Origin of the sequence: Enterobacter sp. DSM 30060, from assembly GCF_013375955.1 — a bacterium.
Lineage (GTDB): Bacteria > Pseudomonadota > Gammaproteobacteria > Enterobacterales > Enterobacteriaceae > Enterobacter > Enterobacter intestinihominis.
Window position 1 is genome coordinate 1,086,747 of the sequence record NZ_CP056118.1, and the last position, 115,343, is coordinate 1,202,089.

General features: G+C 55.0%; 109 protein-coding genes and 2 tRNA genes (2 of these 111 cut by a window edge). 44 read left to right on the top strand and 67 right to left on the bottom strand.

The annotated features are described in order from the left end of the window. Together HWQ15_RS05130 and HWQ15_RS05135 are read right to left on the bottom strand one after the other, a co-directional pair. Positions 1 to 688, bottom strand: partial view of a permease gene (locus HWQ15_RS05130; protein WP_063149067.1) — the 5' portion only. The gene continues 350 nt to the left of window position 1, outside the view; the window shows 688 of its 1,038 coding nt (coding positions 1-688); it begins with the start codon at positions 686 to 688; its stop codon lies beyond the left edge, outside the window. Positions 689 to 728: 40 nt separating this feature from the next. Next, positions 729 to 1,373 carry an NAD(P)H-binding protein gene (locus HWQ15_RS05135; protein WP_022649507.1) on the bottom strand — a complete coding sequence of 215 codons (645 nt, stop codon included), beginning with the start codon at positions 1,371 to 1,373 and terminating at the stop codon, positions 729 to 731. A 128-nt stretch (positions 1,374 to 1,501) separates the two neighbouring features. On the opposite strand from HWQ15_RS05135, the gene HWQ15_RS05140 reads away from it, so the two are divergent. After that, on the top strand, positions 1,502 to 2,020 hold the full coding sequence (locus tag HWQ15_RS05140; RefSeq protein ID WP_015571965.1) for a type 1 glutamine amidotransferase domain-containing protein: 519 nt from the start codon (positions 1,502 to 1,504) through the stop codon (positions 2,018 to 2,020). Here the strand turns inward: HWQ15_RS05140 and HWQ15_RS05145 are convergent. Then, the gene (locus HWQ15_RS05145; protein ID WP_022649508.1) at positions 2,000 to 2,434 is read right to left on the bottom strand and encodes a YhbP family protein; all 435 of its coding nucleotides are present in this window, start codon (positions 2,432 to 2,434) and stop codon (positions 2,000 to 2,002) included. The genes HWQ15_RS05140 and HWQ15_RS05145 overlap by 21 nt on opposite strands. Positions 2,435 to 2,448: 14 nt before the next feature. On the opposite strand from HWQ15_RS05145, the gene HWQ15_RS05150 reads away from it, so the two are divergent. Then, on the top strand, positions 2,449 to 2,778 hold the full coding sequence (locus HWQ15_RS05150) for a GIY-YIG nuclease family protein (protein ID WP_003861768.1): 330 nt from the start codon (positions 2,449 to 2,451) through the stop codon (positions 2,776 to 2,778). Here HWQ15_RS05150 and HWQ15_RS05155 read toward each other — a convergent pair. Both HWQ15_RS05155 and HWQ15_RS05160 read right to left on the bottom strand, forming a co-directional pair. After that, entirely contained in the window at positions 2,765 to 3,268 is a 504-nt protein-coding gene (locus HWQ15_RS05155) for a GNAT family N-acetyltransferase (protein WP_022649509.1), read from the bottom strand. The genes HWQ15_RS05150 and HWQ15_RS05155 overlap by 14 nt on opposite strands. Next, complete coding sequence (locus HWQ15_RS05160; protein WP_003861771.1) at positions 3,262 to 3,786, bottom strand: SCP2 domain-containing protein; 525 nt, start codon at positions 3,784 to 3,786, stop codon at positions 3,262 to 3,264. The genes HWQ15_RS05155 and HWQ15_RS05160 overlap by 7 nt, the downstream gene beginning before the upstream one ends. A gap of 221 nt (positions 3,787 to 4,007) precedes the next feature. Here HWQ15_RS05160 and HWQ15_RS05165 point away from each other — a divergent pair, with 221 nt between their 5' ends. The 3 genes from HWQ15_RS05165 to HWQ15_RS05175 all read left to right on the top strand — a co-directional run bounded on the left by HWQ15_RS05165 (position 4,008) and on the right by HWQ15_RS05175 (position 6,974). Beyond that, positions 4,008 to 5,003 (top strand): peptidase U32 family protein, encoded by a 996-nt coding sequence (locus HWQ15_RS05165; RefSeq protein ID WP_022649510.1) that lies wholly within the window; start codon positions 4,008 to 4,010, stop codon positions 5,001 to 5,003. A gap of 7 nt (positions 5,004 to 5,010) precedes the next feature. After that, positions 5,011 to 5,889, top strand: coding sequence for a U32 family peptidase (locus HWQ15_RS05170; protein WP_063149066.1), 879 nt, complete (start codon positions 5,011 to 5,013; stop codon positions 5,887 to 5,889). A 77-nt stretch (positions 5,890 to 5,966) separates the two neighbouring features. Beyond that, entirely contained in the window at positions 5,967 to 6,974 is a 1,008-nt protein-coding gene (locus HWQ15_RS05175) for an LLM class flavin-dependent oxidoreductase (RefSeq protein WP_063215977.1), read from the top strand. A gap of 84 nt (positions 6,975 to 7,058) precedes the next feature. On the opposite strand, the gene mtr is transcribed toward HWQ15_RS05175, so the two are convergent. The 12 genes from mtr to HWQ15_RS05235 form a co-directional block, all read right to left on the bottom strand. Continuing rightward, positions 7,059 to 8,303 (bottom strand): tryptophan permease, encoded by a 1,245-nt coding sequence (gene mtr, locus HWQ15_RS05180; RefSeq protein ID WP_038416787.1) that lies wholly within the window; start codon positions 8,301 to 8,303, stop codon positions 7,059 to 7,061. 142 nt (positions 8,304 to 8,445) lie between these two features. Further along, complete coding sequence (locus HWQ15_RS05185) at positions 8,446 to 10,341, bottom strand: DEAD/DEAH family ATP-dependent RNA helicase (RefSeq protein WP_022649514.1); 1,896 nt, start codon at positions 10,339 to 10,341, stop codon at positions 8,446 to 8,448. Beyond that, positions 10,334 to 10,414 carry a protein YrbN gene (gene yrbN / locus HWQ15_RS05190; protein WP_097397692.1) on the bottom strand — a complete coding sequence of 27 codons (81 nt, stop codon included), beginning with the start codon at positions 10,412 to 10,414 and terminating at the stop codon, positions 10,334 to 10,336. The genes HWQ15_RS05185 and yrbN overlap by 8 nt, the downstream gene beginning before the upstream one ends. A 107-nt stretch (positions 10,415 to 10,521) precedes the next feature. Further along, the gene (gene nlpI, locus HWQ15_RS05195) at positions 10,522 to 11,406 is read right to left on the bottom strand and encodes a lipoprotein NlpI (protein WP_003861782.1); all 885 of its coding nucleotides are present in this window, start codon (positions 11,404 to 11,406) and stop codon (positions 10,522 to 10,524) included. Between the two features lie 110 nt (positions 11,407 to 11,516). After that, complete coding sequence (pnp, locus tag HWQ15_RS05200; RefSeq protein ID WP_022649515.1) at positions 11,517 to 13,655, bottom strand: polyribonucleotide nucleotidyltransferase; 2,139 nt, start codon at positions 13,653 to 13,655, stop codon at positions 11,517 to 11,519. Positions 13,656 to 13,897: 242 nt separating this feature from the next. After that, positions 13,898 to 14,167, bottom strand: coding sequence for a 30S ribosomal protein S15 (gene rpsO / locus HWQ15_RS05205; protein ID WP_003861789.1), 270 nt, complete (start codon positions 14,165 to 14,167; stop codon positions 13,898 to 13,900). Between the two features lie 154 nt (positions 14,168 to 14,321). Further along, positions 14,322 to 15,272 (bottom strand): tRNA pseudouridine(55) synthase TruB, encoded by a 951-nt coding sequence (gene truB / locus HWQ15_RS05210; RefSeq protein WP_063149065.1) that lies wholly within the window; start codon positions 15,270 to 15,272, stop codon positions 14,322 to 14,324. Then, positions 15,272 to 15,676 (bottom strand): 30S ribosome-binding factor RbfA, encoded by a 405-nt coding sequence (rbfA, locus tag HWQ15_RS05215; protein ID WP_003861793.1) that lies wholly within the window; start codon positions 15,674 to 15,676, stop codon positions 15,272 to 15,274. Before rbfA ends, truB begins: the two co-directional genes overlap by 1 nt. A gap of 106 nt (positions 15,677 to 15,782) precedes the next feature. Continuing rightward, the gene (gene infB, locus HWQ15_RS05220; protein ID WP_022649517.1) at positions 15,783 to 18,470 is read right to left on the bottom strand and encodes a translation initiation factor IF-2; all 2,688 of its coding nucleotides are present in this window, start codon (positions 18,468 to 18,470) and stop codon (positions 15,783 to 15,785) included. 24 nt (positions 18,471 to 18,494) lie between these two features. After that, the gene (gene nusA / locus HWQ15_RS05225; RefSeq protein ID WP_003861798.1) at positions 18,495 to 19,997 is read right to left on the bottom strand and encodes a transcription termination factor NusA; all 1,503 of its coding nucleotides are present in this window, start codon (positions 19,995 to 19,997) and stop codon (positions 18,495 to 18,497) included. A gap of 28 nt (positions 19,998 to 20,025) precedes the next feature. Next, positions 20,026 to 20,478: a ribosome maturation factor RimP gene (gene rimP / locus HWQ15_RS05230; RefSeq protein WP_014833432.1), complete on the bottom strand. Its 453-nt coding sequence runs from the start codon at positions 20,476 to 20,478 to the stop codon at positions 20,026 to 20,028. A gap of 207 nt (positions 20,479 to 20,685) precedes the next feature. After that, a tRNA-Met gene (locus HWQ15_RS05235) sits at positions 20,686 to 20,762 on the bottom strand. Between the two features lie 287 nt (positions 20,763 to 21,049). Here HWQ15_RS05235 and argG point away from each other — a divergent pair. Beyond that, entirely contained in the window at positions 21,050 to 22,396 is a 1,347-nt protein-coding gene (argG, locus tag HWQ15_RS05240; RefSeq protein WP_022649518.1) for an argininosuccinate synthase, read from the top strand. Positions 22,397 to 22,583: 187 nt separating this feature from the next. Here the strand turns inward: argG and HWQ15_RS05245 are convergent. The 6 genes from HWQ15_RS05245 to rlmE form a co-directional block, all read right to left on the bottom strand. Further along, positions 22,584 to 22,670 (bottom strand) — tRNA-Leu (locus HWQ15_RS05245). A gap of 9 nt (positions 22,671 to 22,679) precedes the next feature. Beyond that, complete coding sequence (gene secG / locus HWQ15_RS05250) at positions 22,680 to 23,012, bottom strand: preprotein translocase subunit SecG (protein WP_003861803.1); 333 nt, start codon at positions 23,010 to 23,012, stop codon at positions 22,680 to 22,682. A gap of 222 nt (positions 23,013 to 23,234) precedes the next feature. Beyond that, complete coding sequence (gene glmM, locus HWQ15_RS05255; protein WP_003861804.1) at positions 23,235 to 24,572, bottom strand: phosphoglucosamine mutase; 1,338 nt, start codon at positions 24,570 to 24,572, stop codon at positions 23,235 to 23,237. Next, a complete protein-coding gene (gene folP / locus HWQ15_RS05260; protein WP_022649520.1) occupies positions 24,565 to 25,413 on the bottom strand; it encodes a dihydropteroate synthase in 849 nt (282 codons plus the stop codon). The genes glmM and folP overlap by 8 nt, the downstream gene beginning before the upstream one ends. Positions 25,414 to 25,511: 98 nt before the next feature. Next, complete coding sequence (gene ftsH, locus HWQ15_RS05265) at positions 25,512 to 27,446, bottom strand: ATP-dependent zinc metalloprotease FtsH (RefSeq protein WP_003861810.1); 1,935 nt, start codon at positions 27,444 to 27,446, stop codon at positions 25,512 to 25,514. Positions 27,447 to 27,548: 102 nt separating this feature from the next. After that, positions 27,549 to 28,175 carry a 23S rRNA (uridine(2552)-2'-O)-methyltransferase RlmE gene (gene rlmE, locus HWQ15_RS05270; protein WP_003861812.1) on the bottom strand — a complete coding sequence of 209 codons (627 nt, stop codon included), beginning with the start codon at positions 28,173 to 28,175 and terminating at the stop codon, positions 27,549 to 27,551. Positions 28,176 to 28,302: 127 nt separating this feature from the next. Here rlmE and yhbY point away from each other — a divergent pair, with 127 nt between their 5' ends. Continuing rightward, entirely contained in the window at positions 28,303 to 28,596 is a 294-nt protein-coding gene (yhbY, locus tag HWQ15_RS05275; protein WP_003861814.1) for a ribosome assembly RNA-binding protein YhbY, read from the top strand. A gap of 151 nt (positions 28,597 to 28,747) precedes the next feature. Here the strand turns inward: yhbY and greA are convergent, their stop codons facing one another. Next, entirely contained in the window at positions 28,748 to 29,224 is a 477-nt protein-coding gene (greA, locus tag HWQ15_RS05280; protein ID WP_023298719.1) for a transcription elongation factor GreA, read from the bottom strand. A gap of 228 nt (positions 29,225 to 29,452) precedes the next feature. Here greA and dacB point away from each other — a divergent pair, with 228 nt between their 5' ends. Genes dacB through pmrB form a run of 3 tightly spaced genes read left to right on the top strand, consistent with a single transcriptional unit; the run spans position 29,453 to position 32,591 of the window. Next, a complete protein-coding gene (gene dacB / locus HWQ15_RS05285; RefSeq protein WP_003861817.1) occupies positions 29,453 to 30,886 on the top strand; it encodes a serine-type D-Ala-D-Ala carboxypeptidase in 1,434 nt (477 codons plus the stop codon). 2 nt (positions 30,887 to 30,888) lie between these two features. Beyond that, positions 30,889 to 31,551: a two-component system response regulator PmrA gene (gene pmrA / locus HWQ15_RS05290; protein ID WP_022649522.1), complete on the top strand. Its 663-nt coding sequence runs from the start codon at positions 30,889 to 30,891 to the stop codon at positions 31,549 to 31,551. Then, complete coding sequence (gene pmrB, locus HWQ15_RS05295) at positions 31,548 to 32,591, top strand: two-component system sensor histidine kinase PmrB (protein ID WP_063149064.1); 1,044 nt, start codon at positions 31,548 to 31,550, stop codon at positions 32,589 to 32,591. Before pmrA ends, pmrB begins: the two co-directional genes overlap by 4 nt. Positions 32,592 to 32,624: 33 nt before the next feature. Here pmrB and cgtA read toward each other — a convergent pair whose 3' ends face one another. The 4 genes from cgtA to rplU all read right to left on the bottom strand — a co-directional run bounded on the left by cgtA (position 32,625) and on the right by rplU (position 35,465). Beyond that, positions 32,625 to 33,800, bottom strand: a complete 1,176-nt coding sequence (gene cgtA / locus HWQ15_RS05300) for an Obg family GTPase CgtA (RefSeq protein ID WP_046620879.1) — start codon at positions 33,798 to 33,800, stop codon at positions 32,625 to 32,627. A gap of 15 nt (positions 33,801 to 33,815) precedes the next feature. After that, positions 33,816 to 34,781, bottom strand: coding sequence for a DMT family transporter (locus HWQ15_RS05305; RefSeq protein ID WP_063149063.1), 966 nt, complete (start codon positions 34,779 to 34,781; stop codon positions 33,816 to 33,818). A gap of 95 nt (positions 34,782 to 34,876) precedes the next feature. Beyond that, a complete protein-coding gene (gene rpmA, locus HWQ15_RS05310; protein ID WP_003861831.1) occupies positions 34,877 to 35,134 on the bottom strand; it encodes a 50S ribosomal protein L27 in 258 nt (85 codons plus the stop codon). Between the two features lie 19 nt (positions 35,135 to 35,153). Continuing rightward, a complete protein-coding gene (gene rplU, locus HWQ15_RS05315) occupies positions 35,154 to 35,465 on the bottom strand; it encodes a 50S ribosomal protein L21 (RefSeq protein WP_003025032.1) in 312 nt (103 codons plus the stop codon). Positions 35,466 to 35,722: 257 nt separating this feature from the next. Here rplU and ispB point away from each other — a divergent pair, with 257 nt between their 5' ends. After that, a complete protein-coding gene (gene ispB / locus HWQ15_RS05320) occupies positions 35,723 to 36,694 on the top strand; it encodes an octaprenyl diphosphate synthase (RefSeq protein ID WP_006812126.1) in 972 nt (323 codons plus the stop codon). Between the two features lie 229 nt (positions 36,695 to 36,923). Next, positions 36,924 to 37,211: a DNA-binding transcriptional regulator SfsB gene (sfsB, locus tag HWQ15_RS05325; RefSeq protein ID WP_022649524.1), complete on the top strand. Its 288-nt coding sequence runs from the start codon at positions 36,924 to 36,926 to the stop codon at positions 37,209 to 37,211. 63 nt (positions 37,212 to 37,274) lie between these two features. Here sfsB and murA read toward each other — a convergent pair whose 3' ends face one another. The 7 genes from murA to mlaF all read right to left on the bottom strand — a co-directional run bounded on the left by murA (position 37,275) and on the right by mlaF (position 42,068). After that, positions 37,275 to 38,534: a UDP-N-acetylglucosamine 1-carboxyvinyltransferase gene (gene murA, locus HWQ15_RS05330; protein WP_006812128.1), complete on the bottom strand. Its 1,260-nt coding sequence runs from the start codon at positions 38,532 to 38,534 to the stop codon at positions 37,275 to 37,277. A 50-nt stretch (positions 38,535 to 38,584) separates the two neighbouring features. Then, positions 38,585 to 38,839 carry a BolA family iron metabolism protein IbaG gene (ibaG, locus tag HWQ15_RS05335; protein ID WP_003861840.1) on the bottom strand — a complete coding sequence of 85 codons (255 nt, stop codon included), beginning with the start codon at positions 38,837 to 38,839 and terminating at the stop codon, positions 38,585 to 38,587. A gap of 126 nt (positions 38,840 to 38,965) precedes the next feature. Next, entirely contained in the window at positions 38,966 to 39,259 is a 294-nt protein-coding gene (gene mlaB, locus HWQ15_RS05340; protein WP_022649525.1) for a lipid asymmetry maintenance protein MlaB, read from the bottom strand. Continuing rightward, entirely contained in the window at positions 39,259 to 39,894 is a 636-nt protein-coding gene (mlaC, locus tag HWQ15_RS05345) for a phospholipid-binding protein MlaC (protein ID WP_023307064.1), read from the bottom strand. The genes mlaB and mlaC overlap by 1 nt, the downstream gene beginning before the upstream one ends. Positions 39,895 to 39,912: 18 nt before the next feature. Next, a complete protein-coding gene (gene mlaD, locus HWQ15_RS05350; protein ID WP_022649526.1) occupies positions 39,913 to 40,461 on the bottom strand; it encodes an outer membrane lipid asymmetry maintenance protein MlaD in 549 nt (182 codons plus the stop codon). A gap of 4 nt (positions 40,462 to 40,465) precedes the next feature. Beyond that, positions 40,466 to 41,248, bottom strand: a complete 783-nt coding sequence (gene mlaE, locus HWQ15_RS05355) for a lipid asymmetry maintenance ABC transporter permease subunit MlaE (protein WP_003861848.1) — start codon at positions 41,246 to 41,248, stop codon at positions 40,466 to 40,468. Between the two features lie 7 nt (positions 41,249 to 41,255). Beyond that, positions 41,256 to 42,068 (bottom strand): phospholipid ABC transporter ATP-binding protein MlaF, encoded by an 813-nt coding sequence (gene mlaF / locus HWQ15_RS05360; RefSeq protein ID WP_022649527.1) that lies wholly within the window; start codon positions 42,066 to 42,068, stop codon positions 41,256 to 41,258. 227 nt (positions 42,069 to 42,295) lie between these two features. On the opposite strand from mlaF, the gene HWQ15_RS05365 reads away from it, so the two are divergent. The 11 genes from HWQ15_RS05365 to npr all read left to right on the top strand — a co-directional run bounded on the left by HWQ15_RS05365 (position 42,296) and on the right by npr (position 50,215). Then, the gene (locus HWQ15_RS05365) at positions 42,296 to 43,273 is read left to right on the top strand and encodes a calcium/sodium antiporter (protein WP_003861852.1); all 978 of its coding nucleotides are present in this window, start codon (positions 42,296 to 42,298) and stop codon (positions 43,271 to 43,273) included. Between the two features lie 13 nt (positions 43,274 to 43,286). Continuing rightward, positions 43,287 to 44,273 (top strand): arabinose-5-phosphate isomerase KdsD, encoded by a 987-nt coding sequence (kdsD, locus tag HWQ15_RS05370; protein ID WP_003861853.1) that lies wholly within the window; start codon positions 43,287 to 43,289, stop codon positions 44,271 to 44,273. A gap of 14 nt (positions 44,274 to 44,287) precedes the next feature. Beyond that, the gene (gene kdsC, locus HWQ15_RS05375; protein WP_017382729.1) at positions 44,288 to 44,854 is read left to right on the top strand and encodes a 3-deoxy-manno-octulosonate-8-phosphatase KdsC; all 567 of its coding nucleotides are present in this window, start codon (positions 44,288 to 44,290) and stop codon (positions 44,852 to 44,854) included. Next, the gene (lptC, locus tag HWQ15_RS05380; RefSeq protein ID WP_022649529.1) at positions 44,851 to 45,426 is read left to right on the top strand and encodes an LPS export ABC transporter periplasmic protein LptC; all 576 of its coding nucleotides are present in this window, start codon (positions 44,851 to 44,853) and stop codon (positions 45,424 to 45,426) included. The genes kdsC and lptC overlap by 4 nt, the downstream gene beginning before the upstream one ends. Beyond that, positions 45,395 to 45,949 carry a lipopolysaccharide ABC transporter substrate-binding protein LptA gene (gene lptA, locus HWQ15_RS05385; RefSeq protein WP_006812136.1) on the top strand — a complete coding sequence of 185 codons (555 nt, stop codon included), beginning with the start codon at positions 45,395 to 45,397 and terminating at the stop codon, positions 45,947 to 45,949. Before lptC ends, lptA begins: the two co-directional genes overlap by 32 nt. A gap of 6 nt (positions 45,950 to 45,955) precedes the next feature. Next, positions 45,956 to 46,681 (top strand): LPS export ABC transporter ATP-binding protein, encoded by a 726-nt coding sequence (gene lptB, locus HWQ15_RS05390; protein ID WP_003861862.1) that lies wholly within the window; start codon positions 45,956 to 45,958, stop codon positions 46,679 to 46,681. A 47-nt stretch (positions 46,682 to 46,728) separates the two neighbouring features. Then, positions 46,729 to 48,162, top strand: a complete 1,434-nt coding sequence (rpoN, locus tag HWQ15_RS05395; RefSeq protein ID WP_022649530.1) for an RNA polymerase factor sigma-54 — start codon at positions 46,729 to 46,731, stop codon at positions 48,160 to 48,162. A gap of 22 nt (positions 48,163 to 48,184) precedes the next feature. Beyond that, positions 48,185 to 48,472 (top strand): ribosome hibernation promoting factor, encoded by a 288-nt coding sequence (gene hpf, locus HWQ15_RS05400; RefSeq protein WP_014171818.1) that lies wholly within the window; start codon positions 48,185 to 48,187, stop codon positions 48,470 to 48,472. An 82-nt stretch (positions 48,473 to 48,554) separates the two neighbouring features. Then, positions 48,555 to 49,046, top strand: a complete 492-nt coding sequence (gene ptsN / locus HWQ15_RS05405) for a PTS IIA-like nitrogen regulatory protein PtsN (protein WP_063149061.1) — start codon at positions 48,555 to 48,557, stop codon at positions 49,044 to 49,046. Positions 49,047 to 49,091: 45 nt separating this feature from the next. After that, complete coding sequence (gene rapZ, locus HWQ15_RS05410) at positions 49,092 to 49,946, top strand: RNase adapter RapZ (protein WP_003861870.1); 855 nt, start codon at positions 49,092 to 49,094, stop codon at positions 49,944 to 49,946. Then, positions 49,943 to 50,215, top strand: a complete 273-nt coding sequence (gene npr, locus HWQ15_RS05415) for a PTS phosphocarrier protein NPr (RefSeq protein ID WP_003861872.1) — start codon at positions 49,943 to 49,945, stop codon at positions 50,213 to 50,215. The genes rapZ and npr overlap by 4 nt, the downstream gene beginning before the upstream one ends. A gap of 39 nt (positions 50,216 to 50,254) precedes the next feature. Here npr and mtgA read toward each other — a convergent pair whose 3' ends face one another. The 5 genes from mtgA to lptF all read right to left on the bottom strand — a co-directional run bounded on the left by mtgA (position 50,255) and on the right by lptF (position 56,516). Beyond that, on the bottom strand, positions 50,255 to 50,980 hold the full coding sequence (gene mtgA / locus HWQ15_RS05420; protein WP_045331541.1) for a monofunctional biosynthetic peptidoglycan transglycosylase: 726 nt from the start codon (positions 50,978 to 50,980) through the stop codon (positions 50,255 to 50,257). Next, positions 50,977 to 51,630: an isoprenoid biosynthesis glyoxalase ElbB gene (elbB, locus tag HWQ15_RS05425; RefSeq protein ID WP_063149060.1), complete on the bottom strand. Its 654-nt coding sequence runs from the start codon at positions 51,628 to 51,630 to the stop codon at positions 50,977 to 50,979. Before elbB ends, mtgA begins: the two co-directional genes overlap by 4 nt. A 232-nt stretch (positions 51,631 to 51,862) precedes the next feature. Further along, positions 51,863 to 54,196, bottom strand: a complete 2,334-nt coding sequence (gene arcB / locus HWQ15_RS05430; protein WP_063149059.1) for an aerobic respiration two-component sensor histidine kinase ArcB — start codon at positions 54,194 to 54,196, stop codon at positions 51,863 to 51,865. A gap of 137 nt (positions 54,197 to 54,333) precedes the next feature. Continuing rightward, the gene (lptG, locus tag HWQ15_RS05435) at positions 54,334 to 55,416 is read right to left on the bottom strand and encodes an LPS export ABC transporter permease LptG (protein ID WP_022649534.1); all 1,083 of its coding nucleotides are present in this window, start codon (positions 55,414 to 55,416) and stop codon (positions 54,334 to 54,336) included. Next, a complete protein-coding gene (gene lptF / locus HWQ15_RS05440; protein WP_023307066.1) occupies positions 55,416 to 56,516 on the bottom strand; it encodes an LPS export ABC transporter permease LptF in 1,101 nt (366 codons plus the stop codon). Before lptF ends, lptG begins: the two co-directional genes overlap by 1 nt. A gap of 265 nt (positions 56,517 to 56,781) precedes the next feature. Here lptF and pepA point away from each other — a divergent pair, with 265 nt between their 5' ends. The 5 genes from pepA to HWQ15_RS05465 all read left to right on the top strand — a co-directional run bounded on the left by pepA (position 56,782) and on the right by HWQ15_RS05465 (position 63,440). Then, entirely contained in the window at positions 56,782 to 58,293 is a 1,512-nt protein-coding gene (gene pepA, locus HWQ15_RS05445; protein ID WP_003861882.1) for a leucyl aminopeptidase, read from the top strand. Positions 58,294 to 58,411: 118 nt separating this feature from the next. After that, positions 58,412 to 58,855 (top strand): DNA polymerase III subunit chi, encoded by a 444-nt coding sequence (holC, locus tag HWQ15_RS05450; RefSeq protein WP_003861884.1) that lies wholly within the window; start codon positions 58,412 to 58,414, stop codon positions 58,853 to 58,855. Further along, positions 58,855 to 61,710 carry a valine--tRNA ligase gene (locus HWQ15_RS05455; RefSeq protein ID WP_063149058.1) on the top strand — a complete coding sequence of 952 codons (2,856 nt, stop codon included), beginning with the start codon at positions 58,855 to 58,857 and terminating at the stop codon, positions 61,708 to 61,710. Before holC ends, HWQ15_RS05455 begins: the two co-directional genes overlap by 1 nt. Positions 61,711 to 61,833: 123 nt before the next feature. Continuing rightward, positions 61,834 to 62,337 (top strand): GNAT family N-acetyltransferase, encoded by a 504-nt coding sequence (locus HWQ15_RS05460; protein WP_032626432.1) that lies wholly within the window; start codon positions 61,834 to 61,836, stop codon positions 62,335 to 62,337. 83 nt (positions 62,338 to 62,420) lie between these two features. Beyond that, complete coding sequence (locus tag HWQ15_RS05465) at positions 62,421 to 63,440, top strand: NAD(P)-dependent alcohol dehydrogenase (RefSeq protein ID WP_022649538.1); 1,020 nt, start codon at positions 62,421 to 62,423, stop codon at positions 63,438 to 63,440. Between the two features lie 43 nt (positions 63,441 to 63,483). Here HWQ15_RS05465 and HWQ15_RS05470 read toward each other — a convergent pair whose 3' ends face one another. After that, positions 63,484 to 65,124, bottom strand: coding sequence for a dihydroxyacetone kinase subunit DhaK (locus HWQ15_RS05470; protein WP_058646873.1), 1,641 nt, complete (start codon positions 65,122 to 65,124; stop codon positions 63,484 to 63,486). A 137-nt stretch (positions 65,125 to 65,261) separates the two neighbouring features. Here HWQ15_RS05470 and HWQ15_RS05475 point away from each other — a divergent pair, with 137 nt between their 5' ends. Then, positions 65,262 to 66,764 carry a helicase HerA-like C-terminal domain-containing protein gene (locus HWQ15_RS05475; protein WP_063149056.1) on the top strand — a complete coding sequence of 501 codons (1,503 nt, stop codon included), beginning with the start codon at positions 65,262 to 65,264 and terminating at the stop codon, positions 66,762 to 66,764. Here the strand turns inward: HWQ15_RS05475 and HWQ15_RS05480 are convergent. After that, positions 66,744 to 67,685, bottom strand: a complete 942-nt coding sequence (locus tag HWQ15_RS05480; protein ID WP_139153376.1) for a TIGR01212 family radical SAM protein — start codon at positions 67,683 to 67,685, stop codon at positions 66,744 to 66,746. The genes HWQ15_RS05475 and HWQ15_RS05480 overlap by 21 nt on opposite strands. Positions 67,686 to 68,372: 687 nt before the next feature. Here HWQ15_RS05480 and gltB point away from each other — a divergent pair. From gltB to codA, 4 genes are all read left to right on the top strand, one after another. After that, entirely contained in the window at positions 68,373 to 72,833 is a 4,461-nt protein-coding gene (gltB, locus tag HWQ15_RS05485) for a glutamate synthase large subunit (protein WP_022649542.1), read from the top strand. 9 nt (positions 72,834 to 72,842) lie between these two features. Continuing rightward, entirely contained in the window at positions 72,843 to 74,261 is a 1,419-nt protein-coding gene (gene gltD, locus HWQ15_RS05490; protein ID WP_032626441.1) for a glutamate synthase subunit GltD, read from the top strand. A 187-nt stretch (positions 74,262 to 74,448) separates the two neighbouring features. After that, complete coding sequence (codB, locus tag HWQ15_RS05495; protein ID WP_045308043.1) at positions 74,449 to 75,699, top strand: cytosine permease; 1,251 nt, start codon at positions 74,449 to 74,451, stop codon at positions 75,697 to 75,699. Further along, complete coding sequence (gene codA / locus HWQ15_RS05500) at positions 75,689 to 76,969, top strand: cytosine/isoguanine deaminase (RefSeq protein ID WP_063146516.1); 1,281 nt, start codon at positions 75,689 to 75,691, stop codon at positions 76,967 to 76,969. Before codB ends, codA begins: the two co-directional genes overlap by 11 nt. A 149-nt stretch (positions 76,970 to 77,118) precedes the next feature. Here codA and HWQ15_RS05505 read toward each other — a convergent pair whose 3' ends face one another. The 11 genes from HWQ15_RS05505 to zapE form a co-directional block, all read right to left on the bottom strand. After that, positions 77,119 to 77,823, bottom strand: coding sequence for a DUF1120 domain-containing protein (locus HWQ15_RS05505; RefSeq protein ID WP_022649546.1), 705 nt, complete (start codon positions 77,821 to 77,823; stop codon positions 77,119 to 77,121). Further along, entirely contained in the window at positions 77,820 to 78,350 is a 531-nt protein-coding gene (locus HWQ15_RS05510) for a hypothetical protein (protein WP_045622117.1), read from the bottom strand. The genes HWQ15_RS05505 and HWQ15_RS05510 overlap by 4 nt, the downstream gene beginning before the upstream one ends. Beyond that, positions 78,347 to 80,734, bottom strand: a complete 2,388-nt coding sequence (locus tag HWQ15_RS05515; RefSeq protein WP_063149054.1) for a fimbrial biogenesis usher protein — start codon at positions 80,732 to 80,734, stop codon at positions 78,347 to 78,349. Before HWQ15_RS05515 ends, HWQ15_RS05510 begins: the two co-directional genes overlap by 4 nt. A 24-nt stretch (positions 80,735 to 80,758) precedes the next feature. Beyond that, a complete protein-coding gene (locus HWQ15_RS05520) occupies positions 80,759 to 81,430 on the bottom strand; it encodes a fimbria/pilus chaperone family protein (RefSeq protein WP_022649549.1) in 672 nt (223 codons plus the stop codon). A 147-nt stretch (positions 81,431 to 81,577) separates the two neighbouring features. Next, on the bottom strand, positions 81,578 to 82,324 hold the full coding sequence (locus HWQ15_RS05525; RefSeq protein WP_022649550.1) for a DUF1120 domain-containing protein: 747 nt from the start codon (positions 82,322 to 82,324) through the stop codon (positions 81,578 to 81,580). A gap of 49 nt (positions 82,325 to 82,373) precedes the next feature. After that, positions 82,374 to 83,114 (bottom strand): DUF1120 domain-containing protein, encoded by a 741-nt coding sequence (locus HWQ15_RS05530; protein WP_022649551.1) that lies wholly within the window; start codon positions 83,112 to 83,114, stop codon positions 82,374 to 82,376. 268 nt (positions 83,115 to 83,382) lie between these two features. Continuing rightward, positions 83,383 to 83,880, bottom strand: a complete 498-nt coding sequence (gene sspB, locus HWQ15_RS05535) for a ClpXP protease specificity-enhancing factor (RefSeq protein WP_032622090.1) — start codon at positions 83,878 to 83,880, stop codon at positions 83,383 to 83,385. A gap of 5 nt (positions 83,881 to 83,885) precedes the next feature. Then, complete coding sequence (sspA, locus tag HWQ15_RS05540; RefSeq protein ID WP_003860438.1) at positions 83,886 to 84,524, bottom strand: stringent starvation protein SspA; 639 nt, start codon at positions 84,522 to 84,524, stop codon at positions 83,886 to 83,888. 307 nt (positions 84,525 to 84,831) lie between these two features. Then, the gene (gene rpsI, locus HWQ15_RS05545; protein ID WP_003860436.1) at positions 84,832 to 85,224 is read right to left on the bottom strand and encodes a 30S ribosomal protein S9; all 393 of its coding nucleotides are present in this window, start codon (positions 85,222 to 85,224) and stop codon (positions 84,832 to 84,834) included. A 15-nt stretch (positions 85,225 to 85,239) separates the two neighbouring features. Then, a complete protein-coding gene (gene rplM / locus HWQ15_RS05550; RefSeq protein ID WP_003860434.1) occupies positions 85,240 to 85,668 on the bottom strand; it encodes a 50S ribosomal protein L13 in 429 nt (142 codons plus the stop codon). A gap of 403 nt (positions 85,669 to 86,071) precedes the next feature. Next, the gene (gene zapE, locus HWQ15_RS05555; RefSeq protein ID WP_023298735.1) at positions 86,072 to 87,196 is read right to left on the bottom strand and encodes a cell division protein ZapE; all 1,125 of its coding nucleotides are present in this window, start codon (positions 87,194 to 87,196) and stop codon (positions 86,072 to 86,074) included. 189 nt (positions 87,197 to 87,385) lie between these two features. Here zapE and zapG point away from each other — a divergent pair, with 189 nt between their 5' ends. From zapG to degS, 3 genes are all read left to right on the top strand, one after another. Further along, positions 87,386 to 87,784 (top strand): Z-ring associated protein ZapG, encoded by a 399-nt coding sequence (gene zapG / locus HWQ15_RS05560; protein ID WP_022649554.1) that lies wholly within the window; start codon positions 87,386 to 87,388, stop codon positions 87,782 to 87,784. A 170-nt stretch (positions 87,785 to 87,954) separates the two neighbouring features. Next, complete coding sequence (gene degQ, locus HWQ15_RS05565; RefSeq protein WP_022649555.1) at positions 87,955 to 89,322, top strand: serine endoprotease DegQ; 1,368 nt, start codon at positions 87,955 to 87,957, stop codon at positions 89,320 to 89,322. A 92-nt stretch (positions 89,323 to 89,414) separates the two neighbouring features. Then, on the top strand, positions 89,415 to 90,482 hold the full coding sequence (degS, locus tag HWQ15_RS05570) for an outer membrane-stress sensor serine endopeptidase DegS (protein WP_003860430.1): 1,068 nt from the start codon (positions 89,415 to 89,417) through the stop codon (positions 90,480 to 90,482). A 51-nt stretch (positions 90,483 to 90,533) separates the two neighbouring features. Here the strand turns inward: degS and mdh are convergent, their stop codons facing one another. After that, positions 90,534 to 91,472 carry a malate dehydrogenase gene (mdh, locus tag HWQ15_RS05575; protein ID WP_023298737.1) on the bottom strand — a complete coding sequence of 313 codons (939 nt, stop codon included), beginning with the start codon at positions 91,470 to 91,472 and terminating at the stop codon, positions 90,534 to 90,536. Between the two features lie 397 nt (positions 91,473 to 91,869). Here mdh and argR point away from each other — a divergent pair, with 397 nt between their 5' ends. After that, on the top strand, positions 91,870 to 92,340 hold the full coding sequence (argR, locus tag HWQ15_RS05580; RefSeq protein WP_003860428.1) for a transcriptional regulator ArgR: 471 nt from the start codon (positions 91,870 to 91,872) through the stop codon (positions 92,338 to 92,340). Between the two features lie 378 nt (positions 92,341 to 92,718). Further along, the gene (yhcN, locus tag HWQ15_RS05585; RefSeq protein ID WP_006812160.1) at positions 92,719 to 92,982 is read left to right on the top strand and encodes a peroxide/acid stress response protein YhcN; all 264 of its coding nucleotides are present in this window, start codon (positions 92,719 to 92,721) and stop codon (positions 92,980 to 92,982) included. 59 nt (positions 92,983 to 93,041) lie between these two features. Here yhcN and HWQ15_RS05590 read toward each other — a convergent pair whose 3' ends face one another. The 5 genes from HWQ15_RS05590 to aaeX all read right to left on the bottom strand — a co-directional run bounded on the left by HWQ15_RS05590 (position 93,042) and on the right by aaeX (position 98,017). Then, the gene (locus HWQ15_RS05590; RefSeq protein ID WP_022649557.1) at positions 93,042 to 93,314 is read right to left on the bottom strand and encodes a barstar family protein; all 273 of its coding nucleotides are present in this window, start codon (positions 93,312 to 93,314) and stop codon (positions 93,042 to 93,044) included. Between the two features lie 45 nt (positions 93,315 to 93,359). Continuing rightward, complete coding sequence (locus tag HWQ15_RS05595) at positions 93,360 to 94,814, bottom strand: NAD-dependent succinate-semialdehyde dehydrogenase (protein WP_017382714.1); 1,455 nt, start codon at positions 94,812 to 94,814, stop codon at positions 93,360 to 93,362. Between the two features lie 86 nt (positions 94,815 to 94,900). Beyond that, positions 94,901 to 96,868, bottom strand: a complete 1,968-nt coding sequence (aaeB, locus tag HWQ15_RS05600; RefSeq protein WP_063149053.1) for a p-hydroxybenzoic acid efflux pump subunit AaeB — start codon at positions 96,866 to 96,868, stop codon at positions 94,901 to 94,903. Between the two features lie 5 nt (positions 96,869 to 96,873). Next, entirely contained in the window at positions 96,874 to 97,806 is a 933-nt protein-coding gene (aaeA, locus tag HWQ15_RS05605) for a p-hydroxybenzoic acid efflux pump subunit AaeA (RefSeq protein WP_023298740.1), read from the bottom strand. Positions 97,807 to 97,813: 7 nt separating this feature from the next. Then, positions 97,814 to 98,017: a p-hydroxybenzoic acid efflux pump operon protein AaeX gene (gene aaeX, locus HWQ15_RS05610; protein ID WP_003860416.1), complete on the bottom strand. Its 204-nt coding sequence runs from the start codon at positions 98,015 to 98,017 to the stop codon at positions 97,814 to 97,816. A 178-nt stretch (positions 98,018 to 98,195) separates the two neighbouring features. Here aaeX and aaeR point away from each other — a divergent pair, with 178 nt between their 5' ends. Next, complete coding sequence (gene aaeR / locus HWQ15_RS05615; protein ID WP_022649561.1) at positions 98,196 to 99,122, top strand: HTH-type transcriptional activator AaeR; 927 nt, start codon at positions 98,196 to 98,198, stop codon at positions 99,120 to 99,122. Between the two features lie 113 nt (positions 99,123 to 99,235). Here aaeR and tldD read toward each other — a convergent pair whose 3' ends face one another. The 8 genes from tldD to csrD form a co-directional block, all read right to left on the bottom strand. Next, complete coding sequence (gene tldD, locus HWQ15_RS05620; protein ID WP_022649562.1) at positions 99,236 to 100,681, bottom strand: metalloprotease TldD; 1,446 nt, start codon at positions 100,679 to 100,681, stop codon at positions 99,236 to 99,238. 83 nt (positions 100,682 to 100,764) lie between these two features. Continuing rightward, positions 100,765 to 104,571, bottom strand: coding sequence for an AsmA2 domain-containing protein YhdP (gene yhdP, locus HWQ15_RS05625; RefSeq protein ID WP_048966787.1), 3,807 nt, complete (start codon positions 104,569 to 104,571; stop codon positions 100,765 to 100,767). A 42-nt stretch (positions 104,572 to 104,613) separates the two neighbouring features. Next, positions 104,614 to 106,083, bottom strand: a complete 1,470-nt coding sequence (gene rng / locus HWQ15_RS05630) for a ribonuclease G (protein ID WP_003860405.1) — start codon at positions 106,081 to 106,083, stop codon at positions 104,614 to 104,616. Then, on the bottom strand, positions 106,073 to 106,666 hold the full coding sequence (locus HWQ15_RS05635) for a nucleoside triphosphate pyrophosphatase (RefSeq protein ID WP_063149052.1): 594 nt from the start codon (positions 106,664 to 106,666) through the stop codon (positions 106,073 to 106,075). The genes rng and HWQ15_RS05635 overlap by 11 nt, the downstream gene beginning before the upstream one ends. A gap of 9 nt (positions 106,667 to 106,675) precedes the next feature. Next, a complete protein-coding gene (gene mreD / locus HWQ15_RS05640; protein WP_003860402.1) occupies positions 106,676 to 107,164 on the bottom strand; it encodes a rod shape-determining protein MreD in 489 nt (162 codons plus the stop codon). After that, positions 107,164 to 108,180 (bottom strand): rod shape-determining protein MreC, encoded by a 1,017-nt coding sequence (gene mreC / locus HWQ15_RS05645; RefSeq protein ID WP_003860400.1) that lies wholly within the window; start codon positions 108,178 to 108,180, stop codon positions 107,164 to 107,166. The genes mreD and mreC overlap by 1 nt, the downstream gene beginning before the upstream one ends. Before the next feature lie 62 nt (positions 108,181 to 108,242). Then, the gene (gene mreB / locus HWQ15_RS05650) at positions 108,243 to 109,286 is read right to left on the bottom strand and encodes a rod shape-determining protein MreB (RefSeq protein ID WP_000913396.1); all 1,044 of its coding nucleotides are present in this window, start codon (positions 109,284 to 109,286) and stop codon (positions 108,243 to 108,245) included. Positions 109,287 to 109,568: 282 nt separating this feature from the next. Next, entirely contained in the window at positions 109,569 to 111,509 is a 1,941-nt protein-coding gene (gene csrD / locus HWQ15_RS05655; protein ID WP_022649564.1) for an RNase E specificity factor CsrD, read from the bottom strand. Between the two features lie 183 nt (positions 111,510 to 111,692). Here csrD and HWQ15_RS05660 point away from each other — a divergent pair, with 183 nt between their 5' ends. From HWQ15_RS05660 to accB, 5 genes are all read left to right on the top strand, one after another. Further along, positions 111,693 to 112,667, top strand: a complete 975-nt coding sequence (locus tag HWQ15_RS05660; protein ID WP_023298743.1) for an MDR family oxidoreductase — start codon at positions 111,693 to 111,695, stop codon at positions 112,665 to 112,667. A 77-nt stretch (positions 112,668 to 112,744) separates the two neighbouring features. Next, complete coding sequence (gene msrP, locus HWQ15_RS05665) at positions 112,745 to 113,746, top strand: protein-methionine-sulfoxide reductase catalytic subunit MsrP (RefSeq protein ID WP_032626457.1); 1,002 nt, start codon at positions 112,745 to 112,747, stop codon at positions 113,744 to 113,746. After that, the gene (gene msrQ, locus HWQ15_RS05670; protein WP_022649567.1) at positions 113,747 to 114,346 is read left to right on the top strand and encodes a protein-methionine-sulfoxide reductase heme-binding subunit MsrQ; all 600 of its coding nucleotides are present in this window, start codon (positions 113,747 to 113,749) and stop codon (positions 114,344 to 114,346) included. A 234-nt stretch (positions 114,347 to 114,580) separates the two neighbouring features. Continuing rightward, positions 114,581 to 115,033 (top strand): type II 3-dehydroquinate dehydratase, encoded by a 453-nt coding sequence (gene aroQ / locus HWQ15_RS05675; RefSeq protein WP_022649568.1) that lies wholly within the window; start codon positions 114,581 to 114,583, stop codon positions 115,031 to 115,033. Positions 115,034 to 115,054: 21 nt separating this feature from the next. Beyond that, on the top strand, positions 115,055 to 115,343 hold the 5' portion of the coding sequence (gene accB, locus HWQ15_RS05680; RefSeq protein WP_010436174.1) for an acetyl-CoA carboxylase biotin carboxyl carrier protein. It continues 173 nt past the right edge of the window; the window shows 289 of its 462 coding nt (coding positions 1-289); it begins with the start codon at positions 115,055 to 115,057; its stop codon lies beyond the right edge, outside the window.

Consider the following 115,343-nt stretch of genomic DNA (forward strand, 5'->3'; position numbering starts at 1 on the left):
TCCAGAAAAGCTGCCACAGCGCTTTGCCCCAGCGAGCTAAGAAACTGCCCTGCGGATCGCTGAGGTCCAGCTCAACGGAGGCAGGCCCGGCCTCGTTGTCTTTCACCAGGTGCTGCACCAGCGTAGCGACAAGCACCACCGTCAGCAGGCCAGCCGCCAGACGGATAAACGCGAAATGCCAGCCGAGAACGAAGCCCATAAACACCAGCGTTGCCGGGTTCAGCAGGGGGTTACCCATCCAGAAGGCAAGCGCGCCGCCCATCGACACGCGCTGTCGGCGCATACCCGCCGCCACCGGTGCAGCGCAGCAGGAGCACATCATGCCCGGCAGGGAGAAAATCGCTCCCAGCAGCGTGCCCTGCAGGCGCGGTTGTCCCAGGGTTTTTATCAGCCAGTTACGCGGGATAAGTACCTGAATCAGCGAGCCCAGCAATACGCCCAATACCGCCGCTTTCCAGACGGCAAGAAAATAGACCATTGCGTAATCCCACGCCGCGCGAAGCGGGCTGGAATCGGCCTGCGCGAGAATCGATTTACCGATGCTGTGGGTGTCGGCGGCGGTGAAGGCTTTACCGTAGTACGGCTGCCATTTCACATACCAGAGGCCAATGATGACCACGAGAAAGAAGAGTGCGGGCTTCCACCACTGAACAGGTGTTGCCGCCTGAGATGAAGACTGACCAGTCATACCATTCCCCGGAAGGTGTAATTTAATAAGCCGGGGAAGTTTACGCCTCGCCCTGCGCGATTTCACGCAGTTTTGCCGAAGGGATAATATTAACCCCCTCTTGCGACGGAGCCAGTGCCTCTTTCAGCATCGCCTGCGCGACATCCCGCGCCTCGATGGACTTCCAGTTACCGGGCAGGATGCGAAACAGCGGAGCGAAAAAAGACTCGTTAAAACGCCGTTCGTCGCGGTGGCCCATCAGCATGGAAGGCCGTACGATGGTCAGGCGCTCCCATTGCTGCGCGATTAACGCCTCTTCCATTTTGCCCTTCACCTGGTTGTAAAAAAACGGCGAGCCTGCGTTCGCGCCGTGCGCGCTGACCACCAGGAAATGCTTAGCACCCAGCTTCTTGGCCGTCAGGGCGGTATCTACCACCAGCGTGTAATCTGCATGGACAAAGGCTTCTTTACTGCCCGCTTCCCGTCGGGTAGTGCCAAGGCAGCAAAAGGCGATATCAATGGGATCCTGCACCTGCGCCAGCGCGTCGGTAAGCTGGGGATCGTGCGGGTTATAGACGCCGGTGATATCCAACAGCGGGCGACGCGTCGGGGCGGCGATATAGTTGATATGCCGATCCTGGATCAACAGCCGCAGCAAATGTCCACCCACCAGCCCGGTTGCGCCGGTAATCAGTACCTGACTCATCTTGTCCCCTTTACAGAATTGTCCGTTTGCGATCTGGGCCTGCTCTACCACACTTAAAAGTCTGTTACCGGTAAGTATTTACCACAAACGGGAAAAAAACAGTCTGAAGCGAAAACAACGGAGGAAGCATGGGTAAAAAAATCGCAGTCTTGATTACCGACGAGTTTGAAGATTCAGAATTTACGTCGCCAGCAGAGGCATTCCGCAAGGCGGGCCACGAGGTGGTCACCATCGAAAAAGAAGCGGGTAAAACCGTGAAGGGCCACAAGGGTGAAGCCAGCGTGACCATTGACGAATCCATTGATAACGTCAGCCCGTCGGATTTCGACGCCCTGCTGTTACCGGGCGGCCATTCACCGGATTCCCTGCGCGGGGACGAGCGTTTCGTCACCTTTACCCGTGACTTCGTCGGCACCGGTAAACCGGTGTTTGCCATTTGCCACGGCCCGCAGCTGCTGATCAGCGCCGAGGTGGTACGCGGGCGTAAGCTCACCGCGGTGAAACCGATCGTTATCGATCTGAAAAACGCCGGTGCCGAGTTCTACGATCAGGAAGTGGTGAACGATAACGATCAGCTGATCACCAGCCGTACGCCGGACGATCTTCCAGCGTTTAACCGCGAAGCGCTACGCCTGCTCGGTGCGTAACCAGTGCAGCTTCTTGCCAAAGCCCAGGGTGTTGTCGGTAAATTTCAGCTCATCGAGGCGGATTTCCCACACCGGGGCTTTTAGCGCTGCGGCCACAGGGAAGCGGCGCGTATAGCGTTTACGCTGGGCGTCGCTTTCCTCACCTTCCAGGCGACGAATTTCGCCTTTGAACTGGACCCCGCGGATCAGCGCAACGGTTTTAGGCTGACCATTTACCGTGCCCGCCACTTTTGCCTGTTGGCCCGTCATCTGCGCATGCCGCGTTTTGTCTTCGCTCATCACGTAAAAGGCCACGCGCTCGGGATCGTAGTAATAAAAGGCATTTGCGCACCACATCTCCTCGTCTTTACAGACGCACCAGGTCACAACATGCTGCTTTGCCAGCCAGCGGTTAATGGCGGCCAGTGTTTCCATTTTCGCTCTCTCTCATGCTATGGTGCGTTCACCTTAACATACTGAATCTGTTTACCGTGTGCTGGTTTCTCTATCTTGTCCGAACCGCTGATAACGCACTCTACACCGGGATCACTACCGATGTGGCACGGCGTTTTTTACAACATCAAACGGGAAAAGGGGCGAAAGCACTGCGGGGGAAAGGTGAACTTCAGCTGGCGTTTTCAGCCGCCGTGGGCGACAGATCCCTGGCGCTCAGGCTGGAATACCGCATCAAGCAGCTGACGAAGCGCCAGAAAGAGCGTCTCGTCAACGGGGACGGCTCTTTCGAGGCGCTACGCGAAAGCCTGCTTAAAAACGATTGAAATGATCGTGGTACTCCACCAGACCGGTAACGCCGTCGAGCGAATCGTCCGCCAGAGGATGTACCAGGAAAGATGTTTCCGTGCCTGGCCAGTGGCAGCGCAGATCGTATCTGGACGCTGGCTCAAAGCCTAAACGCTCGTAGAACGCCGGATCGCCCAGAACGACGACAGCGGCATAGCCGAATTCATTCAGGGAATCCAGCCCTTCATAGACCAGCTGGCGTGCCAGGCCCTGTCCACGGTAGTTTTCATCCACCGCCAGCGGCGCCATGCCGACCCACTGTAACTCTTCGCCCTGCACAATCACCGGACTGAACGCCACGTAGCCGACTACCTGCCCTTCATCGTCGGTGGCAACCAGGCCCAGCGTAATCAGGCCATCTTCGCGAAGATCGTGAACCAGTTGAGCTTCGGCGTCGCCTGCAAAAGAGCGGCGTAACAACGCATCGATACCCGGCGCATCAATCCCAATTTCGACTCGAATCAGCATGGTTCACCTACTGAAGTGTGTTTACTGTCCGGCGGGGTTTTTAGCCCGGCCTCAACGAAATCTGCCATTTGCATCAACATCATACGCAGTGCTTTCGGCATCTGCTCCAGCTCAATGGCATCCATTAAATTTTTGACGTACAGACCGAGCTCCGTGTCGCCTTCAATCACCAGACGACGCTGGAAGAAGAGGGTGTCCGGATCCTGTTTGCGCGCGGCGATCATCAGCAGATCGCTGGCATCCGCGCTAAAGCTGACATCCGCCTCGGCGGTTTCACGGACGATAAGCCGATCGTTCTCTACGGAAGTAAACCAGCGCAACCCGATATCGCGTACTTCAATCTTTAACCAGCGGCCTTCCAGAAACTCAAGCTCACCGTCCTGTAGCGCCTGGCGGAACTGCCAGCTCAGTACCTGTTCCAGCACCTGGCGTTTAAGCGCGAACGGCGCCAGTTTTACCGGCACGCTCAGCATTGATGGACCGAATTGTACGAGACGTGAACGCAGTTTATCCAGCACGAGCTTTACTCCCTGATAGCTATAATCCTGCTATTTTGCCATATCCCGACAAGAAGATAGCGGCGTAAATCAACAAACCGTTGTCCGGTATACCTCATTATTGGTGCCATCAATACGCCATTAGCTGCCTTAAATCAAAAATTGTCGCGTATGGGTTAATTAAAATCCCAGCTCGTTAACATTTTTTACGATCCCTGCGATCGACAACATCGGGATAAATTATGGAGCTGCTCTGCCCTGCCGGAAACCTTCCGGCGCTTAAGGCGGCCATCGAAAATGGGGCCGATGCGGTCTATATCGGGCTGAAAGATGATACCAACGCCCGCCATTTTGCGGGTCTTAACTTTACGGAGAAAAAGCTTCAGGAAGCCGTTAACTTCGTTCACCAGCACCGGCGCAAACTGCACATCGCCATCAATACCTTTGCCCATCCTGATGGCTACGCCCGCTGGCAGCGCGCCGTGGATATGGCGGCCCAGCTGGGTGCCGATGCGTTGATCCTGGCCGACCTCGCTATGCTTGAGTATGCGGCAGAACGTTATCCGCATATTGAGCGCCACGTCTCTGTTCAGGCATCGGCCACCAATGAAGAGGCCGTGCGTTTTTATCATCGACACTTTGACGTAGCCCGCGTGGTACTTCCGCGCGTGCTCTCTATTCATCAGGTTAAGCAACTGGCGCGCGTCACGCCAGTGCCGCTGGAGGTTTTTGCCTTCGGCAGCCTGTGCATCATGGCCGAAGGCCGCTGCTATCTTTCTTCCTATCTTACCGGGGAATCGCCAAACACCGTCGGTGCCTGCTCGCCTGCCCGCTTCGTTCGCTGGCAGCAAACGCCGCAGGGACTGGAGTCGCGCCTGAATAACGTGTTAATCGACCGCTATCAGGACGGTGAAAACGCGGGCTACCCGACGCTGTGCAAAGGCCGCTATCTGGTGGACGGCGAGCGCTACCACGCGCTGGAGGAGCCCACCAGCCTCAACACGCTGGAGCTGCTGCCGGAACTGCTGGCCGCCAACATTGCCTCGGTGAAAATCGAAGGCCGCCAGCGTAGCCCGGCCTACGTGAGCCAGGTGGCGAAGGTGTGGCGTCAGGCCATCGACCGCTGCATGGCGGACCCGCAAAACTACGCCCCGCAGGCGGCCTGGATGGAGACGCTCGGCGCGATGTCCGAAGGCACGCAAACCACGCTCGGCGCGTATCACCGTAAATGGCAGTGAGATAATCATGAAATATTCATTAGGGCCGGTGCTTTACTACTGGCCAAAAGAGACGCTGGAAGTTTTTTACCAGCAGGCGGCTAACAGCAGCGCCGATGTGATTTACCTCGGCGAAGCGGTGTGCAGCAAGCGCCGCGCCACCAAAGTGGGCGACTGGCTGGATATGGCGAAAAGCCTGGCCGGCAGCGGCAAGCAGGTGGTGCTCTCGACGCTGGCGCTGGTGCAGGCGTCCTCTGAACTGGGCGAGCTGAAGCGCTACGTCGAAAACGGTGAGTTCCTGCTGGAGGCGAGCGACCTGGGCGTGGTGAACATGTGCGCCGAGCGTAAGCTGCCGTTTGTCGCCGGACATGCGCTGAACTGCTATAACGCGGTGACCTTGCGCCTGCTGCTCAAACAGGGGATGACACGCTGGTGCATGCCGGTTGAGCTCTCCCGCGACTGGCTGGTCAACCTGCTAAATCAGTGTGACGAGCTGGGCATTCGCAATCAGTTTGAAGTCGAAGTGCTGAGCTACGGCCATCTGCCGCTGGCCTACTCTGCCCGCTGCTTCACCGCGCGTTCCGAAGATCGCCCGAAAGACGAGTGTGAAACCTGCTGCATTAAGTACCCGAACGGACGCAGCATGCTGTCGCAGGAGAATCAGCAGGTGTTTGTCCTCAACGGCATTCAGACTATGAGCGGTTACGTCTATAACCTCGGCAACGAGCTGGCGTCAATGCATGGGCTGGTGGATATGGTGCGTCTTTCGCCTCTCGATACCGGCGTGTTCGCCATGCTGGACGCCTTCCGCGCCAACGAAAACGGCGCCTCGCCGCTGCCGCTGACGGCAAACAGCGACTGCAACGGTTACTGGAAACGTCTCGCCGGGCTGGAATTGCAGGGGTAAAAAAGCTCACTTTGTTAACAACGGTTATCATTTTTTAATGCAGTATTAAAGATTGACCGTCGACAAAGTGAGCTGTTATGAATGACAAAACCATTCCGTTTTCGGTGCTGGATCTGGCACCGATTCCACAAGGCTCCTCGGCAAGAGAAGCCTTTTCGCACTCTCTGGATCTGGCTCAGCTTGCCGAAAAACGTGGCTATCACCGCTACTGGCTGGCGGAGCACCATAATATGGTGGGCATCGCCAGCGCCGCCACCTCAGTACTGATTGGCTATCTGGCGGCGAATACCACTACTTTGCACCTTGGCTCCGGTGGCGTGATGCTGCCGAACCATGCCCCGCTGGTGATTGCCGAGCAGTTTGGCACCCTGAATACACTCTACCCCGGTCGCATTGATTTGGGTCTTGGCCGCGCGCCGGGCAGCGACCAGCCGACCATGCGCGCCCTGCGTCGCCATATGAGCGGCGATATCGACAACTTCCCGCGTGATGTAGCGGAGCTGGTAGACTGGTTCGATGCGAGCGATCCTAACCCGCACGTGCGCCCGGTGCCGGGCTACGGCGAGAAAATCCCGGTGTGGCTGTTAGGCTCAAGTCTGTACAGCGCACAGCTTGCCGCACAGCTGGGGCTGCCGTTCGCGTTCGCTTCCCACTTCGCACCGGATATGCTGCATCAGGCTCTGCATCTCTACCGCACAAACTTCAAGCCTTCCGAGCGTCTTGAGAAGCCGTATGCGATGGTGTGCATCAATATCATTGCCGCCGACAGCAACCGCGACGCGGAATTCCTGTTTACCTCCATGCAGCAGGCGTTTGTGAAGCTGCGTCGCGGCGAGACGGGCCAGTTGCCACCACCGGTAGAAAATATGCATCAGCTGTGGTCGGCCTCCGAGCAGTATGGCGTGCAGCAGGCCCTGAGCATGTCGCTGGTGGGTGATAAGGCGAAGGTGCGTCACGGTCTGGAGGCAGTGCTACGAGAAACGCAGGCGGATGAAATTATGGTCAACGGCCAGATTTTCGATCATCAGGCGCGTTTGCATTCATTTGATCTGGCGATGCAGGTGAAAGAGGAGTTGGTGGGGTAGTTTTTTGCCGGATGGCGGCTTCGCCTTATCCGGCCTACGCGATCCCTGTAGGCCCGGTAAGCGTAGCGCCACCGGGCTTTCTGTTTACTGATACACAGGCAACAGATTAAAACTCGACAACATGTGCACCACCGCGTTGCCGAGACCAAATACGAGGATCAGCGCAATCATCGGTTTTCCGCCCCAGACGCGGAATTTCGGGCTGCCGAAGCGCTTACGTGATTTACGCGCCAGCAGCGCCGGTACAATCGCCGCCCAGATGGTAGCCGCCAGTCCTGCATAGCCGATGGCGTACAGGAAACCGTTCGGCCACAGCAGGCCGCCCACAATCGGCGGCAGGAAGGTTAACAGCGCCGTTTTGAAGCGCCCCATCGCAGAGTCATCAAAACCAAACAGATCTGCCAGGTAGTCAAACAGGCCCAGCGTCACACCGAGAAATGAGCTCGCCACCGCAAAGTTAGAGAAGACCACCAGAAGCAGATCCAGACTGCGGCTGTTCAGCACGCCACTCAGCGCCTGTACCAGCACATCAATGTTGCCGCCCTTCTGCGCAATGCCGATAAATTCCGGACGCGGGATGTTACCCATCGTCCCCAGCAGCCAGATCACATACAGCCCCAGCGCCAGCAGCGTGCCGTAAATCAGGCATTTCACGATGGTGCGCGGATCCTTGCCGTAGTACTTCATCAGGCTCGGTACGTTGCCGTGGTAGCCGAACGACGCCAGACAGAATGGCAACGTCATAAGCAGGTATGGCGTGTAGGAGGTGTTCACTTCCGCAACGTTAAACAGCGTGGCCGGCGTGACGTGCCCCAGCAGGCTGCCGAAGGTCAGGAAGAAGGTGATGACCTTGGCGCCCAGCACGATCGCCGTCATGCGGCTGACCGCTTTGGTACTCATCCAGACGATAAACGCCACGCCCAGCGCGAAGCAGAGACCCGCCAGACGCGCCGGAACGTTCAGCGACATCTCGGAGAAGGTGTGATGCAGAATCGACCCGCTCGCTGAAATGTACGCGTAGGTCAGGATATAGAGTACAAACGCGATGGACAACCCGTTCACCAGGTTCCAGCCTTTGCCCAGCAGATCTCGGGTGATGGTGTCGAAGCTGGAGCCAATGCGGTAGTTCAGGTTTGCTTCAAGGATCATCAGCCCGGAATGGAGCATGCAGAACCAGGTGAAAACCAGCGCCGCCAGCGACCAGAAGAACCACGCACCGGACATAACCACTGGCAGGGAGAACATCCCGGCACCAATAATGGTTCCGCCGATGATCACCACGCCGCCAAGCAGCGAAGGTGACGTTTGGGTGGTGGTTAGTGTTGCCATGCGGCCTTATCTCCAGTCAAAAATGTGGTGTGCATTTTAATGTGATGCACTGTACCAGTACAAGAGTACAAAAGGAATAAAAAAAGCCCCGATAACAACTATCGGGGCTGTATATTTTACTTTACGTCAAAAGCGAAAAGGCTTACGCGTCACCGAAACGACGACGGCTGGTGCCTTCTTCGCGGCGTGGGCCACGATTTTCACGGCGCTCGCCGGAGAAACGACGAGGTTCGCCAGTGCGACCTTCGCTACGACCGCCTTCACGACGCTCGCCACCGAAGCTGCGACCACCGCCACGGCGTTCGCCACCGCGGTCAGAGCGAGGCTGTGCATCACCCATCAGTTGCATGTTCATTGGCTTGTTCAGAATGCGGGTGCGAGTAAAGTGCTGCAGTACTTCGCCCGGCATGCCTTTTGGCAGCTCGATCGTTGAGTGTGAACCGAACAGCTTGATGTTACCGATGTAACGGCTGCTGATGTCGCCTTCATTAGCGATCGCGCCAACGATGTGACGAACTTCAACACCATCATCACGGCCCACTTCAATGCGATACAGTTCCATTTCGCCAGCGTCACGACGCTCGCGACGTGGACGGTCTTCACCACCACGCTCTGGACGGTCACCGCGTGGACCACGGTCGTTACGGTCGCCACGACGTTCGAAACGATCGTCACGGTCACGGAACTCACGCTTAGGACGCATCGGTGCATCAGGTGGCACGATCAGGCTACGTTCGCCCTGCGCCATTTTCAGCAGTGCTGCGGCCAGGGTTTCCATATCCAGCTCTTCGCCTTCAGCGACAGGCTGGATCTGGGACAGCAGCGCACGGTACTGATCCAGATCGCTGCTTTCCAGCTGCTGCTGTACTTTCGCGGCGAATTTTTCCAGACGGCGTTTGCCCAGCAGTTCTGCGTTTGGCAGCTCAGCTTCTGGAATGGTCAGCTTCATGGTGCGTTCAATGTTACGCAGCAGACGACGCTCGCGGTTCTCAACGAACAGCAGCGCACGGCCCGCACGACCCGCACGACCGGTACGGCCGATACGGTGAACGTAAGACTCGGAGTCCATTGGGATATCGTAGTTTACAACCAGGCTGATACGCTCAACGTCCAGACCACGTGCTGCCACGTCGGTTGCAATCAGGATATCCAGACGACCGTCTTTCAGACGCTCCAGAGTCTGCTCACGCAGCGCCTGGTTCATGTCGCCGTTCAGCGCTGCGCTGTTGTAGCCGCTACGCTCCAGCGCTTCAGCCACTTCCAGGGTCGCGTTTTTGGTACGTACGAAGATAATCGCCGCATCAAAATCTTCCGCTTCCAGGAAACGGACCAGCGCTTCGTTTTTGCGCATGCCGTATACAGACCAGTAGCTCTGGCTGATGTCCGGGCGAGTGGTCACGCTAGACTGAATACGCACTTCCTGCGGCTCTTTCATGAAGCGGCGGGTAATACGACGGATCGCTTCTGGCATGGTTGCAGAGAACAGAGCGGTCTGATGACCTTCCGGGATCTGCGCCATGATGGTTTCAACGTCTTCGATGAAGCCCATACGCAGCATTTCATCTGCTTCATCCAGTACCAGGCCGCTCAGCTTAGAGAGGTCCAGGGTACCGCGCTTCAGGTGATCCAGCAGACGGCCCGGCGTACCGACAACAATCTGTGGGCCCTGGCGCAGGGCGCGTAACTGCACGTCATAACGCTGGCCGCCGTACAGGGCTACCACGTTTACGCCGCGCATATGTTTAGAGAATTCCGTCATTGCTTCAGCAACCTGAACAGCCAGTTCACGGGTTGGAGCCAGGACGAGGATCTGCGGCGCACGCAGGTCCGGATCAATGTTGTTCAGCAGCGGCAGCGAGAATGCTGCGGTTTTACCGCTACCGGTCTGGGCCATGCCCAGCACGTCACGACCAGAAAGCAGGTGTGGGATACACTCAGCCTGGATCGGAGATGGTTTTTCGTAACCCAGATCGTTAAGGGCTTCAAGGATAGGAGCCTTCAGGCCCAGATCTGCAAAAGTGGTTTCGAATTCAGCCATGTAGTACAAGTGCCTCGATATTAATGGCGGCCAGTCTACTTAGCTCATCGTGAAAATGATTAGCAATTTTCATTGAAAAGTGTGAACCGGCTCAAATTAGGTGTATTGACGAACAACAACGCCCTCACCAGTGAAGGTGATGGCAATCAAAAGATTACGGGCTGATGTTTATGTCGTCAGCTATTGCTGGTCCGATTCTGCCAGGTCGTCTTGCTCCTGGCCCAAGAGCGATAATTCCAACAATGCATAACGGTGCTCAACGAAGTTATGTACGTTGTTAGCAACCGCTAATTTGAACAGTGCCGTAGCGCTGTCCATATCCCCCAGACTTAGGTAGTACTTACCTAAATAGAAGTTGGTTTCACTGAGATGCTCAGCGAGCGAGGTGTTATCCGTTGCGTCCGCCTTGAGGCGTTCCATCAGCGTTGCTTCGCTAATGTTGCCCAGGTAGAACTCGACAATGTTCCATCCCCACTGTTCCTTGTCCGATTTCTCGAAGCGCTGTTTCAGTGCTTCTTTGGCCTGCTTCTCATCGAGCTTCTGCTCAACGATGTAAAGCCACAGGCTGCGGAAAGGATCATTAGGATCGTCTTGATAAAACGCCAGCAGATCATCTTGCGCTAACTTATCACGACCGCCGTAATACAATGCGATACCGCGATTCAAGTGCGCGTAGTTGTAAGTTGGATCAAGCTCAAGTACAGAATCAAACGCTTCATAGGCAGCATCAAAATTGCCTGCCTGCGTTAAATAAATGCCTAAGTAATTGAATACTTCAGGCATATCAGGTCGAATTGCCAGCGCTTGTGAAAAATCATTTCGCGCTAATGCCCTCAGACCGAGACTATCATACAACACTCCGCGCTCATATAAAAGCTGTGCGCGTTCGTCATCGGTTAAAGCCCGACTGGCAAGTATTTGTTCCATGCGTGCCAGAATCACTTCCTGCTGCAAAGTCGGTTGCAATGGCACTGCGAGGACTTCGCTCTTACGCCAGGCAGAGTTGCTGCATCCTGCCAGCGTTAAAGCTGTCGCAACGAAACACCAGCGCAAAAAAGGCTTCATTTCCCACTCCCGAAGACAACTATTGGATGAACGTCCTGTCCCCCGGCGGCTTAACAAGGCGTCCTGCCTGATAATAAGCCCTCCGCCTGCGCGGAGGGCAAATGGCAACCTTACTCGCCCTGCTGTTCAGCAGCCGGAGCTTCCGGCGCCGCAGCAGGCTGAGACTGCTCGGTTGCTTCTTTAATGCTCAGACGGATACGGCCCTGGCGGTCAACTTCCAGAACTTTCACCGGTACTTCCTGACCCATTTGCAGATAATCGGTCACTTTCTCAACGCGCTTGTCAGCGATCTGAGAGATATGTACCAGACCTTCTTTACCGCCACCGATGGCAACGAATGCGCCAAAGTCAACGATACGGGTCACTTTACCATTGTAGATACGGCCCACTTCGATTTCTGCTGTAATCTCTTCGATACGGCGGATAGCATATTTCGCTTTCTCACCGTCGGTTGCTGCGATTTTCACAGTACCGTCATCTTCGATTTCGATGGTGGTGCCCGTTTCTTCGGTCAGTGCACGGATAACAGAACCGCCCTTACCGATAACATCTTTGATCTTGTCTGGATTGATCTTGATGGTGTGAATACGCGGAGCGAATTCAGAGATATCACCGCGTGGTGCGTTGATAGCCTGTTCCATCACGCCCAGAATGTGCAGACGCGCACCTTTAGCCTGGTTCAGAGCAACCTGCATGATCTCTTTGGTGATACCTTCAATTTTGATATCCATCTGCAGGGCAGAGATACCGTCGCGGGAACCCGCCACTTTGAAGTCCATATCACCCAGGTGATCTTCGTCACCCAGAATGTCAGACAGAACAACGAAGTTGTCGCCTTCTTTCACCAGACCCATTGCGATACCCGCAACGGCGGCTTTGATCGGCACGCCTGCATCCATCAGCGCCAGAGAGGCACCACACACGGAAGCCATGGAAGAAGAACCGTTGGATTCAGTGATTTCAGACACGACACGTACGGTGTACGGGAATTTGTCTGCTTCTGGCATTACTGCCAGCACGCCGCGCTTCGCCAGACGACCGTGACCAATTTCACGACGCTTCGGTGAGCCAACCATACCGGTCTCGCCCACAGAGTACGGAGGGAAGTTGTAGTGGAACAGGAAGCTGTCAGTGCGCTCGCCCATCAGTTCATCGATGTTCTGTGCGTCACGTGCAGTACCCAGGGTAGCGGTAACCAGCGCCTGGGTTTCACCACGGGTGAACAGCGCGGAACCGTGAGTACGTGGCAGCACGCCAGTACGCACATCCAGACCACGGATCATGTCCTTTTCACGGCCATCAATACGCGGCTCGCCTGCCAGTACGCGACTACGAACAACGTTTTTCTCAATAGCGTGCAGGATTTCGCTCAGCTCGTTAGCGTCCAGCGTTTCGTCTTCCGCGATCAGGGTTGCGATGGTTTCATCTTTGATCACGTCAACCTGAGCATAACGCTCCTGTTTGTCTGTAATGCGATATGCATCGCTCAGACGAGATTCTGCCAGTGCAGCTACGCGTGCGTTCAGCGCGTCGTTTACCGCTTCTGGCTGCCAGTCCCAACGTGGTTTACCGGCTTCTTTCACCAGGTCGTTGATGTTCTGGATAACAATCTGCTGCTGGTCGTGGCCGAAGACCACTGCGCCCAGCATCTGGTCTTCACTCAGCAGTTCTGCTTCAGATTCAACCATCAGAACTGCTGCTTCAGTACCGGCAACAACCAGGTCCAGCTTACTCTCTTTCAGCTCTTCCTGAGTTGGGTTCAGCACGTACTGGTCGTTGATGTAACCGACGCGCGCGGCACCGATTGGGCCATTGAATGGGATACCAGACAGTGACAGGGCAGCAGACGCACCGATCATCGCTACGATGTCCGGGTTAACCTGTGGGTTAACGGAAACAACGGTTGCGATAACCTGCACTTCATTGACGAAACCTTCCGGGAACAGCGGACGAACCGGGCGGTCAATCAGACGCGCGATCAGGGTTTCGCCTTCGCTTGGACGGCCTTCACGACGGAAGAAGCCACCCGGGATTTTACCGGCAGCGTAGGTACGCTCCTGGTAGTTCACGGTCAGTGGGAAGAAGTCCTGACCTGGTTTAGCTTTTTTCTGGCCAACTACGGTAACGAATACAGCAGTGTCATCCATGCTTACCATTACGGCAGCAGTAGCCTGACGAGCCATCATGCCGGTTTCCAGCGTGACGGTATGCTGACCATACTGGAATTTACGAACGATCGGATTCAGCAAAATTCTGTCCTTTCTTAAATGTTTGAAAGCACACCTCAGGTGTGCTGACGATTTAACCCGACCTTCTTCGCATCCTCGCGACTAATGACAACCGACACCCCCATGGGTGAAGCCTCTCATTAGCCGCGCGAACCTCTGCAATGAAGATCATTTATAGCAACAATACAATAGTTTCCCCTGAATTGCTGCCGTCTGGTTGAAAAAAGGGGCCATCAGGCCCCCTTTTCTGAAACTCGCAAGAATTAGCGACGCAGACCCAGACGCTCGATCAGCGCGGTGTAGCGTGCAACATCTTTACGCTTCAGGTAGTCGAGCAGTTTACGACGCTGAGAAACCATACGCAGCAGACCACGACGGCTGTGGTGATCTTTTTTGTGCTCTGCAAAGTGACCCTGCAGGTGGTTAATCTGTGCAGTCAGCAGTGCAACCTGAACTTCGGTAGAACCGCTGTCGTTAGTACCACGACCAAACTCAGAAACGATTTTAGCTTTAGCTTCAACGCTTAGAGACATTTTCAAACTCCAAAGTATAAAGAATGTAAGGATGCCGATCTCTAATTCAGCTATCCCATGTACGCCCCGCAGATTGTTAAACAATTTACCAGGCGTTAAGCGGCGATATTCTACTCGTCTCCCCTGCTTATCGCAAGGTGAGGCGTTATCACCGTCACGCTTCGACCGGGTATTCGACGACCAGACGACGCGGGGCAACGCGCCCTTCACCGTCCATTTCGCCCATCCCGATAAACTTGCCTTCCTCCCCTTCCGTCACACGGACCAGGCCCTCAAGCGGCGCCCCCGTTGTGCGGACCGGGTTTCCGTTCTTAAAGTAAACGGACGATGTTAAAGGAAGATTAACAACCGGGAAATTTGCTGCCGGACTGTCCATTGGCATCAGCAGCGGATCCAGCAGATCTGCCGACGCAATTCCCTGCGCTTGCGCCTGTTCAGCCAGGGCGTGCAGATGCTCAAGCGTTACCATACGTTCGACCGGATACTTGCTGACCGCCAGACGACGCAGATAAATCACATGCGCGCCGCAGCCCAGCTTTTCACCGAGGTCGTCAATGATGGTGCGGATGTAGGTCCCTTTCGAACAGTGTACTTCCAGCTCCAGCTCATCACCTTCGTGGCGAATGAACAACAGCTCATACACGGTAATCGGACGGGCTTCACGCGGAACGTCAATGCCCTGACGCGCATATTCGTAAAGCTTCTTGCCCTGATATTTCAACGCCGAATACATCGACGGCACCTGCATTGTGTCGCCCCGGAAGCTCTCCAGCGCCGCATCAAGTTGCTCTGCGCTGAAGGTTACCGGGCGCTCTTCAACCACCTGACCATCCGCATCGGAAGTGTCCGTGCGCTGGCCCAATTTGGCAATCACGCGGTAGCGCTTATCGGAATCCAGCAGATACTGGGAAAACTTTGTCGCTTCACCCAGGCAGATCGGGAGCATCCCGGTTGCCAGCGGATCCAGCGCGCCGGTGTGCCCCGCGCGATTGGCGTTATAAATACGCTTTACTTTTTGCAGCACGTCGTTGCTGGATGCGCCCTGTGGTTTATCCAGCAACAGCACGCCATGCACGTCACGACCGCGACGACGAGGACGACTCATCAGTCCTCCTTGCTGTCGTCCGCCGGGTTAACACGACGCTCATCGTCATGTTTCACCACGCTGGTCACCAGGTTGGACATACGCATACCCTCAACCAGCGAGTTGTCGTAGAAGAAGGTCAGCTCCGGCACAATACGCAGACGCATCGCTTTGCCAAGCAGAGAGCGGATGAAACCAGAGGCTTCCTGCAGCGCTTTAATGCCGTTCTTCACGGCGTCTTCATCCTGGTCATTCAGGAATGTCACAAACACTTTGGCGTACGCCAGGTCGCGGGACATTTCCACGCCAGACACGGTGGTCATCATCCCCACGCGTGGATCTTTGATTTCACGTTGCAGAATGAGAGCGATCTCTTTCTGCATCTCCTGCGCGACGCGCTGTGGGCGACCAAATTCTTTCGCCATAATAAATTCTCCAGACAAAAAAGGGGCTTAAGCCCCTTTTTAAAATTACTGCCGGGTGGCGCTTCGCTTACCCGGCCTACGCTAATTAATCTTCAGTTGACGAAGATTACGCGATGGTACGCTGAATTTCGATGATCTCGAACACTTCGATCATATCGCCAACGCGAACGTCGTTGTAGTTCTTAACACCGATACCACATTCCATGCCGTTACGAACTTCGTTAACGTCATCTTTGAAGCGGCGCAGGGATTCCAGCTCACCTTCGTAGATAACCACGTTGTCGCGCAGTACGCGGATTGGGTTGTGACGCTTAATGGTCCCTTCGGTAACCATACAGCCCGCGATCGCACCGAATTTCGGTGATTTGAACACGTCACGTACTTCAGCCAGACCGATGATCTGCTGTTTCAGCTCAGGAGACAGCATGCCGCTCATCGCTGCTTTCACTTCGTCAATCAGGTTATAGATGACGGAGTAGTAACGCAGATCCAGGCTTTCAGCATCGATAACTTTACGCGCAGATGCGTCAGCACGAACGTTGAAGCCAACCAGGATAGCGTTGGACGCGGCTGCCAGGGTTGCGTCGGTTTCGGTGATACCACCTACGCCAGAACCGATGATCTTCACTTTCACTTCGTCGGTAGACAGTTTCAGCAAGGAGTCGGAGATCGCTTCCACAGAACCCTGTACGTCCGCTTTCAGAACGATGTTCACTTCGTGAACTTCGCCTTCAGTCATGTTGGCGAACATGTTCTCGAGTTTAGATTTCTGCTGGCGAGCCAGTTTCACCTCACGGAATTTACCCTGACGATACAGCGCCACTTCACGTGCTTTCTTCTCGTCACGTACCACGGTTACTTCGTCACCGGCAGCCGGAACACCGGACAGGCCGAGGATTTCCACTGGGATGGACGGACCCGCTTCCAGCACTTCCTGACCCAGTTCGTTACGCATCGCACGAACGCGACCGTATTCGAAACCACACAGAACGATGTCGCCCTTGTGCAGAGTACCTTCGCGAACCAGAACGGTTGCAACCGGACCACGACCTTTATCCAGGAAGGATTCGATTACCGCGCCGCTCGCCATACCTTTACGAACCGCTTTCAGCTCCAGAACTTCAGCCTGAAGCAGGATAGCGTTCAGCAGGTCGTCGATACCGGTACCTGCTTTTGCAGAAACAGGGATAAACTGCGCTTCACCGCCCCACTCTTCCGGCATAACGCCGTACTGTGACAGTTCGTTCTTAACGCGATCCATATCGGCTTCTGGCTTATCGATTTTGTTGACTGCAACAACCAAAGGCACCTGCGCCGCTTTCGCGTGCTGGATAGCTTCAATGGTCTGTGGCATCACGCCATCATCGGCAGCAACAACCAGAACAACGATATCCGTTGCCTGAGCACCACGAGCACGCATTGAGGTAAACGCTGCGTGGCCTGGGGTATCCAGGAAGGTGATCATGCCGTTTTCGGTTTCTACGTGGTAAGCACCGATATGCTGGGTAATACCACCCGCTTCGCCGGAGGCAACCTTAGTAGAACGAATGTAGTCAAGCAGAGAGGTTTTACCGTGGTCAACGTGACCCATGATGGTCACAACCGGTGCGCGCGGTTCAGCCGCTGCGCCCGTATCACGGTCGCTCATTACTGCTTCTTCCAGCTCGTTTTCACGACGCAGGATAACTTTGTGGCCCATCTCCTCGGCAACCAGCTGTGCGGTTTCCTGGTCGATGACCTGGTTGATGGTGGCCATTGCGCCCAGCTTCATCATCGCTTTGATGACCTGAGAGCCTTTCACCGCCATCTTGTTAGCCAGTTCGCCAACGGTGATGGTTTCGCCGATCACAACGTCACGGTTAACGGCCTGAGCTGGCTTCTGGAAGCCCTGCTGCAGAGCGGAACCTTTACGCTTACCGCCTTTACCACCGCGAACCGCTGCACGTGCTTCTTCACGGTCAGCTTTAGATTCAGCGTGCTTGTTACCTTTTTTCGCAGGACGCGCCGCTTTTGTACTGCGAGTACGGCCACGACCACCTTCAACTTCACGGTCGTTATCGTCTTCTGCCTGGCGCGCATGCTGAGAAGTGGTTACGTGATAATCGCTGTTGTCTTCAGTTGGTTCAGCGGTATTCACACCGTTCTTCTCGTTTTCTTCTGCCATGCGACGCGCTTCTTCGGCGACGCGGCGAGCTTCTTCTTCAAGCTTGCGGCGGGCTTCTTCTTCCGCTTTACGCTTCAGCTCGGCAGCTTCATTTTCACGGCGGGCTTTTTCAGCCTGGGCAGTTTTGGTCATTTCGTCGGTCTGTTGATTGCTCACTTTGTCTTTTTCCGCAGCGTCACGCTTCGCTTTTTCACCGGCGTCGCGTTTCGCTTTTTCTGCGGCCTCACGTTCAGCTTTTAATTCTGCTTCGCGTTTAGCAGTGGCTTCTGCCTCACGCTGAGCTTGTTCTTCCGCTTCACGCTGTGCCTGCTCTTCCGCAGCAAGGCGTTCTGCCTCTTGCGGATCACGTTTTACAAAGGTGCGCGTCTTGCGGACTTCAATTTGTACCGATTTGCTTTTGCCACCGGTACCAGGGATGTTCAACGTGCTACGCGTTTTGCGCTGCAGCGTTAACTTGTCAGGCGTAGAGCCGTGTTCACGGTTCAGGTGCGCTAACAAGGTTTGTTTTTCTTGCGCGGTCACCGAGTCATCAGCGGCCTTCGGGATCCCTGCATCAGCAAATTGCTGTACCAGGCGGTCCACGGAGGTCTGAATCTCAGCAGCCAGCGATTTTACAGTTACATCAGTCATGCTGTTCCTTCCTGCTACAGTTTATTACGCTTCGTCGCCGAACCAGCAAATATTACGTGCGGCCATGATGAGTTCGCCGGCTTTCTCGTCGGTTAAACCTTCGATATCAGCCAGGTCATCAACGCCTTGCTCAGCGAGATCTTCCAGCGTACAAACACCACGGGCAGCCAGCTTGAACGCAATCGCACGATCAAGACCTTCCAGATTCAGCAGGTCATCAGCCGGCTTCTTATCGCCAAGGCTTTCTTCCTGAGCCAGCGCCAGGGTGGTCAGTGCGTTTTTAGCGCGTTCACGCAGGGCTTCAACGGTTGGTTCATCCAGACCGTCAATTTCCAGCAGCTCTTTCATTGGCACGTAGGCCAGTTCTTCCAGCGTAGAGAAACCTTCTTCAACCAGCACAGTGGCGAAGTCTTCGTCAATGTCCAGGTATTTGGTGAAGGTATCGATCGCCGCGTGGGCTTCAGCCTGATGCTTGGCCTGAAGGTCATCAACGGTCATCACGTTGAGTTCCCAGCCGCTCAGCTGTGACGCCAGACGTACGTTCTGACCGTTACGGCCAATCGCCTGCGCCAGGTTGCCCGCTTCTACAGCGATATCCATGGTGTGTTTGTCTTCGTCAACAACGATAGACGCCACATCAGCCGGTGCCATTGCGTTGATCACGAACTGCGCCGGATTGTCGTCCCACAGAACGATATCAATACGCTCGCCGCCCAGTTCGGTAGAAACCGCCTGAACACGTGCGCCACGCATACCGACGCAAGCACCGACCGGGTCGATACGCTTGTCGTTGGTTTTCACCGCAATTTTCGCACGGGAACCCGGATCGCGGGCCGCCGCTTTGATTTCGATAACTTCTTCGCCGATTTCCGGCACTTCGATACGGAACAGTTCAACCAGCATTTCTGGTTTAGAACGCGTCACGAACAGCTGTGCACCACGTGCTTCAGGACGTACGGCATACAGCACACCACGAATACGGTCGCCTGGGCGGAAGTTTTCACGCGGCAGCATGTCTTCACGCAGGATAACGGCTTCAGCGTTACCCGGCAGCCCTTCGGATTTGATCTCCAGAGAGATGTTATCGCGGTTCACTTTCTTCACCACGCCAGTGATGATTTCGCCTTCCTGATCGCGGAACTGATCGACAACCAGCGCGCGCTCGGCTTCGCGAACTTTCTGCACGATAACCTGCTTCGCGGTCTGGGTGGTGATACGGTCGAAGGTGACAGATTCAATCTGATCTTCAACGTAGTCACCCACGTTCAGACTTTCGTCTTCAAAACGTGCCGCTTCCAGGGTGATCTCTTTGGTCGGTTGGGTCACTTCTTCAACGATTACCCAACGACGGAATGTATCGAAGTCACCGCTTTTACGATCGATTTCTACGCGAACATCGATCTCTTGTTCGTATTTTTTCTTGGTTGCTGTAGCCAGTGCACTTTCCAGCGCTTCGAAAATCTTCTCACGCGGCAGTGATTTCTCGTTGGAGACGGCTTCAACAACAGCCAAAATTTCTTTGTTCATCGCGGGCTTTTCACCTCAATCCAGACTGTTAAAAGTGGGGAACCAGGTTCGCCTTCTGGATATTACTCAGCGCGAACACTTCATCTTTGCCTTCGACTGTCACCGTGATCATTTCACCATCAACGGCTTTGATAATTCCCTGCCATTTACGGCGGTTCTGTACGGCCATACGCAGAACGAGAGCCACTTCTTCACCGGTAAAGCGCACATAGTGCTCGGCCGTGAACATCGGACGATCGAGGCCAGGTGAGGAAACTTCCAGGTTGTACGCAACGGTAATCGGATCTTCAACATCAAGAACCGCACTCACCTGGTGGCTGACATCAGCACAATCATCAACATTGATGCCATCTTCACTATCAATATAGATGCGCAGCGTCGATGTGCGGCCGCGAACGAATTCGATGCCGACCAGTTCGTAGCCCAGTGCTTCGACCGGTGCAGTAATCATCTCTGTTAATTTTTGCTCTAATGTGGACAAGCCCACCCCCAAGACATAAAAAAAGGGCGTAAAGCCCAGTTATTCTGTAGTCAGATAACAAAAAACCCCGATAAATCGGGGCTTTAGATAACTGAACCCTATAGCCACAACTGTGGCCTGGAGCACTTTCCGAAAGAATTTTTTCAAATCCAGCTACGAAGGCTCTAAGTCTTCACAGTATATTTGAAAAAGAACTTTATAGGAAAGTGGTTGCGGGGGCCGGATTTGAACCGACGACCTTCGGGTTATGAGCCCGACGAGCTACCAGGCTGCTCCACCCCGCGCCTGAAACGTGGCAAATTCTACGCGTTTTGGACAGAATTTGCAAATAATGCTGGGATTTGGTACCGAAGACGGGACGTAAAATCGGCGTTTAGTATATTGATAGTTGACCCCACCTGTCAACCCAGCTTCTGCCAGACAGAACAGACCAAATTTTTTACAAAAAACGCACGAGTCTCTTTCGGTCTTCGACAAAAGATGATTAAATGAATACTCACTTATTTTGCATAAAAATGCACAAGAGAGCGAAAGCGGTCTCTAATCAGTCAATCAAGCAGGGTTTTATTCTATGACGACGATTCTCAAGCATCTTCCGGTAGGACAACGTATTGGCATCGCTTTCTCAGGCGGCCTGGATACCAGCGCTGCACTGCTGTGGATGCGCCAGAAGGGAGCGGTTCCGTATGCATATACTGCGAACCTGGGTCAGCCGGACGAGGAAGATTATGACGCGATCCCTCGTCGTGCCATGGAGTATGGCGCAGAGAACGCACGTCTGATTGACTGCCGTAAGCAACTGGTCGCTGAAGGCATTGCCGCTATCCAGTGCGGTGCTTTTCATAACACTACCGGCGGCCTGACCTATTTTAATACCACTCCGCTGGGTCGTGCTGTCACCGGCACCATGCTGGTCGCCGCCATGAAAGAAGATGGCGTGAACATCTGGGGTGATGGCAGTACCTATAAAGGCAACGATATTGAACGTTTCTATCGTTACGGTCTGCTGACCAACGCCGAGTTGCAGATCTACAAACCGTGGCTGGATACCGACTTCATCGACGAACTGGGTGGCCGTCATGAAATGTCTGAGTTTATGATTGCCTGCGGCTTTGACTATAAGATGTCCGTTGAGAAAGCCTACTCAACCGACTCCAACATGCTGGGTGCGACGCACGAAGCGAAAGACCTGGAATTCCTGAACTCCAGCGTAAAAATTGTTAACCCGATCATGGGCGTAAAATTCTGGGATGAGAACGTGAAGATCCCGGCGGAAGAAGTGACCGTGCGTTTCGAACGCGGTCATCCGGTTGCCCTGAACGGTAAAACCTTCTCAGACGATGTTGAACTGATGCTGGAAGCAAACCGCATCGGCGGTCGTCACGGTCTGGGTATGAGCGATCAGATTGAAAACCGTATCATCGAAGCGAAAAGCCGTGGCATTTACGAAGCTCCGGGGATGGCGCTGCTGCACATCGCTTACGAGCGTCTGCTGACCGGTATTCACAACGAAGACACCATTGAGCAGTATCACGCTCATGGCCGTCAGCTGGGCAAACTGCTGTATCAGGGTCGCTGGTTTGATCCACAAGCGCTGATGCTGCGTGACGCCCTGCAACGTTGGGTGGCGAGCGCAATCACCGGCGAAGTGACGCTGGAACTGCGTCGCGGCAATGATTACTCCATCCTCAATACCGTGTCTGACAACCTGACCTATAAAGCAGAGCGTCTGACCATGGAGAAAGGTGAGTCAGTATTCTCTCCGGACGATCGTATTGGCCAGCTGACCATGCGTAACCTGGACATCACCGATACCCGTGAGAAGCTGTTCAACTATGTTGAGAATGGCCTGCTCTCCGCGAATTCCGGTAATGGTCTGCCGCAGGTTGAGAACCTGGAACACAGCGATAAGAAGTAATCGACAGCAAGACATGCAAAAGGCGCCCAATGGGCGCCTTTTTTGTGGTCTTCGTAGGCCCGGTAAGCGCAGCGCCACCGGGCAAAACGGCGGGCGGCGCTGCGCTTACCCGCCCTACAATAGATCGGAAACACAGAATGTACAGACGAAAAAAAAGACGTCTTGCGACGTCTTTCTTCTGGAATATTGGTACCGAGGATGGGACTCGAACCCACAAGCCCGTTAGGGCACTACCACCTCAAGGTAGCGTGTCTACCAATTCCACCACCTCGGTACTGAATACTTACTGCGGGATATCGCTGGTTGGCTTAGCCGGTGCAGCTGGCTGAGTTTGCTCAGTTTTTGCTGGCGCGCTCAGATTTTCCCACTCGCTTCCTTTACTGGTCTTGTTGCTGTTGATATTGCCCAGCACCAGACTGATGATGAAGAACAGCGTAGCCAGAATCGCCGTCGTACGGGTCATGAAGTTCGCAGAACCACTTGAACCGAACAGCGTACCGGAAGCGCCTGCTCCGAAGGAGGCTCCCATATCAGCGCCTTTACCTTGCTGCAGCATAATCAGCGCTACGAGAGCGATGGCTACAATAAGGAAAATAACTAAAAGAGCTTCGTACATAATCAACCTGTTCCTTGCGGATTTGCCGCATACCAATGCTTCGACCAATTAGCAGGATTTTGTTTCCCACTGAAGCGGGTGTGAATACTAACCAAAGCGAATCACCTTCGCAAGGGCATTTTCGAGGCATTGTATCAACTGCGGAAAAAAACAGCAAAAAGCCATTTATTGCTTAAAACAAAGGCGGCAAACGCCGCCTTTTTAAACACTTATTCTGAAAGATTATGCAGCTTTCACTGCATCCGCAATGCGGTGCGCAAATTCAGTTACCTGCGCTTCGTCTTCACCTTCCACCATCACGCGGATCAGCGGCTCGGTACCCGACTTACGCAGCAGGACGCGTCCACGGCTGCCAAGCGTCGCTTCCACCTCTGCCATCACCGCTTTCACGTTATCATTTTCCAGCGGGTCGCCTTTACCAGCGGTGAAACGCACGTTCACCAGGATCTGCGGGAACATTTTCATGCCGCTGCACAGATCGTGCAGGCTCATATGGTTACGCGCCATCGCGGCAACAACCTGAAGCGCCGCCACAATGCCGTCACCGGTGGTGGTTTTATCGAGCAGGATCACGTGGCCGGAGTTTTCCGCGCCAATGCGCCAGCCTTTTTCCTGAAGTTTTTCCAGCACGTAGCGGTCACCCACTTTCGCGCGAACAAACGGGATGCCCAGCTGTTTCAGCGCCAGCTCCAGACCCATATTGCTCATCAGCGTGCCCACCGCGCCACCGCGCAGTTGCCCCTGACGCAGGCCTTCACGCGCAATGATGTAGAGGATCTGATCCCCGTCGACCTTGTTACCTTCGTGGTCAACCATGATCACACGATCGCCATCGCCATCCAGGGCAATACCCAGATCGGCTTTTTCAGCCAGTACACGCGCCTGCAAGGCACGCACGTCTGTCGCGCCGACTTCTTCATTGATGTTCAGACCGTCCGGCTCGCAGCCGATGGTGATCACTTTCGCGCCCAGCTCGCGGAAAACATTCGGCGCAATGTGATAGGTCGCACCGTTTGCACAGTCCACCACAATTTTGAGGTGTGCCAGGCTCAGTTCATTCGGAAACGTGCCTTTGCAGAATTCAATGTAGCGGCCTGCGGCATCGACAATACGGTTGGCTTTACCCAGCTCAGCGGAGTCGACACAGGTGATCTCTTTCTCCATTTCCGCTTCAATCGCCTCTTCCACGTCATCCGGCAGTTTAGTGCCGTCGATGGAGAAGAATTTGATACCGTTGTCATAGAACGGATTATGAGAAGCTGAAATGACGATGCCCGCTTCCGCACGGAAGGTACGAGTCAGATAGGCAACAGCAGGGGTCGGCATTGGCCCCGTAAAGGAAGCTGAAAGCCCCGCCGCCGCCAGCCCGGCTTCCAGCGCGGACTCCAGCATATAACCCGAAATACGGGTATCTTTACCAATAATGATCTTACGGGAGCCATGACGCGCCAGTACCTTACCCGCCGCCCAACCCAGCTTCAGGACAAAGTCAGGGGTAATTGGCGCATCGCCTACGCGCCCACGGATGCCATCGGTACCAAAATATTTACGATTACTCATAGCGTTTGTTTTCCTTCGCTGCCAGTGTGGCTTCCACCACACGCATGGCTTCTACTGTTTCTTTTACGTCATGGACGCGAATGATGTGTGCACCTTGCATCGCGGCAATCACCGCGCAGGCCAGACTGCCGCTCAGACGTTCATTCGGCCCGACATTCAACAACTGACCAATCATCGATTTTCTCGACATTCCCACCAGCAGTGGCAGGCCGAACTGATGAAACTCTGATAAGCGCGCAAGCAACGCGTAATTGTGTGAGAGATTTTTACCGAAACCGAAGCCCGGGTCGAGCAGCAATTTCTCTTTTGCGATACCCGCACGTTCACAGCGTTCGATATGCTCAATAAAGAAGCGGGTGACGTCGGCAAACACATCTTCATATTTTGGCGCCTCCTGCATTGTCTTAGGCTGGCCCTGCATATGCATCAGACACACCGGTAGCCCGGTTTCAGCGGCGGCTTCAATTGCGCCCGGCTCGGTCAGCGAGCGGATATCATTGATAATGTGAGCGCCCACTCTCGCCACTTCACGGATCACTTCGGGTTTGGAGGTATCAACAGAGATCCACACTTCAAAGCGCCGGGCGATAGCCTCCACCACCGGCACCACGCGCGCCAGCTCTTCTTCCACCGAAACCTCCGCCGCGCCAGGCCGCGTTGACTCCCCTCCAACGTCAATGATGGTGGCACCCGCGTTGATCATTAAATTCGCGTGTTTAACCGCGTCGATAAGCGAGTTATGCGTGCCGCCGTCAGAGAAGGAATCAGGCGTGACATTCAGGATCCCCATCACATGCGGATGTGAAAGGTCGAGATGCGAGTCCTGGGCGAAGAGTTTCATGGCTAAATCCCTGTTATTTGCATGGTTATATAAAAAAGAAAAACCCCGGAGCACGCTCCAGGGTTTGATGTACAGACAAACGCTTCAACAGCAGTGACTTACTTGTCGCCCAACTGCTCTGACATGGTGTTGCCCGGGTTTGGCGTACGCGGTTCATCGACCGGACGCGGTGCACGCGGGGTGCCATTGTTGTCAGAATTGTTAGACGCGCCTGGGTCTTCCCAGCCTGCTGGCGGACGCACTTCGCGGCGAGCCATCAGGTCGTCAATCTGCGGCGCATCGATGGTCTCATATTTCATGAGCGCATCTTTCATCGAATGCAGGATGTCCATATTGTCATTCAGGATCTGACGGGCGCGAGCGTAGTTACGCTCAATCAGCGCTTTCACTTCCTGGTCGATGATACGAGCCGTTTCATCGGACATATGTTTCGCTTTTGCCACGGAGCGGCCCAGGAATACTTCGCCCTCTTCTTCTGCATAGAGCAGCGGACCGAGTTTGTCGGAGAAGCCCCACTGGGTCACCATGTTACGTGCCAGGTTTGTCGCCACTTTAATATCGTTCGACGCACCGGTGGAAACATGTTCCGCACCGTAGATGATCTCTTCTGCCAGACGACCGCCGTACAGGGTTGAAATCTGACTTTCCAGCTTCTGACGGCTGGCGCTGATCGCGTCGCCTTCAGGCAGGAAGAAGGTCACACCCAACGCACGACCGCGTGGAATGATCGTCACCTTGTGTACCGGATCGTGTTCCGGCACCAGACGACCGATAATCGCGTGGCCCGCTTCGTGATATGCCGTGGACTCTTTCTGCGCTTCCGTCATCACCATGGAGCGACGTTCCGCACCCATCATGATTTTGTCTTTCGCTTTCTCAAATTCCACCATGGACACTACACGCTTGTTACCGCGAGCGGCAAACAGTGCTGCCTCGTTGACCAGGTTAGCCAGATCCGCACCGGAGAAGCCTGGAGTACCACGCGCGATGATTGCCGCGTCGATATCTGGCGCCAGCGGTACGCGACGCATATGCACTTTCAGGATCTGTTCACGACCACGAACATCCGGCAGACCGACCACAACCTGACGGTCGAAACGGCCTGGACGCAGCAGCGCAGGGTCGAGTACGTCTGGACGGTTAGTTGCCGCGATAACGATGATACCTTCGTTACCTTCAAAGCCGTCCATTTCAACCAGCATCTGGTTCAGGGTCTGCTCACGTTCATCGTGACCACCGCCCAGGCCTGCGCCACGCTGGCGGCCAACGGCGTCGATTTCATCGATGAAGATGATGCACGGTGCTGCCTTCTTAGCCTGCTCGAACATGTCACGCACACGAGATGCACCGACACCCACGAACATTTCAACGAAGTCAGAACCTGAAATAGTAAAGAACGGGACCTTCGCTTCACCCGCGATGGCTTTTGCCAGCAGGGTTTTACCGGTACCCGGAGGGCCGACCATCAGGACGCCTTTCGGGATCTTACCGCCCAGTTTCTGGAAACGGCTCGGCTCACGCAGGTATTCAACCAGTTCACCCACCTCTTCTTTTGCTTCGTCACAACCTGCTACGTCAGCAAAGGTGGTCTTGATCTGGTCTTCCGTCAGCATACGCGCCTTGCTCTTACCGAACGACATGGCACCTTTGCCACCACCGCCCTGCATCTGGCGCATAAAGAAGATCCAGACACCGATAAGAAGCAGCATCGGGAACCAGGAAATGAAGATAGAAGCCAACAGGCTTGGTTCTTCCGGCGGCTCGCCTACCACTTTGACGTTTTTGGTCAGAAGGTTATCAAGCAGCTTAGGATCGTTCACCGGGATGTAAGTCGTGTAACGGTTACTATCTTTCTTGGTAACGTTGATCTCACGTCCGTTGATACGCGCTTCGCGAACCTGGTCCTGATTGACCTCTTGCAGGAAGGTAGAATAATCCACCTTGCGGCCATTCGACTCGCTGGGCCCAAAGCTCTGGAAAACTGACATCAGCACAACGGCAATGACCAGCCAGAGTATTAGGTTTTTCGCCATGTCACTCAAGGGATTAACCTCATATTACAACTGTGTTAAAAACAGCGTCAGGATACTCTATATCCAGTTTCATTCAAACTTTCGCCTGAAATCTACCGGTTATCATTTTCGCCCGGTCGCTACAATATACACTTCACGGGAACGGGCCCGGGAAGAGTCCGGCTTACGAACTTTGACCTTCGCAAACAGGGAGCGAATTTCCTTAAGATACTCCTCGAAACCTTCGCCCTGAAACACCTTCACAACAAAACTACCACCAGGCGCTAGTACATCACGACACATTTCTAACGCTAGTTCCACCAGATACATGGCGCGGGGGATATCCACCGCCGGTGTTCCACACATATTTGGTGCCATATCCGACATGACAACCTGGACCTTACTGTCACCTACACGATCAAGTAATGCTTTAAGCACTAATTCATCACGAAAGTCGCCCTGAAGGAAGTCGACACCGACGATGGGATCCATTGGTAAAAGATCGCATGCGATGATTCGGCCCGTTCCGCCGATCTGCGTAACCGCATACTGAGACCATCCGCCAGGTGCCGCACCGAGGTCGACCACCGTCATTCCCGGTTTAAAAAGTTTGTCACTTTGCTGTATTTCATCAAGTTTAAACCAGGCGCGGGAACGTAACCCCTTTTTCTGCGCCTGTTGAACATATTTATCGCTAAAGTGTTCCTGAAGCCAGCGGCTGGAGCTGGCAGAACGCTTTTTACCTGTCATTTAACATTTCCGTCCTGGTTCATCGTTACTTGCCTGTGACGTAAATTTCTACGCAGCTATTTGGCGATATTAGGGAGATGGCGGTAGAATGAACCGTTTTCAATCCCAACGTAAGCAAAAATATACGATGAATCTGAGTACTAAACAAAAACAGCACCTTAAAGGTCTGGCACATCCGCTCAAGCCTGTAGTGATGCTTGGCAACAATGGTTTGACCGAAGGGGTGCTTGCCGAGATTGAACAAGCGCTGGAACACCACGAGCTGATCAAGGTGAAAATCGCCTCTGAAGACAGAGACACTAAAAACCTGATCGTGGAAGCCATCGTGCGCGAAACCGGCGCCTGTAATGTACAGGTCATCGGTAAAACGCTGGTGCTCTATCGCCCATCTAAAGAGCGCAAAATCTCGCTGCCACGTTAAGGATATCCTGAATCAAACACATTTTCTGTGTGAAACGAGGGATTTCTTTCAGCAGGCGAGCAAAATGCCATGCTCCTTGAGTTGATAAAAGGCCGCTATGCGGCCTTTTTCTTTTCTTTACAATGTATCAACATCTTAGAAGAGAAGCGAATTACAGGTATTCAACCTTAATAATTTCGTATTCCACTTCGCCACCCGGGGTGCGGATAATCACAACATCATCCTGCTCTTTGCCAATCAGGCCACGAGCAATCGGGGAGTTCACCGAAATCAGGTTCTGTTTGAAGTCTGCTTCATCATCACCCACGATGCGATAGGTTTGCTCTTCGTCGTTGTCCAGATTCAGGACGGTGACGGTAGAGCCGAAGATCACGCGACCGTTGTTTGGCATTTTAGTGATATCGATAACCTGCGCGTTGGACAGTTTCGCTTCGATATCTTTGATGCGCCCCTCGCAGAAACCCTGCTGCTCACGCGCCGCGTGGTATTCAGCATTCTCTTTCAGGTCGCCATGCTCACGCGCATCCGCGATAGCGGCGATGATTTCAGGGCGACGTACGGATTTCAGAAAATCCAGCTCTTCGCGCAGTTTTTCGGCACCACGTAAGGTCATCGGAATAGCTTGCATTTGTTATACCTCTTAAACATTCCTGTTGGGAGCAGTGTTCCCTGCTCCAGCCCACCTGAACAGGCCAGAAGCAAAAAGAAAACCGACCCGGGAGCAACGCCCCAGGTCAGCAGCAATTTTTCAATTTGATACGCATTTTACCGCGAAGTTCACTATGGGTCATCGTTTACTTTACAGTGCCATGCACCGTAGTATGACGGTTTGTTTTCGGGTTGTTAGCGCGAGATTATGCGATTTTCCAGTTTTATCATCGGATTGACTACCAGTATAACGTTCACCGTTCAGGCCGCGAATGTTGATGAGTACATTAATCAACTGCCCGCCGGCGCGAACCTTGCCCTGATGGTGCAGAAGGTTGGCGCGCAGGCTCCCGAGATTGACTATCACAGTCAACAGATGGCGCTGCCTGCCAGTACCCAGAAGGTGATCACTGCCCTCGCCGCCCTGCTCCAGCTCGGGCCTGACTTCCGTTTTACTACCACCCTTGAAACCAGAGGTAACGTTGAGGGTGGCGAACTGAAAGGCGATCTTATCGCCCGTTTTGGTGGCGATCCCACCTTTAAGCGCCAGGATGTCCGCAACATGGTGGCGGTACTGAAAAAATCCGGCGTAACAAAAATTGATGGCAACGTGCTGATCGACACCTCCATTTTCGCCAGCCACGATAAAGCGCCTGGCTGGCCATGGAACGACATGACGCAGTGCTTTAGCGCCCCGCCAGCCGCCGCCATCGTTGACCGTAACTGCTTCTCCGTATCGCTTTACAGCGCGCCAAAACCCAATGACTTAGCGTTTATCCGCGTGGCGTCTTACTACCCGGTCACGATGTTCAGCCAGGTGCGGACGCTGGCGAAAGGCTCCCCGGAGGCACAGTATTGTGAGCTCGACGTGGTACCGGGCGATCTCAATCGCTATACGCTCACCGGCTGCCTGACCCAGCGGGCCGATCCCCTCCCGCTGGCCTTTGCCATTCAGGATGGCGCAGGCTATGCCGGTGCCATTTTTAAAGATGAACTGAAGCAGGCGGGCATAACCTACACCGGAACGCTGCTGCGCCAGACGCAGGTGAATGAACCAGGCACGGTGATTGCCAGTAAACAGTCCGCGCCACTGCATGATTTGCTTAAGATTATGCTGAAAAAGTCGGATAACATGATTGCCGACACGGTGTTCCGTATGATTGGGCACGCGCGCTTTGGTGTGCCAGGAACCTGGCGGGCCGGTTCTGATGCCGTACGTCAGATCCTGCGCCAGCAGGCGGGTATCGATCTGGGCAATACGATCGCTGTCGACGGTTCCGGTTTATCGCGCCATAACCTGATCTCACCGGCCACCATGATGCAGGTGTTGCAGTACATCGCTCAGCATGACGCTGAGCTAAACTTTATTACAATGCTGCCGCTCGCCGGACACGATGGGTCACTTCAGTACCGTGCGGGCCTTCACGCTGCAGGCGTGGATGGCAAAGTGTCAGCCAAAACGGGTTCCCTGCAGGGCGTTTACAACCTTGCCGGTTTTATCACGACAGCCAGCGGGCAACGCATGGCCTTTGTGCAGTATCTGTCCGGCTATGCCGTCGAACCGGCTGACCAGCGCAATCGTCGTATTCCACTGGTGCGTTTCGAAAGCAGGCTCTATAAGGACATCTACCAGAATAACTAGCGATGAAACTACTGATAGTTGAAGACGATCTGTTATTACAGGAAGGGTTAGCGCTGGCACTGGAGAATGAGGGCTACGCCCTGGATTGTGCCGCCACGGCGGCTGAAGCAGATGCCTTGATCCAGAGCGGAGAATACAGCCTTGTGATCCTGGATTTGGGACTGCCGGATAAAGACGGCGCGACGCTGCTCTGCCAGTGGCGTCGTCGCGGAGTGGAGAATCCCGTATTGATTCTCACCGCCCGCGATGCCATTGAAGACAGAATTAACGGGCTGGATTCTGGCGCTGACGATTATCTGGTAAAACCCTTCGCCCTTGCCGAGCTACAGGCTCGCGTACGGGCGTTAATCCGCCGCTATCAGGGCCACAGCGACAACCTGCTGACGGACGGGGATATCACCCTCAATCTGCAAACTCAGCAGGTGCTGCGCCAGTCTCAGCCTGTGGAAGTGACCCCAAAAGAGTTCGCTCTGCTGACGCGTCTGATCATGCGCAGCGGGCAGACCGTGCACCGTGAAACGCTGCAACAGGACATCTACTCCTGGCAGGACGATCCAGGATCAAACACGCTTGAAGTTCACATTCATAATCTGCGCCGCAAGCTCGGTAAAGATCGCATCAAAACCGTACGTGGCGTGGGTTACCGTCTGGAGAGCCAGAAATGAACAGTATGCGCCGGCGATTAATGGTGTTGCTGGCGGTTATACTGCTATTTTTTCAACTGGTTAGCGTAGTCTGGCTGTGGCATGAGAGCCGCGAGCAAATCGGTTTTCTGGTGAATGAAACGTTGTCTGCGAAAGCGCGCAACAACCATGTCGAAAAAGAGATCCGCGAAGCCATTGCCTCCCTGCTGGTCCCTTCTCTGGTGATGGTCGGTTTTACCCTGTTCTTCTCATTCTGGGCCGTCACCTGGATCACCCGACCACTCAACAAACTTCGCGTCAGCCTTGCGAACCGTTCGGCGGATAATCTGACTCCCCTGCCGATGTATTCTGATATGGAAGAGATAGGCGCTGTGACCACATCGCTCAATCAACTCCTCGCCCGGCTGGATCACACTATTCAACAGGAACGCCTGTTTACCGCCGATGCGGCACACGAGTTACGTACGCCGCTTGCGGGGATCAGGCTCCATCTGGAACTGATGGCTCAGTCCGGTTCCCCGCAGGCCACACCACTGATAAACCGGATCGATCAGTTGATGCACACGGTGGAACAGCTGCTGATGCTGGCGCGTGCCGGACAGGCGATGGCCAGCGGCCATTACGATACCGTGAACTGGACTGAGACGATCATTGCACCGCTCAGCCTGGAGCATGAAGCCAGAGAGCATACGGTGATATGGCCTGCTCACAGCCCGCTGACGGTACAGGGCGACGCCGTCCTGTTACGTCTGATGCTAAGGAACCTTCTGGAGAATGCCGCCCGCTACAGCCCGGCAGGCACAACCATTGAAGTGGCATTAACAGCGACGGAAAACGGTACCCAGGTGAGCGTTACCGATCAGGGGCCGGGTATTGATGAGGCACACCGCCAGTCGATCACCGAACCTTTCCGACGTCTCGACCAGCGCTACGGCGGCAGCGGCCTTGGGCTGAGCATCGTACAGCGTATCGTACAGCTCCATCATGGCTATTTAACGCTGGAGAACGGCGCTGAGGGCGGCCTCATCGCCAGCTGTTGGTTACCGGCGAAAATAGGATAAAAAAAAGCCCCGTTAAGGGGCTTTATACTGAGGTTAGTGCTTGTAGATGAACTCGACGCCTTCTTCGTCGTCTTCATCCCAGTCATCGTCCCAGTCTTCATCATCTTCATCCGCTTCCAGCTCTTCGAGCTGCTGGCGGTGGTAGTCATCCCACATGAATTCAACTTTTTCAGGCTGTTTTGCCTCTTCTGCCTGAACAACCGGATTCTCGATGATAAAGGTCATCACATCCCAGCAGAGATCTTTCACGCCAACCTGGCTGGCGGCAGAGATCAGGTAGTACTTATCTTCCCAACCCATCGCTTCGGCAATCGCTTTCGCTTTCGCTTCAGCTTCCGCTTTATCCATCAGGTCGATCTTGTTAAATACCAGCCAGCGCGGTTTTTGCGCCAGTTTTTCACTGTATTTCTCCAGCTCACCGATAATGATACGGGCGTTTTCAACCGGATCGGAACCGTCGATTGGATCGATGTCGATGAGGTGCAACAGTACGCGACAACGCTCAAGGTGCTTCAGGAAGCGAATCCCCAGACCGGCGCCTTCTGCTGCCCCTTCAATCAGACCCGGGATGTCAGCGACCACGAAGCTCTTCTCGTTATCCATACGGACAACGCCCAGGCTCGGTACCAGCGTCGTAAACGGATAATCCGCCACTTTTGGTTTCGCCGCAGAGACCGCACGGATAAACGTCGATTTACCGGCGTTTGGCATACCCAGCATCCCCACATCCGCCAGCAGCATCAGTTCCAGTTGCAGGTCGCGCTTATCACCCGGGGTACCCATGGTTTTCTGACGCGGGGTACGGTTAACGGAAGATTTGAAACGGCTGTTACCCAGACCGTGCCAGCCGCCTTTCGCCACCATCAGGCGCTGACCGTGTTTGGTCATATCACCCATGGTTTCGCCCGTGCCCTGATCGATGACACGCGTACCTACCGGCACTTTGATCGTCACGTCTTTACCGCGTTTACCGGTACAGTCGCGGCTCTGGCCATTCTGCCCACGTTCGGCGCGGAAAGATTTTTCGAAACGGTAGTCGATCAGCGTGTTGAGGTTTTCATCCGCCTCCAGCCACACGTCGCCACCGTCCCCACCGTCACCGCCGTCAGGACCGCCACGAGGAATATATTTTTCACGGCGGAAGCTTACACAACCGTTACCGCCATCACCTGCCACGACCAGAATCGTCGCTTCATCAACAAACTTCATTTTACTCTCCGTAACTCATTCGCCTGAGCGGGGGACTATTACAACCGCTTCATTTTTGCGCCAACGCCCCCAGAGACGATGACCAATGGCGGAATACATCGCGCCCGCAACCACGACAAACGCACCGAGATAACCCAACAGGTTGAGCATCGGCTTGACGAAGACATCGGGCCAGGCCATTGATAACAAATCTGAAAATAACAGCGTAAACAGCGGGGTAAGCGTGATTAAGGCGCTCACCTGTGCTGCCTGCCAGCGCGCCATGGCTTCAGCCAGCGCGCCATAACCGACCAGCGTGTTCAGCCCACAAAAAAAGAGGCACGCCAGTTGCCAGTCGCTGAGCTGGGTAATCACCCCCGGCTTAGCTAACGGCAATAATGCCAGTGTACACAAAGTGTACAGCAAAAAGAGGATCTGCTGTGAGGCAAGTCGACGCAATAACACCTTTTGCGCGACGCCATAACTCACCCAGACCGTTGCTGCACCCACCCCAAAAATGACACCCCAGGTGTAATCCGTCAGGCGGGTAAAAATCTCGATCAGACTGGTGTTAAAGAACATCACCAGACCGCAAAGCAACATGCTTGCCCCGATGATCTGCGTACCGCGCATCTTCTCCTTGAGGATGAATACGCTGGCGACCATCATGCCGACCGGTGATAGCTGACCAATCACCTGCGACGCTGTAGGGCTAAGATATTGCAGGGAAGAGCTGAACAGAATGAAGTTACCGAACAGACCGCCCGTCGCGATAGCCAGTAACACCAGCCAGCGCGGTTTTCGGAAGATGCGCAGCGGTGGCAGCTTACCTTTGACGGCCAGAATGGCGCCCAGGCCTATACTTGCCATCAGGAAGCGATAAAACACCACCGTGGGCGGTTCCATCACTTCCAGTACCTGCTTCATTGCAATTGGCAGTGCACCCCAGCACATTGCGGTAGTGAGCGCCAAAAGAATACCAATGCCGGCCTGCTGCTTCATGCCCGTTTTCCCTACAGAAAATTTTCCGGGTTTCCAATGTAAAAAGCCCCGCAACACGTTGCGGGGCTTTAATCCGTTACCGGACCGAGAAAACCTTACTCAGCAACGATGCTGATGTATTTACGGTTGTTCGGGCCTTTAACTTCAAATTTCACTTTACCGTCTGCTTTAGCAAACAGAGTGTGGTCACGACCGCAACCTACGTTGGTACCCGCGTGGAACTTGGTGCCACGCTGACGAACGATGATGCTACCCGCCAGAACGGATTCGCCACCGAAACGCTTAACGCCCAGGCGTTTAGCTTCTGAATCGCGACCGTTACGTGTGGAGCCGCCAGCCTTTTTATGTGCCATTTAAATCTCTCCTCAGGTCTTAGGCGCTGATGCCAGTAATTTTCACATCAGTGAACCACTGACGGTGGCCCTGCTGCTTACGATAGTGTTTACGACGACGAAACTTAACGATTTTAACTTTCTCGCCACGACCGTGAGCAACAACTTCAGCTTTGATAACGCCGCCATCAACGAAAGGAACGCCGATTTTGACTTCTTCACCGTTTGCGATCATCAGAACTTCAGCGAACTCAACAGATTCGCCAGTTGCGATGTCCAGCTTTTCCAGGCGAACGGTCTGACCTTCGCTTACTCGGTGTTGTTTACCACCACTTTGGAAAACCGCGTACATATAAACTCCGCTTCCGCGCACATCCTCGTATGATTCAGAGTGCGCTATAAATATTCACAATAGGGCGCGAATATTACGCAAAACGCGAGCCTTTGACAAGTGCTACCATCAATACATGAAGAAAAAAAACACAACACGTACGGTAACGTTTATCTGAGCCATTTTTTCAGTACAATCAGCAATACTATTTATAAACCGAAACCCTTTGTGTACCCATCTCGTGTGGGATAAACAGGATAAAAAGCCCGGCTTTTGCGATGAATTTAGAAAAAATCAATGAGTTAACCGCGCAAGATATGGCGGGTGTGAATGCAGCAATCCTGGAGCAACTCAACTCTGACGTTCAGCTGATCAATCAGTTGGGCTATTACATCGTCAGCGGCGGCGGTAAACGTATTCGTCCGATGATTGCCATTCTGGCCGCACGCGCGGTTGGCTATCAGGGAAATGCCCACGTCACGATCGCGGCGCTGATCGAATTTATCCACACCGCCACCCTGCTTCATGACGATGTTGTGGATGAATCAGACATGCGTCGTGGCAAAGCCACCGCCAATGCCGCGTTTGGTAATGCGGCAAGCGTTCTGGTAGGGGATTTTATCTATACCCGAGCCTTCCAGATGATGACCAGCCTTGGCTCGCTGAAGGTGCTGGAAGTGATGTCAGAAGCCGTAAACGTTATCGCTGAAGGCGAAGTCCTACAGTTGATGAACGTCAACGACCCGGATATCACCGAAGAAAACTATATGCGGGTGATTTACAGCAAGACCGCACGTCTGTTTGAAGCCGCCGCGCAGTGCTCCGGCATTCTGGCAGGCTGTAGCGAAGCTCAGGAAAAAGGGCTTCAGGACTATGGCCGTTACCTCGGCACCGCGTTCCAGCTGATTGATGATTTGCTGGACTACAGCGCGGATGGCGAAACGCTCGGTAAAAACGTTGGCGATGACCTGAACGAAGGCAAGCCAACGCTGCCGCTGCTCCACGCGATGCGCAATGGCACACCAGAGCAGGCGAAAATGATCCGGGAGGCTATCGAGCAGGGAAATGGTCGCCATCTTCTGGAACCGGTACTGGAAACAATGGCCATCTGTGGTTCCCTTGAATGGACGCGTCAGCGTGCTGAAGAAGAAGCAGACAAAGCCATCGCCGCAATTCAGGTCATTCCCGACAGCCCATGGCGTGATGCGCTAATCGGCCTCGCGCACATCGCCGTCCAGCGCGACCGTTAATCCCCTCCTCATCTCCCTGCGATCTCGTAGGGAGGTTCCAGTACGCACCAATAAATTACATTTACGCGTAAGCTCATCAGGTTACAGGCCGTATGTATAAAGCCGTGCCTTATTCTGAATATTGCTTCTCGTAACATGAACTTTTTAGAACAGATGTTCGAAGTGAGTATAGTAATGCTGTCTTTTCACACGAAACGACGTGGACGATAACGAACACAAGGACAGCATTATGGATACAAAATTCATCGACTGGCATTCTGCTGACATTATTGCGGCACTGCGTAAAAAAGGGACATCGCTGGCTGCCGAATCACGTCGTCATGGGCTGAGCTCGTCGACGCTGGCAAACGCCCTGACCCGCCCATGGCCGAAGGGGGAACTGATTATTGCGACGGCGCTGGATACGCATCCGTGGGTGATATGGCCGTCACGCTATCACGATCCCATTACCCATGAATTTATCGACAGAACGCGCATGATGCGCCAGAGCAAAGCGAAGAAAGCACATCAGGACTGATGCACCCGGATTTACAGGAACAGCAATCCCCCGGCCTGTTCTGGCAGGGGGGTGCCGGAACGATTACTCGCCCTTCACACGCTCGATATTCGCACCCAGCGCGCGCAGTTTGTCTTCAATACGCTCGTAACCACGATCGATGTGGTAGATACGATCGACAACGGTAGTCCCTTCTGCAATACAACCTGCCAGTACGAGGCTCGCAGACGCGCGCAGATCGGTCGCCATCACCTGCGCACCGGACAGTTTTTCAACGCCGTGGCAAATGACCGTGTTGCTTTCAATCTCAGCATGCGCACCCATACGGATCAGTTCCGGTACGTGCATGAAACGGTTTTCGAAGATAGTTTCCGTGATGAAGCCTGTGCCTTCGGCCACCAGGTTCAACAGGGTGAACTGTGCCTGCATATCCGTCGGGAATGCCGGATGTGGCGCAGTGCGCACGTTAACGGCTTTAGGACGCTGCCCGTGCATATCGAGGCTGATCCAGTCTTCACCAATTTCAATGTCCGCACCCGCATCGCGCAGTTTCGCCAGCACCGCATCCAGGGTATCCGGTTGTGCGTTACGACAAACAATCTTACCGCCAGAAATGGCAGCCGCTACCAGGAAAGTACCGGTTTCGATACGGTCTGGCAGTACGCGGTACACACCACCACCCAGACGTTCAACGCCTTCGATGGTGATACGGTCTGTGCCCTGCCCGCTGATCTTCGCCCCCAGCGCGACCAGGAAGTTCGCGGTATCCACGATTTCCGGCTCTCGGGCGGCGTTTTCGATGATGGTAGTGCCTTCTGCCAGCGTAGCAGCCGACATGATGGTTACCGTTGCGCCCACGCTCACTTTGTCCATGACAATGTGCGCGCCTTTCAGGCGACCATTGACGGACGCTTTAACGTACCCCTCTTCCAGCTTGATCTCCGCGCCCAGCTTTTCCAGACCGAAGATATGCAGGTCGACTGGACGGGCGCCGATAGCGCATCCGCCCGGCAGTGAAACCTGTCCCTGACCGAAACGCGCCACCAGCGGGCCAAGCGCCCAGATGGAAGCACGCATGGTTTTCACCAGCTCATACGGCGCTGAGAAGTTGTTCACGTTGCTGGCATCGATCCAGACGGAACCGTTACGCTCCACTTTGGTGCCCAACTGGCCGAGCAACTTCATGGTCGTGTCGATATCTTTCAGCTTCGGTACGTTCTGGATCTCTACCGGCTCTTCTGCGAGCAGCGCAGCGAAAAGAATGGGCAGCGCGGCGTTTTTAGCGCCAGAAATTGTGACTTCGCCCTGGAGACGCGTGGGTCCCTGTACACGAAATTTATCCATCGTTTGCTCTCTTATAAATTCAACCGTGCTGCGGGCGCTTCGCCCTCAGCTCAAAAACCGTTTAGTTTGCGATCGCGTGCCCACTCCTGTGGGGTGAACGCTTTAATCGACAGGGCGTGGATGCGGTTATCCGCAATGTATTCCATCAGCGGCGCGTACACAGCCTGCTGTTTCTTCACGCGACTCATTCCGTCGAACATCTCACCCACAGCAATAACCTGGAAGTGACTGCCATCGCCAGAGACGTGGGCTTCCTGAAGGGAGAGTGCATTCATCAGCACTGTCTGGATTTCATTATTTTCCATGGGGTCTACATCATCTGATAGTGAAAACAAGCTCAACATCTTAGAGCAAAGTGGCGCGGTCTTAAACAAGCAAAAAGCCCCGACGCGTAAACTGTCGGGGCTTTCGGAAGTAACGTACTGAAAAAGTTAGCGAGGTAATACGTCTTCAGGCAAATTGTAAAGCTGTGCAAGGGTTACGACATTATCGCTTACCCCCGTCAGGGTGACGCTACTCCCCTGCTTTTTGCCCGTGGCCACCAGGTGCGCCAGCAGGGCGATACCGGCGGTATCTACCCGCGTGACGCCATGGAGATCAATCAACGTCACGCCCTGCATCGCGTTATGGCGAGCGTCCCACAGCGGGTTAAGCAGATCCTGATCCAGCTCTCCCGTCAGCGTCAACGTCTCGCCGTCACGCGCCCAGCTAAGCTGCTGTGACATTACTTCTTCTCGTCCAGGGTAATTTTCTGACGAGAGATGGACTGAAGCTGAGCCGTCAGGCCATCGATGCCTTTGGTGCGCAGCAGATCGCTCCACTCGTTCTGTTTAGTGGTGATCATGCTGACGCCTTCAGCGATCATGTCGTACGCCTGCCAGTTTCCGGTCTGGCTGTTTTTACGCCACTGGAAGTCCAGGCGTACCGGTGGACGACCGTTTGGATCGATAATCGTCACGCGGATAGGAATGATGGTGGCATCGCCCAGCGGCTGTTCAGGAGCAATCTGATAGGTCTGCCCGTGGTACATCGCCAGCGCCTGGCCGTAAGCCTGTTTCAGGTATTCACGGAACGCCGCAAAGTAAGCCTCGCGCTGCGCCGGGGTCGCGTCTTTGTAGTAACGGCCCAGCACCAGTGCGCCCGCGTACTTGATCTGCACATACGGCAGCAGTTCCTGATCCACCACATCACGCAGATAATCAGGGTTAGCGCGGATTTTGGGCTGTTCGTTTTTAAGACGGTCGAAGGTTTTCTTCGCGGCCTCATCCATCAGTTTGTACGGGTTACTCTGATCCGCAGCGTGCGCCGCGGTTAGAGGGGCAATGACCAGCATGGCAACCATTAACAGTCGTTTAAACATGAATGACTTCTCCTGAAATTAATTCGTCGCGCCTGGCGTCGGTTCGACGTTGGTGTGGTCTTCACTCTGCGCAGGGGCATCGTCAGACTTTTTATCATCCCCTTTACTGTTGTAAAGGAACTGACCAATCATATCTTCCAGCACCATCGCTGACTTGGTATCCTGGATTACGCTACCGTCTTTAAGGATAGACGTTCCCAGCTCAGGATCTTCAAAACCAACGTTAAGGGCCAGATATTGCTCCCCCAGCAGGCCAGAGGTGCGGATAGAGAGCGAGCTGGTGTCCGGAATGTGGTTATAGCGTTCTTCGATATCCATTGCGACGCGCGGCAGATAGGTTTTCTCATCAAGCGTAATGTCAGCGACACGTCCAATAACGACGCCACCAATACGGACCGGTGAGCGCGCCTTCAGGCCGCCGATATTATCGAAAGTCGCGTAGACGCGATACGTCGGCTCGGTGCGAACAGAGGTGATGTCCGCCGCGCGCAGGCAGATAAACAGCGCGGCCAGCAGCGCCAGAAGCAAAAACACGCCAACCCAAATTTCATTTTTTCTCGTTTGCATGAACTCAATTCCCAAACATCAGTGCGGTGAGCACAAAATCCAGACCTAAAACGGCCAGCGACGAATGTACGACAGTACGCGTCGTTGCACGGCTAATGCCCGCCGACGTCGGAATGGCATCGTAACCATTAAACAACGCAATCCAGGTAACCGTCACAGCGAAAACCACGCTCTTGATCAGACAGTTCACCAGATCCATCCGCAGATCGATGGCGTCCTGCATGGCAGACCAGAAGAACCCGGCATCAATGCCTTTCCAGTTGACGCCAACCAGCGCGCCTCCCCAGATACCTACCGCCACAAAGAGGATAGTCAGTAACGGCAAGGAGATAACCCCGGCCCAGAAGCGCGGCGAGATCACCCGGCGCAGCGGATCGACCGCCATCATCTCCATACTGGAGAGCTGCTCTGTGGCGCGCATCAGGCCAATTTCAGCCGTCAGCGCTGATCCGGCACGCCCGGCGAACAGCAGCGCTGCTACAACCGGCCCGAGTTCACGCAGCAGCGAGAGCGCCACCAGCATGCCAAGGCTGGTTTCCGCGCTGTAGGTTGTCAGCACCAGATACCCCTGCAACCCCAGCACCATGCCAATAAACAGACCCGACACGATGATGATAAGCATCGACAGCACGCCGACGTTATAAAGCTGCCGCACCAGTAACGGCGCATGCTTGCGGAACTCCGGTTTGCCAACCAGCGCGTTGAACAACATTAATCCGGCACGCCCGAACGTACTGATGGTTTTTAGGCCACGGTGTCCAAGACCCGCCAACGCATTTAACAGCATGAGTGGATTAACTCCCTATTCCCAGTAAATCGTCATGATAGTCGCCCGCCGGATAGCGGAAAGGCACCGGCCCATCTGCGATACCGTCCAGGAACTGCCGCACGCGCGGATCGCCATTCTCCTGCAACGCCTGAGCGCTGCCGTGGGCGACGATCTTTTTGTCAGCCACAATATAGGCGTAATCAGCAATGCTCAGCACTTCCGGCACGTCGTGGGAAACCACCACGCAGGTTACGCCAAGGGCGCTGTTCAGCTCCGAGATTAACTTCACCAGCACGCCCATGGTGATAGGGTCCTGCCCGACGAACGGTTCATCGAACATGATTAAATCGGGTTCCAGGGCAATAGCACGCGCCAGCGCGGCGCGGCGCGCCATCCCACCCGAGAGTTCGGACGGCATAAGTTTCGCAGCCCCCCGCAACCCCACAGCTTCGAGCTTCATCATCACCGTGCTGTGCAACAGCGCAGGAGGAAGATGGGTATGCTCACGCAGCGGATAGGCCACATTGTCAAATACGTTCATATCGGTGAACAGCGCACCCGACTGAAAGAGCATGCTCATCCGTTTGCGAACCGTGTAGAGGCGCGAGCGAGACATCTCCGGGACGTTTTCACCGTCGAAGAGAATTTCGCCGCTATCAGGGGGGATTTGCCCGCCGATAAGACGCAGCAACGTCGTTTTACCGATCCCTGACGGCCCCATGATGGCGGTGATTTTACCGCGCGGCACGGTCAGCGAAATATCATCAAATATCACCCGGTTGCCGCGAGAAAAACTGACGCCCCGGACATCGACTATATTCGCCATCGTTTGGCTCATTTATGGTTCCTTACTTACCTTGCTTCACTGCTGGCATGAAGCGTAAATCAGCCCTAAACCCCGCATTTTTACAGAATATTCACTATTGGGGTTAGCGAAAGCTGGCATTTGTTTTACTTTTCCGGCGCATAAAGTCAAAATTAGGAATTCGTCACGTCTCAGACTTCATCTGGCGCTAAAATTCGTGCGCAGTGGACCAGCGAGTATACCTGAAGAAAGGACTTTTGATGCTTTTAGCAACAGCACTGTTAATAATTGGTTTACTGTTGGTGGTCTACAGTGCTGACCGTTTGGTCTTTGCCGCATCCATTCTCTGTCGACTCATTGGCATGCCGCCCATCATTATTGGGATGACGGTGGTCAGTGTAGGCACATCGCTTCCTGAAATCATCGTTTCTGTTTCAGCCTCGTTGCATGGCCAGGTCGACCTCGCTATTGGCACTGCGATTGGCTCTAACATCGTCAATATCTTGCTGATTTTAGGCTTAGCCGCATTACTGCATCCATTTCGCGTACATTCCGATGTTTTGCGTCGTGAATTGCCGCTAATGTTAGTCGTCAGTCTGCTGGCAGGCTATGTGCTTTATGACGGGGTGCTGAGCGTCGGTGACGGTATATTCCTGCTCGCCCTGGCCGTGATCTGGTTGCTTTACAGCGTGAAGATCGCACGTCTGGCGGAAAAACAGGGTAATGATAGCCTCACGCGTGAGCATCTCGCCGAGCTGCCACGGGAAGGGACCTTACCCGTCGCCCTGCTGTGGCTGGGCGTCGCGCTGATTATAATGCCAATGGCCACGCGGATGGTGGTCGATAACGCGACGGTGCTGGCGAACGCGTTTGCGATGAGCGAACTGACAATCGGTCTGACGGTCATCGCCATCGGCACCAGCCTGCCAGAGCTGGCTACCGCCATCGCCGGGGCGCGTAAAGGGGAAGATGATATCGCCATCGGCAATATCATTGGCTCGAATATTTTCAATATCGCGATCGTGACGGGGCTGCCGGCATTAATCTCACCGGGGCCGTTTAACCCTATGGTCTTCACGCGCGATTACGGTGTGATGCTACTGGTCAGCGTAATTTTCGCCCTGCTCTGCTGGCGGCGAAAAGAGCAGATCGGCAAAGGCGCGGGCGCGCTGCTGACGGGTGGATTTATCGTATGGCTGGCGATGCTGTACTGGCTCTCGCCACTTCTCTCTGGGTAAACGGAAACGCATTATGTCGCAAATAGAATTGCAGCCGGGTTTTGACTTTCAGAAAGCAGGCAAAGACGTTCTGGAGATTGAACGTGAAGGTCTGGCGCAGTTAGATCAGTACATTAATCAGGATTTTAGTCTGGCCTGTGAGAAGATGTTCTACTGCGCCGGTAAAGTCGTGGTGATGGGGATGGGCAAATCCGGCCATATCGGGCGCAAAATGGCGGCGACCTTTGCCAGTACCGGCACGTCGTCATTCTTCGTTCATCCCGGTGAAGCCGCGCACGGTGACCTCGGCATGGTTACGCCGCAGGACGTGGTTATTGCGCTGTCCAACTCCGGGGAATCGAATGAAATCCTGGCGTTGATCCCGGTGCTGAAGCGTCTGCACGTACCGCTGATTTGCATGACCAGCCGCCCGGAAAGCAGCATGGCGCGTGCGGCAGATATTCACCTGTGCGTGAAGGTGCCGAAAGAAGCCTGTCCGCTGGGGCTGGCGCCGACCTCCAGCACAACCGCCGCGCTGGTGATGGGCGATGCCCTTGCCGTTGCGCTGCTGGAAGCCCGCGGTTTTACGCCTGAAGATTTCGCTCTGTCTCACCCCGGCGGCGCGCTCGGGCGCAAACTGCTGCTGCGGGTCAACGATATTATGCACACCGGGGATGAGATCCCGCACGTCAGCAAAGAGGCCTCTTTGCGCGACGCGTTACTGGAGATCACCCGTAAAAACCTGGGCATGACGGTTATCTGCGACGATCTGATGAAGATTCAGGGCATTTTCACCGACGGCGACCTGCGCCGGGTATTCGATATGGGTGTGGATGTCCGAACGCTGGGCATCGCTGATGTAATGACACCAGGCGGGATCCGCGTCCGTCCGGGCACGCTGGCGGTAGATGTACTGAACCTGATGCAGTCCCGTCATATTACCTCAGTGATGGTTGCCGATGGCGACCAACTGCTGGGTGTGGTACATATGCATGATCTGCTGCGCGCTGGCGTAGTGTAATGAAGGATAAGACAATGAGTAATGCGGGTGCATCCCTTGCAACCTGTTATGGCCCGGTGAGCGCCCACATGATGGCAAAGGCGGAAAATATCCGCCTGCTGATCCTCGATGTGGATGGTGTGCTCTCCGACGGTCTGATTTATATGGGCAATAACGGCGAAGAACTGAAAGCCTTTAACGTTCGCGACGGTTACGGTATCCGCTGTGCGCTCACGTCCGGTATTGAAGTTGCAATCATCACCGGGCGGAAAGCTAAACTGGTAGAAGATCGGTGTGAAACGCTGGGCATTACCCATCTCTATCAGGGGCAGTCTGATAAGATGGTAGCCTTCCGGGATCTGTTGGGAAAACTGGCCATTGCACCAGAGAATGTGGCATACGTCGGGGATGATTTGATCGACTGGCCAGTCATGGCGGAGGTGGGTCTGAGCATCGCCGTGGCTGACGCGCACCCGCTGCTGATCCCGCGTGCTGATTATGTTACCCATATTCACGGTGGCCGCGGCGCCGTCCGTGAAGTCTGCGATCTGCTTCTGCTGGCGCAGGGCAAGCTTGATGAGGCGAAAGGGCAATCGATATGAGTAAAACCAGACGTTGGGTTATCATTCTGCTTGCGCTTGTCGCCCTGGTACTGATTGGCGTAAACCTCGCTGACCGCGAAGATACGCAAGCGGAAGTGGTTAACACGAGCGACCCGACCTATAAAAGCGATCACAGCGACACCGTGGTCTATAGCCCGGAAGGCGCGCTGAACTATCGCCTCGTTGCTCAGCATGTAGAATATTTTTCAGATGACGGTACTTCGTGGTTTACCCAACCGGTCATGACCACCTTTGATACGGACAAAGTGCCGACGTGGTCTATCAAGTCTGACCGGGCAAAACTGACAAATGACCGTATGCTTTACCTGTATGGTCACGTTGAAGTCAACGCCCTGACCGCTGACGCGCAACTGCGAAAAATTACGACGGATAACGCCCAGATCAACCTGGTCACCCAGGATGTCACGTCGCAGGATTTAGTCACCCTGTATGGCACAACATTTAATTCCAGCGGTTTAAGAATGCGCGGGAACTTACGCAGCAAAAACGCCGAGCTGATTGAAAAGGTTAGAACCTCCTATGAAATTCAAAACAAACAAACTCAGCCTTAAAGTTGTTATCGCCAGCGCGCTGCTGGCGGCCAGTCTTCCCGCCCTTGCTGTGACTGGCGACACCGAACAGCCGATTCATATTGAATCTGATACCCAGTCTCTGGATATGCAGGGTAACGTCGTCACCTTTACCGGCAACGTGGTCATGACCCAGGGCACCATCAAAATCAACGCCGACAAAGTGGTCGTTACCCGACCGGGCGGCGAGCAGGGCAAAGAGATTATCGATGGTTATGGCAACCCGGCCACCTTCTACCAGATGCAGGACAACGGCAAGCCGGTGAAAGGCCATGCCTCGCATATGCACTATGAACTGGCGAAGGATCTGGTCATCCTGACCGGTAATGCTTACCTGGAACAGCTGGACAGCAATATCAAAGGCGACAAAATCACTTATCTGGTGAAAGAGCAGAAAATGCAGGCCTCAAGTGAAAAAGGCAAACGCGTCACGACCGTTCTTGTGCCTTCGCAATTGCAGGACAAGAACAACGGCCAGGCTCCGGCACAGAAAAAGAGTAACTAATTCGTTATGGCAACTTTAACTGCAAAAAACCTCGCGAAAGCGTATAAGGGCCGCCGCGTCGTCGAAGATGTCAGTCTGACCGTCAACTCCGGCGAAATCGTGGGTTTGCTTGGCCCTAACGGGGCGGGTAAAACCACGACCTTCTACATGGTGGTGGGCATCGTCCCGCGTGACGCCGGCAACATCATCATCGATGATGAAGATATCAGCCTGCTGCCACTGCATGCCCGCGCGCGTCGTGGCATCGGCTATCTGCCGCAGGAAGCCTCCATCTTCCGCCGCTTAAGCGTGTTCGACAACCTGATGGCCGTGCTCCAGATCCGTGACGATCTGACCAGCGAGCAGCGCACTGACCGTGCGAACGAGCTGATGGAAGAGTTTCATATCGAACATCTGCGTGACAGCCTCGGTCAGGCGCTGTCCGGTGGTGAACGCCGCCGCGTTGAGATTGCGCGCGCGCTGGCAGCAAACCCGAAATTTATCCTGCTGGATGAACCGTTTGCGGGCGTTGACCCCATCTCCGTTATCGATATCAAACGTATTATTGAGCACCTGCGCGACAGCGGGCTTGGCGTACTGATCACGGACCACAACGTTCGCGAAACGCTGGCCGTGTGTGAGCGCGCCTACATAGTGAGCCAGGGCCATCTGATTGCCCACGGCACGCCACAGCAAATCCTCGAAGATGAGCATGTTAAGCGCGTGTACCTTGGGGAAGACTTCAGACTCTGATAGGGTAGAGGTTAAGTCACGCCGAACCGGAGAAAAACGCTCTGAACATGAAGCAAGGTTTGCAATTACGGCTCAGCCAGCAACTGGCCATGACGCCGCAGCTACAACAGGCAATCCGTCTGTTGCAGCTGTCCACGTTAGAACTCCAGCAGGAGCTCCAGCAGGCGCTGGACAGCAATCCGCTGCTGGAGCAAACCGATCTTCATGACGAGGTAGACGCTCAGCAGACGCAGGACACAGAAACGCTCGACTCCGTAGATGCGCTCGAACAGAAAGAGATGCCGGAGGAACTGCCGCTGGATGCCAGCTGGGATGAAATCTACACCGCGGGCACCCCTTCCGGGACGCGTGCAGATTACCAGGACGATGAACTCCCGGTCTACCAGGGCGAAACTACCCAGTCGCTTCAGGACTACCTGATGTGGCAGGTGGAGCTGACGCCTTTCTCCGATACCGATCGCGCCATTGCCACCTCGATTGTCGATGCCGTTGACGACACGGGCTATTTGACCGTGACGCTGGACGAGATTCTGGAAAGCATAGGCGATGACGAGATTGAACTGGAAGAGATCGAAGCCGTCCTGAAACGCGTTCAGCGTTTCGACCCGATTGGCGTCGCCGCGAAAGATCTGCGCGACTGCCTTCTGATCCAGCTTTCGCAGTTTGCCAAAGAGACACCGTGGATTGACGAAGCCCGGCTCATCATCAGCGAGCATCTGGATTTGCTGGCAAATCACGACTTCCGCACCCTGATGCGCGTCACGCGCCTCAAAGAAGAGGTGCTGAAGGAAGCGGTGAATCTGATCCAGTCACTCGATCCGCGTCCGGGGCAATCTATCCAGACCAGCGAACCGGAATACGTTATTCCTGATGTGCTGGTGAGAAAACACAATGGCCGCTGGGTCGTTGAACTGAACGCCGACAGCATTCCTCGCCTGCAAATCAACCAGCAATACGCCTCCATGTGCACCAGCGCCCGTAACGACGCTGATAATCAATACATTCGCAGCAACCTTCAGGAAGCACGCTGGTTGATTAAGAGTCTGGAAAGCCGTAATGACACGCTGCTGCGCGTCAGCCGCTGTATTGTCGAACAGCAGCAGGCATTCTTTGAGCAGGGCGAAGAGTTTATGAAACCGATGGTGCTGGCGGACATCGCCCAGGCCGTCGAGATGCATGAATCAACCATTTCCCGCGTGACCACGCAGAAGTATCTGCACAGCCCACGCGGTATTTTTGAGCTTAAGTATTTCTTCTCCAGCCACGTGAACACCGAAGGCGGCGGCGAAGCCTCGTCAACAGCTATTCGCGCACTGGTGAAGAAGTTGATCGCCGCGGAGAACCCCGCGAAGCCACTCAGTGACAGTAAGTTAACCACCATGCTGTCCGATCAGGGTATTATGGTGGCACGCCGTACTGTCGCGAAGTATCGAGAGTCTTTATCCATTCCGCCGTCTAACCAGCGTAAACAACTGGTTTGACACAACCGATAAGGAAGACACTATGCAGCTCAATATCACCGGACATAACGTCGAAATTACTGAGGCTTTACGCGATTTTGTAAACGCTAAGTTCGCGAAACTCGAGCAGTATTTCGAGAGGATCAACCAGGTCTATGTTGTGTTGAAAGTGGAGAAAGTGACGCATATCTCGGATGCGACCCTGCACGTCAACGGAGGGGAACTTCATGCCAGTGCGGAAGGGCAAGACATGTACGCGGCTATCGACGGCTTGATTGATAAGCTTGCGAGACAGCTCAATAAACATAAAGATAAACTGAAACAACACTAATTGTCCGGGCAGTTAACGGGTGCAGGACGGCCTGTTGTGAAACACAACAGGCCATTTGTACAGTTAGCGCTTAGGTGAAATTATGATAAACAACGATTCCGCTCTTCAACTGAGCAATGTCCTTAACCAGGATTGTACCCGCAGTGGCGTTCACTGCCAGAGCAAAAAACGTGCGCTGGAAATCATCAGTGAGCTGGCCGCAAAACAGCTGGGTCTGCCGCCGCAGATCGTGTTTGAAGCCATTCTGACCCGTGAAAAAATGGGCAGTACCGGCATCGGCAATGGCATTGCGATCCCGCATGGCAAGCTGGAAGAAGATACGCTGCGTGCCGTGGGGGTGTTTGTGCAACTGGAAACGCCTATCGCTTTTGACGCCATCGATAACCAGCCTGTGGATCTGCTCTTCGCGCTGCTGGTTCCTGCCGATCAGACCAAAACCCACCTGCACACGCTGTCGCTGGTTGCCAAACGTCTGGCGGATAAAACCATTTGTCGTCGACTGCGCTCAGCTCAAAGTGATGAAGAGCTTTATCAAATTATCACTGAAGCAGAAGGCAAACAGGATGAGGCATAATCGGGAAAGGGCCTTCAGAACGGCTTCCCTGAGGAGAAACGGAACATGGTGCTGATGATCGTCAGCGGTCGTTCGGGGTCCGGGAAGTCCGTGGCCCTGCGCGCGCTGGAAGACATGGGATTTTACTGCGTAGATAACCTGCCGGTAGTGCTGTTACCCGATCTGGCGCGGACGCTGGCGGACAGGCAAATCTCTGCCGCCGTCAGTATTGACGTGCGTAACATGCCGGAATCGCCGGAAATCTTCGAGCAGGCAATGAACAGCCTGCCGGAATGCTTCTCGCCTCAGCTCTTGTTCCTGGATGCTGACCGCAACACGCTGATCCGCCGTTACAGCGATACACGTCGTTTGCACCCGCTCTCGAGTAAAAATCTTTCGCTGGAAAGCGCCATCGATAAAGAGAGCGATCTGCTTGAGCCGCTGCGTTCCCGGGCCGACCTGATTGTCGACACCTCAGAAATGTCCGTCCACGAGCTGGCGGAAATGCTGCGTACTCGCTTACTCGGCAAGCGCGAGCGCGAACTGACGATGGTGTTTGAATCCTTCGGCTTTAAGCACGGTATCCCTATCGATGCGGATTACGTTTTTGATGTGCGTTTCCTGCCGAACCCACACTGGGATCCGAAACTGCGTCCGATGACCGGTCTGGATAAGCCGGTGGCGGCGTTCCTCGACCGACACACAGAAGTACACAATTTTATCTACCAGACGCGAAGCTACCTTGAGCTATGGTTACCTATGCTGGAGACAAACAATCGTAGCTACCTGACGGTGGCGATTGGCTGTACCGGCGGTAAACATCGTTCGGTCTACATTGCCGAACAGCTGGCCGATTACTTCCGCTCACGCGGGAAGAACGTTCAGTCCCGTCATCGCACGCTGGAAAAACGCAAAACATGACCGTAAAACAGACCGTCGAAATCACCAATAAGCTGGGCATGCATGCGCGCCCGGCGATGAAGCTGTTTGAACTGATGCAGGGTTTTGATGCTGAGGTGCTGCTGCGCAACGATGAGGGAACCGAGGCAGAAGCTAACAGCGTGATTGCGCTGCTGATGCTGGATTCTGCCAAAGGCCGCCAGATTGAAGTTGAAGCCACCGGCCCGCAGGAAGAAGAAGCGCTGGCGGCAGTGATTGCCCTGTTTAACGCCGGGTTTGACGAAGACTAACGTTCGCCATGTCGGCGGGTAGCGCTGCGCTTACCCGCCCTACATAAGATTATTTCGCTCCATAAACCCTTCCCCACCCAGCTGACGCATCTGGCGCATAATCCACGCCTGGCGGCTTCGCACGTAGCCTGACGGGGTGCTGGCCTTAAAACGCAGCGGGTTCGGCAGCACGGCGGCAAGGAGTGCCGCTTCGGACATAGTCAACCTGCTGGCGGGCTTGCCAAAATAGCGCTGCGATGCCGCTTCGACGCCAAACACGCCGTCACCAAACTCCGCGATATTCAGGTAGACGGTCAAAATGCGTTTTTTGCTCCACACCGTCTCGACGCCCAGCGTCAGCCCGGCCTCCAGCCCTTTTCTCACCCAGCTGCGACCGTCCCATAAGAACAGGTTTTTTACCGTCTGCTGAGAAAGCGTCGACGCGCCGCGGACGCGGTTTTCATGACGTTCATTATGATCCAGCGCCTTCTCGATAGCCGCCACGTCAAAACCCCAGTGCTCCGGGAATTTCTGATCTTCTGCCGCAATGACCGCCAGCCCCATCCACGGGGAGATTTCATCCATGCCGACCCAGTCTGAGTGGGCAACATAGCCAAAATCACCCGAGAGCCAGGCGCTAATTTGCCGCTCTGCCATCACGGCCGAGAACGGGACGGGCAGGATGCTGAACAGCGCAATGCCTCCGCCCCAAAAAACGGTCAGGACCAGCACAATACGCAGCAGGATCCGTTTTAACCACCCGCCAGGGGATAATTTACGGCTCATTCGGTAAGAACCAGCACTCTGTCCACCAGCTTTTCAATGCCTGCAGCAGCCTCGGCAATGTTCTGCGCCAGCATATACGCCGGCGTGGTGACGATTTTATTGTCCTCATCCACCACAATGTCGTCTACCGGACATGGCACGTGTTCGCCGCCCATATCTTCGACAATTTCAGCAGTATCAATGTCGGTTCCGATCGTGAGCCGCAGCGGGAAATCAAAAATTTTCGGCAGCATGGCTGGCGCAATGCAGATAAAGCCCTGCGGCTTACCTGCCGCATGCATCGCCAGCGATAGCGCTTTCAAATCGGGATCGACATGGCACGCCGCGCCTTGCGTTGCAAACGTGCTCAGGTTTTTCGCCGCGCCAAAGCCGCCCGGCACGATGAGCGCATCAAGTTCAGCGGCATCGGCCTGTGCCAGCGGATGAATATCTCCACGCACAATACGTGCTGCTTCAATCAGCACGTTACGGCTTTCCGCCATTGGCTCGCCGGTAAGATGATTAACCACGTCTGCCTGCGTTTTATCCGGAGCGAAGCAGATAACGTCGGCCCCCTGGCGCGATAATGCCAGCAGCGTTAATACGGTTTCATGTATCTCTGAACCATCGTAAACGCCACATCCGCTCAGCACGACACCCACTTTCTTCATTCTGACGATCCTTCTAAGCAACTCGCTGAAGCACATTAAAAATTCTGATTAAAACGCTATGCTTCACACATTTCACTGATTCATGTAACAAACTGTTTAAGATTTGCTATCTTATCTGCGTGCGGCCTCAATTTTCAGGCGGCGTCCATGCGAAAACAACCCACAAAAATCAGGCGCAGCCACGATTTCCCTGGTGTTGGCGCAGTATTCGCGCACCCCGGTATAGCCGGGGTCATTTTTTTCTGGCATCTACCCAGGCTTTCAGCACTGCCACATCGTTTTGCCACTCCTGTTTCATCTCTTCGACCCAATCACCTACGTTATCTTCCCAGGCAGGTAAATCAGGCGACTGAATCTGTTGGCCCAGTTGCTGGAGATGACGTAACCCGACCGATCCTGCCGCGCCTTTGATTTTATGTCCCTCTTCGACGATGCCCTTCTGGTCACGCGCCGTCAGGTTGGATTCGAGCACGTTCAGATAGCCCGGCATCATTTTTTCGAACACGGCCAGGCCATCGGTGATCAGTTTGGGTCCCACCAGATCGATATACTGCTCCAGCATGGCGGTATCCAGTATCGTTTGGGTTTTGGCGCTATCAACAGACGTCATGGTGCTCTCCTCTTCATCACAGGTATCCCAGAACTTCTTGATCATCGCCGTCAGGGCAGGTACTGCCAGCGGCTTGCTGAGCACGTCGTCCATACCGGCCTCGAGGTACTCTTTTTTATCTTTCAACACGTTTGCGGTCAACGCAACCAGCGGCGGCAACTCGTCAGGAGCATATTTGTGCGTCAGCTCGCGGGAGATATCCAGCCCGGTCATGTCCGGTAGCTGAATATCGAGCAGCACCAGGTCGTACTCGCCCGGCGTGAACATCTCCAGCGCGGCTTTGCCGGTCATCGCGACATCCACGCTGTTACCGAGTTTTTCCAGTACCGACCGGGCGACAATGACGTTCAGCTCAATATCTTCAACCAGCAGGACGTGCAGGGCTGGAAGCGGCATATCATCGTTCTCAAACGTATCTTCCACTTCTTCAGCAACAGCAGGGGCGTGGACGGTAAGCGTAAAGGTGGAGCCTTTACCCGGCTGGCTGGCAACGGTGATATCCCCACCCATACTTTTCGCCAGACGTTTCGACACCGCCAGGCCAATGCCCGTGCCGGTCGCCGGTTTACCGCCGTGGCTGTCTTTAACCTGATAATACATGGCGAAGATCTTATCCTGCTCATCCTGAGGAATGCCGATACCCGAGTCCTCAACTTCAAAGTGCAGCATGTCCCCCTCATCATAGCGAATGCGCACCGCAACCTGTCCCTTCTGGGTAAACTTCACGGCGTTGCTGATGAGATTCCACAGGATCTGACGCAGACGCGTGCCGTCCGTCACCACTTTATGCGGCAGCGGCAGCGTCGGTTCCATCACGAAGCTCAACCCTTTCTGCTGGGCCTGCAAACCTGACAGGTTCTCCAGGTCCGCGAGGAAGCCGGTAAAATCAACCGGCTGGTTGTCGAGCTGAACCTTACGGCGCTCCATCTTATCCATGTCGATAATATCATTGAAGATATTGCCCAGCGTGACCGCCGAAACGTGGATCGTTTTGAGGTATTTTTCCTGCTCGCTGGTCAGGTCGGTATCCAGCAGAATACGGCTCAGCCCCACGATACCGTTTAGCGGCGTACGAAGCTCATGGCTGATGGTGGAGATGAAGGTTGTTTTATCCCGGCTGGCGCGCTCCAGCGCATCCTGATATCGCTTACGCTCGGTGATATCACGGCCAAAGCCCATCAGACCATGACGTTTACCCACCCGGTCGTAATAAGGCACTTTGCGGATCTCAAAGCAGGCCTTGCGCCCGTCGGGATAATCCAGCCACTGCTCATAGGTCAACGAGACGTTATGACGGAACACCTTTTCATCCGTCTCCATCACTTTTGCTGCCGCCTCTTCGGAATAGACATCCTGAGGTTTCAGGTGTATCAGCTGCTTTTCGCTTTTCCCGGTCAACAGTTCCATGGCCCGGTTACAGCCGGAGAACTCTTTATCTTCATTACGGTAGAACACCAGATCCGGCGACGCATCGAGGAACGAGCGCAGGAAAGAGGATTGCTGTTCAAGCTGGATCTGCGTGACCTCACGCTCTTTCATCTCAATTTTCAGCTGCTCCAGCGTGGTCTGACGCTCGGCTTCCGCCTTCTCACGGTCTGAAATTTCCTGATTCAGCTGGGCAATGTTGTCCTTGAGCTGAACGTTGAGTTTAAGATCGCGCTCGCGCATCTCTTCCAGCTTATCCACCAGTTTCGATAAACGCTGTCGGGACTCTTCCAGCTGCTCAACCACCACGGAGAGGAAATAGACCGCCCATGGGGTGATCAGCAGGCCAAAGAAAATAGAGCGGATCACGTCGATGCTCTCGACCTGACCATGCAGAACCATGGTCACGGCCATTTGCACGACGATGGCCAGAACGACCAGCGCCAGCGCCAGCAGCATGGAAAAACGCACCAGCCCGAGCTTCATCATCAGGTCGACGTAGTACTGGGCCAGCATTCGAATTTGCTTCATAGAGGATCCCTTCACGACTTTATCGCTCAATAATACTCAAATTCACGGCGAGGCGTTGAAGGTTGTGAGAAAAAGTGCGGGGTGAAACAGGAGATTAGCCTCGCCCCCGGGCAAGCGGGAGCGAGGAAGAAGGTTTATCAGGAGCGTTTTAGCAGCATCCAGAGGCTGATCAGGAAGAAACTGGCGCTCGGCAACAGCGCGCCGATAATTGGCGGAATGCCATACACCAGCGTCAGCGGACCAAAAATCTGATCGAGGACGTAGAACACGAAGCCAAAGCTGATACCGGTTACCACGCGAACCCCCATCGGCACGCTACGTAGCGGTCCAAAGATGAACGACAGCGCCATCAGCATCATCACCGCCACGGACAGCGGCTGGAAGATTTTGCTCCACATGTTGAGCTGGTAACGCCCCGCATCCTGCCCGCTCGATTTCAGATACTTCACGTAGTTATGCAGACCGCTGATGGAGAGCGCATCGGGGTCAAGCGCCACGACGCCGAGCTTGTCCGGCGTCAGGTCGGTTTTCCAGGTACCGCTAACGGTCTGCGAACCGGTGATCTGTTTCGGGTTAGTCAGGTCAGATTCATCAACCTGGGATAACCGCCACAGCTTGTTGTTTGCATCAAATTTAGCAGAGGCGGCATAACGCACTGACTGCAAACGACGATCGTTATTGAAAGCATAGATACTCACGCCACCCAGCTCGTCATCCCCTTTCACGCGTTCGATATAGACGAAGTTCTGGCCATCTTTCGCCCATAATCCCTGCTGCGTGGAGAGCAGAGAACCGCCGTACATCGCCTGAGCACGGTAGTTACGCGCCATCTGTTCGCCCTGCGGCGCGACCCATTCGCCGATCGCCATGGTCAGCAGCACCAGCGGGATCGCGGTTTTCATCACCGACAGCGCAACCTGCATACGGGTAAAGCCCGATGCCTGCATCACCACCAGTTCGCTACGCTGAGCCAGCATCCCCAGGCCCAGCAGCGCACCCAGCAGGGCCGCCATCGGGAAGAAGATCTGCACATCTTTTGGTACGCTGAGCAGGGTGTACATCCCGGCGCCCAACGCGTCGTAACTCCCCTGCCCGGCTTTTTTCAGCTGGTCGACAAATTTGATAATGCCCGAGAGCGACACCAGCATGAAAAGGGTCATCATGATGGTGGTAAAAATTGTTTTACCGATATAGCGGTCAAGTACGCCAAACGCCTGCATTAGATGGCTCCTTTACGCGTAAACCGGGCACGAAGACGACGCACAGGCACCGTGTCCCACAAGTTGAGTCCGACTGCCAGCAGCAGATACAAACCATTCACGACCCAGGTCCAGATCATCGGGTCAATTTTACCTTTCCCGCCGTTAGACTTGATTGAGGTTTGCAGCAGGAAGAACACCAGATACAGCAGCATCGCTGGCAGCATCGACAGCACGCGGCCCTGGCGCGGGTTTACCACGCTCAACGGAACCACCATCAGCGCCATCATAAATACGGTGAATACCAGCGTGATACGCCAGTGCAGTTCAGCACGCGCACGATCGGTATCAGTATTCATTAAGGTGCGCATATCCATCTGCTCAGTATCCGTTGGATCGAGCGCGACGGCCTGGTGACCAATGATGGCCTGGTAGTTCTGGAAATCGGTGATACGGAAGTCACGCAGCATAGCCGTGCCTTCGAAACGCGTTCCTTTGTTCAGCGTGACAACCTGAGAGCCGTCTTTACGCTGCGCCAGCTGACCGGAATCCGCCACTACCACAGAAGGGCGAGCGTTACCTTTCGGGCGCAGTTGAGCAAGAAACACGTCATTGAAGCGGCTGCCATCGACGCTTTCGATAAACAGCACGGAGTTACCGTCGGTCGCCTGCTGGAACTGCCCCTGCGCCAGCGCCGCCAGCCCCGGGTTAGCTTTTGCTTCCGCCAGCACCTCATCCTGATGACGGGACGAGGTCGGCCCCGCCCACATGACGTTAACCGCGGCAACAATGCCCGTAAACAGCGCCAGCACCATGGCTGCCTTTACCAGTACGGCCTTACTGAGGCCGCAGGCATGCATCACGGTGATTTCACTTTCGGTATAGAGCTTACCCAGGGTCATCAGCAGACCAAGGAACAGGCTTAACGGCAGGATAAGCTGCGCCATTTCCGGCACGCCAAGCCCGAGCAGGGAAAGCACCAGATTCGTTGGGATTTCGCCATCAACTGCCGCGCCGAGGATCCTGACCAGCTTCTGACAGAAAAAGATCAGAAGGAGGATAAAGAGGATCGCCAGTTGGCTCTTCAGCGTCTCCCGAACCAGATATCTTATGATTATCACTTTAAATACGCCCGTTAAAACTCGTCTTATGCAGGAATTTAGCTTGTTTCATGGCTTAAACGTCATTTATTCTCTTGAGTCGTCGAAATCATCGCTAAGATTAAAAAACCCGGCGGATTCGCGCTTCATGACATTTATTGACGTGTCGAAACCGTAGTAACGTAAGATTAACACGAAGTCACCACAACGGCGGACATGAGTTACGAAAGGTTTCAATTCTATCCGTAGCCGCCGCCGTTGTCTTTAAGATTCAGGAGCGTAGTGCATGGAGTTCAGTGTAAAAAGCGGTAGCCCGGAGAAACAGCGGAGTGCCTGCATCGTTGTGGGCGTCTTTGAACCACGCCGACTCTCCCCGATCGCCGAGCAACTCGATAAAATCAGCGACGGCTATATCAGCGCCCTGCTGCGCCGTGGCGAACTGGAAGGCAAACCAGGGCAGACCCTGTTGCTGCACCACGTTCCAAACGTCCTGTCCGAGCGTATTCTGCTGATTGGCTGCGGTAAAGAACGTGAGCTTGATGAGCGCCAGTACAAGCAGGTTATTCAGAAAACCATTAATACACTGAATGATACTGGTTCGATGGAAGCCGTCTGCTTCCTCACGGAGCTGCACGTTAAGGGCCGCAACACGTACTGGAAAGTACGCCAGGCCGTCGAAACCGCAAAAGAGAGCCTCTACAGCTTTGATCAGTTGAAGACCACCAAAAGCGAGCCGCGTCGCCCGCTGCGTAAAATGGTCTTTAACGTGCCGACCCGTCGCGAGCTGACCAGCGGCGAGCGCGCCATTCAGCACGGTCTGGCGATTGCTGCCGGTATTAAAGCGGCAAAAGATCTTGGCAATATGCCGCCAAACATCTGTAACGCCGCGTACCTGGCGTCACAGGCGCGCCAGCTGGCTGACGCCTACAGCAAGAACGTCATCACCCGCGTTATCGGCGAACAGCAGATGAAAGAGCTGGGGATGCACTCTTATCTGGCGGTCGGTAACGGCTCCCAGAACGAATCCCTGATGTCGGTCATCGAATACAAAGGCAATCCGTCTGAAGACGCGCGTCCGATCGTGCTCGTTGGCAAAGGGCTGACCTTCGACTCCGGCGGTATCTCCATCAAGCCTTCAGAAGGCATGGATGAGATGAAGTACGACATGTGTGGCGCGGCGGCGGTTTACGGCGTCATGCGCATGGTCGCGGAACTTCAGTTGCCCATCAACGTGATCGGCGTGCTGGCGGGCTGCGAAAACATGCCTGGCGGCCGCGCTTATCGCCCGGGTGATGTGCTGACTACCATGTCCGGCCAGACCGTTGAAGTGCTGAACACCGACGCCGAAGGCCGTCTGGTGCTGTGCGACGTGCTGACCTACGTTGAGCGTTTCGAACCTGAAGCGGTTATCGACGTAGCTACCCTGACCGGCGCCTGCGTGATTGCGCTGGGGCATCACATCACCGGCCTGATGTCGAACCACAATCCGCTGGCGCATGAGCTGATCGGCGCGTCCGAACAGGCTGGCGACCGCGCGTGGCGTCTGCCGCTGGGGGACGAGTTCCAGGAACAGCTGGAGTCTAACTTCGCGGACATGGCGAACATTGGTGGTCGTCCTGGCGGCGCAATTACCGCAGGCTGCTTCCTGGCGCGCTTCACCCGCAAGTACAACTGGGCGCACCTGGACATTGCGGGGACCGCATGGCGCTCCGGTAAAGCCAAAGGCGCGACCGGACGTCCGGTGGCCCTGCTGTCGCAGTTCCTGCTCAATCGCGCGGGTTTTAACGGCGACGAGTGATGAAAAACGCCGGGTGGCGGCTTCGCCTTACCCGGCCTACAACGTCACTCAACCGTAGGCCGGGTAAGCGTAGCGCCACCCGGCTTTGCATTTAAATCCACGACAAGAAACCCCATATATGAAGAATGCAACGTTCTACCTTCTGGACAATGACACCCATCAGGATGGCCTCAGCGCCGTTGAACAACTGGTGTGTGAAATTGCCGCAGAACGTTGGCGCGCAGGTAAACGCGTCCTGATTGCCTGTGAAGATGAGCAGCAGGCGATTCGTCTGGATGAAGCGCTATGGGCGCGCCCGCCGGAGAGTTTTGTTCCGCATAACCTGTCGGGCGAAGGTCCACGCGGCGGGGCACCGGTGGAGATTGCCTGGCCGCAAAAACGCAACAGCAGCGCGCGCGACATTCTCATTAGCCTGCGGACAGACTTTGCAGATTTTGCCACCGCTTTCACAGAAGTGGTAGACTTTGTCCCTTACGAAGAATCTTTGAAACAACTGGCGCGCGAACGCTACAAAGCGTACCGCCTGGCCGGTTTTAACCTGAATACGGCAACCTGGAAATAATGGAAAAGACATATAACCCACGCGATATCGAACAGCCGCTTTACGAGCACTGGGAACAGCAGGGCTATTTCAAGCCTAACGGCGACGAAAGCAAAGAGTCCTTCTGCATCATGATCCCGCCGCCGAACGTCACCGGCAGTTTGCATATGGGGCATGCTTTCCAGCAGACCATCATGGATACCATGATCCGCTACCAGCGTATGCAGGGTAAAAACACCCTGTGGCAGGCGGGGACTGACCACGCGGGTATCGCGACCCAGATGGTGGTTGAGCGTAAAATTGCCGCTGAAGAGGGTAAAACCCGCCACGACTACGGTCGCGACGCGTTTATCGACAAAATCTGGCAGTGGAAAGCGGAATCCGGCGGCACTATTACCCGTCAGATGCGCCGTCTCGGCAACTCCGTGGACTGGGAGCGTGAGCGCTTCACCATGGACGAAGGCCTGTCCAACGCCGTGAAAGAAGTCTTCGTGCGCCTGTACAAAGAAGACCTGATTTACCGTGGCAAACGCCTGGTCAACTGGGACCCGAAACTGCGTACCGCCATCTCTGACCTGGAAGTGGAAAACCGCGAGTCTAAAGGCTCCATGTGGCACATCCGCTATCCGCTGGCCGACGGCGCGAAAACCGCCGACGGTAAAGATTACCTGGTGGTGGCGACCACCCGTCCGGAAACCCTGCTGGGCGATACCGGCGTGGCCGTTAACCCGGAAGATCCGCGCTATAAAGATCTGATCGGCAAATTTGTGGTGCTGCCGCTGGTGAACCGCCGTATTCCGATTGTGGGCGACGAACACGCCGACATGGAAAAAGGCACCGGCTGCGTGAAAATCACCCCGGCGCATGACTTTAACGACTATGAAGTCGGTCGTCGCCATCAACTTCCGATGATCAACATTCTGACCTTCGACGGCGATATCCGCGAAAGCGCAGAAGTGTACGACACCAAAGGCAACGAATCCGACGTTTATTCCAGCGACATCCCGGCTGAGTTCCAGAAGCTGGAGCGCTTTGCCGCGCGTAAAGCCGTCGTAGCCGCCGTTGACGCGCTCGGCCTGCTGGAAGAGATTAAACCTCACGATCTGACCGTGCCGTACGGCGACCGTGGCGGCGTAGTTATCGAGCCAATGCTGACCGACCAGTGGTACGTGCGTGCCGACGTGCTGGCGAAACCGGCTGTGGAAGCGGTTGAGAACGGCAGCATTCAGTTCGTGCCGAAGCAGTACGAAAACATGTACTTCTCCTGGATGCGCGATATTCAGGACTGGTGTATCTCCCGTCAGCTGTGGTGGGGTCACCGTATCCCGGCGTGGTACGACAATGAAGGCAACGTCTACGTTGGCCGCACCGAAGAGGAAGTGCGTCAGGAAAACAACCTGGGCGCTGACGTTGCGCTGCGCCAGGACGAAGACGTGCTGGATACCTGGTTCTCTTCCGCGCTGTGGACCTTCTCGACCCTCGGCTGGCCGGAAAACACCGACGCGCTGCGTCAGTTCCACCCAACCAGCGTGATGGTCTCCGGCTTCGACATCATCTTCTTCTGGATCGCCCGCATGATCATGATGACCATGCACTTCATCAAAGACGAAGATGGCAAGCCGCAGGTTCCGTTCCATACCGTTTACATGACCGGCCTGATCCGCGACGACGAAGGCCAGAAGATGTCCAAATCCAAGGGTAACGTTATCGACCCGCTGGACATGGTTGATGGTATCTCTCTGGAAGAGCTGCTGGAAAAACGTACCGGCAACATGATGCAGCCGCAGCTGGCGGAGAAAATCCGCAAGCGTACCGAGAAGCAGTTCCCGAACGGGATCGAATCTCACGGTACCGACGCCCTGCGCTTCACCCTGGCGGCGCTGGCCTCCACCGGTCGTGACATCAACTGGGATATGAAGCGTCTGGAAGGTTACCGTAACTTCTGTAACAAGCTGTGGAATGCTAGCCGCTTCGTGTTGATGAACACCGAAGATCAGGATTGCGGATTTAACGGCGGCGAAATGACCCTGTCTCTGGCAGACCGCTGGATCCTGGCGGAATTTAACCAGACGGTGAAAGCGTTCCGCGACGCGCTGGACAGCTACCGCTTCGACATCGCGGCAGGCATCCTGTACGAATTCACCTGGAACCAGTTCTGTGACTGGTATCTGGAGCTGGCGAAGCCGGTCATGAACGGCGGCACTGAGGCGGAGCTGCGCGGTACGCGTAATACGCTGATTACCGTCCTGGAAGGTCTGCTGCGCCTTGCGCACCCGATCATTCCGTTCATCACCGAAACCATCTGGCAGCGCGTGAAGGTAATTGCCGGTATAAACGCCGATACCATCATGCTCCAGCCGTTCCCGGCATTCGACGCCGCGAAAGTGGATGAAGCCGCGTCTGCGGATACCGAGTGGCTGAAACAGGCGATCGTTGCGGTACGTAACATCCGCGCGGAAATGAACATCGCTCCAGGTAAACCACTGGAGCTGCTGCTGCGCGGTTGCAGCGAAGCTGTCGTTCGTCGCGTCACCGAGAACAACACCTTCCTGAAAACCATGGCGCGTCTGGAAAGCATCACCGTGCTGCCTGCCGATGATAAAGGTCCGGTTTCCGTGACCAAAATTATCGACGGCGCGGAGCTGTTGATCCCGATGGCGGGCCTGATCGACAAAGACGCTGAGCTGGCTCGTCTGGCGAAAGAAGTGGCGAAAGTCGACGTGGAAATCGGCAAAATCGAAAGCAAACTGGCGAACGAAGGCTTTGTGGCCCGCGCGCCGGAAGCGGTCATCGCCAAAGAGCGTGAGCGTCTGGTTGCCTTCGCCGATGCGAAGACCAAACTGATCGAGCAGCAGGCGGTTATCGCAGCCCTGTAATGCTTTTACCCCTTACGCTTCAGGGCGTAAGGGGTATCCTTCCTGAAAACTCCTCGCTTGCACTCCCCTTTCTGTGGTGCTATTAACAGCAGTTGTGTGTCAATTTTTGTCATGAGTAATGCTATGAGCGTGATTACCCCCGTCGCGACGACAATGCGTCGGATCACTGAGCAGGACAACCCGGCTATCGCCGCCGTTATCCGCACGGTATCGGCCGAATATGGCCTGACCGCCGACAAAGGCTACACCGTGGCCGATCCCAATCTGGACGAACTTTTTCAGCTGTACAACCAGCCGGGCCATGCCTATTGGGTCATCGAGCAGGACGGCCAGGTCGTGGGCGGCGGCGGCATTGCCCCCCTGCTCTGCAGCGAGCCGGATATCTGTGAACTCCAGAAAATGTATTTCCTGCCAACGATACGCGGACAAGGCCTGGCGAAAAAGCTGGCGCTGGTCGCCCTGGAACATGCACGCTCACAGGGCTTTAAACGTTGCTACCTTGAAACCACCGCTTTCCTTAAAGAGGCCATTGGCCTGTATGAGCATCTGGGCTTTAAGCATATCGATGCGCCACTGGGCTGCACGGGCCACGTGGACTGCGAAGTCAGAATGCTGAAAAGTCTGTAAGTTTTGTTCCTGCCGTCTTCTGTTAAGCGTCTGTAAACTGAATGCTCTACACTCACAGTTCACACCAAAACAGGGGAAACGCGATGTCGAAGATAAAAAGCTACGCCGCACCGCAGGCGGGTGCAGAACTTGAGCTGTACGAGTACGATGCGGGCGAACTAAAAGCGGAAGACGTCGAAGTACAGGTGGATTACTGCGGGATCTGCCATTCAGACCTCTCGATGATCGACAATGAATGGGGCTTTTCCAGCTATCCGCTGGTTGCCGGGCACGAAGTCATTGGCCGCGTCGTGGCGCTCGGCAGCGCCGCGCAGGACAAAGGGCTGAAAGTGGGCCAGCGCGTGGGTATCGGCTGGACGGCACGCAGCTGCGGCCACTGCGACGCCTGTATTAGCGGTAACCAGATCAACTGCCTTGAGGGCGCTACGCCGACCATCCTGAACAAGGGTGGTTTCGCCGATAAACTACGCGCCGACTGGCAATGGGTTATCCCGCTGCCGGACAGCATTGATATTGAATCAGCAGGTCCGCTGCTGTGTGGCGGTATCACCGTATTTAAACCGCTGCTGATGCATCACGTAACTGCCACCAGCCGCGTGGGCGTGATCGGTATTGGCGGGCTGGGGCATATTGCCATCAAACTGCTGCACGCGATGGGCTGTGAAGTGACAGCGTTCAGTTCTAACCCGGCGAAAGAGCAGGAAGTGCTGGCGATGGGTGCGGATAAAGTGGTGAACAGTCGCGATCCCGAGGCGCTCACCGCCCTGGCAGGCCAGTTTGACCTGATCATCAACACCGTCAACGTCGATCTCGACTGGCAGCCGTACTTTGAGGCCCTGGCCTACGGTGGTAACTTCCACACCGTGGGTGCGGTGATGAAGCCGCTGCCGGTTCCGGCGTTTACCCTGATCGGCGGCGATCGCAGCGTATCCGGATCTGCTACCGGCACGCCATATGAGTTACGCAAGCTGATGAAGTTTGCCGGACGCACAAAAGTGGCGCCGACCACCGAACTGTATCCGATGTCAAAAATCAACGAAGCAATCCAGCACGTGCGCGACGGTAAAGCCCGCTACCGCGTAGTGTTGAAAGCGGATTTCTGATGTGAGTTTGCCGGGTGGCGGCTTCGCCTGACCCGGCCTACTTTCACTGCTGCGCCAATACGTTAAATACTTCCGCTACCGCGACCGCTCCCGGATCCATCACCCCATCCAGGTTCTCTTTATTGACATACGACGAGCGTCCCGCGCCGGCTTTCGCCATTTTTGCCGTTGCTTCGGCGCCCTGCTGCGCAGCCTGCGCCGCCGTCCGCAGATCGCCATCCCTTAACGCCTCCAGCGCCGGTTGCAGGGCGTCGATCAGCGTGCGATCCCCAAGATCTGCACCGCCATACTGCTTCATCTGCGCCAGTCCGCTCAACAATGCTTCTGGTAGCGGCTGTCCATCGTGAAGCTTTTGTCCTGCCGCCGTGAAGAAGATCGACATCAGCACCCCGCTCGACCCGCCCATTACCGTAGCCAGCCGCTCCCCCACCAGCAGGAGTAATGTCGGCACGTCGTTAAGGGGCAGGTTGTTCTCCTCAAGTCGCTGCGCAATATCCCGCGCCCCTTGCGCAAAGGTGGAGCCCGTATCGCCATCGCCTACTTTAGCATCCAGCGCGTTGAGGCGGTTTTCCAGCTGGATCAATGTCTTCGTTACCGAAGCGACGGCCTCGCTCACCTGCGGATTGTCCGATGGGGTATATTCCACGCGGTCACGAAGGGCGCTATGGGGGACGGTACGCAGGGGCGCGAACGCGACGGGCTTCTGCCAGCCCAGCGTCTCGACCTCGGCGTGAATCGCCTTCTCGAAGAAATCGTTGAGCTTCAGCAGCGTCAGAGAAAAGCCTTTCATATCCAGCGCACTCACCAGCGGCGCCGGGCCAATCAGATACGCTATGTTCTCTTTCAGCGCCGAATGCGCCAGCTCTTTGGTGAGCAGAGCCATCTCCAGCGCTGACACGCCGCCGAGGTTGTTGATCAGCACCGCAAAGCGCCCGTCACCCGCCTGCGCGCGTAACGGCGTCACCAGCGTGTCGATAATGGCTTTGCTGTTTTGCGTATCCACGACGGAAGCTCCCGGCTCGCCGTGAATGCCCAAACCCAGCTCGACATGGCCTTGTTTTATGCGCCCCTCTTCATCATCGCTGCCCGGCAGGTTGCACGTTTGCATCGCCACGCCCAGGCTCCAGAGGTTATCGCAGGCCTGTTGCGCTATATCCCGCACGTCGTTTAGCGATTTCCCCTGCTCTGCCGCATATCCCGCAATCTTATGCACCAGCGCCGTTCCCGCGATACCACGCGGCTGCTTGTTATCCGGCAGGGCAATATCATCCGCGACGATAACCATCTCCACCTTCAGGCCGTAGCGTTTGGCTTTTTCCGCCGCCAGGCCAAAGTTAAGCCGGTCGCCGGTGTAGTTTTTCACAATCAGCAGGCAGCCACGATCGCCCGTCACCGCCACAATGGCATTGAGGACCGCATCCACGCTTGGGGAGGCGAACAAATCGCCACACACCGCTGCGGTAAGCATGCCTTTACCGACGAACCCGGCATGTGCCGGTTCATGGCCGGAGCCGCCACCGGAGATCACCGCCACGCGGCTTTTATCCCAGTCGCCGCGTGCCACCACGCGGATGGCCGGATCGATATCCAGTTTGACGAGATTACCGTGCGGCGCGGAGAGAAGTATGCCTTCAATGGCATCGTTGACAAGCTGTTTGCGGTCGTTAAAAAAGAATCTGGACATAGTTTCCCAAAATTTTGTTTACCGTATGCAAAAGCATAGTCCGCACTGGATAATGCGCCGCAAAGTGAGGAATTTACGCAGACATTTTGCCGTCAGGTTGCCTATACTCCACCCAGGACTACGAGAGGACGTGCATCATGAGTACACCATTGTTAATCGCCAGGACGCTGGGAAAAGAGCTGTTTTTACTGCCCGCGATGGCGAACCGTCATGGCCTGATCACCGGCGCGACCGGGACGGGAAAAACCGTCACCCTGCAAAAGCTGGCTGAGTCGTTGTCCGAGGCTGGCGTGCCGGTATTTATGGCTGACGTGAAGGGCGATTTAACCGGGGTGGCTCAGGAAGGCACGGCGTCAGAAAAACTGCTCGAGCGCCTGAAAAATATCGGCATCACGGACTGGACGCCGCACGGTAATCCAGTGGTGGTCTGGGATATCTTCGGCGAAAAAGGGCATCCGGTGCGCGCCACCGTCTCCGACCTCGGCCCTTTGCTGCTGGCCCGTCTGCTTAATCTTAACGACGTGCAGTCCGGGGTGCTGAACATTATCTTCCGTATCGCCGACGATCAGGGCTTACTGCTGCTCGACTTCAAAGATCTGCGCGCCATCACCCAGTACATTGGCGATAACGCCAAATCCTTCCAGAACCAGTACGGCAATATCAGCAGCGCCTCGGTGGGCGCCATTCAGCGCGGGCTCCTGACGCTGGAGCAACAGGGCGCCGAGCATTTCTTCGGCGAGCCAATGCTGGATATCAAAGACTGGATGCGCACCGACAGCAGCGGCAAAGGCATCATCAACATTCTGAGCGCAGAGAAGCTCTACCAGATGCCGAAGCTCTACGCCGCCAGCCTGCTGTGGATGCTCTCTGAACTCTACGAACAACTGCCGGAAGCAGGCGATCTGGAAAAACCCAAACTGGTGTTCTTCTTTGACGAAGCGCACCTGTTGTTTAACGACGCGCCGCAGGTGCTGCTGGATAAAATTGAACAGGTTATCCGCCTGATCCGCTCCAAAGGCGTCGGGGTCTGGTTTGTGTCGCAAAACCCGTCGGATATTCCGGACAACGTACTGGGGCAACTGGGTAACCGCGTGCAGCACGCCCTGCGCGCCTTTACGCCAAAAGATCAGAAAGCGGTGAAAGCCGCGGCGCAAACCATGCGTGCCAATCCGGCCTTTGATACCGAAACCGCCATTCAGGCGCTGGGCACCGGTGAAGCGCTGATTTCGTTCCTCGATGCAAAAGGCAGCCCGACAGTTGTCGAGCGCGCGATGGTGATTGCGCCCTGCTCGCGCATGGGGCCAGTAACGGACGATGAACGCAACGGCCTGATCAACCACTCCCCGGTGTACGGGAAGTATGAAGACGAGGTGGATCGCGAATCCGCGTTCGAGATGCTGCAAAAAGGGGTGCAGGCGACTGCCGAATCGCAGAATGCGCCTGCCGCCAAAGGGCAATCTGTAGCCGTGGACGACGGCATTCTCGGCGGGCTGAAAGATATTCTGTTCGGCAGCACCGGGCCGCGCGGCGGCAAACGCGATGGCGTGGTGCAGACCATGGCAAAAAGCGCGACGCGTCAGATTACCAACCAGATAGTGCGCGGCATGCTGGGAAGTCTGTTAGGCGGCCGTCGCCGGTAGCGGTGGAACCCACGGGCGGCCAAGCGCCGACCCCTGTACGCCGTTCTCCTGTAGATAGCGGTCGATTTCCAGCATCCCCGTCCAGCGGTTCTCACACCAGAGCGGTGCCAGAAGCGTTGGGCGGCGGGCGCTTGCCGAGATGCGGTGGTAAACAATCTCCGGCGGCGTGTGGCGAATCATCTCCCCCGCCGTCACCGTATAGTCGTCGAGTTCGATACCACTTAACCGCCCCGCTTCCCAGGCTTTCGCCATAATGCTTCCCGTAACAATATGCAGCGGGTGCAGCTTAATGCCGTCCACGCCGGTCTCGACGACTTTTTCCAGCGTTTCAAGACCATGCTGCTGCCCTTCTCCCGGCAAGCCGACAATCAGATGCGAGCAGACTTTTAATCCACGCTCGCGGGCGAGACGCGTGGTGCGCTGGTAGCAGGCAAAATCATGCCCGCGATTGATACGGTGCAGGGTTTTGTCGTGCGCGGTCTGCAAGCCCAGCTCCAGCCAGATCTCGTAGCCCTTCTCTTTGTACTCGCTAAGTAAATCCAGCACGGCGTCCGGCACGCAGTCCGGACGCGTCCCCACGCACAGCCCGACAATGTTCGCTTGAGCAACCGTCTGTTGATACATAGCGCGCAGCACCTGCACCTCCGCCCACGTGCTGGTGTAGGCCTGGAAATAGGCCAGATATTGCTTCGCGCGGTTCACCAGACTCGCCTGATGGGCGAGCTGTTCAGCGATAGATTTATGCTGTTGAGCTTCATCAGCAAACGAGGCCACGTTACAGAAGGTGCAGCCACCACGCCCGATGGTGCCATCGCGGTTCGGACAGCTAAATCCGCCGTGCAGCGTCAGTTTGTGAACCTTTTGTCCGTAGCGCTGCAAAAGATCCCCACCAAACATATTGACTAATTTCTGTAACTGCATAATCTGATAGACCGTCCCGAAGAAAGGGGACAAGCCTGCCATTTTTAGCCTCTGTCGGCGATGACCTGGATCAATCGCCCTGGACGGCCTTTATCTATTTGAATAAATAATCACGATTACCGAGATTTCATTCACCCTGCACGTAATTACTTTTCCTTATGTTCTGATGGTTTTTTTCATTTATAGCGCCAGGTCTGAAAAACAGTGATTTTATGCGGGTTTGAATGCCACCCCAGATTATTATTCTGCTATAAATCTGCATTTCAGCACGCTGCATTGATAATACCGCTTTCATATAGTGAGTCAGATCACACTCCCCTGCACCTTCCCGGCGCTTTAAGTGGTTGTAAAAATAGTGAAATCATCAATAAAAACAACAATATGACCACTCTTTAGCACATTTTTGTATAAATAAGATTGCCATTTGACCTGTGTACCAATTCCCGATAAGTTGGAAATCCGCTGGAAGCTTTCTGGATGAGCGGCCTGCTCATCATATTTATGCAGTAATTGAGATTCCCTCTGAAGCAAGTCCTCAAACTTGTTTACCTGCGCGAAAGGATGAAAAAGAGGGCGAATGCGAGGTCCGCGTATGAAACGCTAACCCCGTCGCCATGCTCTTTCTGCGCCTGTGCGCCACGGTAAAGTTCAGTGGGAAGCCCGACGAGCCTGGGGAGGTTCACTGATATGTTGTACGATAAATCCCTTGAGAAGGATAACTGTGGTTTCGGCCTGATCGCCCACATAGAAGGCGAACCTAGCCACAAGGTAGTGCGTACTGCTATTCACGCACTGGCCCGTATGCAGCACCGTGGCGCCATCCTTGCCGATGGTAAAACCGGCGACGGTTGCGGTCTGCTGCTGCAAAAACCGGATCGTTTCTTCCGCATCGTGGCGGAAGAGCGCGGCTGGCGTTTAGCCAAAAACTACGCTGTCGGTATGCTGTTCCTGAATCAGGATCCTGAAAAAGCTGCCGCGTCACGCCGCATCGTTGAAGAAGAACTTCAGCGTGAAACCCTGTCGATTGTCGGCTGGCGCGATGTGCCAACCAACGAAGGGGTGCTCGGTGAAATCGCCCTCTCCTCGCTGCCTCGTATTGAACAGATTTTCGTCAACGCGCCTGCGGGCTGGCGTCCGCGTGATATGGAACGCCGTCTGTTTATTGCCCGCCGCCGCATTGAAAAACGTCTTCAGGACGATAAAGAGTTCTACGTCTGTAGCCTCTCTAACCTGGTGAACATCTATAAAGGTCTGTGCATGCCGGCTGACCTGCCGCGCTTCTACCTGGACCTGGCGGATCTGCGTCTGGAATCGGCCATTTGCCTGTTCCACCAGCGCTTCTCCACCAACACCGTTCCACGCTGGCCGCTGGCTCAGCCGTTCCGCTACCTGGCGCACAACGGTGAGATCAACACCATCACCGGTAACCGCCAGTGGGCCCGCGCCCGTACCTATAAGTTCCAGACCCCGCTGATCCCGGACCTGCACGATGCCGCGCCGTTCGTGAACGAAACCGGCTCGGACTCCAGCTCAATGGATAACATGCTGGAACTGCTGCTGGCGGGCGGGATGGATATCGTGCGCGCCATGCGTCTGCTTGTACCGCCGGCCTGGCAGAACAACCCGGATATGGACCCTGAGCTGCGCGCGTTCTTTGACTTTAACTCCATGCACATGGAGCCGTGGGATGGCCCGGCAGGCATCGTTATGTCCGACGGACGTTTTGCCGCCTGTAACCTGGACCGTAACGGTCTGCGTCCGGCGCGCTATGTCATTACCAAAGACAAGCTCATCACCTGTGCCTCTGAAGTGGGTATCTGGGATTACCAGCCAGACGAAGTGGTCGAGAAAGGCCGCGTCGGACCGGGTGAGCTGATGGTGATCGACACCCGCGGTGGGCGTATTCTGCACTCTGCTGAAACCGACAACGATCTGAAGAGCCGCCATCCGTACAAAGAGTGGATGGAGAAAAACGTGCGTCGTCTGGTGCCGTTTGAAGATCTGTCGGACGAAGAAGTGGGTAGCCGCGAGCTGGACGATGACACCCTCGCGAGCTTCCAGAAGCAGTTTAACTACAGCGCGGAAGAGCTGGACTCGGTTATTCGCGTGCTCGGCGAAAACGGCCAGGAAGCGGTCGGCTCAATGGGTGACGATACCCCGTTTGCTGTGCTCTCCAGCCAGCCACGCATTATTTACGACTATTTCCGTCAGCAGTTTGCGCAAGTCACCAACCCGCCAATCGATCCGCTGCGCGAAGCCCACGTCATGTCGCTGGCCACCAGCATCGGCCGTGAGATGAACGTATTCTGTGAAGCCGAAGGCCAGGCGCACCGTCTGACCTTTAAATCACCGATCCTGCTGTACTCCGATTTCAAACAGCTCACCACCATGACCGAGGAGCACTATCGCGCCGACACGCTCGATATCACCTTCGACGTGACCGAAACGAGCCTCGAAGAGACGGTGAACGCGCTGTGCGACAAAGCCGAGCAGATGGTGCGTAACGGCACCGTTCTGCTGGTGCTGTCTGACCGCAACATCGCGAAAAACCGTCTGCCGGTGCCTGCCCCCATGGCGGTGGGGGCTATCCAGACGCGTCTGGTGGACAAGAGCCTGCGCTGCGATGCCAACATCATCGTTGAAACTGCGAGCGCGCGCGACCCGCACCACTTTGCGGTGCTGTTAGGCTTTGGCGCCACGGCGATCTACCCGTATCTGGCCTACGAAACACTGGCCCGCCTGGTGGATACCCGCGCGATCGACAAAGACTACCGTGCTGTGATGCTGAACTACCGTAACGGCATCAACAAAGGTCTGTACAAGATCATGTCCAAAATGGGCATCTCGACCATCGCCTCTTACCGCTGCTCGAAGCTGTTTGAAGCGGTCGGTCTGCATGACGACGTTGCCAACCTCTGCTTCCAGGGCGTGATCAGCCGTATTGGTGGCGCAGGCTTTGCTGACTTCCAGCAGGATCTGGTGAACCTGTCGAAACGCGCCTGGCTGGCACGTAAGCCGCTGGAACAGGGCGGTCTGCTGAAATACGTTCACGGGGGTGAGTATCACGCTTATAACCCGGACGTGGTGCGCACACTGCAACAGGCGGTGCAAAGCGGCGAGTACAGCGATTATCAGCAGTATGCTGAGCTGGTGAACAACCGTCCGGCGGCGACGCTGCGCGATCTCATTGCCCTCAATCCGGGTGAGGAAGCGGTCAGCATTGACGAGGTTGAACCCGCATCTGAGCTGTTCAAACGTTTCGATACTGCGGCGATGTCTATCGGCGCGCTGAGCCCGGAAGCCCACGAAGCGCTGGCGGAAGCCATGAACAGCATCGGCGGCAACTCCAACTCCGGCGAAGGCGGTGAAGATCCTGCCCGTTACGGCACCAATAAAGTGTCCCGTATCAAGCAGGTAGCGTCCGGCCGTTTCGGCGTAACGCCTGCGTACCTGGTTAACGCCGACGTGATCCAGATTAAGGTCGCGCAGGGGGCAAAACCGGGTGAAGGCGGTCAGCTGCCGGGTGATAAAGTCACCCCGTACATCGCTAAGCTTCGCTACTCGGTGCCGGGCGTGACGCTGATCTCCCCGCCGCCGCACCACGATATTTACTCTATCGAGGATCTGGCGCAGCTGATTTTCGACCTGAAACAGGTCAACCCGAAAGCGATGATCTCCGTGAAGCTGGTTTCCGAGCCGGGCGTTGGCACCATCGCCACCGGCGTGGCGAAAGCCTATGCGGATTTGATCACCATCGCCGGCTACGACGGCGGCACCGGCGCAAGCCCGCTCTCCTCCGTAAAATACGCGGGTTGTCCGTGGGAGCTTGGCCTGGTGGAAACCCAGCAGGCGCTGGTCGCCAACGGCCTGCGTCACAAAATCCGTTTGCAGGTAGACGGCGGGCTGAAAACCGGCCTCGACATCATCAAAGCGGCGATTCTGGGTGCGGAAAGCTTCGGCTTCGGTACCGGCCCGATGGTTGCGCTCGGCTGTAAATACCTGCGTATTTGCCACCTGAATAACTGCGCAACGGGCGTTGCTACCCAGGACGAAAAGCTGCGTAAGAATCACTATCACGGCCTCCCGTTCAAAGTGACTAACTACTTTGACTTCATCGCCCGTGAAACCCGCGAGCTGATGGCGCAGCTGGGCGTGAAGCGTCTGGTGGATCTGATTGGCCGTACCGACCTGCTGAAAGAGCTTGAGGGCTTCACGGCCAAGCAGCAGAAGCTGGAGCTGTCTAAGCTGCTGGAAACCGCTCAGCCGCATCCTGGCAAAGCGGTTTACTGCACCGAGAACAACCCGCCGTTCGACAACGGCGTGCTGAACGCGCAGCTGCTGCAACAGGCGAAGCCGTACGTGGATGAGAAGCAGAGCAAAACGTTCTGGTTTGATATCCGCAACACCGATCGTTCCGTGGGTGCATCCCTCTCCGGTTACATCGCGCAAACGCACGGTGACCAGGGCCTGGCGTCGGATCCGATTACCGCGCACTTCAGCGGTACCGCGGGTCAGAGCTTCGGTGTGTGGAACGCGGGCGGCGTTGAGTTATACCTGACCGGTGATGCCAACGACTACGTCGGAAAAGGCATGGCGGGCGGTCTGCTGGCGGTGCGTCCTCCGGTTGGTTCAGCCTTCCGCAGCCATGAAGCAAGCATCATCGGCAATACCTGTCTGTACGGTGCAACCGGCGGTCGTCTGTTTGCCGCGGGCCGTGCGGGCGAGCGTTTTGCGGTGCGTAACTCCGGTGCCATCACCGTGGTGGAAGGCATCGGCGATAACGGCTGTGAATACATGACGGGCGGAATTGTGTGCGTCCTGGGTAAAACCGGCGTGAACTTTGGCGCGGGCATGACGGGCGGTTTTGCCTACGTCCTGGATGAAGACGGTGAGTTCCGCAAACGCGTGAACCCGGAACTGGTGGAAGTGCTGGACGTTGATACGCTGGCCATCCACGAAGAACACCTGCGCGGCTTAATTACCGAACACGTGCAGCATACCGGTTCTTCGCGCGGCGAAGAGATCCTGGCCAACTGGCCGGCGTTCTCTGCAAAATTCGCGCTGGTTAAGCCGAAGTCCAGCGATGTTAAAGCCCTGTTGGGTCACCGTAGTCGTAGCGCAGCAGAGCTGCGCGTGCAGGCGCAGTAAGGAATTCAGATGAGCCAGAACGTTTACCAGTTTATCGACCTTCAGCGTGTTGATCCGCCAAAGAAACCGCTGAAGATCCGTAAAATTGAATTTGTTGAAATCTACGAGCCGTTTTCAGAAGGCCAGGCCAAAGCACAGGCAGACCGCTGCCTGTCCTGCGGTAACCCTTACTGCGAATGGAAGTGTCCGGTCCATAACTACATCCCGAACTGGCTGAAGTTGGCCAACGAAGGGCGTATTTTTGAAGCCGCCGAGCTGTCTCATCAGACCAACACCCTGCCGGAAGTGTGCGGCCGCGTGTGCCCTCAGGATCGTCTGTGTGAAGGCTCCTGTACGCTGAACGACGAGTTTGGCGCGGTGACCATCGGCAACATCGAACGTTATATCAACGATAAAGCGTTCGAAATGGGCTGGCGGCCGGATATGACCGGTGTGCGTCAAACCGACAAGCGCGTGGCGATTATTGGCGCGGGCCCGGCAGGCCTTGCCTGTGCGGACGTGCTGACCCGTAACGGCGTGAAAGCGGTGGTCTTTGATCGCCACCCTGAGATTGGCGGCCTGCTGACCTTCGGTATCCCAGCCTTCAAGCTGGAGAAAGAGGTGATGACCCGCCGCCGCGAAATCTTCACCGGCATGGGCATTGAGTTCAAACTGAACGTGGAAGTGGGCCGTGACGTGCAGCTCGACGACCTGCTGAAGGATTACGACGCCGTGTTCCTGGGCGTGGGTACTTATCAGTCCATGCGCGGTGGCCTGGAGAACGAAGATGCGCCGGGCGTGTACGACGCGCTGCCGTTCCTGATTGCCAACACCAGGCAGATCATGGGCTACGGTGAGACCGCCGATGAGCCGTTCGTCAGCATGGAAGGCAAACGCGTGGTGGTGCTGGGCGGCGGTGATACCGCGATGGACTGCGTGCGTACCTCCATTCGTCAGAACGCGGCGCACGTCATCTGTGCTTACCGTCGTGACGAAGAGAACATGCCGGGCTCTAAGCGCGAAGTGAAAAACGCGCGTGAAGAGGGCGTGGAGTTCCAGTTCAACATCCAGCCTCTGGGTATTGAGGTGAATGCCAACGGTAGAGTGAGCGGCGTGAAGATGGCGCGCACGGAGATGGGCGCGCCGGATGCGAAAGGCCGTCGTCGCGCGGAGATCGTGGCCGGTTCTGAACACGTGATCCCGGCTGACGCCGTGGTGATGGCGTTTGGTTTCCGTCCTCACAGCATGGAGTGGCTGGCGAAGCACAGCGTAGAGCTGGACTCTCAGGGCCGCATAATTGCGCCGGAAGGCAGCGACAACGCGTTCCAGACCAGCAACCCGAAAATCTTCGCCGGTGGCGACATCGTTCGCGGCTCTGACCTGGTGGTCACGGCGATTGCCGAAGGCCGTAAAGCGGCTGACGGGATCATGAACTTCCTGGAAGTGTAAGCCCCTCTGACTCCCCGGCAGAAGCATAAAGCGGAACGCTGGGGAGCCTGTTTTCAGTAGCCTGCCCTTAAGTTAATGATACCTTTTTAAGCAAAAAAGCAGCGCAAACCCTGACGTAAACGTTTGCTTTCATGTAAAAACTGTATATTATGCGGCGGATTTTTTGGCCAAAATTCAAGGAGGCGTTGTGTCGCAAGATAACAATTATAGCCAGGGCCCCGTCCCTCTGGCGGCGCGGAAAGGCGTGATTCCACTCACTTTTGTGATGTTAGGGTTAACCTTTTTTTCCGCCAGTATGTGGACCGGAGGTACGCTCGGTACCGGTCTTTCCTATAATGATTTCTTCCTCGCAGTTCTCTTCGGCAATCTCCTCCTCGGTATTTACACTGCTTTTCTTGGCTACATTGGCGCAAAAACCGGCCTCTCAACCCATCTTCTTGCGCGTTACTCGTTCGGTATAAAAGGTTCCTGGCTTCCCTCCATGCTTTTAGGCGGTACGCAGGTAGGATGGTTTGGCGTCGGCGTAGCGATGTTTGCCATCCCGGTGAGTAAAGCCACGGGCATCGACGTCAATATCCTGATCGCGGTATCCGGTCTGTTGATGACCATGACCATCTTCTTTGGTATCTCAGCACTGACGATTCTGTCGATCATCGCCGTTCCCGCGATAGTTATCCTCGGCAGCTACTCCGTCTGGCTGGCGGTGCACGGCGTGGGCGGGCTGGATCATTTAAAAGCGATGGTGCCACAGACCCCGCTCAATTTTTCAGGCGCGCTGGCGCTGGTCGTCGGCTCCTTCATCAGCGCCGGAACGCTGACCGCCGACTTCGTCCGCTTTGGGCGTAACGCGAAAGGCGCCGTGGTGGTGGCAATGGTGGCGTTTTTCCTTGGCAACTCGCTGATGTTTATCTTCGGTGCGGCAGGCGCCGCGGCAGTTGGACAGGCGGATATCTCGGACGTGATGATCGCTCAGGGGCTACTGCTGCCCGCCATTATCGTTCTCGGCCTGAACATCTGGACAACCAACGACAACGCGCTCTATGCGTCGGGTCTGGGCTTTGCCAACGTGACCGGCCTTTCCAGCCGCACGCTGTCGGTGGTTAACGGTATTATCGGCACGCTCTGCGCGCTGTGGCTGTACAATAACTTTGTCGGCTGGCTCACCTTTCTGTCGGCGGCGATCCCTCCCGTCGGTGGGGTGATTATCGCCGACTATCTGATCAACCGCCGCCGCTACGCCAGCTTCCATAGCGCTACCTTTGTGCCGGTCAACTGGGTAGCCATTCTTTCGGTCGCGCTCGGCGTGGCTGCCGGGAATATTATTCCCGGTATAGTGCCGGTGAATGCGGTCCTCGGTGGCGTATTCAGCTACCTTCTGTTAACCCCCTTTGTCAGACGTACCTTTGCTACCGCCCCGGAGGCTCCCCATGCAGAATAATACCCTCACCATTCGTCAGGCCCGTTTACAGGGGCAAGAGGGGTTATGGCAGATCGCAATTGAAAACGGGCGCTTTAGCCGTATTGAACCGCAGGACGCGGCATCGTCACCTGCGGGCCAGGTGCTTGATGCTGAAGGCGGGCTGGTCATTCCCCCTTTCGTTGAGCCGCATATCCATCTGGATACCACTCAAACGGCTGGTGAACCGAGCTGGAACCAGTCTGGTACCTTATTCGAGGGGATTGAGCGCTGGGCTGAACGTAAGGCGCTGCTCACCCACGAAGATGTTAAGACCCGCGCAATGCAGACGCTGAAGTGGCAGATGGCCAACGGCATTCAGCATGTGCGTACTCACGTTGACGTCTCCGATCCCACGCTGACGGCGCTGAAAGCGATGCTGGAAGTGAAGCAGGAGGTCGCCCCGTGGGTCGATCTGCAAATCGTGGCGTTCCCCCAGGAGGGCATTCTTTCTTATCCCAACGGTGAAGCGTTGCTGGAAGAGGCGGTGCGTATGGGGGCGGACGTCATTGGCGCAATTCCGCACTTTGAATTTACCCGCGAGTATGGTGTGGAGTCGTTGCACAAAACCTTCGCACTGGCGCAGAAGTACGACAGGCTGATCGACGTACACTGCGACGAAATCGATGATGAACAGTCGCGCTTCGTGGAAACCGTCGCCGCGCTGGCGCACCGTGATGGGATGGGCGCGCGCGTTACCGCCAGCCATACCACAGCGATGCACTCCTATAATGGCGCCTACGCGTCCCGCCTGTTTCGTTTGCTGAAAATGTCGGGCATCAACTTCGTCGCCAATCCGCTGGTGAACATCCACCTTCAGGGCCGTTTCGACACCTATCCTAAGCGCCGCGGCGTAACGCGCGTGAAAGAGATGCTGGAGGCGGGGATCAACGTCTGCTTTGGGCATGATGACGTTTTCGATCCGTGGTATCCCCTGGGCACCGCCAATATGTTGCAGGTGCTGCATATGGGTTTACACGTCTGCCAGCTGATGGGGTACGGGCAGATTAACGACGGGCTGAATCTGATCACCACCCACAGCGCGAAAACGCTCAACCTGCAGGACTACGGCGTGAAGGTGGGTAATTCTGCGAACCTGGTTGTTTTACCGGCCGAAAATGGCTTTGATGCGGTTCGTCGCCAGACGCCAGCGCGTTATTCTGTTCGTCACGGACGGGTTATCGCCGAGACGGTACCCAGCCAGACAACGCTGCATCTGACGCAGCCGGAAGCGGTGACCTTTAAACGGTAATTATCGTTTCAGGAAATCTCATCCGGAGACGTATCAGCCTGTTTACGCTTTATCAGGTCTACAAACCGCAGCCTCTTTGCAGACCTGGTAAGCGCGGCGCCAGCGGTGAACTGGCGCGTCTATTTTCGATATTCTTTTGCAGAAAGAGATTATAAATAGACCAGCGTAATCACCGCCTCGCCGTCCAGCTTGATCTCTTGCCCGCTGCCAAGCCCGTTGGCGACAGCGGCGCTCACCTGTAGCGGAACAACCGCCGATGAGATCGGCTGCGGAATATCCGTGCCTTTTTGCACAAACGTATAGAAAAAGTCCTGCTGGGTCGGCAAGGGCAATAGCGTCGTGCGCGTCCATGGACCATTTTTGGTCGCGGCCCCGGCGATCTCCACCTGAACAGCGGCACTTTCGTCGGCTGCCGTCACGCCTGCCGCGTTAATTTGCACCCCATAACTGCCAATCGGCTTCTGCTCGCTGGTCAATCCTAAACCAAACAGGCGGGTCGTATCACGCACATAGGCACCGTTATTTATCTGGAATTTTACCCCTTCTTGCCCGGATTTATCTTTGCCAACGACCACGGAACTGGCACGGGTATCACGCGCGGTAATCGCAACTCCCGTAGAAGATTCACACGTCACCGATAGTGTAAGATCGCGAGTACCAAGCTGTGTGAATGCGCTGGAGGAGAGCGACCCCGCATAGCGCGTGCCGAAATCTGCCACACCGCCATTGCTCAACGCCGGTGTACAGGCGGCAGCGTCAACGGTGACATCCACATCAATATTGACCGTATCAGTTGCCCATACCGCTGAAGCGGCAGACATTCCGCAGAGTAATAGCGCTATACGCTTTTTCATTGTACATCCATCCTTACGCGTAAATTTCCGCGCCACACTTCTCTGTCCGTAATATGGTTACTTTTGAAGCGCGGTTTGATGGTAAGCGTGACAGACGCCGTTTTTCCCCGCAGCTCCTGACCGTTGATAAACGCAATCCCTTCGTTAAGCGCTGGCGCGATCTCTCTCACGCCGCCATTGGTAACCCACGGGTCGCCGGCATGGATAGCCGCCAGATTGACTGTACGATCGTCCACCGTTGCCTGCGCGGCAGTAATGCGCATGACGCCGTTATCACCAAAACCAAATTCATGCCCTTTCGGTACGTTACTGCCCAGAAAGAGACGAATACGCGACGGTTCATCGCATATCACGTTCAGGACAATCTGTTTCTCCGGCATCTCAATCAACGTGTTCCCTTCCGCCTGGCGCTCTGCGGCACTCATACGGCCATAGCTGAGTTTTTGCTGGCTTGATACTAACTGGCAGTCAGCCATAGCATGCAGAGAAAACGCCATTGCGCACACGGCTAAAATAAGCGCCTTCATTTACACACCTCATTGACAGTTTCATAGAATGTATCGGTATTTGCCTCTTTCGGAAGCTTCAGACCAAATGCACAGGTGCCGTTATCCAGTTTTGCCACCACCTGTTGAGCAGGTTCAACATCGTTAAAAAAGACCACGCCGTCATCCACTGAGGTCGTAAGATAATTTCCGTGCGAATCCTCAAGGGCGATCCCTTTCGGCAGCTTTTTACCGTTTGCCAGGGTAACGTTCACCAGTGCACGTCGCTGGGTTAACGCAGTAAAATCAAGATGCCCTACCGCTCCTTTGCCAAGCGTGACGACACGGGTTCCATTCCCGATATCCATATTTTTCGGCAATGTTTCCGTATCCACTTCTACCCGCGCTGGGCGCCAGGCTCCCACTGACGGTACCACTGCCTGACCACGGAAGTCGGTCCATACCGGCCCCTGGGGCGTGTCAATCCTCACACCGGAGACGGGTTTATCCAGAGCAGCGATCGCGAACGTGTCGCGGATCGCCCATGGAGAGAACGTAACGCCTTGTCCATGAACCGCGATGCCCCCCTGTAGCGATCCTGAATAGCTGCGGCTATTCTCGTTATCCGAACTGGCGCTCAGGCCAAGCTGCGTATAGTAAAGGTTGCTGCTTATCCCACCGTTTACATTATCGCGATTCGTGGCCTGATCGTGTTCAGCTCCCAGCGACCAGGATGTGGTATCACTTACAACGCCAAGCGCAGAGGCGCCATACCGCGTTTTATGGTCATCATGACGGCTGTACAGGCTAACGCTATTGCTGGCTCCAAAAGGAATACTGAGGTTGACGTAGAACAGATCGCCATCATCCTCATTCTCCTCATCTGCACTCAACTGATGTTGCCAGTTCATGGAAATCGTGGCGTACTTGAATGACTTGTTCCAACCCGCAGAGATGAAGCGGGAATCATCTGACTTATCATAACCCTGCGTTTGATAGTAGCTGGTGCTAAGCGTGCCTAAGTAGGGCACACTCCAGGTCAGCCCGGCGGAATACTCATTTTTATTACCGCTGTCGAAGTCATCATCCAGTGCTTCAAAAAGTTCGCGATAGTCTTGCGATTTATGCGTAACAGAGGCGTTAGCCCCCATGCCAAATGCGGGGTCAGAACTCCATGTTGCCGATAGCGTGTACCTCTGCCCTTTCAGTGAATCTTTCGAATCGTTGGACTGGTTCGCCTGGAGTGAAACAAGCCAGGCTGGTAGCGGCACTGTATCAAGGCTGGTGGCGACAGCCTGGTAATCTTCGCCTACGATTGAGCCTGCGTTGACATTCACCCGTTCGCTTAGTTTCCAGCCTCCAGAAAGGCTGGCTACCCATGGCGTTTCACTATAGCTATCGCTCACTCGTCCCAGCGCGAAGTGATATCCTGAAGGCGCCCCTGCGCTCTGGTTATACAGCGCTGCGGGCACCACATAGCTGTGCTGGCTGCCATCGGTTTCCACTACCGTCACGTTCAGATCGCTAACGCCGTTACGTACCGGCACATCGGTGAGATTAAACGGCCCGACCGGCACCAGTGTGCTGTACACCAGAACATTTTGCTGACGCACTTCAATACGGGCCTGAGGCGTATTGGCGATACCGGACACGCTCACTCCGCTACCGCCCTGTTGTAAGGCGCTTTCCGGTGAAAGCTCGATACCATAGATTCCCGTTCCCTGAAGAAGGGAGTTATTGATATTGACCTCGCCCGCCCTCAGGGTACTTTTCAGGGGGACAAAAGTATGCTGCAAATAGGTCGACGAGTTATTACTCTCGAATTCTCCGTCGCTCCGGCTCAGCAGTTGCTGAGTACGTAAGATCCAGTCGTCGAAATTGACCCCACCGTCCAGCATGGCCTGTGAATAGTCAGAGTGCCCGTCACCAAACTCATTGCGCGAGGAGAGAAGAGAATAATTCAACAGCGCAGCAGTGCCACCGGAAGTATAAGCTCCGATATCCGATTCGCTGTTTGCTACCCGATCCGCCGGTACAACCAGACTTAGAGATTCTTGCGCAGGCGAAGCCTCCACAATAGCGCTCGGGATATGACCGGTATAATCGTAGCAGCCGGACTCATAGTCAGAGGGAACTTTTAATCCTGCCTGCTCCATAAAAGGTTTGTCGAAACAGAGATCGCCGTTGTTGTCGAAACGAGCAATAACGTTGCCTTTATTATCACCATTCACCTTCAGAGCGACGGAAACGCTACCCGGTAAATACTTCGTCTTGCGGGAGAAATAATTTGATACGTCCGGGTTTATCCCCAGTGAACGAAGCGTTTCCTGATCAAAATTAATGGCAGCAGTCTCCATCTGCTGAGCCATCGCCTGGCCAGAACAGACCAGGCCAATGAGACAGGCGAGTAACGTTTTTTGCTGCATATCCTTTGCTGTCCTTATAGAGGCTTACTTCAAATCTGTAGTAAAGCGATCCCCTTTATAGCCGTAACGACTCGCCGGATAGAATTCAACTTTATTATCAGAGAAATTTGGTAATGTTGTTTTTATCGAGGTGTGAGGAAGGATGTAGGTCTTATCCAGCACACCCGCTTTTCCTGAGGGTAATGTTTTAAAGGATGCCGTTATACGAACAACGTAATCGCTGGGATTGTTGATAACCAGGCCATCACCCTTTTTGTTCCATGTCAAAAATTTCCATGGCTGCGTCTCCTCAGGTAGACCCGCAGGATGAATTACAACAGGAAGATCCTGGCGGATAGTCAACGCAACTTTATCTTCTCCTTTCTCCTTTGGAGGAATGCCTTCGAACGTGACGCGTTTAAGTTCTTCATACTTCATGGGTTTGCTGGTTTGCAGCAGAAAACGCATTCGCTGTGTTTCCCCGGCGTCGACACGGACTACAGGTTGAGAAACGATTAAACGAATAGATTTATCGCTATCAGGTAAATCTACAATGTTTGTATAAAGCAATGCAGGTTGCGAATCCGTATTTTTAACATTCATACTGGCTTCGCCTTTTTGTGCATCGACTAATAAAACCGATGTTTCTGGAACCATACCGGTGGCACAACACTTTGTCGCTACAGCCAACAACGCAAGATATAGAATTTTCTTCATGACTTTCCACTCACATAAATAAATAAAAATCATACCGGCATTATTTTTATTATTCTTGCGGCAGAGAAAGCTATTTTAATGCAAAAAAAGCGTGACAATGGCTTTTAAATACTCTAACCATTGCCACGTTAATTAAGCGTTAAATTATTAGAGATATACCAGACTAATGGTTGCGTTACCGTCCAGCGTAATTACGTCAGTCGTACCTAATACCGAGTTATCCTGCACTGCAGAGGTAACCAGCAACGGCACGCTAAGCTGTTTGAAGGCTTTTGGCTGCGTGGTACCGGCTGTTGCTACGGTATTCGCTTTTTGGTAGCCCGTGCAGCCATTAAGCGAGCAGAGGTAACCCAGGCCTGGCGCAACTTTCTCCCAGGAACGCTGACCTTCAGTGATGCTCCCTGTTACCAGGGTGTCAACATTCGCGCCATCCGCTGTGACCGCTTCAGTATTGATGGCAACGGTGTAAGCACCAATGCTCACGCCAGCGGTGGTTTTACCCAGACCAAAGGCACCAGCGGTGTTGCTGAAGTCTGATTTATCCGTACCGCTACCTGCGATAAACGCGGTTGAAGACAGGTTAACGCGACTGTCCAGGCGGTTATCGGTGGAGGTAAAAGCAACGCTCATGTTGCTTTCGCAACTGATATTTAGCGTGATGCTTTTCTGCCCCAATTGTACCAGCTTGTTTGTCGCACCGGTCGGTGCAATATTTTGGTTCAGTACCGTTCCATAATCTACAACGCCGCCATCAGGCAGGGTCGGCGTACATGCAGCCGGGTTAATCGTACCGACAACTTTCAGCGTAACATCGTTAGCGGCCTGGGCAGCAAAAGCGGATAAACCGAAGGCTACGGCGACGGTTGCTGCCGAGAGTACTTTTTTAAATTCCATTATTTTCATTTCCCGATTTATTTTCTACAGCATTTAGCAATAACGAATATCAAAGATAAACAAGGCTCAGCGTGGCATTACCGTCAAGCGTGATAGTATCGCCTGTACCCAATACAGTGTTGTCCTGAAGCGCAGTTGTAATGCGTAACGGCATATTCATAACTTTAAAAGCTTTTGGTGTGGTGGTTCCCGATGCAGCAGCCGTAAAGACACGTGTCTGGCCTGTGCCACTGTTAACTGGTGCAAAAGCACCCGTACTGGATTTTACCCAGGTATAATTTGATGTATCGGTACCTGTGGCTGCAATGAGATCAGCGACAACACCATCTGTTGTTGTATTAACGGGATCTGCTGCAATGACATAGGAGCCAATATTCACACCCGCACTCGTTTTACCCAAGCCATAGGCGTTTCCTGAAGCGTTAGCATTTACATTATCGAAAAAACCATTTTCAATATAAGCGGCGCTCCCCAGGCCCACACGAGTATCATGGCGGTTATCCGTAGAAGTCACCCCAACGCTGGTATCGCTGTCACAGGTAATAGTGAGAGTAATACTTTTAGCCCCCAACTGAACCAGTGTATTCGCCGTGCCAGTTGGATTGATGGTAGAAGCTGGCATTGTGCCATAATCTACCACTCCACCGTTTGGCAGTGAGGGTACGCAGGAACCAGGAACGATATTACCAATAACTTTCAACGTCACATCATTAGCAGCGTGTGCATTTGACATGGCGAGGGCTGCACAAATAGCAGCAGATGAAAATAATTTTTTAAAAGTGATATTCATAATTTGTCCTTAAAAGAAAATCCGTTTTTGTTAACGCACATATATATTTTCACAGGGTGATATCGGATACAATCAAATTAAAATAAAACATTATTGAAGATAAATTTAACTGTCCTACAGAAAATAACCCAACAAGATTAATCCCATGCCAATTAATAGACCTATATCTTTTGCAAAGACACAAGTTTTTTAGAGAGTAATTTTATGCAGAAAATAAAAAAACCTGCACAGTTGTGCAGGTTCGGAAAAATATTGTGCTTTATGAAGTTTATTTGACGACACGTAGTGCCGGACGACCACCGCGCGGAGGCGGATCGTCATCAGGGTCATTGTCGTCGTGATGATCGGGTTTATCGCCATCAATCACAGACATTACCGTGTCGCTTTCACGTTCATCGGATGTCCCATCATCGTTCAGGCTGGCGACCTCTTCATCATAAGCCGCTTCCGGTTCGAACATGGTACCTGCACCGTTTTCACGGGCGTAGATAGCCAGAACCGCAGCCAGCGGAACGGAAACCTGACGCGGCACGCCGCCGAAACGCGCATTAAAGCGCACTTCGTCGTTCGCCAGTTCCAGGTTACCCACTGCACGTGGCGCAATATTCAGTACAATCTGTCCGTCGCGTGCGTATTCCATTGGAACCTGCACGCCCGGCAACGTCACATCCACAACCAGGTGCGGCGTGAGCTGGTTATCCAGCAGCCATTCATAGAAGGCGCGCAGCAGATACGGACGGCGTGGTGAAAGTTGTGACATTTCCACAGTCATTAGCCTCGGCCGAGACGCATTTCGCGCTCCGGTTCAGTTAAGGATGCCAGGAAAGAGTCGCGTTCGAATACGCGAGTCATGTAGCCTTTCAGCTCTTTCGCGCCAGGACCGCTGAATTCTACGCCCAGGGTTGGCAGGCGCCACAGCAGCGGTGCCAGGTAGCAATCTACCAGGCTGAACTCATCGCTCAGGAAGAAAGGTTTTTGACCAAATACCGGCGCAATCGCCAGCAGCTCTTCACGCAGCTGTTTACGCGCAGCATCCGCTTCTGAAGAGGAACCGTTAACGATAACGTTCATCAGCGAGTACCAGTCTTTCTCGATACGCTGCATGTACAGGCGGCTTTCACCACGCGCAACAGGGTAAACAGGCATCAGCGGCGGATGCGGGAAACGCTCATCCAGGTATTCCATAATGATACGGGATTCCCACAGGGTCAGCTCGCGATCCACCAGCGTCGGTACGCTTTGGCTCGGGTTGAGATCGATCAGATCCTGAGGCGGGTTATCCTTTTCCACATGCTCGATCTCAAAACTGACACCCTTCTCGGCCAGCACGATACGAACCTGATGGCTATAAATGTCAGTAGGACCAGAAAACAGCGTCATTACCGAACGTTTGTTGGCAGCGACAGCCATGAAAACCTCCAGGTATATTCAGAATTTTTACTGCTACCAGCCCAACGGGGCCAGCCAGATGATGTATCGCCCATCCCAGAGAAAACACATTGTTCAAGAATCGAACAAAAATCGAGTATTCACCGATATTTGGGCATAAAATTGGATGATAGTTTACCAGATTTTGATGGCTTTGTGGTGAGGGGATGCCGGAAATGTGGAAAAAGAGAAGATATATGAAATGTTACTGTGGATAACCTGCGCATTATCCATAAAAAAACCCGCCGAAGCGGGTTTTTCGCCAATCGTTCTGCGTAAGCAGAATAGATTAACGTTTGGAGAACTGTGGACGACGACGTGCTTTACGCAGACCCACTTTCTTACGTTCAACCTGACGAGCGTCACGAGTAACGAAGCCAGCTTTACGCAGTTCAGAACGCAGGGATTCGTCGTACTCCATCAGCGCGCGGGTGATACCGTGACGGATCGCACCTGCCTGACCGGAGATACCACCACCTTTAACGGTGATGTACAGATCCAGTTTTTCTACCATATCAACCAGTTCCAGCGGCTGGCGAACTACCATGCGGGCAGTTTCGCGACCGAAGTATTGTTCCAGAGAACGCTGGTTAATTACGATTTTACCACTGCCCGGTTTAATGAAAACGCGAGCTGCGGAACTTTTGCGGCGACCAGTGCCGTAGTATTGATTTTCAGCCATTGCCTATAATCCCGATTAGATGTCAAGAACTTGCGGTTGCTGTGCCGCGTGGTTGTGCTCGTTGCCTGCGTAAACTTTCAGTTTACGGAACATAGCACGACCCAGCGGGCCTTTTGGCAGCATGCCTTTAACCGCGATTTCAATCACACGCTCAGGACGGCGGGCAATCATCTCTTCAAAGGTCGCTTCTTTGATACCACCGATGTGGCCGGTGTGGTGGTAGTACATTTTGTCAGTACGCTTGTTGCCGGTAACAGCAACTTTGTCAGCGTTCAGAACGATGATGTAATCACCGGTATCAACGTGCGGAGTATATTCCGCTTTATGCTTACCGCGCAGGCGACGAGCCAGTTCAGTAGCCAGACGGCCCAGAGTTTTACCGGTCGCGTCAACAACATACCAGTCGCGCTGTACGGTTTCTGGTTTAGCTGTAAAAGTTTTCATTAAAAGCTTACCCAAATAATAAGTTACACGTTGGTGAACACCCAAACGTTTAGTCAGTTGAGGTTCACACGACAAAGTCCGGCAAACCTACCCCTTCGAATAGCACATGCCGACACATAGAAAGTTTCGGGAAAAAAACCTTCTCGTAACGTGGGGTCGCAAGATTATAGAGAAGTTGAGGTCAAAGATCGACCCTTAAATGTGATTTGGGATGGGTTTTTCGGGGTTGCGTATTGTGCGGTCTGGTGCCCTCACCCCCAGCCCCTCTCCCACAGGGAGAGGGTAGCGTTTGTTAAGGCCTGGCGCCCTTACCTACAGCCCCTCTCCCACAGGGAGAGGGTAGCGTTTGTTAAGGCCTGGTGCCCTTACCCACAGCCCCTCTCCCACGGGGAGAGGGTAGCATTTATGGCATATGCTCACGCTTAAGGTACTCTTCGCTCTGCATCTCTTGCAGGCGCGACAGGCAGCGCTGGAACTCAAACTTCAGGCGCTCGCCCTGATAGATCTCATATAAAGGCACCTCGGCACTGACTACCAGCTTGACGTGGCGCTCATAAAACTCGTCCACCAGCGCGATGAAGCGGCGCGCTTCGCTCTCCATGAGAGGGGTCATGACGGGCACATCCCATAACATAACGGTATGGAACAGTCGCGAAAGCGCAATGTAGTCATGCTGGCTGCGGGCGTCCACGCAGAGCGTTGCAAACGAGACGGCCAGCGTCTGGTTCTCTACGCCAAGCGTCGGCAACGGACGATGATTAATCTCCAGCGCTGGCGCGTTATCCTGCGGCGCCCCTGCCAGCGCCAGCCAGAGTTTATCCATCTCGCGGGATGTGTCGGCATTCAGCGGTGAAAGCCACAGGTGCGCCTGCGTCAGCGTGCGCAAACGATAGTCGACGCCAGCGTCGACATTCATGATGTCGCAGTACTGCTTAATGGCATCTATGGCTGGCAGGAAACGCGCCCGCTGGAGACCGTTGCGATAAAGCTCATCCGGCGGGATATTTGAGGTCGCCACCAGGGTGATCCCACGCGCAAACAGCGCTTTCATCAGCCCCCCCAGCAGCATCGCGTCCGTAATATCGGAAACAAAGAATTCGTCGAAGCAGAGTACGTCCGTTTCCGCCTTGAAGCGGTCCGCCACGATTTCCAGCGGGTCGGTTTCGCCCTGGAGCGCCGTCAACTCCTCATGAACCCGCAGCATAAAACGGTGAAAGTGCAGACGCTGCTTACGCGTGCCGGGCAGGCTCTGGTAGAACATGTCCATCAGCCAGGTCTTACCCCGCCCAACGCCGCCCCACATATATAAGCCACGAACCGGTGCGTTTACCGTGGGCTCTTTTTTGCCCAGTAAACGGCCGAATGCCGCCTTCAGCCCACTGCTCTGCACCGCATCGGCGGGTTTCGCCAGAAGCTCCTGGTAAATCGTGTCCAGGCGGTTTACCGCTTCACGCTGGACATCATCCGGCTGGTGTGTGCCCTCACTCAGGGCGAGTTGGTAACGCGATGATGGGGACAGGTTTTGCATGATGTTATTGTTATTCCTTTAGTTAAACCTCATCAGCGCGCGTGGCTGATGAAAAAAAGGCCGTTCTACACTACGCGATGATACGTCAGGATTCCACTTCTGCGGAAATAGCGGTTATAGTGGCATAATCAGGCACAGGCAGGAGCCGAGCCAACACCCTACGGAACAACAAGACAACGGGAGAAGTTCATGACCTGGGAATATGCGCTAATCGGTTTAGTCGTCGGCATCATCATTGGTGCTGTGGCCATGCGTTTCGGTAACCGCAAATTGCGTCAGCAGCAGTCACTGCAATACGAACTGGAAAAGAACAAAGCCGAACTGGAAGAATACCGCGAAGAGCTGGTCAGCCACTTTGCCCGTAGCGCTGAGCTGCTGGACAACATGGCGACAGATTATCGCCAGCTCTACCAGCACATGGCGAAAAGCTCCAGCAGCCTGCTGCCGGAAATGACCGCGGAGAGCAACCCCTTCCGCAATCGTCTGGCGGACTCTGAGGCCGGTAACGATCAGGCACCGGTTCAGATGCCACGCGACTATTCAGACGGCGCGTCCGGCCTGCTGCGCGGTGGCGTAAAACGCGATTAATCGCACAACCTGAATAAATTTTACGGGCGCACCTTATGCGCCCGTCCTTTCTTCCCGTCCCCAGCTATTATTTAGTCAAACACCTCATTGTTCAGCGGTTGAAAATTCAATAACATCAAGATGTTTTTGGGGCCGTTCTTTTTCATTCCAGGATACGAGAGTCAGCATCGATGAAGAAAAAAAACCAGCTGTTGAGCGCCTTAGCGTTAAGTGTCGGGTTATCTCTCTCGGCGTCCTTCCCCGCCAGTGCGGCACTACCTTCGCAGGTGCCAGGACAAGAAGCCATTCCCAGCCTTGCGCCGATGCTTGAAAAAGTCCTGCCTGCGGTAGTCAGCGTTCAGGTGGAAGGGACGGCACGCCAAAGCCAGCGTATTCCCGAAGAGCTGAAGAAATATTTTGGCGAAGAGGCGCCGGATCAGCAGGCTCAGCCGTTTGAAGGCCTTGGTTCGGGCGTGATTATCGACGCGGCCAAAGGCTATATCCTGACCAATAACCACGTGATCAGCCAGGCTGATAAAATCAGCGTTCAGCTGAACGATGGCCGGGAGTTTGACGCCAAACTGATCGGCGGTGACGATCAGAGTGATATCGCCCTGCTACAGGTGCAAAACCCCAGCAACCTGACCCAGATCGCCATCGCCGATTCCGATAAGCTGCGCGTGGGTGATTTTGCCGTCGCGGTCGGTAATCCGTTCGGTTTAGGGCAGACCGCCACCTCCGGGATTGTCTCTGCCCTGGGGCGCAGCGGCCTGAATCTCGAAGGGCTGGAAAATTTCATCCAGACCGATGCCTCCATCAACCGGGGCAACTCCGGCGGTGCGCTGCTTAACCTGAACGGCGAACTGATCGGCATTAATACCGCTATCCTCGCACCAGGCGGCGGCAGCATCGGGATTGGTTTTGCCATTCCGAGTAACATGGCGAAAACCCTGTCTCAACAGCTGATACAGTTTGGCGAGGTTAAGCGCGGGCTGCTGGGCATTAAAGGCATGGAGATGAGCGCCGATATCGCCAAAGCCTTTAAGCTCAACGTCCAGCGCGGGGCGTTTGTCAGCGAAGTGCTGCCCAACTCAGGCTCTGCGAAAGCGGGCGTGAAATCCGGTGACGTTATTGTCAGCCTGAACGATAAACCGCTGAGCAGCTTCGCTGAATTACGTTCGCGTATTGCCACCACGGAGCCTGGCGCTAAAGTGAAGCTGGGCCTGATCCGCGAGGGCAAACCGCTGACCGTGGAGGTGACACTGGACAAGAGCACCTCTTCTTCCGCCAGTGCAGAACAGATCTCCCCGGCGCTACAGGGCGCAACGCTGAGCGACGGTCAGCTTAAAGACGGCACGAAAGGCATTTCTGTCACTGCCGTTGAGAAGAGCAGCCCGGCCGCGCAGGCAGGTTTACATCAGGACGACGTGATCGTGGGCGTGAACCGCACTCGCGTGCAGTCTATTGCCGAAATGCGTAAGGTGCTGGAGAGTAAACCGGCGGTCATTGCCCTGCAAATTATCCGTGGCAACGACACCCTCTACATTTTACTGCGTTAACCATTTGCGACTCCGGGCATCGCCGCTGCGTGTGATGTCCGGATAACTCATGTTATGCTGCAAACCGTTCCTTTTTTAACGACACACGCATCATGCTTTTAAAGCTCTTTCGTTCAATTGTCATTGGTTTGATCGTTGCCGGTCTGCTGCTGGTGGCTATGCCATCTTTACGCCAGTTCAACAAACTGTCGGCTCCTCAGTTCGACAGCACGGATGAAACGCCTGCAACGTACAATCAGGCGGTACGCCGTGCCGCCCCCGCCGTGGTTAACGTCTATAACCGCGGGCTTAACAGTTCCGCTCATAACCAGCTGGAGATCCGCACGCTTGGTTCCGGTGTGATCATGGATGACCGGGGTTACATCATCACCAATAAACACGTGATCAACGATGCCGACCAGATTATCGTCGCCTTGCAGGATGGCCGCGTGTTTGAAGCCCTGCTGGTGGGGTCGGACAGCCTGACCGATCTGGCGGTGCTGAAGATCAACGCCACGGGCGGTCTGCCGACTATCCCGATTAATCGCAAACGAACGCCGCATATCGGCGATGTGGTGCTGGCGATCGGTAACCCGTACAACCTGGGCCAGACCATCACTCAGGGGATCATCAGCGCGACAGGTCGAATTGGACTGAACCCGTCAGGGCGGCAGAACTTCCTGCAAACCGATGCCTCGATCAACCACGGTAACTCCGGCGGTGCGCTGGTGAACTCTCTGGGCGAACTGATGGGCATTAACACCCTCTCCTTCGACAAGAGCAACGATGGCGAAACACCGGAGGGGATTGGCTTTGCCATTCCGTTCCAGCTGGCGACCAAGATCATGGACAAGCTGATCCGCGATGGCCGCGTGATCCGTGGCTACATCGGTATTGGCGGGCGTGAAATCGCGCCGATGCATACGCAGGGCGGTGGTATCGATCAGATCCAGGGGATTGTGGTCAACGAAGTGGCACCTGGCGGCCCGGCGGCCAATGCAGGTATCCAGGTGAACGACGTTATTCTTTCCGTCAACGGCACGCCGGCGGTCTCTGCGCTTGAAACGATGGACCAGGTGGCGGAAATTCGACCGGGCTCTATCATCCCCGTAGAAGTCATGCGTAATGACAAGAAGCTCACGATTCAGGTCACCATCCAGGAATACCCGGCCACTAACTGACGGGCATAAAAAAACGGAGCTTAGCGCTCCGTTTTTTTTACCGGGACAAGATCACTTGTTAACGAACTCTTCGCCCAGCGTGATGTCTTTCTTCAGCGTATCCAGCATGCCTTCCATCGCGTTTTGCTCAAACGCGCTCAGCGTGCCGATAGACTTACGCTCTTCAACGCCGTTTTTACCCAGCAGCAGCGGCTGAGAGAAGAAGCGCGCGTGTTCACCGTCGCCTTCTACGTAAGCGCATTCAACCACGTTTTTCTCGCCCTGCAGCGCGCGAACCAGAGACAGGCCGAAACGCGCCGCCGCCTGGCCCATAGACAGGGTTGCAGAACCGCCACCCGCCTTCGCTTCCACCACTTCGGTGCCTGCATTCTGAATACGTTTGGTCAGGTCAGCCACTTCCTGCTCGGTGAAGCTCACGCCCGGGATCTGCGACAGCAGAGGCAGGATGGTCACGCCAGAGTGTCCGCCGATAACCGGCACTTCCACTTCCGTTGGCTGCTTGCCTTTCAGCTCAGCCACGAAGGTATTGGAACGGATGATATCCAGCGTAGTTACGCCGAACAGTTTGTTCTTGTCGTAAACGCCCGCTTTCTTCAGCACTTCTGCTGCGATGGCAACGGTGGTGTTCACCGGGTTGGTGATGATACCGATGCACGCTTTCGGGCAGGTTTCAGCGATCTGCTGAACCAGGTTTTTCACGATGCCCGCGTTGACGTTGAACAGGTCTGAACGATCCATACCCGGTTTACGTGCAACACCCGCGGAGATCAGCACCACATCGGCACCCTGCAACGCAGGACGCGCATCTTCACCGGAGAAGCCTTTGATTTTCACAGCTGTCGGGATGTGGCTCAGGTCAACCGCCACACCTGGGGTTACCGGAGCAATATCGTACAGGGAGAGTTCTGAGCCTGAAGGCAGTTGGGTTTTCAGTAGTAGGGCAAGCGCCTGGCCGATACCACCAGCAGCGCCGAGGACTGCGACTTTCATCCTAAACTCCTTATTATGGTTAACTTAAGTATCTGTAACTCCGTTGCGGCGACCATAATTCAGCACGTCATTAATTACAATTTTCATCGCTAAAGAATTTGAGGTCGCACGTCTTTGACCTTCACCCGAATACTATCAGGCTGTGGGCAACAACGAATTAAGAGGGGGTTACAATACACCCTGCCACGCCACCAAAACAACATCATTTTGATAACATTTAATTTACTTTTAAGCTTATTTGCGCGGCGTGACCCAGGCATGTTTTCTGATAACGAAATCTGATAAAATCTCTCCCTTTCATAACATTATTTCAGCCTGGTGCCAGGTAGATAATTTGCATAAAAATTCATCCACATGCATAATAATGTTGTTTCTATCGTCATATTCCGGGTGACTTATGCGAAGCTCGTCTAAGCAAGAAGAATTAGTGAAAGCGTTTAAAGCGCTACTCAAAGAAGAGAAATTCAGTTCTCAGGGAGAAATTGTTCAGGCGTTGCAGGAGCAAGGCTTCGACAACATCAACCAGTCGAAGGTCTCCCGCATGTTAACCAAGTTTGGTGCAGTGCGTACGCGCAACGCCAAAATGGAGATGGTTTATTGCCTGCCTGCTGAACTTGGCGTGCCAACGACCTCCAGCCCGCTGAAAAACCTGGTTCTGGACATTGACTATAACGATGCCGTGGTCGTGATCCACACCAGCCCGGGTGCAGCCCAGCTGATTGCCCGCCTGCTGGACTCGCTGGGTAAAGCAGAGGGGATCCTCGGGACCATCGCCGGCGATGACACCATTTTTACGACCCCGGCAAATGGTTTCTCGGTGAAAGACCTCTACGAAGCGATTCTGGTCCTGTTCGAACAGGAGCTGTAATCTTCTGCCCCGTAGCGCCTGGCTGCGGGGATCATTCTGCGGCCGCCTCGTTTTACCCTGCTTTTCTCTGCCTGCTGCTTTTGCAAATAGTGCTTTTTACCGCCTGTTAACATTCATTCAGTGAATGAGCTGCCGTAAAATCGCACTAAAAATCAAAGCCACCTATCCAATTGATTTACATAATAAAAAATCATAACACCTGCAGAGTAACGCCCTTTTTTATTCATTCCCGTTATAAAAAATGATGTTTTTAACACGTAATAACAGGCGAAACCATTAGTCTGGTATTAATTTTTTGCGTGATTAGTGTATACTTGATTTTGTGATGAGGGTCACAGAACAAAGACCCCAGTAAAATAATTGACGAGGTAAATAATCATGAAAATTAAAACCACTGTAGCTGCCCTGAGCGTACTGTCAGTCCTGTCATTCGGTGCGTTTGCAGCCGACACTATTAACGCCGAACAGGCACAATCCCGTCAGGCTATCGGGACCGTTTCTGTTGGTGCCATCGGTACTTCTCCGATGGACATGCACGAAATGCTGAACAAAAAAGCGGAAGAACAGGGTGCGTCATCTTATCGCATCATCGAAGCGCGCAGTGGCGACCACTGGCACGCTACCGCAGAACTGTACAAATAAACCCTCGTCGTATCTCATCATACGACTTGCCCCTGACCTCCCGGTCAGGGGCTTTTTTATCACTGGCGCACGTTGAAACGCAGTTGCCCTTCCAGCTCCTCCTCCGCTTCATCAAACAATAAAATCAATGCGCCAAAGCGTCTGCGCAGTTTTTCAGGCAGATGGGTAAATTCGATCTCCAGCGGTAACGGCAGCCTGTCGCCGGTAACCACATCCCACAGCATATCAAGATTGTTTACGCTGCCCCGCTCCAGGTCGAACGCCCGGATAAACTCGCGGTAGAAGTCTTCCTGACTATCAATTTCGTCAAAATCAAAGGTATAAATTTTCATTGCCAGCCACCCGGTACAGGCGGGCGGCAGATGCCGCCCTGTCTATTATAAGCCCCCGATATGCAGGGTTTTAACTTCCAGAAACTCCTCCAGCCCCAGCACAGACCCCTCGCGTCCCAGCCCGGACTCTTTTACGCCCCCAAACGGACCCAGCTCGGTCGAGACCGCACATTCATTAATTCCGATCATGCCGCTCTCAATGGCCTGTGAGACGCGGAACACGCGCGAGAGATTCTGGGTATAAAAGTAGGCCGCCAGCCCGTAAGGCGTATTGTTAGCGCGCATAACCACTTCGTCTTCCGACGTGAAGCGGAAGCAGGCGGCAACGGGACCAAAGGTCTCTTCTTCTGCCAGCTTCATGCCTTCATGGCAGTCACCGAGTACGGTTGGCATCCAGAAGTTGCCGCCAAGTTCGTGCGGTTTACCCCCAGCCAGCACCGTGGCCCCCTTCGCTACCGCATCTTCGACGTGCTCACGGACTTTCTCGACAGCCGAAGGCTCAATCAGCGGGCCGACAACGACGCCCTCGTCCAGACCGTTACCCACCTTCAGCGCCTTCACCGCATCGGCAAGCTGATTGACAAACTTGTCATAGACCGTCTCCTGAATATAGAAACGGTTTACGCTGACGCAGACCTGCCCGGCGTTACGGAATTTATTGGCGATGGCGCCTTTGACGGCGGCCTCAATATCCGCGTCCTCGAAAACGATATACGGCGCATTGCCGCCCAGCTCCATCGATACCTTTTTCATGGTCTCAGCGGAATTGCGAACCAGCGTTTTCCCGACGGCGGTTGACCCCGTAAACGAGATTTTGCGCACGTCATGGCTGGCCATAATGGCGTCACTAATTTCTGAGGTGCTCCCCGCGACCGCATTCAGCACACCATCCGGCACACCGGCCTGCTTCGCCAGCGTCAGCAGCGCAAAGGCGCTCAGCGGCGTGTTGTTTGCAGGCTTGATGACGCCGGTACATCCTGCTGCCAGCGCCGGGCCGAGCTTACGGGTGAGCATAGCCATCGGGAAATTCCATGGCGTGATAGCAGCAACCACCCCAACAGGTTCACGAGTGGCCAGAATACGGGAGCCGGGTTTAACCGGAGGAATGATTTCACCGTTAGCGCGCTTGGCCTGCTCCGCAAACCACTGAATAAAGCTGGCAGCGTAGTCCACCTCGCCCTCAGCCTCTTTCAGCGGCTTGCCCTGCTCGGTGGTCATCAGCCGCCCGAGCCAGCTTTTGTTCTCGATAATCAGTTCATACCAGCGATAGAGGATCGTGGAACGCTCTTTTGCCGTTTTTGCGCGCCATGCGGGAAAGGCTTTCGTCGCGGCCGCAATGGCCTCTTCGGTTTCGGCTTTCCCTGCTTTCGCCACTTTCGCAACCACCTCGCCCGTGGCCGGGTTTAGCACATCAAACGTGGTGTCGAGTGTTTTCCAGATACCGTTAACCAGATACCCGGTCTGAAAAAGAATACTGTCCTGAAGAGCCTGGGTTGTCATGTGTCCTCCCTTCCTGAATGTTTGAACCTGCAAGAATAAGTATAGCCACAAAAAAACCGACGCTTTTGGCGTCGGTTTTCTCTTCGTTAGCTGTCTGTCAGCGCATTCTGGTAGCGGTGCAGCATAAACACCAGCCGCTCTACCGGCTCGGTAACCTGCGGCGGGGCTTCCCAGACTCGCAGTTTCTCCTGGTAGATATCCAGCTCCTCCAGCAGTTGCTTAAAGTAGCGGCGACGTTTGTCATCACTGGATGCCGATATCACATGGTCCGCCGTTCGCCGTAGCTGGCGGTGGAAAGCGGACAAATCGTCGTTGATCGGCACTGGCGCGTTCCGCAGACGCTGGTGCGCGATAATCATGGTTAACGCCAGACGGAAGCGAGCGACATCGCCCGGGAATTTATTCAACAGCAGGAACAGTTGCTGGTAAAGGGCCGGAAGGTGGTTCTGCTTGCGCCGCGCGGTGTTGGTGGTCAAGGACGATACGGCGGCCGACACAAACTGATTGAGCAGCACGCGCCCTGTCCGCGCCTGAGAGTTATCCCGCACCAGCAGGATCACCATCATCGCCAGGAAACAGCCCACCAGCTGGCCTAATGCGCTATCCAGGAACTGGCTGAAATGGAAGGTCATCGGGTTATCCAGCACGAGGATGTTAATCGTACTCGCCAGCGCACCTAACGATCCCAGACGGCGTTTTTGTACCTCAATCCCGATAAAGAACGCCATCACCGCCAGGCTGATACAGAGCAAAAGCATGCTTTGCTGCGTTGAGGGGATGATTACCAGGAAGTAGAGCGCGCCAATGGGTAACGCCGCAATGGTGCCGTACAGAAAATCAATAGCGACCATGCGCGGGTTGGGCAGACGCATCGCCAGCGCGGTAACGACGGCAATCATCACCATCGCGCCGCTGCCGGACGTCCAGCCGGTCCACAGCCAGAACAGCGTGCCGAGTATACAGGCCAGGGTGGTACGCCAGAAGTTAACCATCGCATGATGACGCTCGGCGGATTCCGGTTTGATCACCACTTCGCCCTGTAACACCTCTTCTTCCGCCGCACTGATTTTGGTGTTGCTAATCACGCCGCGTTTCAGAAGCAGGTAGCGCGTTGCGGCGCCAACCCAGGTATAAATGGTGACTGGCGTATCCCGTTCGCCCGTCCAGGCAATCACACGACGCATGCGTTTAAGCTGTCGATGCACGTCCTGCACCGTCTCCACAGGCTCATCAAACAGTTCGCGGAAGGTATCCGTTACCACTTCGGGGCGAGTGTTCTGAATCAGGTAGGTTTCACACGCCTGGGTGATCAGCGTTAACGAGACGGTATTGATCGCTTTCAGACGACGATTGGCACGCTCCCAGCGGGAAGACTCCATATTGAGATTACTGCGCATCCCTTCCAGCGCCTGCGTGCGGCGCACCAGCGCGCTCCAGGCCTTGTCGACCTCTTCGCTGTCGCCGTGCTTAATGCACAGCTGCATGAGCTGGTACTGGGCAACAATCAGCGCGTCCAGCTCACGATCGACTTCCTGCTTGATGGATCGCGGAGAGAAGAGCAGATCGGCGACAATCGCGCAGACGATACCAATGACAATCTCGCTGCAACGTTCCACGGCGAACTGCGGAGCAAGCAGCGGTTCACTCTGAATGGTGATGATAATAATCAGCGCGGTATATCCCGCCAGGCCCCAGGCATACGAGTTCTCCACCTTCACCAGCGAAGAGACCCAGGTGCAAAAACCCGCCCAGATACAGCATACAATCAGCATCAGCAGCGGCGTGCGGATCATCAGGATGATAATGGTCAGGGCGGCGAAACAGCCGATAAAGGTGCCGATAATACGCAGCATCCCGCGATAGCGAATTGCCCCGGAGTAAGGCTCGCCACCCGCCGCGAAGGCAGGACCGGCGGCGACGATCGCGGCGGTCAGAACAGCCCAGCGCGGCGTTTCAAGCTGGAAATGGAAGCCAACAAACAGCGCCAGCACAATGGCGCATGCCAGCTTCACGGCGAAGCGGATGTGCTGGCTGGCGATGGAAAAAATGCCCATAGCGATCAACCAAACTCGCGCAGGCGATGGGCGATTTGACGGAAGATAGAATCCTGGCTGGCATCACGGTCTTTTTCACCGGTGATCACTACCGTCGCCGTGGTGCCTGCGGGCCAGAGGTTGCTCTGCTGCTCATCCAGACGAATGCGTACCGGTACGCGCTGCGCCAGACGAACCCACTCGAGGTTAGAATCGACGGTCGCCATCCCTTTTGAATCATTGGTACTGCTGGCGTTGGTCACCCCCGCGGCCACGCTGTCCACGGTTCCTTTCAGGACCCGGTTGCTGCCGAGCGGCGTGATTTCGGCGCGATAGCCCGGACGCACGCCTTCCAGCTTGGTCTCTTCCATATAGGCGAGGACGTAGAAAGAGTTCTGTTTCACCAGCGCCACGGCCGTAGAGCCGCGCGTGATAAACTCACCCGCATAGACGTTGAGGTTGGTTACCCAGCCATCGGACGGGGCGCGGATAACGGTACGTTCCAGATCGAGCTTCGCCAGATCGCGCGTCGCCTGCGCTTTTGCCAGCTGATGCAGCACGGTTTGCAGCACGTTATTGGACTGATCAATCTCTTCCCGGGACATGGCCTGGATGCCCAGCTTGTTACGACGTCCTGCTTCACGGCGTTTTTCAGCGGCCAGCGCGTTGTAATACGCTACGTCGGCTTCCGCTTCTTCCAGCGCTTTTTGATAGCGCGGCTGGTCGATAGTGAACAGTACCTGATCTTTTTTCACCAGCTGGTTATCGTGGACATTGACCGCCGTAATGAGACCGGCGACATCGGGCGCTATCGCGACCACCTCCGCGCTGAAACGCGCATCGCGCGTCCACGGGGATTCGGTGTAATAAACCCAGGCGCGAAAAATAGCGATGAACGCCAGGATGACCAGCGCCATAGTGATGGCAGTGCGGGAGATTTTTCTTGTTAGCGTTTTCACATCAACCTCAGACAAACATGCGCGATATTAAATAGAACAGGCAGCAATACAGCGCGGTATTAAACAATGCAGGATGCCAGACGAAATCATAAATCCCGGTAGGGACCAGCACCTTGCGCACCAGCCAGAAGATCGCCAGTGATAAAAGAAGCTCGAAAAATATCGGTGGGAACGACAGACCGAACACCACGATAACGGGAAACAGACTCATGTTGACCTTGATTAAAGAGATGCAGGTTACTGGATTATTAAGCTCACGCCGCCGCAGGAGAGCATGAATTGCCGGGCGAGAGTGGCGCAGCCGTTATGTAATTAATAATATATTAACGTAACTGTTATGCTGTTATCTATCATATGTGATCTAAATCACTTTTAAGCCAGAGTGAATAATGGAACGTCTAAAACGCATGTCCGTCTTTGCGAAAGTGGTTGAGCAAGGCTCTTTTACCGCCGCAGCACGTCAGCTACAAATGAGCGTCTCATCCATTAGCCAGACAGTGTCAAAACTGGAAGATGAGCTCCAGGTGAAGCTGCTCAACCGCAGCACCCGCAGCATTGGGCTGACGGAAGCGGGTAAAATTTACTATCAGGGCTGCCGTCGAATGCTGCATGAAGTGCAGGATGTTCACGAGCAGCTCTACGCCTTTAACAACACGCCTATCGGCACGCTGCGTATCGGGTGTTCTTCAACTATGGCACAAAATGTTCTCGCTGCCATGACGGCGGAAATGCTGAAAGAGTATCCCGGTTTAACCGTTAATCTGGTAACGGGTATTCCAGCACCGGATCTGATTGCCGATGGGTTAGACGTGGTGATCCGCGTTGGCGCATTGCAGGACTCGAGCCTGTTCTCGCGTCGACTGGGCAGCATGCCGATGGTGGTCTGCGCTTCGAAAAGCTATCTGGCACAGTATGGCGTACCGGAAAAACCTGCCGACCTGAGCAACCACTCGTGGCTGGAATACAGCGTTCGCCCAGATAACGAATTTGAATTGATCGCGCCAGAAGGGCTTTCCACCAAACTGCTGCCTGAAGGCCGTTTCGTGACCAACGATCCGATGACCATCTCACGCTGGCTGGTGGCCGGGGCCGGGATCGCCTACGTGCCGCTGATGTGGGTGATCAACGAGATCAACAGCGGCGAACTGGAGATCCTCTTCCCGCGCTACCAGTCGGATCCGCGCCCGGTGTACGCGCTCTATACCGAAAAGGACAAGCTGCCGCTGAAGGTGCAGGTCTGTATTAACTATCTGACGGACTATTTTGTGGAAGTGGCAGAGCTGTTTCAGGGGATGCGGGGAAGAAGGAAAGAGTAGGCCTCCCCCCTCACCCCGGCCCTCTCCCCAAAGGGGCGAGGGAGAAAAGACGGCACGGAGCAGTCCCCTCTCCCCGTTGGGGAGAGGGTTAGGGTGAGGGGAAAATGAAAAAATTACGCCGTGCCGCCCACCGTCAGGTTATCGACCTTCAGGGTTGGCTGGCCCACACCTACCGGCAGGCTCTGACCTTCTTTGCCGCAGACGCCCACGCCGTTATCCAGCTTCAGATCGTTACCGACCATGGAGATCTGCTGCATTGCTTCAATCCCGGATCCGATCAGCGTCGCCCCTTTTACCGCTTTGGTCACTTTGCCCTTCTCAATCAGATACGCCTCTGAGGTAGAGAAGACAAATTTACCGGAGGTGATATCCACCTGGCCGCCGCCAAAGTTCGGCGCGAAGATCCCGTAATCAACGGATTCGATAATCTCCTGCGGCGTGGATTTACCCGGCAGCATGTAGGTGTTGGTCATGCGCGGCATCGGCAGGTGTGCGTAGGATTCGCGACGACCGTTACCCGTTGGCGCAACGCCCATCAGACGCGCGTTAAGCTTGTCCTGCATGTAACCTTTCAGTACGCCATTTTCGATCAGCACGTTGTACTGGCCCGGCGTGCCTTCATCGTCGATAGAAATCGAGCCGCGACGGTCGAGCATGGTGCCATCATCCACCACGGTACACAGCTCGGAGGAGACAAGCTGCCCCATCTGACCGCTGAATACGGACGTCCCGCGACGGTTGAAATCCCCCTCCAGGCCGTGACCGACCGCTTCGTGCAGCAGCACGCCAGGCCAGCCTGCGCCCAGAACCACCGGCAGCGTACCGGCAGGTGCCGCCACGGCAGACAGGTTGACCAGCGCCATGCGCACGGCTTCTTTTGCCCACGCATCCGCGCGCGCTTCGCCGTCAACGTCGCCGAGGAACCAGTCGTAGCCAAAACGACCGCCGCCACCGCTTGAGCCGCGCTCGCGCTTGCCGTCGTCTTCCACCTGCACGCTGATAGAGAGGCGCACAAGCGGACGCACGTCGGCGGCCAGCGTACCGTCCGTCGCCGCCACCAGAATCAGCTCATAGACCCCGCTCAGACTGGCAGAGACTTCCTGCACGCGTTTGTCCGCCGCGCGAGCCACTTTGTCCACACGACGCAGGATGTCCAGCTTCTCTTCGCGGCTCATGCTTTGCAGTGGATCTATGCTGGTATAAAGCGCAGCGTGCTGCACTTCACCCAGGGTTTTCACGCGACCGTCGCCGGTATCGCGCACAATGGTTCGCGCCGCCTGCGCGCTCTGCTCCAGCGCGGCCAGGCTTATCTGGTCTGCATAAGCAAAACCGGTTTTTTCGCCGCTGACGGCGCGCACGCCGACGCCCTGGTCAATGTTATAAGAACCATCTTTAATGATGCTGTCTTCTAAAACCCAGGATTCGTGATAGCTCGACTGGAAATAGAGATCGCCGTAGTCGAGGCGGCGTTCGGTCAGTTGACCAAGAATGGAGAACAGGTCCTGATGGCTCAGGCCGTTCGCTGCGAGCAAATGTTCACTTACCAGGTTCAGACTCATCGTATTGCTACTCGTTCGTTGCCGCCAGTGGCGGTATAAAATCAATATTATTGAGAGTGAGGCAATTACCTGCCCACGTCAAATCATTGCTGTGCTTCTTTGCGCGGCTGGCGCAGCACTTCATTAATCTGCGGTTTATCGATTGGGCCGGTAATGCGGTAGCGCAGAATCGAGACTTTGCTCCAGAGCGGCCCCAGCACTTTGCTGGCGGCAAATACCGCCGCGCCGATTATCGGATTGACCACAAAAGCGGTAGCAACACCCACTGTAGCGGAGATTTCCGGGGCAACAACCGCTTCCATATCCAGCTCCCGGCGCACGAGGTTCACTGATCCTTTCATGGCGATGTCCGCTTCCAGGCCGTCCAGCAGCGTATCATCGGTATGCATCACGCCGTCCTTGATCCAGGCCGTTCCGCGAATGGAGTCATAATAGAAACCGTCGTTGAAGGTATCGCTGAAATCGAAGCGCAGCTTGCGCAGCAGCGCGTCAAAGCTCAGCAGGCGCAGTATTTGCCCTGCATGACCGGTGCTAACATCGGCAATTTGTCCCTTACCAAAACGGGTTCTGAGGATACCGTTCAGCGAGGCAACGTCCGGCTGCCACGGTGCCGCGCGCCAGTGCAGATCGTAATTCACATCGAAGGACGATCCGCGAAGCGGCGTGCTGATCCCAAAGAAGTTAGCCGCGGAGTCCAGCTTGTTGCCTTTAATATCGCCCTTCAGCGAGGTGCGCTGTTCACCCGGTTTGTTCACCCACTCGCCAGCGGCGGTCATGCGGCCAAAGCCGGTATCCACCAGCCCACCAGAGAGGCTCAGCGTATTGCCCTGAATAGCAAAATCACCGTCGATACGGCCATATTTCTGTCCCCACAGCCAGCACTCCGCGCAGCGCAGCTGGAGATCGGGCCAGTTGCTGAAATCCACGCGCGACGTTCCACTGCTGCTGAAAGGAGACGTACTTGTCGACTGTGTTTTAGACGCCGTAAAGGTCGGGTTGTAATAGAGATAACGGATAGCCGCCTGCCATGGCGCGTTATCGCGCATCGTCAACGAACCGTTAATTTCACGCCCCTGCGCCTCGACCTTTGAGCCGTTCACCGTCGGCCGGGAGACAATACTCAGGTTGTTCCACTGCTGCCCACCCAGCGTCAGCGCAGGCGTGCGCAAGGTAATGGACTGCGGGAACTGCGCCGTTTGATCGACGTTTTGCCCGACACCTTTCTGAAACAGTGCCAGCCACTCTGCGCCATCCATCGGCGGGAGATTCAGTTCAATGCCCGCCTGCTCCGGCAGCGGCGGCGTGGTACGGCTGTCCGTCGTCCAGATCGCCCTGTCCAGCGTCAGCTTGCGGTTAAGCAGCCAGCGGCTGTTGAAGTGGTTTGTTCCGCCAGCGTTTCCGGTTAAATCAAAGCTGTTGAGGTTGCCCGCAACCTTTACGTTGACGGGCAGTGCTTCACCGCTTTTCTTGTTCAGCGGTGCGGGAAGCTGGCTACTGAGGTTTTTTAGATCGCCCGTAATGTCGACGTTATAGCGCGCACCAGCATGATAAGGCAGGTCGATGGCGACCTTGCCATTCCATGACACCGCGCCGTCCACCGCATTCTCAATCGGCTTCGGCAGAACATCCATGCGTGACGGCTGCCAGTTCGCGTCCATATTGACCGCCACCTGGTAGGCTTTATCGCCCTCGGTGGTGGAGAAATCGATATTGACGGGTTGATTGAACCAGGTCGCTTTCAGCGGCTTACTTTTCAGATTGCCGTTAACAAAGCTGAACTGACCGCTAAGGTTTTTCAGCGTGCTGTCCAGCGGCTTGATATAGAGGCTGTTATTGTTCAGACGAACGTCGCCTTTGGCGGTGGTCATTTCACCGTCGAGCGGGATATCCAGATGTAAGCGAGCATTCACATCACCATCTAACTGCAACTGCTGGAGAGTGGCCGCCAGGGAGTCATCCAGCGGCGTATCTTCAAAATATGGGCCAACCGCTTTACCCGGCCCATTAATATCCGCATCAATCAGTAGTTTCTCTTTGGAGTAATCCGGGATGTTTGCCGTCAGGTTGCTTGCCGTTACGCCGCCCAGCGCAACGCTGTCCGTCTTCATCCACAAGCCGTCATTCAGGAAGTTGAGTTCGATATTCAGATTCTTCAGCGCGGGCCAGTCCGGCTGGAAGGCATAGGTGGCGTTGCGTAGCGGCACCAGAACCTGGAACTGGCCTTCGTTATGCTTATACGGGAACAGGTGCGGATTGCCGCCGTAGACCAGCGTGGCGTTGTCCGCCTGACCGCCCTGAATGGCGCCGCTGAGATAGTCTACCAGCGCTTTCCCCATCAGGTTTTCCGGGAAGTAGCGCCACGCCTGCGAACCGTCATCCGTGCTGATGCCTGCCAGAATGCCCAGCCACGGCTCATCGCCTTCAGGCTGTAGATAACGGAAATTACCGCGGGCATGTACCGCTTTGGCTTTTACATCAATATCGCGACCATCGAGCTGAAAACCTTTGTCATTCTTCAGCCAGTTGAGGGTGGCGTTTCCCTTTTCGATCTCCAGTGGCGCACGGAAGACCGTTTCGTACGGCATTTTTGCTTCCTGCATTTCTGCCGTCAGCCTGCCGTTTTCCACGCTTCCTTCCAGTTTACCGCTGAAGTGCTCGGCACCCGGCAGCAGCTTCCACTGTTTCCATGCGAGATTTTTCCATGCCGCCTGAAAACGCGTCTTTTCCGTGGCCTGGAGCGGAATATCCAGCGCCAGCCGGTTTATCTGCCCGCTCGGCTGCGTCGCCAGCCAGATTTCGCCCAGCTCCGGGGAGAGTTTTGCGGCCATTGAACGCAGCCCTTCGATCGCCGTCAGATCCAGGTTACTGGCGCGGATACGCAGCTCATCGCTGCGTTTACCGTTTATCCCGCCGACGTCCTGCTCCGGCATCCACGCCAGCGTCAGTGCGCCGCGCGGCCAGGGTTTGTTATCCATGGAGATGCGCGTATCCGGAATAGCGAACTGCCAGCCGCCTTTATCCTGCGTCACGTGTGCGGTGAGGTTATCGACGGAAAGCTGATGCTGATGGTTTTCCCCCTTCCAGCTCGCGCCCCCCTGCTTAAGCCAGATATCGCCGCTGGCGAACGCCCCGTTCGTCAGGGTCATCCAGCCTTCCAGGCTGAAGCGCGCGGTTTCCAGCTGCATGTTCTGCTGTAGCCACTCACCCAGCCACGGCTTCACGTCCACATCGTCCGCCTGTAGCCACACCCTGCCGTTGTTCAGCAGGCCATTGTCGTCGCGCAGATCCATCCGCACCTGCATAACGCCGTGCTGCCCGTTCAGGCTGGAGAGATTCACCTGCCCCTCGGCGCGGTGGCGATCTTTCCCGTTTAGCCAGGTCAGCTGTGGGATCGCCAGCTCAGCGCGCTGTCCGGAAAGGGTTATAAAGCTCACTTCGCTGTCGCGGAGATCGAAATGATCGAACTGACGCAGGAAGAGATCGCTGATACGGCTGGTTTCCAGCCCACGATCGCTGTCGCCGCTTTGCAGCGGCGTGTTGGTCATCAGCTGAAGTTGCCAGAAGGTGAGATCGCGAAACTGCCAGCGCAGATGCAGCAGGCTTTGCCAGACATCCAGCGCCAGGGTGACGCGTTTGATTTTAAGATGGCCGCCATCTTTCAGGCTGGCGCTGATATCCCGCGCATCAAGCGTCGGGCCAAAGTTCTGCCAGCTTGCCTCGATATGGCTCACGTCCACCGGCAGACCGGTGGCAGATTCGATTTTTGCCAGGATCTGCGGCCGCCAGCTGTCCAGATGCGGCAAGGCGAGACGCAGCCCGCTCACGAGCAACGCGACAATCACGACCAGCGTTGCCCCTGTAAGCAGTAAAATCCCCGGCAATCGCCTCACGCGTCTCTCCTTGTCAGCCTTAAATCTCGCAGCGAACTGCGTTTACATCATGACGACGTCAAACTGCTCCTGGTTATAGAGCGGCTCAATTTGCACTTTTACCTGTTTGCCGACAAAGATTTCCACTTCCGCCAGCGCGTGCGACTCTTCCCCTTTCAAGGCCTCTGCCACCGCAGGGGAAGCATAGACCAGAAAACGGTCTGAGTCGTAGGCATGATGGACACGGACAATCTCACGCATGATCTCGTAGCAGACCGTCTCCACCGTCTTTACCGTTCCGCGTCCATGGCAGGTTGGACACTCATTACACAGGACATGTTCCACGCTTTCGCGGGTCCGTTTCCGGGTCATTTCCACCAGACCGAGCTGCGAGAAGCCATTGATGCTGGTTTTCACGCGATCTTTACTCAGCGCCTGCTCCAGGGAGTGCAGCACGCGACGGCGGTGGTCTTCATTATTCATATCGATAAAGTCGATGATGATAATACCGCCCAGATTACGCAGGCGAAGCTGGCGTGCGATGGCCTGCGTCGCTTCTATATTGGTATTAAAGATGGTGTCATCGAGGTTGCGATGGCCGACAAACGCGCCGGTGTTGATGTCGACGGTGGTCATCGCTTCGGTCTGATCAATAATCAGATAGCCACCCGATTTCAGCTCAACCTTACGCTCCAGCGCACGCTGGATTTCGTTTTCAACGTCATAGAGATCAAATATCGGCTGGCGTCCGGTGTAATGCTCCAGCAGCCCCGGCATTTCCGGGATGTACTCGGCGGTGAACTCCAGTAAGGCTTCGTACGTCAGACGGGAGTCCACGCGGATTCGGTCGAGCTGCGCATCGGCGAAATCACGTAATACGCGCTGAGCGAGCGCCAGCTCACCGTACAGCCGGTAGCGGGTCTGGTTGCGTTTTTTACGCTCCATCACTTTGGTCCAGACGCGCTTCAGATAGGCCGCATCCGAGGCCAGGTCTTCTTCGCTGATCCCTTCCGCTGCGGTACGGATAATAAACCCACCCTGCTCGTCGCAGTAGGCGCTGACCACCTTTTTCAGGCGTTCACGCTCGCTTTCGCTCTCAATACGCTGTGACACGCCGACGTGCGACGCCCCCGGCATAAAGACCAGATAACGTGAAGGAAGGGTGATGTCGGTGGTCAGACGCGCGCCTTTGGTGCCCAGCGGATCTTTTACCACCTGCACCATCAGATCCTGGCCCTGACGCACCAGCTCAGAGATGTCGCGCACGGCAAACTGTTTTTGCTCTTCGCCTGCCACGCATTCGGTATGCGGCATGATGTCGGAGGCGTGCAAAAACGCCGCTTTATCGAGCCCAATATCTACAAAAGCCGCCTGCATACCCGGCAGTACACGACTGACACGACCTTTGTAGATATTGCCTACGATTCCGCGCCGCGCTTCACGCTCAATATGAATTTCCTGAAGAATGCCACCATCAATGTAGGCCACACGGGTTTCCGATGGCGTTACGTTTACCAACAATTCAGCCGTCATAATTATCCCTTCCCTCACGCAGTGAGTTAAAATTGCTCAGCAACTCATACGTTTCCACCAGCGGTAAGCCGACTACGGCGTGATAGCTGCCATTTATCTTCCTGACAAAACAGCCACCCAACCCTTGAATACCGTATGCACCTGCTTTATCCATAGGTTCACCGCTGGCGATATAGCCGGCGATCTCCTCGTCGGTGAGGACTCTGAACGTCACTTCCGTTACCACAAGGCAATCCAGAACGTACTGGCTGTCTGCCAGCGCTACCGCCGTCATCACCTGATGGGTTTGTCCGGACATGTTACGCAGCATCCGCGCAGCATGGTCTGCGTCGCGGGGTTTCTCAAGCACCTCACCATTGAGAATGACGATGGTATCGGCCCCCAGCACCGGTAAGTCACGCGGCACGCATGCAACGCCCGTCTGCGCTTTTTCACGCGCCAGACGGGAGACATACTGCTGAGCGCTTTCGCCCTCAGCACGTTTTTCTTCGATACCGGTAACGATGCGTTCGAAGGATACACCCAACTGCGCGAGCAGTTCCTGGCGACGCGGAGAACCGGAGGCAAGATACAAAGACGTCATAGAAACCTTTTATTGCACGGCAAACTGCTGGCGAATTTTACGCATCAGCAGGAACAGCCACGGCCAGAGCACACCGTTTACTACACTACTCCAGAACACTTCCGGTCGGAAAGAGACGTTGATCACTAAAAACTCTGCCCAGAAAACAACGATATCCGCAGCGAGCGACAACAACATCACCACCAGCGCCTGTTGCCAGAGCGCAAGGTTACGAAAGAGCTGGAATTTGAGTGCAACGAGATACGCAATAATGCTCATGGATAAGGCGCGGACGCCAAGCGTAGAGCCACTGATAAGATCCAGTATGGCACCCATCACAAAACCTGTGCCGACATTTACGCGGTGCGGCAGGGCAAGGATCCAGTAGAGCAAAATGAGTAATACCCAGTTTGGCCGGAAAACAAGAATGTCGTCCGGCCAGGGCATAATTTGCAGCAACAATGCAACGAGGAATGAGAGCCAGATTACCCAGCGCCCCTGGCTACGATAACTGGCCACTACTGCCCTCCACCCGAGACTTGCGGCGGTGGCGGCGCATCCGGTAGCGGCTGCGTTAACCCCGTCGCCGGAGCCGGTACGGGCGCAGGTGGCCCCATTGCATCCGGCGCAGGCAGCACCTGCGGCATCATCTGCATCAGGCGCTCATTGGCCACGCGATGCACATCTTCCGGCGTCATCGGGTTAGCGCCGTTGCGATCGGCGCCCCATAGCAGCAGCAGGTAGCGTAAACGCTGCAAGCCAGCCGTTGGACGCGCCTGGATCACGGTGTAGGCACGTTGAGTGTCGAGCTTCACGGAAGAGACAACCGCAACCGGGTAGCCTTCAGGGAAACGACCGCCCAGACCAGACGTCACCAGCACGTCACCCACGCGGATATCCGTGTTGGCGGGCAGGTGTTCCAGTTGCAGATCGTCCGTACAACCATTACCGGCGGCAATTACGCGAATATCGTTACGCAGCACCTGAATCGGCAGTGCATGGGTGGCATCGCAAATCAGCAGCACACGGCTGGTCAGTTTGGCAACCGCCACGACCTGGCCCACAACGCCTTTATCGCTGATGACAGGCTGACCTTCGTATACGCCGTTCACGCTGCCTTTATCAATCACCACCTGATCGCTGTATGGATCGTTTACGGTGGAGATCACCTGGGTGACCATTTTCTGTTCATCCTGGCGCAGCGGCGAGCCAAGCAGTTCCCGCAGACGCGCGTTTTCCTGCTTATATTGCCCCAGCATCAGTAGCTCGCTGTTTTTCAGCAGCAGTTCCTGGCGTAATGCACGGTTTTCGAGTTCGAGCTGGTCACGCGATGAAAGCGTTTGCGACACGGAGTCGAGCAGTTCACGGGGACCATTTGAAATAAAGTAGAAAGGACTGACGGCGGTATCCATGTACGTTCGGATCTGGCTGAACGTACCGAGGCGGCTATCGGCAATAATGACCCCGAGCGCCACCAGAACCGCCAGGATCAGGCGAAACTGTAGCGACGGGCCACGGCTAAAAATTGGCTTCATAGGCTATGCGTATTCTCGCGTCAGAGAGAAAGGGTAGCCATTTGCTACCCTCTCACACCCGACTACTCTTCGCTAAACAAGTCGCCGCCGTGCATGTCGATCATTTCCAGCGCCTTGCCACCACCACGGGCGACGCAAGTCAGTGGATCTTCTGCAACTACGACAGGAATACCTGTCTCTTCCATTAACAGGCGGTCGAGGTTACGCAGCAGCGCACCACCACCGGTCAGAACCATACCGCGCTCGGAGATATCGGAGGCCAGCTCTGGCGGGCACTGTTCCAGCGCTACCATCACCGCGCTCACGATGCCGGTCAGCGGCTCCTGCAACGCTTCCAGGATTTCGTTGGAGTTCAGGGTGAATCCGCGTGGCACGCCTTCTGCCAGGTTACGACCGCGAACTTCGATCTCGCGAACTTCATCACCCGGATAGGCAGAACCGATTTCATGCTTGATGCGCTCTGCGGTCGCTTCACCGATCAGAGAGCCGTAGTTACGGCGAACGTAATTGATGATGGCTTCGTCGAAACGGTCGCCGCCGATACGCACGGAAGAGGAGTACACCACGCCGTTCAGGGAGATAACGGCCACTTCAGTGGTACCGCCACCGATATCCACCACCATAGAACCGGTTGCTTCAGAAACCGGCAGACCCGCACCAATTGCCGCAGCCATCGGTTCTTCAATCAGGAACACTTCACGCGCACCGGCACCCTGAGCGGATTCACGGATTGCACGGCGTTCAACCTGGGTTGCGCCAACCGGCACACACACCAGTACGCGCGGGCTTGGGCGCATGAAGCTGTTGCTGTGAACCTGCTTGATGAAGTGCTGAAGCATTTTTTCGGTCACGAAGAAGTCAGCAATAACGCCATCTTTCATTGGGCGGATCGCGGCAATGTTGCCCGGCGTACGGCCCAGCATCTGCTTCGCATCATGGCCTACTGCGGCCACGCTTTTTGGCGAGCCAGCACGATCCTGACGAATGGCCACAACGGAAGGCTCATTCAATACGATGCCTTGTCCTTTTACATAGATAAGGGTATTCGCGGTACCCAGGTCAATGGACAGGTCATTGGAAAACATGCCACGAAATTTTTTCAACATACTAAGGGATAATCCTGAAAGCTGGGGCGGAAAACAAAATCCGCTTACTTTACCAACCACACGCAGCAGCGACAAGGCGCAAAAATCGTCTGCTACGGTGAAAATTAGTGCAGCACGTTTCCTTTGTTACAAATTCATCCCCTGAATCCCTCAGGGCTGAGTAAACAGCAGCGTCCCTCACTTTCACTTGTAACCTATAAAAGGTCGTTCACTGGCTTTTATGCTCGTCTTACTCAAAGCTACAGGCGCGATATTCTACGTGAAAACAAAGTAAACGGCAGGTCAAACAGAGTATCTTTGCAAATATTTTTTCACATTGGTGTCAAGCGGCTGAGAGGCGGCAAAAAAATCCCCCTGACCGCCCGTCACGCCGCGCTCTGTCAACATCTGCCATTCACTGCGTGAACGTACGCCTGCGGCAAATACTTGCGTTTGCGTTCCTTTGCACGCCTCCACCAGGCTTTGTACCAGCAGCTGGTTTTCCGTGCGCTTTTCGATATTCCTTACCAGACCCGGATGCAGCTTCAATAATTCGACATCCAGCTCTTTGATCCAGCTGGTGCTGACCAGGGTAAGACCCGCCTGTGTTACCGCCACGCGAGCCCCAAGCGCATTGATTAAACGCACAACCGAGCGCAACCGGCTGATGTGTTGACCTACATCTGCCTCTGCAAGTTCAAAAATAATGCGTTTGCGTTGCGATTTTTCGCATTGCATTAACGTGTCACGTAACCAACGCTGAAAACGCGGACGGATCAGCGATTCGACGGTCACCTGTAAAGCCAGATTTTCTTCAGGCCAGTACGATAAAAACGGAATGAGGCGGGTGATTTGCTGGCGGTCATACTCTTCGGACAATCCGAATTGCAGCACCATCGGCAAATACTCTGCGGAGATAACCTCCTCGGTCCCATCAAAAATACGGCACATCAGCTCACGATGATGGACATGACCATTTTTTATGACCGCCGGTTTTTGATAGATGCGCGGTCCACCCCGGCTCAGCATCTGTTCAATCAGGGTTCGCCAGCGTACGTTGCCGCGCCCTTTTTCCGGTAGCGTATCATCATAGACCGCCCAGCCGTTCGCCCCCTGCAATACGGCGTTGCGCGTGGCCGCTTCTGCATGTTCCATCACCTGCTCCGTCGACTGACCGCCGCGCCAGGCACAGATGCCCATATGCACCATATCGTCGCGGTCGAGCATTTTGCTCTGGGGTAGCGCATCGACGGCTTTCAACAGCTGGCTGGCGATACTCTCGGACTCCTTTAAGGTGCGATGCGGCAGCAAGACAGCAAAGTCGCTGCGGTGGTAGCGTGCCAGTAACGCGCCGGGGTAGCGCATAATAAAGGTGGACAGCAGGTTAATCAGCGTGAAGAGGTTCTCTTCCGCCACGCGCTGGCCCCAGGTATCACGGAGCAGATCGAAGTCGGGCAGGCGAATCATCATTACCACGCCATGCGTCCCCACCTTTTCGGGATCATCAAGAAGCGTAGCCAGCTGATTATCAAAGAAGAGACGGTTGTTAAGGCCCGTTTTGTTATCCTGCGCGGCGTAGGAGCGAATCAACGTGTCCATACGGCTACGCTGATCGCTGGCAAACTGGATTTCGGAGAGCAGCACGTCCAGGGCGCTACTGGTACGTGATGGCCATTCATAAACCGATCCCCGTACCTGCGGACCCCGCTCGCCATTCAGTATTCGCACCGAGCGTGTTTCCAGCAGTTCCTGGCCGGAAAGTTGACGACGCTGCCAGCGAACGGCGAGGAAAATCAGCAGGACGATCAAGGCAACGGCGATGGTTAAGGGCGCGGTGGTCATGAGCGAGCGTAAATAGTTGCTCATCGGATCCTGGTACATCAGATGGATTGTCATACCCGGATGTTTAAGTGAGCGTACCGTTATGTCCCGATACTGATCTACCGTGCCGGCAGGACGGTAGCTGCCCTGACGGGTATGGCTGAAAACGGTCTGCTTCCCCTGTTTAATGTCGATCTGCACGATATCCACAGGCACCATTAACTCATCCAGTTCACGCGAAAGTGCCGGGAAGGAGGTTGTAATCAGGCGAGTGTCGATAACCGATGCAACCGATTCTACCCGGTTAACCAGCTTATCCTGGATGGCATTATAAAAGCTCAGCGAGCAGCCGATTAGCGTGACAAATATGGTCAGTCCCGTCAGCAAGGTGATAAAAGCTGAGAACTTCGTCGTTAATCGCATCCTTGAGATTACTCCGTGGGTTGAAGGGGTCGCAAGTGAGCGCTAACTTGCATTTCAAATGCGGCATACTACCAAACCTGGTGTATCTGGCAATTTATTGCGTTAAATCGGCACTGCGTTTCATTGAGCGAGTATAGTCTTCAGTACATATTTTCCCATCATCAATCCTAGTGAGGACCCTGTATGCAGGCTTTGATCTTAGAACAGCAGGACGGCAAAACCGTTGCCTCGGTGCAAGCCATTGACGAGAGCCGCCTGCCGGAGGGCGACGTGACCGTAGATATCGACTGGTCAAGCCTGAACTATAAAGATGCACTGGCCATTACGGGAAAAGGTAAAATCATCCGAAATTTCCCAATGGTGCCAGGCATCGACTTGGCTGGCCGCGTGCATACCAGTGAAGATCCGCGTTTTCACGCTGGACAGCAGGTGCTGCTCACCGGCTGGGGCGTAGGTGAAAACCACTGGGGAGGACTGGCAGCGCAGGCGCGCGTAAAAGGTGACTGGCTGGTCCCGATGCCGAAAGGCCTGGACGGCCGTAAGGCGATGATCGTCGGCACGGCAGGTTTCACCGCCATGCTCTGCGTGATGGCGCTGGAAGAGGCCGGGATCCGTCCTGACTCTGGCGAAATTGTCGTGACCGGCGCCAGCGGTGGCGTGGGCAGCACGGCCGTCACGCTGCTGCACAAGCTGGGGTACCAGGTCGCCGCCGTCTCTGGCCGCGAAAGTACGCATGATTATCTACGTCAGTTGGGCGCAAGCCGTATTCTGAGCCGCGACGAATTCGCCGAGACCCGTCCGCTGGAAAAACAGGTCTGGGCTGGCGCTGTAGATACCGTCGGCGACAAAGTGCTGGCGAAGGTACTGGCGCAAATGAATTACGGTGGCTGCGTGGCGGCCTGTGGTCTGGCGGGTGGTTTTGCCCTGCCGACGACGGTGATGCCATTTATTCTGCGTAACGTGCGTCTTCAGGGTGTCGATTCGGTCATGACCCCAGCCGAGCGGCGGGCTGAGGCCTGGGAACGTCTGGCGCGGGATCTGCCAGCCTCATTCTATGAGCAGAGCGCCACTGAGATCACCCTGAGCCAGGCGCCAGAGTACGCCAATAAAATCATGGACAACCAGTTCCACGGTCGTGCGCTGGTTAAAATCGCCTAATCTTCAAATTTTCGTGACATATTCGCGCTAACCCTCCTCCTCCGTCATGCTTAGAAAAACGCCTGACGGAGGATGCCATGAAAACCCGAAAACTGACGGAAGCCGACGTAACGTCCGAGTCTGTCTTTATGCTACAGCGTCGCCAGATCCTGAAAATGCTTGGCATCAGCGCCACTGCCCTGACGCTCACCCCTGCGGCCCACGCCGATCTGCTCGACTGGTTTAAGGGCAACGACCGCCCGAAAGCCCCCTCTGGCGCACCGCTTAACTTCACGAAACCGGCGCAGTGGCAGAATAAACTGACGTTGACGCCGGAAGATAAAGTCACCGGCTATAACAACTTCTATGAGTTTGGCCTCGATAAGGCCGATCCTGCCGCCAACGCCGGGAGCATGAAAACCGATCCCTGGACGCTGAAGATTGATGGCGAAGTGGCAAAGCCGCTGACGCTGGATCATCATGACCTCACCACCCGCTTCCCACTTGAAGAACGCATTTACCGTATGCGCTGTGTGGAAGCCTGGTCGATGGTGGTGCCGTGGGTAGGTTTCCCTTTGCATAAACTGCTGGCGCTGGTTGAGCCCACCAGCAACGCGAAGTATGTTTCCTTCCAGACGCGCTATGCCCCGGACGAGATGCCAGGCCAGAAGGATCGGTTTATCGGCGGCGGGCTGGAGTATCCCTACGTTGAAGGTTTACGTCTCGACGAAGCCATGCATCCGCTTACGCTGCTCACCGTCGGGGTTTACGGCAAAGCGCTGCCGCCGCAAAACGGGGCGCCCATTCGCCTGACCGTACCGTGGAAATACGGTTTCAAGGGCATCAAATCGATCGTCAGCATTAAGCTCACCCGTGAACGCCCACCCACCACCTGGAACCTCGCAGCGCCAGATGAGTATGGTTTTTTTGCCAACGTTAACCCGCACGTTGATCATCCACGCTGGTCGCAAGCGACGGAACGTTTTATCGGTTCCGGCGGCGCGCTGGATGTTAAACGCCAGCCAACGCTGCTGTTTAACGGCTATGCAGATGAGGTGGCATCCCTCTATCGTGGGCTGAATTTACGGGAGAACTTCTAAGTGCGTTTAACGGCAAAGCAGATAACCTGGCTGAAGGTACTCCTGCATTTAGCCGGATTGCTCCCCTTTATCTGGCTCTTTTGGGCAGCCAGCCAGGGACAGTTCAGTGCCGATCCGGCTAAAGATATTCAGCATTTTACGGGTCGGATGGCTCTGAAATTTTTGCTGGCGACCTTGCTCGTCTCACCGCTGGCGCGCTACGCTAAACAGCCATTGCTAATACGTACCCGTCGGCTTTTGGGGCTATGGTGTTTTGCCTGGGCGACGCTGCATCTCACCAGTTACGCCCTGCTGGAACTGGGCATTAACAACCTGGCACTCCTTGGCAGCGAACTGGTTACGCGTCCTTATCTGACGCTGGGTATCGTAAGCTGGCTGGTTTTGCTGGCGCTGACGCTGACATCCACGCAGTACGCGCAGCGAAAAATGGGACGGCGCTGGCAACTGCTGCACAACTTCGTCTATCTTGTCGCGATCCTCGCGCCCATCCATTACCTGTGGTCGGTGAAGATATTATCTCCTCAGCCGGTCATCTACGCCCTGCTGGCATTGGCCCTTTTAGCATGGCGTTACAAGAAGTTCCGCCAGTGGGTACGATAGTCCACGAAACTGTGCGTTTTCCCGCAGATTATTTATCAGCCGCGAATCTTTTTCGGATAGCGGTTGATAATCTTCCCTGATAAGACCAGTATTTAGCTGCCAAATGCTACGAAATCGTTATAATGTGCGACTTCGGTTTTCCGGACAGGGGTTTTTGGCCTCTGAAAGGGTGACAATTGCGTGTTGAGGGTATATGTTGTTTTTTACCCGAAAATCGCAGGAGATAGCGGCACAATGGCTGACAAATTCCAAATTTTAGTATTGAACGGACCGAACCTGAACATGCTCGGCACCCGTGAGCCAGAGAAGTACGGCACGCTGACATTGAGCGAAATTGTTAACCGTCTGGGTACGGAAGCAGCCTCGCTGAATGTGGATTTGGACCATTTTCAGTCAAACGCGGAGTACGCAATCATCGACCGTATTCATCAGGCTAAAGACACTGTGGACTATATCCTGATCAATCCGGCCGCGTTTACGCACACCAGTGTTGCTATACGCGACGCACTGCTCGCGGTGAGTATCCCGTTTATCGAGATCCATCTGAGTAACGTGCACGCCCGAGAGCCGTTCCGCCACCATTCCTACTTGTCAGATATCGCCGCTGGCGTGATATGTGGGCTGGGTGCAGACGGCTATTCATACGCTTTACAGACAGCGGTAAAACGCTTGTCACAATCACACTAAACAAGAGTACGGAACCCACTCATGGATATTCGTAAGATTAAAAAACTGATCGAGCTGGTTGAAGAATCAGGCATCTCCGAACTGGAAATTTCTGAAGGCGAAGAGTCTGTACGCATCAGCCGTGCAGCCCCAGCCGCTAGCTTCCCGGTAATGCAGCAAGCTTATGCTGCGCCAGTGCAGCAGCCTGCGCTCTCCGCAGCCGTTGCACCAGCAGCAGAAGCCGCACCTGCAGCAGCTGCAGAAATCAGTGGTCACATCGTACGTTCCCCAATGGTTGGTACTTTCTACCGCACCCCGAGCCCGGACGCGA

Bases quoted from the DNA above. Each gene is read 5' to 3' on its own strand.
- zapE (WP_023298735.1), bottom strand. From the start codon at position 87,196: ATGCAAAACCTGTCCCCATCATCGCGTTACCAACTCGCCCTGAGTGAG.
- HWQ15_RS05510 (WP_045622117.1), bottom strand. From the start codon at position 78,350: ATGAAGGCGCTTATTTTAGCCGTGTGCGCAATGGCGTTTTCTCTGCAT.
- HWQ15_RS05505 (WP_022649546.1), bottom strand. From the start codon at position 77,823: ATGAAAAAGCGTATAGCGCTATTACTCTGCGGAATGTCTGCCGCTTCA.
- HWQ15_RS05515 (WP_063149054.1), bottom strand. From the start codon at position 80,734: ATGCAGCAAAAAACGTTACTCGCCTGTCTCATTGGCCTGGTCTGTTCT.
- mlaB (WP_022649525.1), bottom strand. From the start codon at position 39,259: ATGTCACAGCAGCTTAGCTGGGCGCGTGACGGCGAGACGTTGACGCTG.
- murA (WP_006812128.1), bottom strand. From the start codon at position 38,534: ATGGATAAATTTCGTGTACAGGGACCCACGCGTCTCCAGGGCGAAGTC.
- HWQ15_RS05480 (WP_139153376.1), bottom strand. From the start codon at position 67,685: ATGCAGTTACAGAAATTAGTCAATATGTTTGGTGGGGATCTTTTGCAG.
- mtr (WP_038416787.1), bottom strand. From the start codon at position 8,303: ATGGCAACACTAACCACCACCCAAACGTCACCTTCGCTGCTTGGCGGC.
- nlpI (WP_003861782.1), bottom strand. From the start codon at position 11,406: ATGAAGCCTTTTTTGCGCTGGTGTTTCGTTGCGACAGCTTTAACGCTG.
- rplM (WP_003860434.1), bottom strand. From the start codon at position 85,668: ATGAAAACTTTTACAGCTAAACCAGAAACCGTACAGCGCGACTGGTAT.
- HWQ15_RS05175 (WP_063215977.1), top strand. From the start codon at position 5,967: ATGAATGACAAAACCATTCCGTTTTCGGTGCTGGATCTGGCACCGATT.
- rbfA (WP_003861793.1), bottom strand. From the start codon at position 15,676: ATGGCGAAAGAATTTGGTCGCCCACAGCGCGTCGCGCAGGAGATGCAG.
- rlmE (WP_003861812.1), bottom strand. From the start codon at position 28,175: ATGACAGGTAAAAAGCGTTCTGCCAGCTCCAGCCGCTGGCTTCAGGAA.
- tldD (WP_022649562.1), bottom strand. From the start codon at position 100,681: ATGAGTCTGAACCTGGTAAGTGAACATTTGCTCGCAGCGAACGGCCTG.
- pmrA (WP_022649522.1), top strand. From the start codon at position 30,889: ATGAAACTACTGATAGTTGAAGACGATCTGTTATTACAGGAAGGGTTA.
- lptG (WP_022649534.1), bottom strand. From the start codon at position 55,416: ATGCAGGCGTTTGGCGTACTTGACCGCTATATCGGTAAAACAATTTTT.
- HWQ15_RS05460 (WP_032626432.1), top strand. From the start codon at position 61,834: ATGAGCGTGATTACCCCCGTCGCGACGACAATGCGTCGGATCACTGAG.
- zapG (WP_022649554.1), top strand. From the start codon at position 87,386: ATGACCTGGGAATATGCGCTAATCGGTTTAGTCGTCGGCATCATCATT.
- argG (WP_022649518.1), top strand. From the start codon at position 21,050: ATGACGACGATTCTCAAGCATCTTCCGGTAGGACAACGTATTGGCATC.
- HWQ15_RS05135 (WP_022649507.1), bottom strand. From the start codon at position 1,373: ATGAGTCAGGTACTGATTACCGGCGCAACCGGGCTGGTGGGTGGACAT.
- mreC (WP_003860400.1), bottom strand. From the start codon at position 108,180: ATGAAGCCAATTTTTAGCCGTGGCCCGTCGCTACAGTTTCGCCTGATC.
- cgtA (WP_046620879.1), bottom strand. From the start codon at position 33,800: ATGAAGTTTGTTGATGAAGCGACGATTCTGGTCGTGGCAGGTGATGGC.
- aroQ (WP_022649568.1), top strand. From the start codon at position 114,581: ATGGCTGACAAATTCCAAATTTTAGTATTGAACGGACCGAACCTGAAC.
- aaeX (WP_003860416.1), bottom strand. From the start codon at position 98,017: ATGAGTCTGTTTCCCGTTATCGTGGTGTTCGGTCTGTCGTTCCCACCG.
- ptsN (WP_063149061.1), top strand. From the start codon at position 48,555: ATGATAAACAACGATTCCGCTCTTCAACTGAGCAATGTCCTTAACCAG.
- degQ (WP_022649555.1), top strand. From the start codon at position 87,955: ATGAAGAAAAAAAACCAGCTGTTGAGCGCCTTAGCGTTAAGTGTCGGG.
- yrbN (WP_097397692.1), bottom strand. From the start codon at position 10,414: ATGAAAATTGCTAATCATTTTCACGATGAGCTAAGTAGACTGGCCGCC.
- lptB (WP_003861862.1), top strand. From the start codon at position 45,956: ATGGCAACTTTAACTGCAAAAAACCTCGCGAAAGCGTATAAGGGCCGC.
- mlaD (WP_022649526.1), bottom strand. From the start codon at position 40,461: ATGCAAACGAGAAAAAATGAAATTTGGGTTGGCGTGTTTTTGCTTCTG.
- HWQ15_RS05590 (WP_022649557.1), bottom strand. From the start codon at position 93,314: ATGAAAATTTATACCTTTGATTTTGACGAAATTGATAGTCAGGAAGAC.
- ftsH (WP_003861810.1), bottom strand. From the start codon at position 27,446: ATGGCGAAAAACCTAATACTCTGGCTGGTCATTGCCGTTGTGCTGATG.
- aaeB (WP_063149053.1), bottom strand. From the start codon at position 96,868: ATGGGCATTTTTTCCATCGCCAGCCAGCACATCCGCTTCGCCGTGAAG.
- truB (WP_063149065.1), bottom strand. From the start codon at position 15,272: ATGAGTCGTCCTCGTCGTCGCGGTCGTGACGTGCATGGCGTGCTGTTG.
- sfsB (WP_022649524.1), top strand. From the start codon at position 36,924: ATGGATACAAAATTCATCGACTGGCATTCTGCTGACATTATTGCGGCA.
- HWQ15_RS05305 (WP_063149063.1), bottom strand. From the start codon at position 34,781: ATGAAGCAGCAGGCCGGCATTGGTATTCTTTTGGCGCTCACTACCGCA.
- ibaG (WP_003861840.1), bottom strand. From the start codon at position 38,839: ATGGAAAATAATGAAATCCAGACAGTGCTGATGAATGCACTCTCCCTT.
- rng (WP_003860405.1), bottom strand. From the start codon at position 106,083: ATGACGGCTGAATTGTTGGTAAACGTAACGCCATCGGAAACCCGTGTG.
- mdh (WP_023298737.1), bottom strand. From the start codon at position 91,472: ATGAAAGTCGCAGTCCTCGGCGCTGCTGGTGGTATCGGCCAGGCGCTT.
- degS (WP_003860430.1), top strand. From the start codon at position 89,415: ATGCTTTTAAAGCTCTTTCGTTCAATTGTCATTGGTTTGATCGTTGCC.
- sspA (WP_003860438.1), bottom strand. From the start codon at position 84,524: ATGGCTGTCGCTGCCAACAAACGTTCGGTAATGACGCTGTTTTCTGGT.
- csrD (WP_022649564.1), bottom strand. From the start codon at position 111,509: ATGCGATTAACGACGAAGTTCTCAGCTTTTATCACCTTGCTGACGGGA.
- HWQ15_RS05140 (WP_015571965.1), top strand. From the start codon at position 1,502: ATGGGTAAAAAAATCGCAGTCTTGATTACCGACGAGTTTGAAGATTCA.
- lptC (WP_022649529.1), top strand. From the start codon at position 44,851: ATGAGTAAAACCAGACGTTGGGTTATCATTCTGCTTGCGCTTGTCGCC.
- hpf (WP_014171818.1), top strand. From the start codon at position 48,185: ATGCAGCTCAATATCACCGGACATAACGTCGAAATTACTGAGGCTTTA.
- HWQ15_RS05165 (WP_022649510.1), top strand. From the start codon at position 4,008: ATGGAGCTGCTCTGCCCTGCCGGAAACCTTCCGGCGCTTAAGGCGGCC.
- gltD (WP_032626441.1), top strand. From the start codon at position 72,843: ATGAGCCAGAACGTTTACCAGTTTATCGACCTTCAGCGTGTTGATCCG.
- mreB (WP_000913396.1), bottom strand. From the start codon at position 109,286: ATGTTGAAAAAATTTCGTGGCATGTTTTCCAATGACCTGTCCATTGAC.
- elbB (WP_063149060.1), bottom strand. From the start codon at position 51,630: ATGAAGAAAGTGGGTGTCGTGCTGAGCGGATGTGGCGTTTACGATGGT.
- rpoN (WP_022649530.1), top strand. From the start codon at position 46,729: ATGAAGCAAGGTTTGCAATTACGGCTCAGCCAGCAACTGGCCATGACG.
- greA (WP_023298719.1), bottom strand. From the start codon at position 29,224: ATGCAAGCTATTCCGATGACCTTACGTGGTGCCGAAAAACTGCGCGAA.
- holC (WP_003861884.1), top strand. From the start codon at position 58,412: ATGAAGAATGCAACGTTCTACCTTCTGGACAATGACACCCATCAGGAT.
- HWQ15_RS05520 (WP_022649549.1), bottom strand. From the start codon at position 81,430: ATGAAGAAAATTCTATATCTTGCGTTGTTGGCTGTAGCGACAAAGTGT.
- npr (WP_003861872.1), top strand. From the start codon at position 49,943: ATGACCGTAAAACAGACCGTCGAAATCACCAATAAGCTGGGCATGCAT.
- kdsC (WP_017382729.1), top strand. From the start codon at position 44,288: ATGAGTAATGCGGGTGCATCCCTTGCAACCTGTTATGGCCCGGTGAGC.
- rpsO (WP_003861789.1), bottom strand. From the start codon at position 14,167: ATGTCTCTAAGCGTTGAAGCTAAAGCTAAAATCGTTTCTGAGTTTGGT.
- yhcN (WP_006812160.1), top strand. From the start codon at position 92,719: ATGAAAATTAAAACCACTGTAGCTGCCCTGAGCGTACTGTCAGTCCTG.
- rpmA (WP_003861831.1), bottom strand. From the start codon at position 35,134: ATGGCACATAAAAAGGCTGGCGGCTCCACACGTAACGGTCGCGATTCA.
- HWQ15_RS05150 (WP_003861768.1), top strand. From the start codon at position 2,449: ATGCTATGGTGCGTTCACCTTAACATACTGAATCTGTTTACCGTGTGC.
- arcB (WP_063149059.1), bottom strand. From the start codon at position 54,196: ATGAAGCAAATTCGAATGCTGGCCCAGTACTACGTCGACCTGATGATG.
- mtgA (WP_045331541.1), bottom strand. From the start codon at position 50,980: ATGAGCCGTAAATTATCCCCTGGCGGGTGGTTAAAACGGATCCTGCTG.
- HWQ15_RS05530 (WP_022649551.1), bottom strand. From the start codon at position 83,114: ATGAATATCACTTTTAAAAAATTATTTTCATCTGCTGCTATTTGTGCA.
- gltB (WP_022649542.1), top strand. From the start codon at position 68,373: ATGTTGTACGATAAATCCCTTGAGAAGGATAACTGTGGTTTCGGCCTG.
- HWQ15_RS05470 (WP_058646873.1), bottom strand. From the start codon at position 65,124: ATGTCCAGATTCTTTTTTAACGACCGCAAACAGCTTGTCAACGATGCC.
- mlaE (WP_003861848.1), bottom strand. From the start codon at position 41,248: ATGCTGTTAAATGCGTTGGCGGGTCTTGGACACCGTGGCCTAAAAACC.
- folP (WP_022649520.1), bottom strand. From the start codon at position 25,413: ATGAAACTCTTCGCCCAGGACTCGCATCTCGACCTTTCACATCCGCAT.
- HWQ15_RS05365 (WP_003861852.1), top strand. From the start codon at position 42,296: ATGCTTTTAGCAACAGCACTGTTAATAATTGGTTTACTGTTGGTGGTC.
- HWQ15_RS05635 (WP_063149052.1), bottom strand. From the start codon at position 106,666: ATGACGTCTTTGTATCTTGCCTCCGGTTCTCCGCGTCGCCAGGAACTG.
- pepA (WP_003861882.1), top strand. From the start codon at position 56,782: ATGGAGTTCAGTGTAAAAAGCGGTAGCCCGGAGAAACAGCGGAGTGCC.
- glmM (WP_003861804.1), bottom strand. From the start codon at position 24,572: ATGAGTAATCGTAAATATTTTGGTACCGATGGCATCCGTGGGCGCGTA.
- infB (WP_022649517.1), bottom strand. From the start codon at position 18,470: ATGACTGATGTAACTGTAAAATCGCTGGCTGCTGAGATTCAGACCTCC.
- ispB (WP_006812126.1), top strand. From the start codon at position 35,723: ATGAATTTAGAAAAAATCAATGAGTTAACCGCGCAAGATATGGCGGGT.
- HWQ15_RS05455 (WP_063149058.1), top strand. From the start codon at position 58,855: ATGGAAAAGACATATAACCCACGCGATATCGAACAGCCGCTTTACGAG.
- dacB (WP_003861817.1), top strand. From the start codon at position 29,453: ATGCGATTTTCCAGTTTTATCATCGGATTGACTACCAGTATAACGTTC.
- mlaC (WP_023307064.1), bottom strand. From the start codon at position 39,894: ATGTTTAAACGACTGTTAATGGTTGCCATGCTGGTCATTGCCCCTCTA.
- HWQ15_RS05475 (WP_063149056.1), top strand. From the start codon at position 65,262: ATGAGTACACCATTGTTAATCGCCAGGACGCTGGGAAAAGAGCTGTTT.
- HWQ15_RS05145 (WP_022649508.1), bottom strand. From the start codon at position 2,434: ATGGAAACACTGGCCGCCATTAACCGCTGGCTGGCAAAGCAGCATGTT.
- kdsD (WP_003861853.1), top strand. From the start codon at position 43,287: ATGTCGCAAATAGAATTGCAGCCGGGTTTTGACTTTCAGAAAGCAGGC.
- HWQ15_RS05170 (WP_063149066.1), top strand. From the start codon at position 5,011: ATGAAATATTCATTAGGGCCGGTGCTTTACTACTGGCCAAAAGAGACG.
- rplU (WP_003025032.1), bottom strand. From the start codon at position 35,465: ATGTACGCGGTTTTCCAAAGTGGTGGTAAACAACACCGAGTAAGCGAA.
- aaeR (WP_022649561.1), top strand. From the start codon at position 98,196: ATGGAACGTCTAAAACGCATGTCCGTCTTTGCGAAAGTGGTTGAGCAA.
- pmrB (WP_063149064.1), top strand. From the start codon at position 31,548: ATGAACAGTATGCGCCGGCGATTAATGGTGTTGCTGGCGGTTATACTG.
- mlaF (WP_022649527.1), bottom strand. From the start codon at position 42,068: ATGAGCCAAACGATGGCGAATATAGTCGATGTCCGGGGCGTCAGTTTT.
- codA (WP_063146516.1), top strand. From the start codon at position 75,689: ATGCAGAATAATACCCTCACCATTCGTCAGGCCCGTTTACAGGGGCAA.
- rpsI (WP_003860436.1), bottom strand. From the start codon at position 85,224: ATGGCTGAAAATCAATACTACGGCACTGGTCGCCGCAAAAGTTCCGCA.
- rapZ (WP_003861870.1), top strand. From the start codon at position 49,092: ATGGTGCTGATGATCGTCAGCGGTCGTTCGGGGTCCGGGAAGTCCGTG.
- HWQ15_RS05155 (WP_022649509.1), bottom strand. From the start codon at position 3,268: ATGCTGATTCGAGTCGAAATTGGGATTGATGCGCCGGGTATCGATGCG.
- HWQ15_RS05660 (WP_023298743.1), top strand. From the start codon at position 111,693: ATGCAGGCTTTGATCTTAGAACAGCAGGACGGCAAAACCGTTGCCTCG.
- nusA (WP_003861798.1), bottom strand. From the start codon at position 19,997: ATGAACAAAGAAATTTTGGCTGTTGTTGAAGCCGTCTCCAACGAGAAA.
- yhbY (WP_003861814.1), top strand. From the start codon at position 28,303: ATGAATCTGAGTACTAAACAAAAACAGCACCTTAAAGGTCTGGCACAT.
- HWQ15_RS05465 (WP_022649538.1), top strand. From the start codon at position 62,421: ATGTCGAAGATAAAAAGCTACGCCGCACCGCAGGCGGGTGCAGAACTT.
- HWQ15_RS05595 (WP_017382714.1), bottom strand. From the start codon at position 94,814: ATGACAACCCAGGCTCTTCAGGACAGTATTCTTTTTCAGACCGGGTAT.
- msrP (WP_032626457.1), top strand. From the start codon at position 112,745: ATGAAAACCCGAAAACTGACGGAAGCCGACGTAACGTCCGAGTCTGTC.
- secG (WP_003861803.1), bottom strand. From the start codon at position 23,012: ATGTACGAAGCTCTTTTAGTTATTTTCCTTATTGTAGCCATCGCTCTC.
- HWQ15_RS05185 (WP_022649514.1), bottom strand. From the start codon at position 10,341: ATGGCTGAATTCGAAACCACTTTTGCAGATCTGGGCCTGAAGGCTCCT.
- argR (WP_003860428.1), top strand. From the start codon at position 91,870: ATGCGAAGCTCGTCTAAGCAAGAAGAATTAGTGAAAGCGTTTAAAGCG.
- lptA (WP_006812136.1), top strand. From the start codon at position 45,395: ATGAAATTCAAAACAAACAAACTCAGCCTTAAAGTTGTTATCGCCAGC.
- HWQ15_RS05525 (WP_022649550.1), bottom strand. From the start codon at position 82,324: ATGGAATTTAAAAAAGTACTCTCGGCAGCAACCGTCGCCGTAGCCTTC.